Genomic DNA, 115343 nt, shown 5'->3' with positions numbered 1-115343 from the left:
GCTGTTTTGCGGTCCGCGATTGCCGCCTTGCTGGCTTCCGCTCTGTGGTCCGCGGTTTCCGCCTTGCTGGCTTCCGCTTTGCTGATTGCGCTGGCCGCCTTGGGATCCGCCGCCGCTTTGAGGGGGGCGATTCGCTCCGCCGCGCTGCTGGTCATTCCGCGCAGGACGGTTTCCAGACGATTGTCCCTGGCGATTGCCGCCTTGGCTGCGGTTACCATTTTGCGGTTGACGGCTGCCGCCCTCTTGTCCGCTCTCAGGCCGGCGTTCGCCTTGGCGTGCGCCGCTCTTCGGATTGCGGTTCTGCGGGCCATTTCCGCCAGTATTCGCTGGACGGGCCGGCTTCTCGGATTTTGGTGACTGGTTTCCTCCGACGCCGTATTTCTTATCCAGCTTGGACGCTGCGTCCTTGTCGATCATGGACATATGATTGGACACGTCGACATTCATCTTTCCTAATTCCTCAATGACTTCCTTGCTCGAACGATTTACTTTCTTCGCGTATTCGTGTACACGTATTTTCGTCATTAGCCCACCCCCGGTTAGATTCGTTGAGGAGCCCGGACAGTTTACCGGCAAAGCCGGCGTCCGTTAACGCGAGTACGACCCGCGACTCTTTACCGATCGCATGCCCCAGGTCTTCTCGGGACCCGCAGACATGCTTCTCAACGTTATATGAATTGCATTTATCATTTATCTTTTTTGATGTGTTCTTCGAAGCGTCGCTTGAAATAAGCACAAGTTTCGCGTTGCCGCTGCGGATTTCACGTACGACCAGCTCTTCGCCTGTCACGATCTTCCGCGCCCGTGCCGCCATGCCAAGCAGCTGGAACACTTCTTTGCTTATCATTTCAAAGCCTCTCGGCGTATGGCGTGAAGCAGGTCTTCATAGACTTGCTCCGAAACTTGCGCACCAAGCTGCTTTTCGATCGAATGGCTTTGGCGCGCTTTTTCAACCGCTTCTTCAGTTTTTGAGACGTACGTGCCGCGGCCGGACTTTTTGCCGGTCAAGTCGACAGACACTTCGCCTTCCTTGGAGCGCACAATCCGGATCATTTCCTTTTTCGGACGCATTTCCCCGGTTGCCGCGCATTTCCGTAATGGCACTTTACGGTTGCTCGTCATGTGCAGTCACCTTCCCATGTGTCAATCGTTCTCTTCTGTGTCCGCGTACAAGTCGATCTCTTCTTCGTTCTCTTCTTCTTCCGCGAAGTAAGGATCTTCAGTATATATATCGTCGCCATCTTCCCCGGCGTCGTATACATGGTTCTCATCGCCTTCCGTCTCACTTATGACAGGAGGATAGATGCCCATCTCCCGGGCGTCAGTTTCGCTCTTGATGTCGATTTTCCAGCCTGTAAGCTTCGCGGCAAGGCGCGCGTTCTGGCCTCTCTTGCCGATCGCCAGCGACAGCTGATAATCCGGAACGACGACAGTTGTCGACCGGTCCTCTTCGTTCACTTGGACATCAAGCACTTTTGAAGGGCTCAATGCATTTGCGACAAACACGACCGGATCCTCGGACCATTCGACGATATCAATCTTTTCTCCGCTCAGCTCACCCGATATCGTCTGGACACGTGCTCCTCGTGCACCGACACAAGACCCTACAGGATCGACCTCTTCGTTGTTCGTGTGAACGGAAATCTTCGAGCGGTCTCCCGCTTCACGTGCAATTGACTTGATTTCCACGGTGCCGTCATAAATCTCCGGCACTTCCATTTCAAACAGCCTGCGGAGAAGACCTGGATGTGTCCGGGAAACGAATACTTGCGGACCGCGTGATGTGCGTTCCACTTTTGTGATATATACCTTGATGCGGTCATGGACATCATAAGACTCCGACGGGATCTGTTCGCTTACAGGAAGGACAGCTTCCACTTTGCCGAGCCCGACATAAAGATTGCGCTGGTCCAGCCGTTCCACAATGCCGTTTATAATGTCATCTTCACGATCGACATATTCATCATAGATGAGGCCACGCTCCGCTTCACGGACACGCTGCGTAACGACTTGCTTCGCAGTCTGTGCAGCGATGCGTCCGAAATCCCGAGGCGTCACTTCCTCTTCCAGGATATCTCCGATTTCATATGCCGGGTTAACCTTCATGGCGTCCTCCAGGGAGACCTGAAGTCTGTCATCCTCGACTTCCTCGACGACATCTTTACGGGCGAACACTTTCATTGTCCCTTTGTCAAGATTCAAATCGACACGCACGTTTTGTGCCTGATTGAAATTTCGTTTATAGGCGGTCACCAAAGCCGCTTCAATCGCTTCGACCAATATATCCCTTGAAATGCCTTTTTGCTTTTCGAGGGCGGTTAATGCATCGAGTAGATCACTACTCATTTCCCTTCACTCCCTATTATTCAATTATGCCGAGAAATCGATTGCCAGTCTGGCGAATGCGATTTTTTCCTTATCGATCGAAACTGTCACTTTCCGCGTTTTGATACGGATCTGTATTTCCGCCTTCTCCGGACCATACGCCAAAAGATAGCCTTCGAACTCTTTCATGCCGTCAATCGGCTCGTATGTCTTAATATAGACGTACTGGCCGATCGCTTTTACGAAATCCTCTTCCTTTTTCAAGGGACGTTCGGCGCCCGGTGACGATACTTCCAGGAAATAGTTCTGCGGAATCGGATCAGTCCGATCCAGCTCCTCACTCAGCTTTTCACTGACGAGCGCACATTGCTCAATGTCGATGTTGCCTTCCGGAGTATCGATATAGACGCGAAGGAACCAATCCTTGCCTTCCTTCACAAACTCGATATCCACAAGTTCCAGACCAAACTCATCGACAATCGGCGTGACGAGCTGCTCGACCTCTTCTGTAATTTTACTCATCATAGCCCTCCCGAACTTGAATTCAACCGCTACAAGCAAATCGCCGCCACTTGCCGGATGCCTGCAGGGCGGTTGCTGTCAAATTAAGTATAGACAACAGAAAAGAGCGGGAAACCCCACTCTTTTCACGCGAGACTTATAGCAAAAGTTGCTACAATTATACCATCGGTTACAAAGCGATGCAACCAAAGTGCATGTCGTTGCCATTAGGGATGCGCACTGGACGATATCAGAAAAGCGATAGCTGGTTCGTATCTGGCATTCCTTCTAGACAGCCAAGTGTATCCATATATTCCACCACGGTCTTCGACACCCTGCCGCGCTGCTGGAAATCTTCCTTGGAGAGGAAAATGCCATCCTTCCGGGCTTCGACAATCATCTTGGCGACATTCGTCCCTAGAGATGGAATCGAGTTGAACGGCGGAATCAGCGAATTGCCTTCGATGATAAATTTTGTGGCATCCGACTTATACAGATCCGGTTTCGCCATAGTGAAACCGCGCTCGGACATCTCTAGAGCAATCTCAAGCACTGTCAGCAAGCTCTTTTCTTTCGGTGAAGCATCGAGACCCTTTTCATTGATCTCTTTGACCTTCGCGCGGATGGATGCCGACCCTTTCGTCATGACCGCGAGATCAAAGTCGGTCGCCCTGACCGAGAAGTAGGCGGCATAATACATGATCGGGTGATGCACTTTAAAATACGCAATGCGAAGCGCCATCAGAACATAAGCGGCAGCGTGGGCTTTAGGGAACATGTATTTGATCTTCTTACATGAGTCGATGTACCAGTCCGGCACGCTGTTCGCTTTCATCTCCGCCTCGAATTCAGGCGTCAGCCCTTTCCCTTTCCGCACACTTTCCATGATTTTGAACGCCATCGACGGATCCAGCCCCTGATAGATCAGGTACACCATAATGTCATCCCGGCAGCCGATCACATCGGACAGCTGACAGATTTTATTCTGGATCAGCTCCTGCGCATTGCCGAGCCAGACGTCAGTGCCGTGGGACAAGCCCGAAATCTGGATCAGCTCCGAAAATGTGGACGGTTTCGTCTCTTCAAGCATCTGACGGACGAAGCGTGTTCCAAACTCAGGCACGCCAAGCGTTCCCGTCTTGCAGTCAATCTGCTCCTCCGTCACGCCAAGCGAGGACGTTCCGCTGAATAAGGCCATTACGCCGTCATCATCCGGCGGGATGGTTTTCGGATCGATTCCCGATAAATCCTCTAGCATCTTGATCATCGTCGGATCATCGTGTCCCAGAATATCAAGCTTCAGCAAGTTGTTATCAATTGAGTGGAAATCGAAATGCGTCGTCCGCCAGCTCGAACCGACGTCATCGGCAGGATACTGGATCGGTGTGAAATCAAAGATATCCATATCATCCGGGACGACTATGATGCCGCCCGGGTGCTGCCCTGTATTCCGCTTGACGCCTGTGCAGCCTTGCACAAGACGGTCGATTTCAGCGCCCCGGAAGTGGACATTGTTGTCGTTCATATACCCGCGTACATATCCGTACGCCGTCTTTTCCGCGACTGTTCCGATGGTCCCCGCCCTATACACGTAATCCTCGCCGAACAGCACTTTTGTATAGTTATGCGCATGCGCTTGATACTCACCGCTGAAGTTCAAGTCGATATCCGGAACTTTGTCTCCATTGAAGCCGAGGAACGTCTCAAATGGAATATCCTGGCCGTCCTTCTTGAACATCGACCCGCAATTCGGACACGCCTTGTCGGGCAAGTCGAAACCGGAGCCGACCGATCCGTCGTCGAAGAACTCGGATGTCTTGCAAGACGGACAGACATAATGCGGCGGCATCGGATTGACCTCTGTGATTTCCATCATCGTCGCAACGAGTGAAGAGCCGACCGACCCCCTGGAACCGACGAGATATCCGTCGTCCAGGGACTTCTTCACCAGCTTATGTGAGATGAGGTAGATGACGGCGAAGCCATTTCCAATGATCGAGTTCAATTCCTTCTCTATGCGCGCTTCGATGATCTCAGGCAGTTCATCCCCATAAATGCGGCGTGCCATCGAGTATGTCAGCTCGCGCACTTCATCGTTCGCCCCTTCAATTGCAGGAGGGTACAGGTCATCCTTGATGACTTTCACTTCACCGATCTTCTCCATGATCGCATGCGGATTATCAATGACAATCTGCTCAGCGGTCTCTTTGCCAAGGAAGTCGAATTCCTCCAGCATCTCGTTTGTCGTCCTGAAATGGACGGCGGGCAGGGAATGTCTGTTCAGCGGATTCGCCCCGCCTTGAGAGCGGACGAGGACTTGCCGATACATGGCATCGGTTTCGTCGATATAATGGACATTTCCTGTCGCGCATACCGGAAGACCGGTTTTTTTGCCGAGCTTGATCATCTTGCGCATGATATCTTCCAGATTCCACTCATCACGGACAAGTTCCATCTCTATCAAATGCGAATAGACGGGTTTCGGATGCAATTCAAGGTAATCATAGAACTTTGCGATCTCCTCCACTTCATCCATCGATTTCTGCATAAGCCCTTCAAATACTTCCCCTTTGTCGCATCCCGAGCCTACGAGAAGGCCGGACCGGTATTTCGAAAGAAGCGAGCGGGGGATTCGAGGCACCCGGTAAAAATAATCCATATGCGAGTAGGAGACTAGCTTGAACAGGTTTTTCAGGCCTTCGTCGCTCGTCACAAGTAGCGTGCAGTGCGAAGGACGAGATCGCTTATATGCATCGCTGTCCCCGATATGTTTGTTGAAATCATCCAGCCAATGGATGTCTTTTTCTTCTGCATCTTTCATGAGACGGATAAATAGATAGGCTGTCGCTTCAGTGTCGTAAATCGCCCGGTGATGCTGCGTCAATTCGATATCGAACTTCTTCGCAAGCGTATTCAGCCGGTGGTTGCGGAGCTCGGGATAGAGGAAGCGCGCAAGCTCGAGCGTATCGATTGCAGGGTAGGCCGTGTCATGCAGTCCAGCCTTCTTGCTGGCTTCGTACAGGAATCCCATGTCGAACGATGCATTATGGGCGACAAGGACCGAATCACCGATAAACGCCTTGAAGTCACGGATGACCTCCTCCACTTCCGGTGCATCCTTCACCATGTCATCTGTAATGCCTGTCAGTTCTGTCGTCGTGGAGGAAAGCGGATGGTGGGGGTTCGCGAACCGTTCAAACCGTTCGATGATTTCCCCGTCCTTCACTTTCACGGCGGCAAGCTCGATGATCGTGTCGTAGACTGCTGATAGCCCGGTCGTCTCTACGTCGAAAACAACGAAGACATCATCTTCCAGCTTACGATGCTGTTCATCATAAACAATGGGCACTCCATCATCCACCAGATTCGCTTCCAGGCCGAAAAGCACTTTGATGCCATGTTTTTTGCCGGCCGAATAGGCTTCCGGGAACGACTGCACATTGGCGTGATCTGTGATCGCCACTGCCGGGTGCCCCCACTTGGCGGCTTGGGCGACAATGGAGGAGGCGGATATGACTCCATCCATCTGGCTCATGTTCGTATGCGCGTGGAGTTCAATCCGCTTCCTGCCTTCCGGCGCCGTGTCTTTTCGGACAACTGGTGCGATTTCCATGATATCTTGCGCAATCATCGTTAAATCACGTACAAATGTATCGTTTTGGATGCTGCCGCGCGCCCGTACCCAAGCTCCTTTTTTTAATGTATTCATCAGTTCAGCGTCTTCACTGTCACGTGAAAACATCTTCACAAGAATTGAATCTGTGTAATCGGTCACTTTCATCGTCAATAAGGACCGTCCGCTGCGGAGTTCGCGCACTTCCACGTCGAATACATATCCTTGGATCGCGATCCGGCGCTCTTCATCCTGGATAGAAGAAATATCGCTGATCTCCTCGCCCGATTTGATCGGCGTCCCCAAAATGAACGGCCTGTCCAAATCTGGAGCGTCTTTCCGGGCAGTATCCCTTTCCTGCATGACAGCAAGCGCCTTCTTCGCATATGCCTCTTCTTCCGCCTCGCGCGCCGCAAGAAATGCCTGCCTCGCCGCTTCATCGGCCTCCACGCCTTTTTCCTGAAGAACGACGTCAAAATAGAGTGACGGGAAAGCAAATGATTCATATACTTCGGACAGCAAATTGGCATATTTGTTTTTCAGCGTCTGCAACTCCATATCGGAGCCGGCTTCCAGCATCAGCTTCTCGCCTTTGACGACAGGCCTTTGGCCGCTTAACCGCTCGCGGATCGGCGGCGACATATCCTGCAATTCCTCAAGGATGAACGGCCAATAGGCTGCAATCAGGTCTCCATCAAACATACGGTTGCGGCTTGATAAGTGAAGCCGGATTTGCGCAATTGCCTGGAATGACTGTTCAACCCTCTGTTTGAAAATCCGGAACACCTCGATCGGCAGAGGATTCTCAAGCAAAATGTCGAACTGCCAAACTTTCGATTTAGTATGGACATTGACCCGTTGCAATTCCGCATCTTTGAAATGGACCGCTAATTCATCTTCATCCATTCCGATCTGCTGAAGCAGCGTCAACAATTTCATCTTTCCATCCATATTGCTTCCCCCTCTCTTGCTATATGTATCTTTTTGATATAAGACTGTTTGAATGCCAAAAGAAGGGAAGGACGGGCATACCCGGCCTCCCCTTGTCTATTAGATGGCAAAGAAGGACTGGAGTTTTTCCGTGACTTCCTCTTTCTGCCACTCAACCATCTCGCCTGTTTCCCGAAATTTGATCTCGATGATGCCTGACGCCGCCTTCTTTCCTACGACCAGGCGAATCGGCAATCCGATAAGATCGGCATCCGCAAATTTGACGCCCGCCCGTTCATCACGATCATCATGCAAAATATCATATCTGTATGTTTTAAGCAGACTGTACAGGTCTTCTGACAATTGACGCTGCACATCGTCTTTCATGTCTACAGTAATCAGGTGGATATGATAGGGAGCTACCTGTTTTGGCCATTTCAATCCGTATTCATCATGATACTGCTCGGCGAGTGTCGCCAGCAGCCGGTAGACATCCAATTCACACTCTACGACTGACAGCGGCTTTGATTTTCCGTCCGCCGCAGTGAAAAGCGCTCCTATCTTTTCACTGCTTTTTGTGCCGAGACGGCGGATCCGGGCCAGTTCCGTGCCGTTCATGAAATGGATTGTCCCGTAGCCATCAGGGGAAGGATCCCCCTCCCGGATCAGCCGGAGGTCACCGTAGGCATCGACGGCGAAGTCCCTGTCCGGATTGACATTAATCAGATGGAATCCATCCTCATTCGCTCCGCAAACGCCATTGATCATGGCAGCGACTGCTCTGTCGCTAAACACCTGCATGCCGACCGGCAGTTTCACAGGACCGATCGAACCAGGAGGCACCCCTAAAATCCGGGTCACTTCCTCTTTATTTGCAAGTCTTACAGATTGCCTTTGGAGAAAACGCGAAAGTTTCGGTTCGCTGATCTCGTGATCTCCTCTCACAAGCACAACGACATATTGATCGTCTGCTTGGTAAACGAGCGTTTTAATGACAGACGACTTAGGAACAGCAAGCAGTTCCGCGGCCTCCCCGGCTGTACGGGCATCCGGTGTCGCCACTTTCTCCAATTCCTTCGCTTTTGTGTTTTCCGGTTCCCCCGTCTCTTCACGCACTTCTGCAAGTTCAAGCGGAGCTGCATAAGAAGAAGCATCGCTAAAAGCAATCTTCTCTTCACCTGCTGGAGAAATGGCGATGAACGTATAGCAATCTTCCATTTTAATAATCCGGTGATCGATCCCAAGTTTCGCGAATATGAACGAGCAATTCTGCTCAAGCATACCGAAACGCTCTGTAGCCTTTTCTTCACCGTCAGTGAAGGAGAATGCTTCGGCGACAAGACCTTCCCGGCTATGCATAAGACCTTTCCTGGAGTTTTTCTCATCCCGGAACACCGGCCTGATTTGATAGAATGTCAGCGGCAGTTTCTTATAAGATTCCAGTTCTTTCGCCATTAGAGCCATCGCCATTTCAAGATAGGAAGGCGCTAGCACCGTATCCTTGCCGTTCCTGTCCTGAAGTGTGAACAGCTCCCTTCCATAGCTTGAATCGCGGCCTGTCTGCTGCCACGGGGAAGCCGGCTGCAGGGCAGGAAGCATGTATTCCACTGCACTGGAGGATTCCAATTCTTCCCGGATGACTTCCTTCATCTTCCGCAATACGAGCGAACCCAAAGGCAAAATCGACTGGGCGCCAGCTCCGTTCGGCCGGATGTATCCGGCTCTCATCAGAAACCTATGGGGAGCCTCCTCCTCTTGAGAGGAAGAGGCTTCGCGCAATGTAGGTATGAAAGTCTGTGATTGTTTCATAGTCCTTCCCACCTTTTCTGCTCTTGTTTATCCGTTAAAAAAGAATTTTTGTATGTCATTCCATGTGACAACCAGCATAAGAACCATGAGAAGCATGATGCCGACAAGATGGACCATGCCCTCTTTCTGTTTGTCGACCGGTTTTCCGCGGAGCGCTTCAAACAGGAAGAAAAGAAGTCTTCCGCCATCTAGCGCAGGAAGCGGCAGCAGGTTCATGATTCCAAGGTTGATACTGAGCATTGCCGCAAAATTCATCAGGCTGTAGACGCCTGTCTGAGCGACTGCCTCAGTCGTCTTATAAATGCCGACCGGTCCTGACAGCGCATCTATCGTAAACTTACCGGTTACCAGTTCTCCCAGCAGTTCAAAAATCCGCTTAATCCAGTATCCTGTCTGTTCCACTCCGAAAGCGACGGATTTGAATACATTTTTCTCATATTCAGGCTTTGTCTTAATACCTAACTGTCCGAACTCCATGCCCGAATCCTTGATAACCGAAGGCACGACAGTAAGCGACTGCTGCAAGCCGCCGCGTTCGACAGTCAATTGCACTTCCTTGCCAGGGCTCTTCTGCACGATATCCGTGAATTCCGTCCACTTATCTGTCGGCTTGCCATTGACGCTCGTTACAAGGTCCCCAGCTTGCATTCCACCTGCTTCCGCAGCTGAGCCTGCGATGACTTCGTCGATCAGCGGCTCATTTTTCGGTACGCCCATAAGCAAACCGAGTGCCGCGAAGATGAAGAATGCCAAAATGAAGTTGAATAGTGGTCCGGCGAAAATAGTTGCAGCCCTGCTGAAAAGAGGCTTGGAATCGAACTGACGGTCATATGGCGCGATCAATGTTTCCTGGCCTTTTTCAAGGATGACAGCATTCCTCGCCACTTTGAAGGAGACGAGATTCCCGCTTTCATCATAGCCTTCCATCACTAACTTTTTCGCAAGATCCGCCGACTCGACTTCGAGGAATAGAATGTTCGGGTCTGAGATATTCCGGTTCAAGTAAATCTTTTCGATTTCGTCCTGGCCATTAAGCAAAAGCCCCACGCGATAACCGGGCTGCAGTTCAACAGTGTCAAAGTCCTCGCCCGCCATCCGGACATACCCTCCGAGCGGCAATAGGCGGATTGTATAAAGGGTTTCCCCTCTTTGCTGATAGAATATTTTCGGCCCAAATCCAATCGCGAATTCACGAACCATGATGCCCGAGCTCTTCGCTAGCAGGAAGTGTCCAAGTTCATGGAAAAAAACAAGCGAACCGAAAATGATGATGAACGCAATAACGGTTTCCATGTAAAACCACCTTACTGGCCCAAACAGGCCGTATTATAAATCACCCAATCCGCCGTAACTCTCTTGCGCGAAGGGTCATACCGTTGTTCGGCATTTTCATTTTACCATATCATACACCAGTTTCCGTGCGCGCGCATCCTCTTCCAATATTGTTCCTAGGTCCGGGGAGGAGACCGCCCTGTGTCCATCCATCGCTCTTTCCACGAGCTCATCGATTTGTAGGAATGGAATCTTCCCTTCCATGAACAATTGGACAGCGACTTCGTTAGCGGCGTTCATGACAGCTGTCATTGTGCCGCCCTCCCGTCCCGCCTGATAGGCAAGTGCCAGGGCTTTGTAGCGCGCCAGGTCCATCTTTTCAAAATGCAGCAGGCCGATTTCCTCGAGCCTGAGCGGCTTTGCATTATTCATCGGAATCCGGTCAGGGTATGTCATGGCGTATTGAATTGGTACACGCATATCAGGCGAACCAAGCTGCGCCATGATGCTCGTATCTTCATACTCAACCATGGAATGAATAATGCTCTCCTTATGAAGCAGGCAATCGATTTGATCGTACGGCATGTTGAACAGATGGTGTGCTTCTATGACTTCAAGCCCTTTGTTCATCATCGTCGCCGAATCAATCGTCAGTTTATTCCCCATCGACCAGTTCGGATGGGCTAGCGCTTCCTCGACTGTCACACCTTCGAGCTCAGCCCGCGAGCGGTCCCTGAAGCTTCCGCCGGATGCAGTGAGGATCAGCCTTTTGATCCGCTTTGGATTTTCACCATTGAGCGACTGGAAGAGTGCCGAATGTTCACTGTCCACCGGCAGAAGGGGAACATTCCGTTTTTTCGCTTCCTCTACGACGATATCACCTGCAGCGACAAGTGTCTCTTTATTGGCAATAGCAATCGGTATACCCGCTTGGATCGCCTGTAAAGTCGGCTCCAGACCAATACTGCCGATGACGGCATTCACAAGCAGATCTGCGCCAGCTTCAGACGCAACGGCGATCAAGCCCTCTTTGCCATGGAGGATTTTTGTATTCGGGAATTCAGATTGCAGGCGTCCCGCATCCTCTCCATGCATGACAGACACGATTTTCGGTCTGTGGCGGTTCAGGATTTCCCTCGTCTTAGCGATATTGGTACCCGCAGAAAATGAGACAAGTTCGAACTGATCCTGATTGGATTCTATAATATCAAGTGTCTGTACACCAATGGAGCCGGTAGCCCCGAGCAGCCCAATACGTTTTAACATATGCTAAAAGACATCCTTTCAAGTTACGAAACAAAATGTAGAAAATGCAATAACGGCAGGACGAACAGCAAACTATCGAACCTGTCCAACACACCGCCGTGTCCCGGGAGAATTTTTCCCGAGTCCTTAACATCATAATGCCGTTTGAATGCGGATTCAACCAAATCTCCCAACTGGCCGACAATTGATGCCACGATTGTGATGATGATCAAAAGCGGATAGGTTGAAGCAATCGGCTTGAATGCCTGCATGACGCAAGCAAAAATGACAGCGCAAAGAATACCGCCGATAAATCCCTCCACAGTCTTGTTCGGGGAAATCTCCGGCCATAATTTTCGGTTCCCAAGCTTTCTCCCGACAAAATAGGCTCCGGAATCTGTAGTCCAGATGACAAGCAATGCGTAAATGATATATTCGAGGCCAACGCCCCTCGTTTCATTCAGATAATAAAAACCGATGCCGACATATAGAACCGAAAGGACCGTAAACGCTGCATCGTCGAATGTATACCGGTTTTTTGATAGTACCGTATAAATAAGCAGCAGCAGAACAAAGATAAAGGCTAATTCTATTTTTGTAAGATGAAGAATATGTTCTAATTGGCCGGTCCATTCAGAGGGAACTAGTAAAATGGCAAGTGCAAGCCATGCAATGATGCCTTCTACTGATAATAAGTCCAAATGTTTCATTCTGAATAATTCATACAGCCCTACACTTGCAATCACATAAATGGCGATTGTAAAGGGGATCCCCCCTACTATTACTAATGGCACGAATAAGGCTATAGCAATGATAGCTGTCACAATTCTCTGTTTCACACGTTCCGATCTCCTTCCACACTTCCAAAGCGCCGGTTTCTCATCTGAAATTCTTCCATTGCATGCAGCATGCACGTCTCATCGAAATCCGGCCATAGCACATCGGTAAAGGAAAACTCCGAATAGGCCAGCTGCCACAGCATGAAATTGGACAATCTCACTTCCCCGCTTGTGCGGATCAGCAGATCGGGTTCTGGTAAGTGAGCTGTCATCAGATGAGACTCGATAACGGATTCATCAATCTCATCAGCGGACAGTTCGCCGGTTTGCACAAGCTTGGCGATCTCTTTCATTGAATTGACGATCTCAAGCCGGCTTCCATAGTTCATGGCAAAATTCAAGATGAGCCCGTTGTTTTCTGATGTCTGCTTGACGGCAGTCATAATTGCTTGCTTAGTATGTTCGGGCAGTGCATCAAAGTTTCCAATCATTTCCACTTTTACGTCTTGTTCAATCAGTTCAGGTAAATACGTAGTGAGGAACTCACCTGGCAATTTCATAAGAAAATCGATTTCCAATTTAGGGCGCTTCCAGTTTTCTGTCGAAAAAGCGTAAAGTGTCAACACCTTAACACCGAGTTGATTGGCGATGCGCGTAATTTTCCGGACTGTCTTCATTCCTTCGTGATGTCCTGCAATCCTGGGCAAATTACGCTGTTTCGCCCATCTTCCGTTGCCGTCCATTATGATTGCGACATGTGCCGGTATTTGCCTGCGTTTAACGGCTGCTATACGTTCAGCCAGCGAAGCATCCACCTCAACATTTTTCTTCCGCAATAATTTATCAAGCATTTCGTTTCCTCCACTCGGCAACAATTTGAGCAAGTATATTCTCTATCGTATCAAACTGAAAGGCAAATTTCATTCCATACATGCCCCCTCTATTTCGTTCGTTGAACTTTTTCTAACGTATGCGGATGAATGGATGATTACGATAAAATGTTATGCCCTTCAGGTTCCTGTTCCCGCTGCCTGCAAATGGAACGGGACGTCCTGGAAATAGGACGTCCCGCTGTTTAGAAGGTTCTTCTATCAGATTTCCAAAATCTCTTTTTCTTTCTCTTTTGCGATCTCATCAATCTTTTCAATGTAGGAATCCGTCAGTTTCTGGATGTCATCACTTTCACGGCGTAATTCATCCTCCGTGATATCTCCCGACTTTTCAAGCTTTTTCAAATCATCGTTTCCATCTCGGCGGATGTTACGGATCGCGACCTTCGAATCTTCAGCTTCTTTTTTGACGAGTTTGACGAGTTCTTTCCGTCGCTCTTCTGTCAAAGCCGGCACAGCCAGCCGGATCACTGATCCATCGCTGGATGGCGTTATGCCGATATCTGATTTCATTATCGCCTTTTCAATATCGCCAAGGACCGATTTGTCATAAGGCTGGATGACAAGCAGACGGGGTTCAGGTACAGAAACACCCGCCATCTGATTAATTGGCGTAGGTGCACCATAGTAATCGACAAAAATCCGGTCAAGCAACGCAGCATTCGCACGGCCTGCCCGTATGGATGCCATTTCGCGTCCTAGCGCTCCAATCGCCTTTTCCATTTTCTCTTTTGTTTGGTTCAACACTTCGTGTGGCATTACCCTTTCCTCCTGACAACCGTACCAATCGTTTCTCCCAGCACGGCTTTTTTAATATTTCCATTATCCATAATTGAGAATACTACGAGAGGGATGTCATTGTCCATACAAAGGGTCGAAGCGGTCGAATCCATCACTTCAAGGCCTTGGCTGATCACTTCTAAATACGAGAGTTCGGAGTACTTAACGGCCGTTTCGTCCTTTAACGGATCGGCGGAATAGACACCATCGACATTGTTCTTGCCCATCAGGATGACATCCGCTTCAATCTCAGCAGCTCGAAGTGCGGCTGTCGTGTCTGTAGAGAAGTACGGGTTTCCGGTTCCAGCTGCAAAAATGACAACGCGTTTCTTCTCAAGATGGCGTATCGCTTTTCTGCGAATATACGGTTCAGCCACTTGACGCATATCAATCGAGGAGGATACCCGTGTTTCCACCCCAAGCTTCTCCAGAGCATCCTGTAAGGCAAGCGAGTTCATGACAGTTGCCAGCATCCCCATATAGTCCGCTGTTGTACGGTCCATGCCCATCTCACTGCCGACCTTGCCTCTCCAAATATTGCCGCCGCCTACGACGACTGCCACTTCAACACCAAGATCGACGACATCTTTCACTTGTGTTGCGACAGATTTGATGATCTCAGGTGATAGACCATATCCTTTTTCTCCGGCCAATGCTTCACCGCTTAACTTCAAGACGATCCGTTTATACTTTGGGACGCTCATATGTACCCTCCATCTTCTCATTTTTCTCGAAAAATAGGGAACACAAGTGATGTGTTCCCTACTCTTTTTATAGTGTAACCAAAAGGAACGTCTTATTTCCCTTTGACTTGGCTCATTACTTCGTCCGCAAAGTTGTCTTCACGCTTTTCAATGCCTTCGCCAACAGCATAGCGGATGAATTCCTTCAACTTGCCGCCTGTTGATTTAATGAACTCTCCAACTTTTTGATCAGAGTTCTTAACAAACGCTTGATCAAGAACGCAAATCTCTTCGAAATATTTGCCGAGACGGCCTTCTACCATTTTCGCAACGATATTTTCAGGCTTGCCTTCGTTAAGCGCTTGTTCAGTAAGGACTTTGCGCTCACGCTCGACTTCTTCGTCAGATACTTGGTCGCGTGAAATGTATTTAGGATTCAAAGCAGCGATGTGCATTGCGACGTCTTTCGCTGCACTCTCATCAGTAGTCCCCTCGAGGATTGTAAGAACAGCAATGCGTCCGCCCATATGGAGGTAAGGGCCGAATGCGTCGTTGTCAGTCTTCGTACGGACTTCAAAACGGCGAAGCGTAATCTTCTCGCCAATTTTAGCTACTGCATTTGAGATATGGTCTGCAACCGATGTGCCATTAGGCATTTTCGATTCTAGCGCTTCTTCAACTGTAGCAGGCTTTGCAGCAAGCAATTGCTCAGCAAGTTCTTTTACAAGTGTTTGGAATGCTTCGTTCTTCGCTACGAAGTCAGTTTCCGCATTCACTTCGAGGATGACAGCTTCGTTTCCTTCGACGAGGATGTAAGTTGTGCCTTCAGCCGCAATACGGTCAGCTTTTTTAGCGGCACTGGAAAGGCCTTTTTCACGAAGGAAGTCAACAGCTGCGTCCATATCGCCGTTCACTTCAGTCAATGCTTTTTTGCAGTCCATCATGCCTGCGCCTGTTTTTTCACGCAATTCTTTTACCATTTGTGCTGTAATTGCCATTTTCTTTTCCTCCTAAATATGAAATCGAAAGGTGGCCTTCGCGTTATGCTGGCCAGTTGCTCTTTAAAAAAGACGATAAGTGGAGTTTGGCCGCTTACCGTCTCATTTTAAGCTATTACTCTGCAGCTACCGTTTCTGCTTCTTCTTCTGTAGTCGTCTCTTCATCCGCGCCTTGTCTAGATTCAATCAATGCATCAGCCATTTTACTTGTAAGAAGGCGTACTGCACGGATTGCGTCGTCGTTCGCTGGGATGACGTAGTCGATTTCATCCGGATCACAGTTTGTATCAACAATTCCGACGAGCGGAATGTTCAATTTCATTGCTTCAGCAACCGCAATGCGCTCTTTGCGTGGGTCAACGACAAAGATGACATCCGGCAAAGATTTCATGTCACGGATACCGCCAAGGAATTTCACGAGGCGCTCGTGTTCTTTACGCAATTGGGAAACTTCTTTTTTAGGAAGAACTGCGAATGTACCGTCCTCTTCCATTTGTTCGATCTTCTTCATGCGTGCAACACGCTTTTGAATTGTACCGAAGTTTGTTAGTGTACCACCAAGCCAGCGTTGGTTGATGTAGTACATGCCTGCACGTTCTGCTTCTTCTTTGATCGCTTCCTGTGCTTGTTTCTTTGTACCGACGAAAAGCACTTTGCCTCCGTCAGCTCCGACTTGGCGCATGAAGTCATAAGCTTCTTCAAGCTTCTTAACTGTCTTTTGCAAGTCGATGATGTAGATGCCGTTACGCTCTTGGAAAATATACTTCTTCATTTTCGGGTTCCAACGGCGTGTCTGGTGTCCGAAGTGTACACCTGCTTCAAGCAGTTGTTTCATAGAAATTACTGACATTTTTTCTTCCTCCTGTTTGGTTGGTTTCCTCCGCATCAATCATCCGGCGAAGCGACCTCGCGGCACCCTCTTCACCGTCATCATGCGTGTGTAGTAACACCATTTGTTACTATAACATAGGCAAAATCCGTTTGCAAGAAGTTCACTTGAATTTGAGGATCAGTTCGATTTCCGTCTTTCCTTTTCCAAGCTTTCTTGCAATTTCTTCAATGGAACGGCCCTCTTCATGCAGACGGACAGCCAGCGACCGGTCATCTACCGGTTCTTCCGAAGGTGCCTTTTTAGGCGCCATGTTCGCCGAATAGGTTTGCATCGCTTTTTTCACCGGAATGACAGGTTTAATCCGCACTTCTTCAACCGGGCCCTGTCTTTCAGTTTTGACTTCCCCGTCAGCCGATGCATGATAGTCACGGCTTTCCAGCAAATTGATGAGCCTGTCGTTTTCATCCTTCAGTTCATGCAGGTACGCGGCGATCGTATCATCCATTTCAGCCATGAGTCTCTGTTGTTTCGCTTCCACGTCATTCACTTTATTCATGCGCATATAGAGCAGTGCGATGAGATAAAAACAGACGAGTTGCACGATGAAAAGCAGTATGATGGCAATTGTCATTTTCTTTTACCCCGTGAAATCGACGAAGGCCCCTTTATACGGGTGCTCCGTGCTGTTTTGTTCATTGCTGTCTTTCTTCCCGTGGCGCCCCTCTTCTTGCTGCCGGCTGTTTCCGCCTGTTTTTTGGTTTGCCGCCTTTGCAGCGGTCTCCGATTTGACGACGCTCTCGCGTTGCTTCAGCTGTTCCTTTTCTGTCAGGCTGTTCGCCAGATCCTGGTTCATCTGGGACTGCTGCTGTTTCTGCTCAGCAACCTTGCCGGCGTCGAACGTCTTCGGGATGGCGATCTGCAGTTCAATCACTTTCAAGCTCATAGTATTCCTCCATCAATGATTTCAGGAGACAAAAGTTTTCGCAGCTTAAATAGAGCCTTTGAATGGATCTGGGAAATACGGGAGGTCGACAGGCTGAGGATTTCCCCGATTTCCGTCAACGTCATCTCTTCCGTATAAAACAGGCTGAGGACGAGCTGTTCGTTCTTATTCAATTGTTTGATATTCTCCGCAAGGTCACCGACGAGTTCAGCCATCATCGCTGTCTGTTCAGGGGTTTTCAATGTCTCGTCTTTGATCACAAATGATTTCTGGTTCTCTTCGTCATCCTCATTGATGCGTTCATCGATGGACAGGACATTGGCAAAAAAATTCTCATGCACTGTCTGATACACTTCGTCAACAGTTATGCCAAGATGATCCGCGACTTCCTCAGGGGTCGCATGTCGAAGCAGTTTCTGTTCCAGCTTCAAAATCTCCTCTTCCATCTTCTTCGTCTTCTCCCGCACAGATCTTGGCAGCCAATCCTCTTTGCGGAGGCCGTCAATAATGGTGCCGCGTATCCGGAATGATGCATATGTGTCGAATTTCAAATCACGGCCGGGATCGAATTTTGTGAGCGCATCAAACAGCCCCTGCAAGCCAAGGCTTTTTATGTCATCTCTTGGGACACTGCGCGGCAAGCCGGAACTGATCCTTTGTACATGGTAATTAACGAGAGGGGTGTATTTTCGGACGAGCACATCACCGGCATCGGCATTCCTATCGGATAACCATAGCTTCCAACATTCTTCCTCCGTCATACTTTGGCTGGACATCATACCCCTCGCTTTCCAAATGAATGAATCTACTATTCTCCAAACAGAATTTATGTATTAAGTATATCAAATTTTAGCGAAAAAAGGCGACTGAATCGTTCAGCCGCCTTCATAACCTGTTGTGTAAATATTGGCAGCGCCTTAGCAGAAGCTCATCCGCCTTGTTGTAAGCCATCCCTAGCCGGTCTACAGCTCTTTTGTGCCTTCATTGACCGTCCGGATGCTCAATTTGGCCGAAGCGGGGTCAAATTCGATTGTCCTCCCGCTCGAACCTCCTGTATCTTCCGCTATAAGAGGAATAGAGAGCTTCCGCAGCTCTTTTTTTACCGCTTCCACGTTGCGCGGGCCGATCCTTACAGTGTCGCTTGAACCGAATTGGAACATTTGTGCCCCTCCTGCAATCTTCGCTTTCAAGGACAGCGGACGGACCCCTTCGGCTTTCAGCAACTCCATCAGTGCATATACACCCGTATCGGCAAATTTCGCCATATTGATCTTATCCGACTTGCCAAGGGTCGAATCAGGAAGCATGACATGGAGCATCCCGGCAATCTTTTTCACTTCATCATACAAGATGACGCCGACACATGAGCCAAGCCCTGATGTCCTGATTGTGTCCGGTGCTTTGACGATATTCATGTCTGCGATGCCGACACGGACGACAGTTTGAACGGCCGCCATCGTCACAGCACACCAAGCGAACGGAAGATCGTCAAATAGGACGGCGGATCAGGCAGCAGGAAGAAGTGGCCGTCCACACTGACGGAGCCGTCTTCATCCTCCTCGTTGAGCTGCGTATCGATGACGATGACCTCATCGCTGTAATGGGATACTTCAATCAGGCCGAAGCTGACGATCGCCCCTACCATATCGACGGACAGTGAAGGTACCGTCGGATAGATATTCAAGTTCGTGAAATCGGACAGCGCCGACAGATAAGAGCCCGACAAGATATTTCCAAGCTCCTGCATCGCCGAAATGCCGATTTCCGAAATAGGGACGGAACTGAAATCAAAAGAATCGTCCCCGACAAGCCGTCTTATGAAATGATTGGCGGATGCAATCGGGAGTACGAAGAACATGCTGCCCGACAGGTCGCCCTCAATCCGCAAATAGATGCCCGCGACAATCTTTTCGGCGCCGCCGGCAAGCTCGAACATCTCATCGAACGAGACTAGGCTGACACCCGGGACATGCATATCGATCTTCCTGCCAAGAAGCTGGGAGAGGGACGTCGCTGCATGTGCGGCTCCAATATTGCCGATCTCCTTTAAAACATCAAGATGCATATCCGTAATCGAAAGGTCAGTACTCATCGGTCGTACCCCGTTTTAAGGGCTGCAGCACCTTATCCAGATTCAGCATGACGAGAAGACGCTTGTCCACCTTCACAACACCCGAAATGAATTCCGATTCGATGGAGCCGACAACTTCCGGCTGCGGTTCTATGGAATCTACCGCGATATCGATGACATCATTCGCCGAATCGACGATGAGACCAACTTCAAAATCCTGGAGGGATACGATAATGATGCGGCTTGTTTCATCCATCTCACGGAGCTCGAGGCCGAATCTCTCGCGCAGATCGACAATCGGCGTCACAAGGCCACGCAGATTGATGACGCCTTTCACATAAGAAGGTGTCTTTGGAACCCTCGTGATGGCCATCAATTTCTCGATCCCTTCAACGACTTCCACTTCAATCGCATACTCTTTATCCATCAATTGAAACACAATATACTTCTGGGTTTCCTGCGCGCTAGTTGCAGTCATGGTTTTTCCCCCTCTTATTTGATCAAGGCGTTGCAGTCGACAATCAATGCGACCTGGCCGTTTCCTAAGATTGTCGCGCCAGAAATCGCAAACACGCTCTGCAAGTAGTTTCCAAGGGATTTCAGGACAATTTCCTGCTGGCCGATAAACGAATCGACTACAAGTCCGGCAAGCTTTTCGCCTTTCCTTACAATGACGACCGACTGGAATGCATCGTCATTAGCATCCCCTTCCATCTCAAAGATTTCCTTCAGATTAACGAGCGGCACGATGCTGCCTCTGAAATCGATCACTTTTTGATTGTGGGCATTCATAATATCGGACTTCTGGATAATTGCCGTTTCGATGATGGATGATAGCGGAATCGCATAAATATCCTTATCAAGTTCCACGAGCATGACTGAAATGATGGATAATGTGAGCGGCAGCTGGACCTGGAAAAGCGACCCGCGTCCTTCCGTTGAGTCGATTGTGATATAGCCTCCAAGCGACTCGATTGTACTCTTCACGACATCAAGGCCAACCCCGCGTCCAGATACATCCGTAATCTTTTCGGCTGTCGAGAAGCCAGAGGACAGAATGAGTTCTGCAACTTGCTTATCCGTCATCGAATGTGATGCCTCTTCCGTGACGATTCCTCTTTCTATCGCCTTTTTCAGTACGCGTTCACGGTTCACACCGGCCCCGTCATCTTCCAGCTCGATGAATACATGATTGCCGGAATGGTAAGCGCGCAGCGTGACAGTACCCTCTTCAGGCTTGCCTTTCGCAACCCGCTCTTCCGGACTCTCAATGCCATGATCCAGCGCATTTCGGATAAGATGGACAAGCGGGTCCCCGATCTCGTCGATGACGGTACGGTCAAGTTCCGTTTCAGCTCCGACAATTTCTAGCGAAATCTTCTTGTTCAAATCCCTCGCGAGCTGGCGTACCATTTTAGGGAATCGGTTGAACACGGTTTCGACGGGAATCATTCGCATATTCAAGATGATATTCTGCAAATCTCCAGACACCCTAGTCATCCGCTCGACCGTTTCATTCAGATCCGGATTATGCAATTCTTCAGCGATTGACTGCAAACGCCCACGGTCGATGACGAGCTCTTCAAATAAATTCATCAGAATATCAAGCCGGTCGATGTTCACCCGGATCGTCTTATTGGAATGGGCAGGTGACGCGGCTTTCTTCTGCTGTTGCGGAGCGGATTCTTGCTGTGCTTGTGTTCCGCCTGCTTTTTCTCCGGCAGGAGCAGATGCCGTTTTTTCATCTTTCATCCTATCATCTTCGAGAGGCCGTTCAGTCGTGACCGGCATGATGCCGACATGTTCGACTTCAGACACTTTCATGACCTTCCCGGTAAGAGAGCTGATATCCTCCTTCGTCAAAAGGACAACAGTGAATTGCTGATCGAAGTCCTCATTTTCCAGCTGTTCCACATTCGGTACAGATTTGATCACTTCACCTGACTTCTCGAGTATCTCGAATACCATGAATACGCGTGCCGCTTTGAGCAGGCAGTCTTCCCGGAGCTCCACCGTCACTTCATAAGCCGCGAACCCCTGCTCTTTAGACTGGCTGATCACGGTCATTTCAAAATCGTCATACGTGATGCTGGATGGCTGCTCCATTTCCACAACAGCCGCTGCTGTTTCAGCTGCCGCTGCATCGATTGTTTCGCCGGATTCAATGCGCTTCAGTTGATCAACCAACTCGCTGACGTCCTTCTTTCCACTTCCGCCCGCCTCGATATCAAGCACCATCTCTTCCAGATCATCGACCGCCCGGAATACGATATCCAAAATCTCCGTTGTCACAACGATCTTCGAATTGCGTATAGCGTCAAGGACATTCTCCATCTTATGTGTCAGGTCTGCGATGTCCTCATATCCCATCGTTGCCGACATCCCTTTTAACGTGTGGGCAGAACGGAAAACCTCATTGACGATCACCAGATCCTTTGGGTTTTTTTCCAGTTCCAGCAAGTGCTCATTGCATGCTTGAAGATGCTCCTTGCTTTCATCTAGGAACATTTCCAAATACTGATTTGTATCCATCCTATTTACCCCCTCTGAACTTCATCGTTTCCATAATAGCTGACGCGACGTCCTGCAAGTCGGCAATCTCGTCCGCTAGCTTCGCCTCGATGATTGCTTTAGGCATTCCGTATATGACTGCAGTATTTTCGGACTCTGCTATGGAGATTGTGTTTCCAGCTTGCTTCAGCTGCTCCATCCCCGCCTTGCCGTCATGCCCCATTCCTGTGAGGACAACGGCGATGAAGTTTGCATCGCTGATAGCTGATGCCGATTCAAACAACACGTCAACTGACGGGCGGTGGCCCATGCGCGGGCTCTCTGTTTCATCCAGCCTGCAACAGTAAGAAGTTCCCATTTTGACGATTTTTAAATGCTTGCCGCCCGGAGCGATATAGGCAGTCCCTTTTCTTAAGACATCGCCGTCCGCTGCTTCCTTTACAGTAATCTTGCATAATCCATCCAGCCGTTCCGCAAGCGATTTTGTAAAACCTGCCGGCATATGCTGGACGACCAAAATAGGTGCATCAATCGACAGCGGCAATTTCGTCAACACTTCTTGTAGTGCTCTAGGTCCCCCTGTCGATGTACCTATTATAACAAAAGCATTGCTCTTCTTGGAAAACTTTTTCTCTAGAATAGAAGAATTTTCATCTTGGCTATCAGGAAAATGGTTTTTAGCTAGAAATGAAACAGGATGGCGGTTTGGAGAAAGACTTGGGGCTTGTCTCTGTACCAGCGTTTCCATTCTCACTTTGGACGCTGCGACAACCTTATCGACAATCTCCTTTTGAGCATCTTTCAAATTCAAAGAAATGGATCCTCCGGGCTTCGTGACAAAATCTACAGCGCCCAGCTCCATTGCGCGTATGGTATTGATTGCACCGCTCTCCGTCGTGCTGGATAACATTACGACCGGCACCGGGGAAACATCCATGATCTCCTTGAGAGCGGAGAGACCATCCATCACCGGCATTTCGACATCCATCGTGATGACATCTGGATTCAGGGATTCCACTTTCTCTAGAGCTTCTTTGCCGTTCCTGGCAATTCCGACGATTTCAAGTTCGTCGTGGGAAGAAAGCATCTCAGAGATCATCTTCCGCATGAAGGCTGAGTCGTCGACAACTAGCACTTTCTTTTTAATTCCAATTGCCAAGTCATCCACGTCCTTTCATGAAAATTTTACGCAGTTTTCCAAGAAAGCCGCTTTCCTTTCCCGCCGATTCTTCTCTTTGCAATCCAGTAAAATTATCAGCAATCTCTTTCATCCTTCTGGAGATCATTGCGTTTGGATATTGAAGGACAAATGGTTTCTGGGCAACGACCGCTTTATGGACATGTGGATCTTCGGGGAGGAAACCAAGAAGTGCAACTTCCATGTCAAGAAACTTTCTCATGGCAAATTGCAGGCGGGTCATGACTTCACGGCCCTCTTCTTCACTCGATACCCGATTGCAGACTACGCTGATCTGTTTATCTTTATCTTGCAGACATATGAATTTCATCATGGAGTATACGTCTGTAATCGATGTCGGTTCTGTCGTCGAAATCGCAATCACTTCATCCACTGACATAATCAGATCGATCGACTGGCGGGAAGCGCCCGCCCCCATATCGAAAAGGATGAAATCATACTCTGTCTGTAACTGCTCAAACGCCAGAATAAGCCTGCTGAACATTTCTTCCGTCCAATCAACAACTGTGTCAAGCCCTGACCCGCCAGCTATGAAATCCAGGCCGCCCTGCTCGGTATTGATCACATCATCCAGCGGAATGCTTCCTGATAGATGATCTTGTAAACTATAGGACGGTGAGACGCCAAGAAGAATATGAATATTCCCCATGCCGATATCCATATCAATAATGATGACCCGCTTTCCTTTTTGCCGAAGGGCATGTGCAAAGTTGGTCGAGAAATTGGATTTACCAACACCGCCTTTTCCACTGACAACTGCAATCGATCGGCCAAGCTGCCCACTGGCTCTCATCATTTTCAGACGTAATGCTTCCGCTTGGTCACGCATGTCGCACACCTTCCATCAAAAGCTCTGTCAAAGACTCAAGCGTCGCTTCTGTGATGTCTTCCGGAACTTCTTGTCCATCCGTGCAATATGCAACACCGATGCCATAGTCGTCCATTACATTAAAAATAGGACCGTAAGAACCGGTTTCGTCGGTTTTTGTAAAGATGAACTTATGAATCGGGATGGAATTGAACTGGTCAATGATCGTGCGCATATCCTGCTCCTTTGAAGTGACAGAAAGGACGAGATACGATTCCATCTCCAGCGAAAAGTCTATGAGCCCTTTTAGATCACGCACAAACTGCTCCTCTTTATAATTCCGGCCTGCCGTATCAATGAACACGAGATCCCGATCACCGAATTTCTCGGTCGCCGTCTTGAAATCTTTGCTGTCGTAGGCGACCTCCACAGGAGCTTGCAGCAGATTGGCATACGTCCGCAGCTGTTCAATTGCTGCAATCCGGTACGTGTCGGTTGTTATAAAACCGATTTTCTTCTTCTTTTCAAGCAAAGCCCTGGCGGCAATTTTCGCAACTGTCGTCGTCTTGCCGACGCCTGTCGGGCCAAGGACATTTATATATCTCTTGGAATACGAAATTCCGCCGAAAGGCAGATTACTGTAATGTTCTTTTAGGCATGTCTTCACCAACTCAACCTGCTCATGCAAACTGAGTTCCCGCATCTCTTCTCTTGATTTGACGCGCAAATTTTCAATTAGCATGGCTATCAACTTGGACGATAAGCCTTGCTGTTCCAAGTGGGCGAAGAGTATGGAATATTCTTCTGGAACATTCGAGATCGCCGCTTTTTGATTCAAGACTGCGAGCATCTCTTTCATCTCTTTCATTTCTTTCGCAAGCTTTTTATCCGTCTCAGACCGGTATGTCTCTTGCATAGCGAACTGCTCTTTATTCTGAGAAGGCGGGACCTTCTTGGATGGCTCGTCATAGCCTGCCACGACTTCCACGGACTTTTTTTGGAAGAGCCCAAGGAAACCTTTTGACTTGATAACTGAGGAACTCAATATGATTGCGTCCTCTCCAAAATCAGCCCTTACTTTTTTCATCGCTTCTACCATCGTTTCAGCCGTATACTTTTTCGTTTTCATTAAATATCAACCACCCCGACGCTTTGGACTTCAATTGAAGCTTCCAGCTCATTATAGGAAAGCACCGGTATTTGCGGGAAATACCGTTCCGTGATCTGGCGCAAATACATCCGGATTGCTGGCGAGCAAAGAATGATCGGCGATTGATCCATCATTGCTACCCGTTCCACTTCACGGGCGATCGACTCTAAAATTGACTGGGAAATGGACGGATCGAGCGACAAATAGTTTCCTTGCTCCGTTTGCTGAATGCTGTCGGCGATCGCTTTCTCCACTTTGCCTGAAACAGTCAGCACTTTGAGCGAGTCACCCGGCTGGGAGTACTGGTTTGTGATTTGGCGCGCGAGCGATTGGCGCACATACTCCGTCAGCAAATCGACATCGGATGTATATTTCGAGTAATCGGCAAGCGTTTCAAAAATGATCGGCAAGTTGCGGATTGACACATGCTCATCCAGCAGCTTCGCAAGCACTTTCTGGATTTCACCGATTGACATTGGCGTCGGTGTCAATTCATCAACAAGGATTGGATACGTTTCACGCACATGATCGACAAGCTGCTTCGTTTCCTGCCGGCCAAGCAGGTCAGCCGCATTCGCACGGATCACTTCTGTCAGATGGGTGGATACGACGCTCGGCGGATCGACAACTGTATATCCGAGGATTTCCGCATCTTCCTTGACGGCTTCGGTAATCCATTTCGCCGGCAATCCAAAAGAAGGCTCGATCGTGTCAATCCCTTCGATGGAGTCATCTCCACCCGGACTCATTGCGAGATAATGATCGAGGAGCAATTCTCCCCGCGCCATCTCATTGCCTTTGATTTTGATCCTGTACTCATTAGGCTGAAGCTGAATATTATCCCTGATCCGCACTACCGGAATGACAAGGCCCAGTTCAAGGGCAAGCTGTCTTCTGATCATGACGACACGGTCGAGAAGATCACCGCCTTGCTGTGCATCCACAAGCGGGATGAGGCCATATCCGAACTCGAATTCGATAGGATCCACATTCAGCAAATTGACGACATTCTCGGGGCTTTTCAATCCTTCCGTTTCGACCTCTTCCTCCATTTCCAGGATCTCTTCTGGATTCTCTTCCGGCTTGCGAGACATAAAGTACGCACCTGCAACAAGCGCAATCGCTATCGGAAACGTCACAAACGGACCGATTGGAGTGAAGATACCGAGGAGGGCGATAGTCGCACCTGCAATATATAGAAGTTTCGGCTGGCCCATCAGCTGTGTTGTAATATCGGTACCAAGATTCCCTTCGGAAGCTGCGCGGGTAACAACGATACCTGTCGCAGTGGATATGAGTAGCGCCGGTATCTGCGAAACGATACCATCACCGACTGTCAGCTTGGAAAACTGGGTAGCCGCTTCTGCGAATGGCAGTCCCATCTGGGCGACTCCGATGATCATGCCAACCAGCAAGTTGATCATGACGATAATAATACCAGCGATCGCATCCCCTTTTACGAACTTTGTCGCCCCGTCCATCGCTCCATAGAAGTCGGCTTCATTGCTGACTTTCTCACGTCTCATGCGGGCCTCGGTTTCTGAAATCATTCCCGCGTTCAAATCTGCATCAATGCTCATCTGCTTCCCTGGCATCGCATCTAGCGTAAACCGTGCCGCAACTTCCGACACACGCTCCGATCCCTTAGTGATGACGATGAACTGGATGATGATCAAGATCACGAACACGACTAGACCTACAACGATATTACCGCCGGTCACGAACGTCCCGAACGTATCGACAACGCCGCCCGCGTCCCCTTCTGAAAGGATTGCACGCGTTGTGGAGACGTTCAAGCCGAGCCGGAACAAGGTAAGCAATAATAGCAAAGAAGGGAAAATGGAAAATTGCAAGGCTTCCTGCATGTTCATGGCTGTCAATAGAACGAGCAAGCCGAGCGTAATATTGATGATGATCAAAAAACTGAGCAGCCACGGAGGCAACGGGATGACGAGCATTGCAACAATCATAATGACCGCTGCCAGCACTCCGATATCCTTAAACTGCATGTCATCCCCACTTTCTTAAAAATGATCTTAGATTTTCCGCTGGATCCGGTAGACATACGCCAAAATCTCGGCGACCGTCTTGAAAAACTCCTCCGGAATCCTGTCGCCGATATCGGCATCGTCATATAAAGCACGCGCAAGCGGCCTATTTTCAACCATGACGATCTCATGCTCTTTCGCGATGAGCTTGATCTTCTGGGCGACAAAATCGACGCCTTTCGCCACAACAACAGGGGCATCCATTTTCTCGTCATCATATTTCAGCGCAATGGCGTAATGCGTCGGGTTCGTAATAACGACATCCGCCTGCGGAACTTCCTGCATCATCCGCCTCATCGCCATTTCGCGCTGCCTCTGTTTAATGCGGGACTTGATGATCGGATCCCCTTCAGAGTTTTTATATTCATCTTTGATGTCCTGTTTTGACATCCGCAGATTTTTTTCATAATCATATTTCTGATAAAAATAGTCCAGTACCGAGATGAAGAGCAGGACACACGACGCGACAATCCCCATGATGGCGACAAGCTGGCCGACCGTAGTCAATGTATCATGCGGCGTTTTAAATGCGAGCCCTAGCACTTTCGGCAAATTCATCATGACAATCATCGTTGTGACAGATCCGATGAGTGTGATCTTTAACAGTGATTTTACAAGTTCAACCAAGGCGCGCACGGAAAAGATGCGCTTTAATCCTTTGATCGGATCGATTTTCTTCAAGTCGAATTTCAACGGTTCTGTCGTAAAAAGCAGTCCAAACTGCACAAAGTTCCCTACAATCGCAGCAACCACTGCAATCGCCATGATCGGCAGTAAAATAAAGGCCATCTGCTCGATCATCTCAATATAGATCAGCATCGTCTGATCTTCATCAAGACTTCTGATTGTCACATATTCCGTGAATGTATGTTTAAAGAAACCAAAGATGCCATTGCCCATGAAACCGGATGCGAAAAACAAAAAAGCGAACATGAGCAGTAAGACAATAGCGCTTGTCACATCCTGGCTTTTCAGGACTTGGCCTTTTTTCCGTGAATCCTGTCGTTTCTTCGGAGTCGCCTTTTCCGTCTTTTCACCTGCGAAAAATTGGAGATCCAACCGGAGCATCCTGTCAGCCCCCTCCTAAAATAGTCATGAGACCGCGCATCGAGGACATCATCACTTCAAAGATCTTTTGCATGACGGCAATCATTACTCCGAACATCGTTGCTAATACCAGGAAGCTCACGCCGATCTTAATCGGGAAACCTACCACAAAGATATTGAGCTGCGGAACAGTCCGCGCAGTAATGCCAAGAGCCAGATCTACTAGGAATAATGTCGCAACGATCGGAATGGACATTTGAAACGCAATCCCGAATGTCATGGCAAATAGCCGGATTACATAATCGGCAAGCCGTCCATCTCCTATCGAAAGGCTCATTTTATCAATCGGGACGAATTGGTAGCTGTAAAATATCCCATCAAGCAGCATATGGTGTGCGTTAAGCGAAAGAAGGAGCAAAATGGCAAGCACATTGAAAAATTGGCCTAAGAGAGGCGATTGTGCGCCTGTCTGCGGATCGATGACGTTGGCGATGGCAAATCCCATCTGGAAATCAATGAATCCGCCTGCAATCTGGATCGCCGACATGACGATGAACGCAATCATTCCAATGGCGAGTCCAACTACCGCTTCCTTCATGACCAGAAGGAAATACATGCCGTCAATTTCAAGTAGGGGACTGTCAATCGTAAACACCATCGCCCACGAAAGAAGCGCCGCAAAAATAATTCGGTGTGTCGTCGGGATCGCCCGGTAGGAGAATAGCGGCACCGTAACAATGAATGCCGTCACCCTCGTGAGGATCAGCAAATACACGGGCAAATAGGATAACAGCTGTTCCATAGTGTCAACCTATATACCGCGAAAGGTTTTCAAAAATATCGGCAGCGAACGATGTCACCCGCGACAGCATCCATGGTCCGAAAAAAATGATCGCTACCATGACTGCGATGATTTTCGGCACGAAGGCAAGGGTCTGCTCCTGGATCTGTGTCGTCGCTTGAAAAATACTCACAAGCAGACCGGTCACAAGCGCGACGATCAAAAGCGGACCTGACGCCAGCAGAATGACCCAAACTGCCCGTTCCGCAATCGATATAACCGTTTCTCCTGTCATGTGCAACCCTCCCGATTACTAGTGGCTAAAAGCTTTGCAACAGCGATTTGACGATCAGATACCAACCATCAACGAGTACGAATAAAAGTATCTTAAACGGCAAGGAAATCATGACCGGCGGAAGCATCATCATACCCATCGACATCAGGACGCTGGCGACAATCATGTCAATGACGAGAAACGGGATAAAGATCATGAACCCCATCTGGAAAGCTGTCTTCAGTTCACTTACAGCGAATGCAGGAACTAATGTCGTCAGAGGAATATCCTCAATCGTCTCTGGACGTTCCGATTGGTTGTAGCGGAGGAACAGTTCCAGATCTTTTTGCCGTGTATGTTTGCTCATGAACTCCTTGAATGGCATGCTCGCCTGATCATACGCTTCATCCAGCGTGATTTCCTCATTGAAAAGAGGGGTAAGCGCTGTTTGATTCACTTGCTGGAATGTCGGCGCCATGATAAAGAATGTCAAAAACAGCGCAAGTCCGACAAGCACCTGATTCGGCGGCATCTGCTGCGTCGCAAGGGCCGTCCTGACAAACGACAGGACAATGACAATCCGTGCGAATGAGGTCATTAAGATCAAGATGGCCGGGGCCAGCGAGAGAACGGTCAAGAGCAGAAGCATTTTGACAGATGTCGAAACGCTTGAAGGGTCGCTATCAGAGAAGAATTGCATAAAATCATTCATCGTCCTTGCGCTCCTTTTCCTCCAACCGGCGGATATGCCGCCTTCGTTCGTCCTTCATTTCCTCGATTTTCGACTTGAACATCCGGCCGAAGTCCGCTTCTCCTTCACTCTGCTGCTTCGGAGAGTCTCCCTTTGACATGAAACGGGCAAGAAGACGGTCGAGCGTCCCCGAAGCCACGGATTCATCGGTTTCTTCCAAGTACGACTTTAGCTTATCGATTTCATCATGATCTGTTATCTCTTTAAGAAGTTCAACATTATCGCCAACACCGACAATATAATATCTCTCTCCGATCAAGACGAGCTGAATCGATTTCTGCTGTCCAAGTGAAAGGCCGCCCATATTTTTCATGAGACGGTGGGAATCATATTTTCGATTTCGGCGGTTAATGAATTTCAATAATGCATATAAGAGTGCGACTACAAACATGAATGCGATAATCGTTTTGAAATAATCACCCATAGACAAGCCGACAGCTGCCCCACCTTTCGGCTCAGCAGCTGACGTGTCATTTTCTGTATCCGTTTTCTTCCCCTTCTCATCTTCTTGATCGGCATACCAGTCCGATACCGGCTTGTCCGAATCATCCGCAGCATGCGAGATGACTGGATGAATGCGGCAGGACAGGCAAAGCAGGAGGATGGCGACGAATACAATCCGGAAAATGAACGCTTTCTTCATTGAGAGCTCATCCCAGCGCTTTTTGGATCGCTTCGACAACACGATCCGCTTGGAACGGTTTCACAATGAAGTCTTTCGCTCCCGCCTGAATAGCGTCGATGACCATTGCTTGCTGGCCCATCGCGGAACACATGATGATTGTCGCAGACGGATCTTTCGCCTTGATTTCCTTCAAAGCCGCGATGCCATCCATCTCCGGCATTGTGATATCCATTGTGACCAGGTCCGGCTTGAGGTCAAAGTACTTCTCTACTGCCTGAGAACCGTCAGCGGCTTCTCCTACGACCTCGAAATTGTTCTTCGTCAAAATATCCTTGATCATCATGCGCATGAATGCAGCATCATCTACGATTAAAATACGGTTGCCCATTAAAATACCCTCCTACATTTTCTATCTGTCTAGTATAAGTCTAAAAGCTTCATTCTGCCAATCAGCGCAAATTGTTCAAGCGGTCTGTCTGGCTTAGTATATCAGTGATCCGCACGCCAAAATTCTCGTCAATGACGACAACTTCACCTTTTGCGATATGGCGGTTGTTCACGAGGATATCGACAGGTTCTCCAGCAAGCTTATCCAGCTCAATGATCGAGCCGCTCGACAGTTCAAGGATCTCTTTCACAGAACGTTTCGTCCGGCCGAGTTCCACCGTCACATTGAGCGGGATGTCAAGCAGCATATTCAAGTTGTTCGTCTCAGACTGATTTAGCGCAGGCGATTCGAAACTTGCGAATTGAGCCTGTTGGACATGTACTTGCGGCTTAGACGCTTGCCTAGGCGGAAGCTGCTGCTGCGTCATGCCGCTATGTGGCTGTTCATACGTCGGCTGCGGCTGCTCATAACTGCTGTATGGGTCACTTGCCGGTGTGCTTTGGGAGATTCGGGGTTCTTCCTCTCTCTTGGGAGGAGTCATCGTCGCAGCTGCCGTCTCCTCTTCAGGTCCTTCTCCTAGCAGTGAACCGACAAGTTCTTTACCGAAATCGAGCGGAAACAGCTGCATGATATTCGAATCGATTAGAGTACCCACTTTCAATTCAAATGACACTTTGATGAGCGCATCGGCGTCAGGTATGTGCTGCATCCCGCCATCCTCCTGAACATCCATCAAATCGATCGTCGGCGGAGAAATATCAACCCGCTTATTGAAGACCGTGGACATGGATGTAGCTGCCGAACCCATCATCTGGTTCATCGCTTCCTGGACAGCACTCAGATGAATTTCATTCAATTCCTCATTCGGCTGCAGGCCGTCGCCGCCAAGCATGAGGTCTGCGATGATCGCCGCATCACTTTGCTTGATCACCAGAAGATTGATGCCGTCAAGTCCTTCCGTATATTCGACTTGCGTAGCGACATACGGCTGGACGAATTCGGATTCCAGCGTTTTGCGATCGACAACGGAAATGGATGGCGTTGTGATTTCGACTTTCTGGCCAAGCAGTGAGGAAAGGGCCGTAGCCGAACTCCCGAACGATATATTGCCGATCTCTCCTAGCGCATCCTGCTCAATCGGGCTCAGATAGTCTTCAATCTGCAAAGCGCCGGACGTTTCTGAAGCACTTGCCGTGCTTGGAAGTTCCTCTCCTCGAAGAAGCGCCTCTATTTCTTCCTGGGATAAAATATTATCACTCATCATCTTCATCCCCTCCGTTCAGTTGATCTAGTATTTGAATTGCCATCCGCTTACGCAATTGTCCGGGCTGGCCAGTGAATTTCGGGACATCTCCCACTTTGATCACCAGAGGATCAGTGATCTTACTATTTAATGAAATGACATCGCCTTTATCCAAGTATAAGAAGTCCTCTACAGAAATACTGCCTGTCCCAAGCTCGGCGACAACCGGCAATTCTGCCCGTTTAATCCGTTTTTCGAGTTTGATGCTTTGTTCAGGTGACGGCTCTTTCTTATTTGTCTGCATCCAATATGTTACCGATAAATTCGGCATGATCGGTTCCAAAACAATATGCGGAATACAAATATTGAGCATGCCGCTTGAATCGCCGATTACGATGTTAAAAGAAATGACGACCACCGTTTCGTTCGGCGAAATCATCTGCAGAAATTGCGGATTGACTTCCATCTCAGCTAAAAACGGATCGATTTCGATCAGCCCAGACCAAGCTTCCCGCAAATTATCAAAAGACCGCTCAAAAAGATTAGTGAGAATCTTCGTTTCGATCTCCGTCATCGCATCCATTTTCCCGGGGCTCTCCCCTGTGCCGCCCATCAGCCGGTCAAGCATCGAATACGCGACGTTCGGGTTGACTTCCATAAGGATATTCCCCTCAAGCGGCGGAACTTCAAATATGTTGATCAGCGTCATGTTCGGTATGGAACGGATGAACTCTTCAAACGGGATCTGGTCGACTGATGCGACATTGATCTGGATATACGTCCGCAGCTGAGCAGAAAAATACGTCGTCAACAGCCGGGCGAAATTTTCATGGATCCTTGTCAGGCTGCGGATCTGGTCTTTCGAGAAACGGAGCGCACGTTTAAAGTCATATACTTTGACCTTCTTGCCTTCGTCTTCCTTCTTCATTTCCTCAGCGGTCATTTCACCTGTCGACAACGCGGATAACAGCGCATCTATTTCACTTTGGGATAAAATATCTCCCGACATATGTCCACCTCCCCGGCATACCGATTCTAAAAATCTACTAAGCTGTCTAAGCTATTTCTGTGATCCGTCATCTTACTGAATGATGTACGAGACAATATAAACCTTTTGAATGTCGCCCTCCCGCATCAGCGGGTTGAGCTCGGCTTTGATTGCATCTTCAAAAGCCTGTTTTCCGGCTTTCCCTTCAAGCTCCTCAGCCGTCATCTCGGATAATTCCTGGATGACAATGTTATTCACCTGGAAATCTCGCTTTGTCAGTTCTTCTGCTGCTTTCTTGTTTTCTGTTTGGATTTTCAACGAAATGCGGATGAATTGTTTACCTGCAAGATTCGTTGTGATTTCTGGAACATCGACGGACGCCTCGATGATTTCATCTATGGACGGCTCTTTTGGCCCGTCTGCGTTCTTATTGAACTGGAGCGCCAGAATGAGGCCGACAATACCGACCAACGTAATGACGACTAAGATGATCAATGTGATCGTAAGTGCTTTATTCTTCATCTTCTTCACCCCGGAGATGCGGATTCGCTAACAGCTGAACCGCCTTATAAAATTCGATCATACGCCGCTGGATGGTCTCCGGCTTGTCGCGTACCACATATTTGACGCCAGACGTCAGCGTGATCGTCGTGTCATGCGACGATTCGACCTTCTCTATGTACAAGGCGTTCAACATGAACGTCGTTCCATTCAATCGAGTCACTTCAATCATATGTAAGGGGCCGGGCACAGAGCCGGCCCGACCCTCCTTTTATACCTATTATATATGCTGGTTGATTGGTAGTATATAAAAATATTAATAATTTCAGTGGTGGTTTTTGTCAAAAATCACCACCTCTTAATCAGAAACCGCAGCTTTCCGTTCCAGGCGGACGCTTTCCGTGGGCACGGCTTCAGCCTCCTCGTCGCTTTGCTCATGCGGGGTCTTCAGCTCGCGCTGTTCCCACCGGAGTCGCCGCCTTCCACTTCAAGCTGCTGCACAAGTTAAAAACGGATATCGTAATTATATAAATTAGCGTTTCAAGTTGACGAGTTCCTGGAGGATTTCGTCGGATGTTGTGATGATCCGGGTGTTTGCCTGGAAACCGCGCTGGGCGACGATCATTTCTGTGAATTCTTCGGAAAGGTCTACGTTGGACATTTCGAGTGAGCCGGATTTAATTGCTCCATTACCTTCTTCCAATGGTACTAAATCTTCTGATGGTTCTCCTGAGTTTGGACTTTCCCGATACATATTACCGCCCACTTTTTCGAGACCACCTGGATTACTAAATCTTACTACTCCAATAGGGCTTTCCCATGACTCAAGTGCACCATCTACAACAAAACTTACTACTCCATTTTGACCAATTGAAAGATTGGTTGCCTTTAAATCAATTTCAATAACTCCTCCATCCGAATCAATCAGATACCTACCATCTCCATCAACGATTTTGGCGGTATCTCCATCTCCGCTATCCAAGTAAAAATTCCCTGCACGTGTATAGACATAATCACCTTCTTCTCTATCTTGTAATCTAAAGAATCCGTCACCTTCTATTGCTAAGTCAAGTGTATTCCCAGTAAATTGTGTAGAACCTGCACTATGAATTGTGTCAATTGTAGCCAACTGAGCTCCTAATCCAACTTGCTTAGCGTTAACACCGCCGCGGTTTTCTCCAGGTGCAGAGGCCCCCGCAACCGTCTGTGAATACAAGTCTTTAAATACAGTACGTCCCTTTTTAAACCCGTAAGTATTAACGTTTGCAATATTATTTCCTATTACATCAAGTTTTGTTTGAAAGTTTTTCATCCCTGAAATTCCTGCATACATCGATCGTAACATTTTATTGTTTCCCCTCTCGGATTGTAAGTGCATCTGCCTCTGTCAGTCGGCAGTGCGGCGGCATCCTCTTTCGGAGGTCCTGCCGGTCAAGCGAGCACGATTGTGCCGTCTATATTGGTGAACAGCTGGTCTTTCGCTTCCATGCGATCCATCGCTGTGATGACGGTGGCATTTTTGGCGCTGACGATGAGCGCTGCCTTCTCCATCAGTACGAGCGATTCTTTGATTCCCTTCTGTTTCGCCTCATTCACTTTCTCCGTGACTTTTGCCCATTCTGCTTCTGTTATGTGGATGTTCCGCTGGTTCAATCTGTCACTTGCATGTTTGCTGATTTTTAGCGGCTCATGACTGAGCACTTTCGTCAGCTGATCTTGAAAAGAATCCAGTGGCTTCATTTGTTGTTTGGACGATTTTGTTCGGATGAGCGGCTGGGCGGGAACGCGATGGATATTGATTTTTTCCATACAATCGCTCCTTTTATTGGCTTATCGAGACAAATTGAGTCCCTTCAATACGGCTTCCGTCAGCAAGGATATATTGCAGCTTGCCCTCTTTGTTTGACACGGAGGTGACAGTGCCCGTCTTTTCCGTTTCTCCGTCCATGTAACCGATCGTCTTGCCGATCAGCATGCTCGCTTCGACGAGGCTGTTGCTTGTGTCTCCGCCAGAAAGTACTTCTGATATATTGCCGGGCGTCAATTCTTTTCCGTCAGCCATTGTGAACACGACAGATCCATCTACGAATTTAGCGGACTGGATCACGCCTGTGCCTTCATTGATGACAGGCTTGCCGGCATCGTCTTTCTGATCGGTCAGCTCATGCCACCTGACGTTTTTCCCTACGAATTGGTTGTACTGGATAAGCTGTGTTTGATTCTGTGCTTCCGCAAACTTCTCGAATGCTTTTGAGAGGTTCATGGACTGCTCCAGCGAACTGAATTGCGCCATTTGGGCGATGAACTCATTATCTTTCATCGGATTTGTCGGGTCCTGGTTTTGCAATTGGGCAATTAAAATTTTCATGAATGCATCCTTGTCCATTGTGCCTGGCCCTGTTTTTCGCTGATCCCGCTGTTTATTAATCAAGAACATCGATTCCGTGATCGGTTTTTGTTCCATTCTCTACACCTCCAGTTCGATCAGATACTCTTCAAAACTCGTCTCGGTTTCTGAGGAGTCTCCTTGCTTTCCCTCTTCTTGCTGCTGTTCGCGCTTGAACTGATCATTGAATGACTGTTCGCGCTCGTTTTTGGAAGTCTCTTGGATCGATTGAGCAATATCGATTCGCTCCACCTGCAAGTTCTGCTGACTCAAGGCGTGCCGCAATTGATGCATTTGGCTGTCCAGCATCTCTTTCGCCTGAAGCGACGAAGCCAATATTCTCGCTGTCATAATGCCGTTCGACTCATGCAGCTCGATCCGCACTTGGCCAAGATGCTCCGGATATAACTTTACAAGCAGCCTGTTGGAACCGCCCGCCTGGCCGAAGTTCGACCGTTTGAACAATGTCTGCAGCTCGCGCATTAATGTCTCACTGCGGCTTGTTTGCGGTGTTTCTTGTAAGGTGAATTCAGCTTTTGCTGTCTGGTTTCCAGAGTGGACCGTTCCTAAACTTACACTAGAATCCGCTGATTTACTTGACGGGTCTGCATTCGGCTTGCCTGCCTGTGTATCTAAGATGACTGGTTCGCTGGTGTCATCTTGCTTAAGTCCATTTTGTTTCAAGATAACTTCCATGTTGTTAGGCGTATTCTGGCTTGAATTTGATATAGCAATCGGTTGAGATTCTACTGTGTTTATCAAGTTTGCAAGATGGGTATTAGTAAATGTCTTATGAGCTAACTTTTTCTCCAACTTTCCATTTTCCACTTTGGCCATTTTTTCGCCAAACTGCTCAGCCGCAGTATTCATGAAAGTTTGAAAGCTTGCCAGTTTCTGTTCCATCTGAAGCGTCATGTCTGTCTTTGGTGCAATTAGATCGATTGATTTCAGCATTGACAATATAGCAGTTGCATCCTGCTGAGACAATTTCATTTTTTCTCCGGTCAAAGAAGCAGTCAAATCCTCAAAGAATTTCGGCGCCACTTCATCGATCAGGCTAAGCAATGTCCAGACAGGAACAGAACCATCGAATTGATTGATCCTTTCATCAGATACCCCTGCCTCTTCAAGCAGATCTTTCAGCTGACCCAAAAGCTTCTCTGGTTCTTTGGAAAATGTACCGGCAATGTCCTTCAAAGATACATTCAAAGCGCCGTCCAGCTTTTCCATAACGGCTTCCTCAGCACCATTTTGCAATTCGCTGAATGCCTGGCCTAATGTTTGTAAATCATCCGCCTGGAAAATCGCCTCAATTGTGCCTGGCTGTATGCTCGGTAAGCTATCGGCTGGTTTAACCCCAACTGGTGCGCTTCCCGCCAAAAATCCTGAAAATACAGTACCGAACGCCTGGCTTGCTCCAGCCTGAGTCAGCTGCGGCACATTCCCCGCACTTGCCGGCATGCTGACGATGGATTGCAAAGCTCCAATATTCACGTTTTGTTACACCTCCTCTCCATTCGACAAAGCACATTATTATTATCGTCACTTCGTCATCAAACTTGTATACTTTGCCGCATCTTCTGGCGACATTTTTTCTAAAATTGACGCCAATGTGTCAGGCTTCAGCTTCGTCAATATCTCAATCGCTTCGGCATCACTCATTTTTGTCAGGACGGGTGCCGCCGATTTCGCCGACATCTTTTCGAATGTCGTCACAATTTCTTTGTTCGCTTTGGCATTGTCGTCTTTCGAATGTTTAAGCGACTCAATTTCTGCTAGAAGCTCTTTCTGTTTGGCAAGCAGCTCTTCCTGGCCCTTCTTGGACTGGTCCAGCTCTTCTTGCAAGCTTGTCAGTTCCGCTTCTTTTTCCTTGATTTCTGCTTGAAGCGTCACGACCCTGTCTTCTATGACAAAATCCGCTTCATGCTCTCCTGCATGCTCTTTATCCTTCAGGAAAGGGATGGATTCCGTAAATTCACTTGCTTTATCAAATACATTGATGTCCGCCACCTTCGCTATGACGAGCAGGACAGCAGATGCAAAAAGAAGAGGGATCAGCACCCAAAGCAGCAAGATTTGCAGAAAGCCCACTGATTTACGGCTCTTGCCAAGCTCTTCGTTCAAGTCATTAGTTTTTTTCACTTCATTACCACCCGTTTTCCCGTCTGCTGTGCTTTTGAGTGGATAGTTCATCCATCAGATTCGCCTCTGCCTGGCCGGCTTCGAACTTATATCTGTCCAGGTCCTTCTCTTTCATCTTTTCGTATTTCTTCACTTCAATCGTCTTTTCCAGCAGCTTGTTCTCGAACCAGACCATTTTCGACCTGGCTTTCATGACGAGTTGCTGGAGAGTGTCGATCCTTTTTTCCAGACTCTCAATAAAACGGGCATAATGATGCATGTCAGTCACCGAAAAGCCGACCGTCATCTTCTCCTGTTGCTCGAATATGACCTCTTCCTTCTTTTTCAGGAGTTCGTACAGCTCCGTGGCGATCGTTTCAAATTCATCCACCGCCTGCTTGTATTCCGTCTCGGTTTCGGTTTTTTCTTGTTCGCGGTATACCAGGACTTTCTCAAACCTGTATTCATACGACTTCATCGTCTTCCGCCTCCTGACGCTAGAGCAACGAGCTCTTCGATGCTGTCCTCCATGCTGACGTTATCTTTATAGCTCTGCTTCAAATAGTCCGTGATCAGCGGTTCGTAGTCGATCGCCTCGTCGATATCTTTCGAGGTGCCTCGCTTATAGGCACCGATGTTGATCAGATCTTCCGACTTGTTATAGGTATAGTACATTTCTCGGAGCCGTTCTGCCGCCTTGACATGTTCCGGACTTGCGATATGGTTCATGAGACGGCTGACGCTTTTCAGAACATTGATCGCCGGGTACTGCCCCTTATTCGCTAACGTCCGGTCCAGCACGATATGTCCGTCAAGTATACCCCGCACTGCATCAGCGATCGGTTCATTCATATCGTCCCCATCGACGAGCACGGTGTAGAATGCTGTGATCGCCCCTTTATCATTCGTTCCCGTGCGTTCAAGCAGCTTAGGAAGTATAGAGAAGACGGATGGAGTATAGCCCCTTGTTGCCGGGGGTTCCCCGACGGCTAGCCCGATTTCCCTCTGAGCCATCGCAACACGGGTGACCGAATCCATCATCAGCATGACGTTCATGCCTTTATCTCGGAAATACTCGGCAATGGCGGTCGCAGTGAAGGCCCCTTTGATCCGCATGAGGGCCGGCTGGTCGGAAGTGGCCGCGACAACGATTGTCCTCTTGAGCCCTTCCGGACCGAGATCCCGTTCAATGAATTCCCGGACTTCCCTTCCGCGTTCTCCGATCAGTCCGATGACATTCAGATCAGCTGTCGTATTCCGAGCGATCATCCCGAGCAAAGTGCTCTTTCCGACGCCCGATCCGGCGAAAATCCCTACACGCTGACCACTGCCTACCGTCAGCATCCCGTCAATCGCTTTGACGCCGACTGCAAGCTTTTCATCTATCGGCTTACGGCTCATGACATTCGGGGGATCCGCTTCCGTCCGGACTGTCGCCAGCCCCTTCGGCAGCTGTCCGCCGTCAAACGGCCTGCCCATCGAATCAAGCACTTTGCCGATGAGGTTCATGCCGACTTTCACTTCAAGCGGCTTGCCGGTGCATTCGACCAGGCAGCCGCTTGATATGTCATGGATGTTTGAAAACGGCATCAGAATGACAATCTCTTCCCGAAATCCGACGACTTCCGCCATCATGATCGCTTCTCCGGTCGCATTATTGTTCAGATGGATGTAACAGACGTCGCCGATTGAACTTTCCGGACCTTGTGATTCGATCATCAGACCAACTACGCGTGCCACGCGGCCGTACTTTCTGAATGTGTTGAGTTTCGGGATTAGCTCCGTCAGATCTTCCGCTTTTCTCAACGTCATTCCCCGCTTTCCAAAAGTTCTACTAATGCTTCTTTCAATTCGTTCAATTGTTCATCAATGCCGACTACAATTCTTCCATGATTCGTTTCAATCGTACACTCATCCTGATCGAAGTCCTCATTTGCAAAAATGAGGAACGGAACATCAGGCGGGAAGATCGCTGCAAGTTCTGCCCTGTTCTCGGAAACAAGGCGGTACCGGTCCGTCGGTACATACAGTCTGATGTCTTTCATTTCCCTGGCTTCCTTCAGACCTCTCCGCACAATGGAGAGGAATGTTTCCTCGTCGTCCTCAATTGCCTTGCCAAGAATACGGGAGGCTGCCCGCATGGCGAGCTCCAAGATGACCCGCTCCTGGCTGTCGATATATTTCGATGCGTTCTCTTCGGACATTTCTGTGATAGCATTCGCTTTTTCGATTGCACCCGACATGTCTGCAAGGGCTTTGCTGCGCCCTTCCTCGTAGCCCACCTGGAATCCTTCCTCATAAGCCTGCTGTTGAAGCGCAGCTTTTTCCTGCTGCCATGCCTCCTGCATGGCAGCTATATCAGCTGCCACTGTTTCCCTCATCCGTTCAATGGATTGTAATTCAGCGTCCATCTTTTTCTTCGCTTCCCCGAGAAGCCTGTCCCTCTCAAGAAGGACGGCGTCCATGGAGATCGTCTCCTGCATGCCTTCCTGTGTCTCTGGACGCATACTTCGTATAACGATCGGTCGCACATTTTCCGAATCGGACACTGTCTGATCTGATCGAAAAATCTTAGACAATTACGTCATCCCCTCCACCGCGAGCTATGATGATCTCACCAGAGTCCTCCAGTCTGCGGATGATGGAAACGATGCGACTTTGCGCTTCTTCCACATCTCGCAGCCTGACGGGCCCCATGACATCCATCTCTTCCTGGAACGACTCCGCCATCCGCTGTGACATGTTCTTGAAGAGGATTTCCTTCACTTCCTCACTCGACACTTTCATCGACAAGATGAGATCCTCGTTTTCACATTCACGGATGATGCGCTGGATCGAACGGTTGTCAAGAGTGACAATATCTTCGAATACAAACATCCGTTTCCGTATTTCTTCCGCAAGCTCAGGATCCTGTATTTCAAGCGCATCGAGGATCGTTTTCTCCGTTGACCGGTCGACACCGTTAAGCACCTGGACAACCGCATCCACCCCGCCGGTCTCCGTATAGTCCTGTGTCACTGTGGAAGACAGCTTCCTTTCGAGAACAGCCTCGATCTCACTGATGACTTCCGGTGAAGTGGAATCCATCGTAGCGATCCGTTTTGCGATATCTGCCTGCACTTCCTGCGGCAGGGAGGAGAGGATCATGCCTGCCTGTTCCGCTTCCAAATAGGAAAGGATGAGCGCGATTGTCTGCGGGTGTTCGTTTTGAATAAAATTGAGGATCTGCCCTGGATCCGCTCTCCTTGCGAAGTCGAACGGACGCACTTGAAGGGAAGAAGTCAGCCTGTTGATGATGGCTTGTGCATGCTCCTTGCCGAGTGCCTTCTCAAGGACTGTCTTCGCATAGCCAATGCCGCCCTGCGTAATATAATCTTGCGCAAGAGCGATGTTATGGAATTCTTCGATAATCTCTTCCTTGACCGCAGAATCCACTTTTTTCACACTGGAGATTTCAAGTGTCAGCCGCTCGATCTCTTCCTCATTCAGGTGTTTATAGACGGCCGCTGACACTTCCGGGCCGAGTGATATGAGAAGGAGTGCAGCTTTCTGCTTGCCGGTCATCCCTTTATCTTTCTTTACCACTGTTCATCCCTCCGTCAATCCTCGGCAATCCATGTCCGTAGTAGTTTTGCGAATTCTTCCGGCTTCTCTTTCGCCATCTTTTCGAGCTGCTTCCTTCTGAGCGATGCTTCTGTCTCCTGTTCGACATTAATATCGTCGACATTGAGCGCTTCCCGCTGCTCTTCAAGAATCAATTCTTCTTCCAGCTCCTGTTCTTTCCGGCGTTTACGGAAATAAGCGAAGATCAGAATGCCGATTACGAGAAGCAATGCACCGCCGATTGCGTAAACCCACCAAGGGATCGCAGTGCGTGGCTCAGCAGGTGTTGTCTCTTTTCCATTGAACGTCTGGGCTGTCAAAGCAATCTTACTGTTCCAATAGGCATCATCCGAGTCCGCCGGCACATATGTCTTATCGATGGAAGTCCTGACAATCGTTCCAAGGATAGTGCGGATCCCTTCTTCCACTTCTGGCGTCAATTGTGCATCTCCCGGGTTAGGAGGTTCCACGATGACCTGGATGCCGATGTCGCGAATTTTGTAAGGACTTTCCACTATGTCTTTGCGGATACGGTTCACTTCATTGTTGATCGTCTCTTCCAGCCGCTCATAATCACCGTCTGACGTGTTTCCTTCCACATAGCCTGTGTTATTATCGGTCGGATCCTCTCCTTGAGGCGTTCCGCCAGGCATGGCTCCGCTGCCCGAGAAGGATTCCGTCACCCGCTGGATGCTGATGGCGAGACTGTCGTGATCCGCATCCACTGTCTCCACTCGGTTCTCCTCGCGGTTCTCTTGCTTGAAATCGATATCGGTCGTCACAGTGGCGACGACTTTGTCTTGACCAACCATCGCTCCGAGCATCATCTGCACTTTCCGCTGAAGGTCGCGCTCGATTGTTTTCTGGATTGTCATCTGGTCATTAGCGTTCGGACCTGATGCTGTACTTGGCGATTTCAGATCGTAGTATTCGAAATACTGGTTCATGATCACAATATCGTCTGTCGACAGGTTAGGGACACTTTTCGATACCAGCTTATACAAGCCGTTGATCTGCTGTTCTGTAAACTGATATCCCGGTTCAGTTTTCAACATAATGGCAGCACTGGATTTCTGTACGCTGTCGTTCAGGAAGACACTTTCAGTCGGCAACGTCAAGTTCACCTGTGCATCTTTCACACCTTCGATTCCCTTTACAAGCTTCGCTAGCTCAGTCTGCATGGCACTTTGCTTGATCATGTTGAACTCGTTGTCCGTCGTTCCGAACCCTGCGTTCTGCGCGAAAAACGAGTAATCGATCATCCCTGAATTCGGGAACCCTTCGGCCGCGAGGGTGACGAGGAGATCATCCACCCGTTCTTTCGGCACGAGGATTGATGTGCCGCCTGGAGCAATCTGGCTTGGCACTCCTTGTGCATCCAGCGATTCCTTGATCCTCCCGACCTCGGCACGCGAGACGTCTTTATAGAGAGGTGCGTATTCAGTACGTGACAAGAAGTACGTCAGAAAAGCAGCGATCAGAATGACAGCGATAATCGATGCGATGTATGTTATTTTTTGTTTTTTCGTGCGGCTTGACCAGAACTGGACAAGATCCGCCCTGATTTTCGCCAATCTTTCTTTCATTGTAATCCCCCGGTCAGCTTGTCATTATCAATACTTCATAAATTTCATGCGCGTCCGGTGAATCAGACTGGCATTCTGATGATTTCCTGATAGGCTTCCACGACTTTATTTCGCATTTCCATCGTCGCGTTCAAGGCGATCGACGCTTTTTGTGCCGCTATCATCACATTGTGCAAATCCACTTCCTGGCCTGTGACCAGTTTTTCCGTCAAGCGGTCAGATTCGATCTGTTGCGCATTTACATCATGGATTGCTTCTTTCAGAAAAGAACCGAAGCTTTTTTGCGCTTCGGCAGGCGTCGTTTTCAAAGCAGGACGAGCAGCAGCCATGCTGCTAAGGCCGCTGGCGGCGATTGAAGGTATTGCCATCATATACATCTCCTAACAGATTATTTTCCGATTTCCAGTGCTTTCATGAGCATCGATTTATTCGCGTTCAACACTGTCACATTTGCCTCATATGAACGAGTTGCAGACATCAAGTCAATCATTTCTCTAAGCGGGTCTACGTTTGGCATCTGTACATACCCTTCTTCGTTTGCATCAGGGTGCGAGGGGTTGTAGACGAGCTTAAACGGTGTCCGTGTATCTTCAGTGATATTCGAAACTTTTACTCCATTGCCCGCTGAACCTTTAGCCGTCCTGCCGATTGCCGCGCCCAGCATGGAGGAGAATTGGCCTTCTTTCGGCATAAGTGTCACGGTTTTCCGCCGGTAAGGCTGCCACTCGCCGTCGACCATTTTGCCGCGCGTCGTTTCAACATTTGACATATTGGACGAAATGACGTCCATTCGAAGACGCTGGGCGGTAAGTGCTGAAGCAGAAGTGTTCAAGCTATGAAAAATACTCATGGTCAGCGTCCTCCTTTAATGACAGATTGCATGCTGTTGAACTTCCCATTCAACCGCTCGACAAGCGCATTATAATAGATCTGGTTTGCCGCTAGGTCCGCCTGCTCTTTATCCATGTCGACCCCGTTCCCGTCCTGCTGATATTTCCAAGGCAGGGATCCCTGTATGCTTTGGTTTACAGGTTTATTCTTGAAATCAAAATGTCTTGCATCTGTCCGATAGGCGCCAAGCGACTGTTCTTTCGCCCGGTTGAAGGCTTCCCGGAACTCGACATGTTTCGCCTGGTAGTTAGGAGTATCGACATTAGCGATATTCTGTGCAATCGCTTTTCCTTTTGTAGACGAGAAGTCCAAACCTCTCTCAAGCAAGGATATGGTGGATCCGTATATATTCATTAAATTCACCTCTAGGACATTCTTAAACTATGTTTAATTAAGTATATAGCTTCGACTTGATTCTATTAAAAACGACATATATTTTATTTTATCCATTAGGAAGGAATATGTCTATCTTTTATGATGAATTTCTTATGGTTCAAAACAGCCTTTTTAATTAATTTGTTCAAAACATGTATAGTTCTTCAGGAGAATATTACTAGTTAGCAATACAGCAAAAAAATGATTCTAATGAACCATATAAATAACAAAAATAAAGCACCCCTTCTCCTAAAAGAGAGGGGTGCCGTTTATATTACTTATTATGCTTTTGAAGTTCCTCAAGGAATTTGCTGTTCAATACTTTAATGTATGTCCCTTTCATTCCAAGCGAACGGGACTCGATGACGCCAGCACTCTCTAGTTTACGGAGAGCGTTGACGATGACCGAGCGAGTGATGCCGACGCGGTCAGCGATTTTCGATGCTACGAGCAGACCTTCGCTGCCGTTAAGTTCTTTGAAGATATGTTCGATCGCTTCATGTTCACTGTATGACAATGAATTGATAGCCATTTGGACGACTGCTTTGCTGCGCGCCTCCTGTTCGATCTCTTCCGCTTTTTCACGGAGGATTTCCATGCCGACAACAGTGGCTCCGTACTCAGCAAGGATCAAATCATCTTCTTGAAACTCTTGCTCAAGACGTGCTAGCAGCAATGTGCCAAGACGCTCGCCGCCGCCGATGATCGGAACGATTGTAGTCAAACCATCTTTGAATATCTCACGCTCTTCTTCAGGGAAAACTGTGTAATCACTATAAACATCAAGGTTTGAAGAAGTTTCCTTCACTTCAAATAGCTTATTTGTGTATTCCTCTGGGAATTTACGGTCTTCGAACATTTGTTTCATACGCTCGTTTTCGATTTGCTGATGTATTTCAAGGCCGAGCAACTTCCCTTTACGGCTTACGATGAATGCATTGCACTCGATAACAGAACTAAGTTTTTCTGCCATCTGCTTGAAGTTGACCGGTTTCCCTGCTGATTCTTGTAACATTGCGTTAATTTTACGTGTTTTTGCTAATAAAGACATCTTTCTTCCTCCTTAATTTTGGACAATAGGGCTTATGAATATTCTAAAGCTTTTTAATCGTTTTATACACTCAAAAGACTTGTTTACAGGATAAAATGTGACAAATCTTTATCTTGTACGATATTTTTCAACTTTTCATCGACATATGCAACAGTGATCTTGATGGTGGCCGGACCGATGTCTGCCGCCTCGAACGATAATTCCTCAAGCAGTTTCTCAAGTATCGTATGTAAGCGTCTCGCACCAATGTTTTCCGTAGTGTCATTCACTTCTGTCGCAATTTCGGCAAGTCGCTCAATCGCATCTTCCATGAATTCGATATGGACATCCTCCGTCCCCAGCAGCCGTTCATATTGATGCAACAGCGAAAAATCAGGCTCCTTCAAAATGCGGACAAAATCATCCTTCGTCAATTTATCAAGTTCCACGCGAATCGGGAACCGGCCTTGCAACTCGGGTATGATATCCGACGGTTTGGACATATGGAAAGCGCCAGCAGCGATGAATAGGATGAAATCCGTCTTGACCGCACCGTATTTTGTCGTTACTGTGGAGCCTTCGACAATCGGCAGAATATCACGCTGGACGCCTTCACGAGACACATCCGCTGAAGAGCCTCCGCCGCTTCTGCTAGCTATTTTATCCATTTCATCAATGAAAATGATCCCCGACTGTTCAGCTGCTTCAATTGCCCGCCGCGCAATCTCATCATGATCAATCAGTTTATCCGCTTCTTCCGCTTCCAGCACTTTACGCGCATCTTTCACTTTCATTTTCCGTTTCGCAGTCTTTTTTGGCATGAGGGATGAAAGCGCATCTTGCATGCTGGCGCCCATCTGCTCCATCCCGGATCCTTGAAGGGCATCGAACATGGACGGTTGCTGCATGGTGACGTCGACTGTGATCATCTCGTCCTCAAGGTCGCCTGCAAGCAGCCGCTCTTTGATCTGCGAGCGTTTCTGCCGTACTTCGTTCACTTCATTTTGATCGGGCTCTTCCGCCTGGTTCTTTTGACCGAAAAGCATTTCAAATGGGTTTTGCATATTCCCCTTTTTCTTCTTTTCAGGAACGAGCAATTCAACAAGCCGTTCTTCCGCCTGTCTCGCCGCTTGATCCTTGACCGCTTCTCGCATTTCTGTCTTTACAATCCGGACACTGTCCTCGACAAGGTCACGCACCATCGATTCCACGTCTCTTCCGACATAGCCGACTTCCGTGAATTTTGTCGCCTCGACTTTTACGAACGGCGCGCGGACAAGGCGGGCGATCCGTCTTGCAATCTCCGTTTTACCGACGCCCGTCGGCCCGATCATTAAAATGTTCTTAGGGATAATCTCCCGCTTTTCGTCATCAGTCAGAAGACTGCGCCTGTACCGGTTCCGTATCGCAATGGCCACTGCTTTCTTCGCATTATCCTGGCCGACGATATAGCGGTCGAGGTAGGCGGTCAGTTCACGAGGGGTCAGTTCTGTCTTTGCCATCAATCCAGCACCTCCACAATGATCTGGTCATTCGTGTAGACACAGATCTCAGCGGCCGTTTCAAGTGAGGCCTTGGCGATCTGCTCTGCAGTCAATGAATCGCCTGCGTACTTTTTCAGCGCTCTTCCCGCGGCAAGGGCATAATTCCCTCCGGATCCGATCGCTAATATTCCATCATCCGGCTCGATCACTTCGCCAGTCCCTGAAACTAGAAGCAGACGATCTTTATCCGCAACGAGGAGCATCGCTTCCAATTTCCTCAAAATTTTATCTCCGCGCCATTCCTTCGCAAGCTCAACGGAAGCACGTTCAAGGTTCCCATTAAATTCAGCAAGTTTTCCTTCGAATAGTTCAAAAAGTGTGAATGCATCTGCAACGGAGCCTGCAAACCCGGCGATGATTTTACCGCCGAAAAGCCGTCGCACTTTCTTTGCAGTATGTTTCATGACGACTGATTCCCCCATCGTCACCTGTCCGTCTCCGGACATCGCGCAGATGCCTTTATGGCGAATGGCGAAAATCGTCGTTGAATGGAATTCCATCAATTCACTCATCCTCCTATGCGCGCGGATGCGTATTCATATACGTCTTCCGCAAATGATCCTTTGTGACATGTGTATACACCTGGGTCGACGATAAATGGCTATGGCCGAGCAATTCCTGTACAGACCGCATATCCGCTCCGTTCGTCAGCAAATGGGTAGCGAACGAATGGCGAATCTTGTGCGGGTGTATTTTTGAATGAATGGCAGCTTTACGGAGCAACTCATTCAGTATATAGCCGACGCCCTGGACTGTAAGGGGATTGCCCCGCATATTGACGAAAAGAACAGGATGATCCGTTCTTCTCATAATGATAGGACGGCTATCAGTCAAATACGTTTCCAACGCGTCCTGTGCATAGCTTCCGAATGGGATATATCGCTCCTTCCGGCCTTTACCCATGACCAGGACAATCCCAAGGGACTGGTCAATGTCGCCGACTTTAAGAGACGTCAGTTCACTGACCCGCATGCCTGTCGCATACAGCAATTCAAGAAGCGCAAGGTCACGTACCGATTTTGGATCATCACCTTCACAAGCCTTGAACAGCTCCTCCATTTCCTGCTCATAAAAAAAAGCCGGAAGTCGCTCTTCCTTCTTCGGACGATGCAACAATCGGAACGCCTTATCATCTACCCCAAAGCGTGCATGAGCAAACTTGTAGAATGAGCGGAGTGATGAGATCTTGTTGGAGATTGTGCCGCGGGATAACCCTCTATCGTAAAGCCTTGTTACAAAGAGCCGTGCGACTTGGTAGGAGACATCAGCAAGATCTTCAATTCCTTCTGCTTGTAAAAAGCCTAGAAATTCATCAAGATCCGTTTCACAGTTCAGTACCGTCAGAGATGAATAATTCTTCTCAAGCCGTATGTAAGATATATACGCGGCAAGGATATCAGCTGTCGATTGAATCAAGCAACCCACCTCCGGAATGAAACGCAGTCACATTATACCAGAAAAATGAATTAACATGCAATAATATGTAATGGTAATTTTTAGAATGCATCTCTTTTCTAGAATTCATGAATACTTGAAAATCTCGACTACTCACTCTTTTCAAAAGTCATCCACGATTCACTATACCTTATCCAATACTCGCAGTGCAATAGATTCGTTTTGATGTTATAGCATTTATGTTCGTTTTTCAATAATTAGTCACAGTTTGTTCAATTTCCAGTTATCCTATCCATTTATTTTACAACAAGAAAGAGCTGCCCTGAAGTAAGGGCAGCATCTCATGTGTATGGCAAAGCACGTGTTGTACACTCCGTACACAGCTCGGATCAATCACATTGCCTTAAAAGGATTAGCGACATGATGATCAGGTTATTCTTGGACGGCTTCCTTGTAGTCGCACTCTGTACATTGGATCTGGACGCCTTTTTTAAGGCGTTTTTCGACTAACGTACTCTCACACTTCGGACAAGGACGGGAAATCGGCTTATCCCACGACACATATTCGCACTCTGGGTACCGGTCGCATCCGTAGAAGATCCGTTTTGTTTTGCTCTTGCGTTCTACGACCTGGCCTTCTTTGCAAGAAGGGCAGGTCACACCGATCGGTTTGACGATCGCTTTTGTATTTCGGCAATCCGGGAAGTTTGAACAAGCCATGAATTTACCGTAACGGCCCATCTTGAAGACCATGGGCGAACCGCATTTTTCACAATCTTCACCCGCCGGTTCGTCTTTGATCTCAATCTTCTCCATCTCTTCGTCAGCCACTTTCAAGTGCTGCTCAAACTCCTGGTAGAAGTTGTCTATGACGTGCTTCCACGGCACTTCCCCTTCTTCTACAGAGTCCAGGTTCTTCTCCATATCTGCTGTGAATTCAATATTCACGATATCGGGGAAATATTGGCTGACTGCCTGATGCACGATCTCGCCAAGCTCCGTCGGCACGAAACGTTTCGCGTCCAGCGTGACATATCCTCTCTTCTGGATCGTATCAAGCGTCGGTGCATACGTCGATGGCCGCCCGATACCCAGTTCTTCCAGCGTCTTTACGAGGCGCGCTTCCGAATAGCGCGGAGGCGGCTGCGTGAAGTGCTGTTTCGGATCGATGTCCTGGCTCTTGACTTTTTCGTCCTTCTCAAGCGGCGGAAGGATCGAATCCTTTTCCTCTGCCTGGTCATCGTCACCCTCAATATATACTTTCATGAAACCTTGGAACTTCACTTCAGAACCGCTCGCACGGAACCGGACGTCCCCATTTGCCAGGTCCGCCGTCACGGTATCAAGGATGGCAGGAGCCATCTGGCTTGCGACGAATCGTTCCCAAATCAGCTTATAGAGCCGGTACTGGTCGCGCGACAGATATTCCTTCATCGCCTGCGGTGTGCGCATGACAGACGTCGGGCGGACTGCTTCGTGGGCGTCCTGTGTATTTGCGCCTTCCTTCGCTTTCGGCTTAGCGGTTGTACCGGTTGCGCTGAATTCCTTGCCATACATCGTATCGACGAATGATTTCGCCTCAGTGCGTGCGGTTTCGGAAATCCGGGTGGAGTCGGTACGCATATAGCTGATCAAACCGACGCTGCCTTCTTTGCCGATCGTGATCCCTTCGTATAGCTGCTGCGCAAGCATCATCGTCTTCCGTGCCCGGAAATTGAGTTTACGGGCAGCCTCCTGCTGGAGGGAGGATGTCGTGAATGGCGGAGAGGGATTGCGTTTACGCTCTTTTTTGACAACGTTTACAATTTCAAATTCATTGCCATCCAGCTTCCCGAGGACAGCATCCACTTGATCCTTATCCGTCAGTTTCACTTTACTTTCTCGATCGCCATAATACGAGGCGTCGAATGACTTGCCGCCCTTTTCGAACTTCCCGGTAATCGTCCAATATTCTTCAGGCTGAAATTCCTTGATTTCCTTTTCCCGATCGATGATCAGCCGGAGCGCAACAGATTGTACACGGCCCGCAGACAAACCCTTCTTCACCTTTTTCCAAAGGATCGGACTGATGTTATAGCCGACCAGTCGGTCCAGCACGCGTCTCGCCTGCTGTGCATCCACCCGGTTGATATTGATGGCTCGCGGATGCTTGAATGATTCCTTGATGGCGTCTTTCGTTATTTCGTTGAAAACGACCCGGCAATCGGAATCGACATCGATGCCGAGCTGATGGGCGAGATGCCACGCGATTGCTTCCCCTTCGCGGTCAGGGTCGGCTGCGAGAAAGACTTTTTTCGCTTTTTTTGCTTCTTTCTTCAGTTCCTGCAAGATCGGGCCTTTCCCGCGGACTGTAATGTATTTCGGTTCATAATTATTTTCGGTATCCACGCCCATCTGGCTGCGCGGCAAATCGCGCAAATGCCCGATAGAAGCGAGAACTTTATACTTTTTTCCTAAGTACCGTTCGATCGTCTTCGCTTTCGCGGGCGATTCAACTATCACTAAGTAATCTGCCATGATTTTATCCTCCTCATAGAGGTTCACTATGCTATCTTAAACAAGTTATCGAAGTTTCAATTCACCATGTTTATCGGATTGCGAACTCAAATGATTATCTGTTGCGTAATGTATAACAGATTCGGAGGAAAATCAACCTTTTCAATTAGATCCCCGTTTTCATATGCAAATTCGAGCATCCATTCAGTCAAGCTGAAAACCGTTCCAGACAGGTCTTGCGCCTTCATCGATTAATCTGTTAGGGCCGTGTGACAAAGTCGATGTGATAGGGCCTGGAACGGCATAAACCGTCTTGCCATGCTCCAGGGCGTGATCAATCGTGATCATTGTACCGCTTTTTTCTGCCGCTTCCGTCACAACAACAGCATCTGAAAGTCCGCTGATAATCCGGTTTCGCATCGGAAACGTCCATCGGGCCGGCTTGACATAAGGCGGATATTCCGTCAGCAGCAGATGATTTTGGGCAATGACTTCCGCGAGCTTCCGGTTTTCTCTTGGATAGAGATGGGAAAAGCCATGCCCGAGAACAGCGATCGTCTTGCCGCCGTAGAAAATTGCCGATTCATGGGCATATGTGTCGGCTCCTCTTGCAAGTCCAGAGACGATGACCGCCCCTTTTTCGACAAGAGGCGGCGCAATGAAGGCGAGTGCCTCTTTCGTGTAGTCTGTCGCCTTGCGTGAGCCGATGACAGCGACTTTTTGTTCAGCGGTTAGTAGCGCAAGGTCCCCTTTGGCGTACAGGACGGCAGGAGGATCGATCATCTGCTTTAAAATGGATGGATAAAGAGTGTGAGTAAAAGGGATAGGGGTTATTGATTGCTTTTCATAGAGGTCTGCAAGCGGGGTGTGTGCAAGCTCCTGGATATGCGAGCGGATCCGTTCCGCCTTCTTTCTGTCAATGCCTAGCAATTCAGCAATTCTGCCGGATTTAGCCGCCATGAGTTCTCGAAGAGTGGGGTCGTTCTTCAGAAGCGATTCAAACCTGTTGCCAGGCGCCGGATAAATATAATGAAGCAACAGAAGACGATGTTCCATTTCACGTAGCAGCATGCCATCCTCCTTGAACGTATTTTTGCTTATAGGAAAATGCAGTATGCCCTTTCGGCATACTGCATCGCCTGTTCATTAATGAGTTTTACACTTATCGTAGAGGCCTTTTTCCTTGATGACTTTAATAAGTGTTTCACCGATCACTGATGGAGTGTCCGCAACTTCAATGCCTGCGTCACGCATTGCCTTGATCTTCTCCTCAGCAGTACCCTTGCCGCCGGAAATGATGGCGCCAGCATGGCCCATACGCTTTCCTGGAGGCGCAGTCTGGCCGCCGATGAAGCCGACAACCGGTTTTGTCATGTTGGCCTTGATCCATGCAGCTGCCTCTTCCTCAGCAGTACCGCCGATCTCGCCGATCATGACGACCGCATATGTGTCGGGATCTTCATTGAATTCCTTTAAGACATCGATGAAGTTTGTGCCATTGACCGGGTCTCCGCCGATGCCGACTGCAGTCGACTGGCCGATTCCTTCTTGGCTCAACTGATGAGTCGCTTCGTATGTGAGCGTACCAGAACGCGAAATGACACCGACATGCCCTTTTGTGTGGATGTAGCCAGGCATGATGCCGATTTTGCACTCGTCCGGCGTGATGACGCCAGGACAGTTCGGTCCGACAAGGCGAGTTTTCTTGCCTTCCATATAACGGACCACTTTTACCATGTCGAGAACAGGGATGTGTTCCGTGATACAGATTGTCATATCAAGTTCAGCGTCAACAGCTTCCAGGATCGCATCTGCTGCGAACGGAGCTGGTACGTAGATGACGGAAACATTCGCGCCAGTCGCTTTGACCGCTTCTTCCACAGTATTGAAGACAGGAACGCCTTCCACTTCTGTGCCGCCTTTGCCCGGTGTTACGCCACCGACGATTTTCGTGCCGTATTCAAGCATTTGTTTCGTATGGAACAATGCAGTTGAACCGGTAATCCCTTGTACGATTACTTTCGTATCTTTATTAATATAAATTGACATCGTTTGTCCCTGCCTTTCTTAGCCTACGAGTTCAACAATCTTTTGTGCACCATCCGCCATTGTATCGGCTGCGATGATGTTAATACCTGATTCACCGAGCAAAGCCTTGCCCTTTTCGACGTTTGTTCCTTCCAAACGGACGACAAGAGGTACGCTGAGTCCGACTTCTTTAGCTGCAGTGATGACGCCTTCTGCGATAACATCACACTTCATGATGCCGCCGAAGATGTTGACAAAGATCCCTTTGACATGTTTGTCGGAAAGGATGATCTTGAATGCTTCGGTAACTTTTTCAGCAGTCGCGCCGCCCCCAACGTCAAGGAAGTTCGCGGGTGATCCGCCATAGTAGTTGATCGTATCCATCGTAGCCATCGCAAGGCCTGCACCGTTTACCATGCAGCCGATGTTGCCATCAAGCGAGATGTAGCTGAGGTCGTATTTGGATGCTTCGATTTCTTTTGGATCCTCTTCGTCGAAGTCACGGAGTTCCATGACATCTTTATGACGGTACAATGCGTTATCGTCGAAGTTGAATTTTGCGTCCAGCGCGACAACGTTATCGTCACCTGTCACAACAAGCGGGTTGATCTCGACGATTGAAGCGTCCTTCTCGATGAATGCCTGGTAAAGACCCATCATGAATTTAGCCGCTTTGTTTACAAGATGAGCTGGGATGTTCATGTTGAATGCCATGCGTCTTGCCTGGAAACCTGCAAGGCCGATCACTGGGTCGATAACTTCGCGGAAGATCTTTTCCGGAGATTTTTCAGCGACTTCCTCGATGTCCATGCCGCCTTCTTCAGATCCCATAAGTGTTACACGGTCTGTTGCACGGTCGATGACGAGGCCGATGTAGTATTCCTTGCGGATATCGGATCCCTCTTCGATGTAAAGACGCTTGACTTCCTTGCCTTCCGGACCTGTCTGATGCGTGACAAGCGTTTTGCCAAGCAATTCTTTCGCATACTCACGCACTTCGTCTAGGCTCTTCGCAATTTTGACGCCGCCCGCTTTACCGCGGCCGCCCGCATGGATTTGCGCTTTGACAACGACAACATCCGTACCGAGTTCTTTTGCCGCTTTTACAGCTTCGTCAGGGGAAAACGCAACATGGCCGTTCGGCACAGAAACACCGAACTCGCGCAGCAGCTGTTTTCCTTGATATTCATGGATATTCATCTTACATCCTCCAATCGAACTTGTAACTATAATTAACTGCCGTATCTATTGTAGTAAACATGTCATATATTGTCCACAATTGTATTCCGTACTGGCGCGTTTTTTCGACAGATCCTTTCAGCGTCCGCCTTCAAACCTGCGCTCCACCTGATAAATATAGGCAAACACTTCAGCGACAGCCTGGTATAGCTGCTCTGGGATCGACTCGTTGATATCCAGAGCACCGAGCATTTCGACAAGGCTCGGGTCCTGCTGGATCGGTACATCATTCTCTTCCGCCTTCCGCAGGATATTCTCGGCAATCATGCCTTTCCCTTTCGCAACGACTTTCGGAGCGCCGAGCCCGTTTGGATCATACGACAATGCGACGGCTTCCGAACGGACATGCTTCTTCTCTTTCATATTCTGAAATCCACTCCATTCCCGTCTTGAAACCGTTTCGGCTTGCTTTGCGTTGTAGGAAGCCTCTCTTCAATAGGCTTGAAGAAAACACCGGACAGCTGGTAACCCGCAGACAGCAGCCCCTCTTTCAAGCGTGACTGCAATGGAAGTCCGATTACGCTGAGTGCCTCATGCTCATTAAAGACAGTCACAGTCACCACTTTATTTTGGACCTGCATATCGACAATAGTCGATTTCAGTTTTTCAAGATCTAAATAGAAAAGGACCCGTGCATAGTCCGGATCGATTTTGTCATCCTCTTTCATCCTGCCGTTCCATTGCAGGGTGGCGTCGATTTTCTTGCCGAAGAGCTCTAGGGGCACTTGCATGACAAGTTGCTGGTTCATGCCTGTATCCCCTGACAGGAGGGAAGGGCCATTGAGCCGCGCGACAGCCGCTTCAGCAAGGTCTCTGATGCCTGGAGGGACAGCCGCCTCACTGAGAAGCGCAAGGAGCTGCGGCTTGAGCGTCTGCGATAAGTTTTCCGGTTCCGCGCCTTTTCCTGTAATTCCCGCTTCATAATGAAAGCCGAATGATTTGATGATGAATCGCACCGTTTCTTTGATGAACGTGCCATCGACCGCATCCGCGGCCTTCGCAGATGAAAGCAGTGCCGCTTCCTTGATTGCCGGCTTTTCTGACTGCGCGGCAAGGTTCGCCAGGTCAGGCAGACGTTCTTTCAAGTCGTCTCCTCCAAGCATGCGCACGACCGGATCCGCTGCTGCGCCCGGGGGAAGCTGTAACTGCGAGGCGGCGATATGCCGGATCAGTGTGCTGGACAACTGTAGCATCCTTTGATCGTTGAACGGCTCTTTTGGCAAAGATTCCGAAAGACGGACGATCATCTGCTGAACCTGCTCCTTCACCTCGGCAGGAAATGTCCTTTCAGCTGCGACAGCTTCTTGTAAGGTCCTAAGTGTCGACTCAAGGTTCGCTGTTTTCCCGAAAATCTCTCCAAGCGTCCGCATGATCGTTTCCTCTGGAGATGTCCTCGCTGCGGGTTGCCCGGATGCCATTTCATTTATGCTGGCAGATTGTCCGGCCGAAGGTACTGTTTGCGGCTGGCTGTTTATCGCCGGCTGGACTTCACCGGTCCCCTTTGCCTGCATAGCTGGCATCTGCTGTCCCTTCTCTAGCGATCCTTCAGCCGTCCTGCCCGGAACATTCTCAGCGGCAAGGCTTGCAAGCACGGATTGCAGATTGGCGATAGATGTGCGTTGCGGAAGAATGCCGCCTTCCTTCAGCAACTGAAGGAATTGGAACTTCATTTCAACAGGAGTGCCGGGTTCCAGCATTTTCAATACAGCTTCATTGAGTATTGTCTTGCCGACCATGGCCTCGGTTTGACCGGTGGCCCCTTGGATCGTTTGCAGGATCGCTTCCTTCATGTGCACCGGAAGCGATCCGTCACTCTGCAACTCTCCCCGCAAAGCGGAAAGTAGTGCATGCAGGCCTTCTTTCGTTTCCACGCCGAGGATTGACCGGAAATTCATCTCTGTAAGGGGCAGTTTCATCTCCAGCAATTTGCGGATTGCAGACAGTGCCTGAGGACGATCCTCTGCAGGCGTTTTGCTGAGCAGTGCTGCCGATGCAAGAAGCTGGTCCTTAGAGACCGGAATCCTCTCTTTCATTACGAGCGCCACGATGCTTTGCATTTCGGCCGTTTTTGGCAGTTGAAGCGTCTCCAGAAGATTTGCCAGCTGCTTTGACGGGCCTGCATCTGGCTGCATGGGACCCGTTATGATCTTCAGTTGCAGTTCCGGCTCTGTGGACTTCACTTGGAAGTAATAAGAATCTCCCGCTTTCATCGGTACTTCCAATTTCGCCATCATCGTCGTCCCTCCGATTTTCACCTCCGCCATCTGGCCAGGGTACAGCTGCTTCACCTGCCCATGGAACATCTGGCCTTCCCGCAGGCTGATCGGTTTAGATCCGGCCTGGACGCCCGCCTGCGAACTCAAGCGGCTGATCAGGGGATTGTCCATACTGCTCCGCCCTCCTTTCGGCTGCAGCCCTGACAGGGGAGAAGGACAACCTGTGAATCTCACAAGGACCATACAGCTCTAGCGCTTTTAGATGCTCCTCCGTCCCGTATCCTGCATTCTGCTTAAAATTATATACCGGATATTGTTCGTCCCACTGCTTCATCAGACGGTCTCTTGCCGTCTTCGCCAAAATGGAAGCCGCTGCAATCGAAAGGCTTTTCTCATCCCCTTTGACAATTGAGACGGATTCACAGCCGACTGTCAGCTTCATGGCGTCCGCCAAAACGATATCGGGGGCAGTTTCCAAACTGTAGACCGCTTTCTCCATGGAGTCTCGTGTCGCCGCATAGATGTTCATAGTGTCGATAGCAGAGGAAGACTGGACATGGACAGAATAACTCACCGCAATCTCTTTGATTAGCCGTTCCAGGCGCTCCCTTTCCTGCCTTGCGATTTTTTTCGAGTCATCCAGACCGACAAGTTCCATGCACTTCTCAGGAAGGATCACCGCTGCGCAGACGACAGGGCCTGCCAGGGGGCCCCTGCCCGCCTCATCGATACCGGCCAGCTTAGCGCCGGGGAACGGCTTGTAAGAGCTGTCAAAAGCGATTTTCTCACAATGCTGCCGTTCCTTCTCGAGCCGTTTCGAATAATTCCTCCGCCAGCGCACCCATTCCTTTTGGACGCCTTTCCGTGTATCTTCCTCAAGCGCCTCCATCCATTGCTCGGGCTTATCCGCAGCTGCCAGAAGATCTGCTATCTCCTTCACTGTTTTCATCTGACCACCGTCCTTCTGAACTGTTTCTCTATCTCTTATTATCGGATTTCCTGCGGTATCGTGAAGCCGCCTGCAAAAAAGGCCGAGACCCACGGATCAGTCCGTGTGCGTCTCAGCCTCCTGTTCTAACTGGTCGCTTACAAAGTCAAATGTCAACTTGCCCAGGAGTTCGCTTCTGATTTCCTGGACAATCAATTCAGCGACCTTTTCATAGTCGATTTCCCCGCCTGCGGCATAAATTTTCCGCATCTCGCCAATCGCATCGAAAACACCTGCGATATCGTCTCCTACTGCCGCGATGCCGTATCTTGCCTGCAGACGCTCTGGATAGTGAGCTTCCAGAAAACGAAGGCCGTAGACGGCAAGGTTTTCCATATTGACAATGGTATCTTTGATGGCTCCGGTGAGTGCTAATTTATAGCCAACCGACTGATCTTCGAATTTCGGCCACAGTATGCCTGGAGTATCGAGCAATTCAAGCTCTTTGCCGAATTTAATCCATTGCTGCGCTTTCGTCACGCCAGGTTTGTTTCCTGTCTTTGCGATGTTCTTTTTTGCAAGACGGTTGATAAGTGTGGATTTGCCCACATTCGGTATGCCGACGATCATCGCCCGGATTGCACCCGGCCGGATGCCCCGGCTTTTCATCCGTTCGATTTTCGGTGCTAATATCTCTTTCGCCGCTTTAGTGACCGCCATCAAACCTTTTCCTTCAAAAGAATTGATGGCAACCGCCTTTTGGCCTTTCCTTTCAAAATAACTGATCCATTTTGCAGTTTCCTGAGCATCCGCAAGGTCCATCTTGTTCAGGATGAGCAGTCTCGGTTTTTGCCCAATCACCTCATCAATCATCGGGTTTCTAGAGGAAAGGGGAAGTCTCGCATCGATCAGCTCAAAAACGATGTCAACAAGTTTCAGCTGCTCACTGACTTCCCGGCGAGCTTTCGCCATATGTCCCGGGAACCATTGTATTGTCATTATCAAATCAGTCCTTTTCGTCAGTCTACAGTTCCGAAATCTTTGATCGGCCAGAAAACCAGTTTCGTGCTGCCGATGATTTCGTCAATCCGGACAGCGCCGATATGCCTGGAGTCCTTGCTCTTTCTTCGGTTGTCCCCCATGACAAATACATACCCTTCCGGAACCGTCTCCCTGTCGATCTTCTCTTCAAGTGTAAAATCTTCTGTCAGCGGTCCATCGTCGGTGATTTCAGCCTTATATTCATCCAAATAGGGCTCTTCGTAAGGCTCGCCATTTATGTACAGCACATCATCTTGATATTCAAGCCGGTCTCCGGGCAGGCCGATGACCCGTTTGATATAATCCTTTTGTTCAGGAGCGTGAAATACGACAATGTCAAAGCGTTTCGGACTGCCGATCGTATAGCCGATCTTATTGACAATCATCCGGTCTCCATGTTCCAGCGTCGGCATCATCGATATGCCGTCGACTACAATCGGAGTGAATAAAAAAAGGCGGATGACGGCAGCCAGCCCGAAGGCGATCAGAAGGGCTTTTATCCATTCCAGCGTTTCGTTTTTCTGTTTTTTCTCTTCCATCCTCTTTAGCCTCCCGGATCCATCTGTTTTCATTGTACCCGCTAACCTGTTTTCAGGCAAAAAGAAAGGAGGCCAATCGATTGGCCTCCTCCGTAACTCTTATGATTATCGGATTTCTTTGATACGGGCAGCTTTTCCGCGAAGGTTGCGAAGGTAGTACAATTTCGCACGGCGTACTTTACCACGGCGAGTCACTTCAATTTTAGCGATTTTCGGTGTGTGTACAGGGAATGTACGCTCAACGCCGACACCGTTAGAAATTTTGCGGACTGTGAAAGTTTCACTGATTCCGCCGCCGCGACGCTTGATGACTACACCTTCAAAAATCTGGATCCGTTCGCGTGTACCCTCGATGATTTTCACGTGAAGGCGCACTGTGTCGCCAGGACGGAAAGTAGGAATATCCGAACGTAGCTGGTCTTTTGTTACTTCTGCAATAATGTTTTGCATTTTGTTTTCTCTCCTTCTCCTCAGATGCTCTTGCCCAATCGCATGTGCAGCGGAACACCCGTCGATACGGCTTCACATAGAAGCACATTGTACATGATACCACAGATGAAGGGGCCATGCAAGATGGTCCTTATCCGTCTTTTTGCTGCTTCAGGCGCTGCAGCACTTTTTTCTGATGATCGCTGAGTGGTGCTGCTTCAAGAAGATCCCGCCTGCGCTCAAACGTCCTGCGCAGTGACTGCTCCTCGCGCCACTTGTCGATTTCGGCATGGTTGCCGGACAGCAGCACGTCTGGCACTTTCATCCCCTTAAAATCCGCAGGGCGTGTATACTGGGGATGCTCAAGCAGGCCGGTCGAGAACGAATCGAGCAAGGGGGAATCCGTATTTCCGAGCACGTCCGGCAATAGGCGGACGACACTGTCGATCATCGCCATCGAGGCGATCTCTCCGCCTGTGAGCACAAAGTCGCCAAGCGAAAGCTCATCAGTGACAAGATGCTCCCGAATCCGTTCATCATAACCTTCGTAATGGCCGCAGATGAAGATGAGCTGATCCTCCTTGGCCAGCTCTTCCGCCTTCTTTTGCGTGAAGGTCTCGCCTTGCGGGCACATGAGGATGATCCGTGGCCTTTTCTCCATGTTAGCGGTCAGATCTTCGACAGCCGCAAACAGAGGCTCGGGCTTCAACACCATGCCCGCTCCGCCTCCGTAAGGATAATCATCTACCTTCTTATGCTTGTTCGGCGAATATTCACGGAAATCCACTACCCGGAACGATGCCGCCCCATTCTCCTGCGCCTTCTTCATGATCGAGGAATGCAGCACCCCTTCGAACATTTCAGGGAAAAGGGAAAGCACATCGATATGCATCATGATAAAAGGCCCTCGAGAGGGTCGATCACAATCTTTTTCTCTTCAATATCGATTTCTTTGACGACATCTTCAATGTACGGGATGTAATGAGGTTTCCCCTCGGCCGGCTGGACGGCCCAGACATCATTTGAACCGGTCTCAATGATTTCGGTAACTTTGCCGAGCTCCTTACCCTCCACCGTATAGACAGCACAGCCGATGATCTCATGGTAGTAGAATTCGCCTTCCTCAAGATCACCCAGCTGGTCTTCGGATACTTTCAGAATGCCGTCCCGATATTTTTCGACATCATTGATATTCGAATGTCCTTCAAAAGTCAGCAGGTCGAAATTTTTGTGCCTGCGGTGGCTTTTCACGATAAGAGTCACCGGCTTCTTCTCATGCGGCATGAATAATGACAGACGGCTCCCTGCCGCATAACGCTCTTCAGGGAAGTCAGTCCTTGATATGACACGGACCTCTCCCTGGATTCCGTGTGTATTGACGATTTTCCCTACATTGAACCATTCCATAAGCAGACATTCCTCCATTCAAGGGTTTTTCACTGTCCGGTCCGAATAGACGAAAAAAGGAAGAAACAGAAGTTCCTCCCCTTAGTCGATTATGTCTACGTACACTCTTTTGCTGTGGTGACTGCCTGCTGCTGAATAAACAATAGTACGTATCGCTTTCGCCACCCGGCCCTGCTTTCCAATCACTTTACCCATATCTTCAGGATGGACGGAAAGTTGATAAGTAATCCGGTGCTGCTGCTCATCCATCTCAATCCGGACATTCTCCGGATAATCGACCAATGGCTTTACGATTGTTTCAATCAGCTGCTTCATGTCCACCCCTCCTGCTTACTTGCCGTATTTTGCGTTATGGAATTTCTCCATGATGCCTTGTTCGGAAAACAGGTTGCGTACTGTATCAGACGGTTTCGCGCCGTCTTGAAGCCATTTAAGTGCCAATTCTTCATTGATCTTCACTTCTGCAGGCTTTGTTAGCGGGTTGTAAGTACCGACTGTTTCGATTTGGCGGCCGTCACGTGGTGAACGGGAATCCGCTACGACAATACGATAGAAAGGAGATTTCTTAGCTCCCATACGTTTTAGACGAATTTTTACTGACATGTTGAGTTGCACCTCCGAATAGTTTCACACAAGATAGTATATTATCAAGCTTTATCATGTTTGTAAAGTGTTTTTTCTTAACACCTTGTTTTTTGTCCTGCGGCTTACTTGAAAAGCGAATCGAGGCTCGGCATTTTCATTTTCTTTTTGCCTTTTTGCTGCATGTTCGTCATCTGTTTGACCATCTTCTTCATGTCCTCGAATTGCTTCAGGAGACGGTTCACTTCCTGGATGGACGTGCCTGATCCTCTGGCGATCCGCTTCTTGCGGTTCGCATTGATGATCTCGGGCGTAGCCCTCTCCTCTTTCGTCATCGAATAGATGACAGCTTCGACGCGGCCCATCTGGCTCTCATCCACCTGTGCATTTTCAATTCCTTTGATCTTATTGAATCCAGGCATCATTTTGAGCAGTTCATCAAGCGGTCCCATTTTCCGGACCTGCTGGAGCTGATCGAGAAAATCATCGAGCGTGAATGTCTGCGTGCGGAATTTCTGCTCCAGTTCCTTCGCTTTTTCCTCATCCACATTGGCCTGCGCTTTCTCAATGAGGGACATGACATCACCCATACCGAGGATCCGCTGCGCCATTCGCTCAGGATGAAACGCCTCAAGCGCATCCATTTTCTCGCCCATCCCGACGAACTTGATCGGTTTTTGTGTTACAGAACGGATGGAAAGTGCTGCACCGCCGCGTGTATCACCATCAAGTTTTGTCAAGACGACGCCTGTGATGCCGATCGCTTCATCAAATGATTTCGCGACATTGACAGCATCCTGCCCTGTCATGGCATCGACGACAAGGAAAACTTCATCAGGCTTGGTGAGTTCCCTAATATCTTTCAATTCCTGCATGAGCGCTTCATCGACATGAAGACGTCCCGCCGTGTCGACGATGACTACGTCGTTATGTTCCCGGTCCGCCTCGTCAAGGGCCTGCCGGACAATCTCGACTGGGGAGATATCGGTGCCGCGGGAAAAGACCGGGATCGACAACTGCTTTCCGAGCGTCTCAAGCTGCTGGATCGCGGCAGGCCGGTAAATATCCGCAGCGACGAGCAGCGGCTGCTTATTGTGTTTTTTGCGCAGCACTGTCGCAAGTTTCCCGGAAGTTGTCGTCTTACCGGCCCCTTGAAGTCCAACCATCATGATGACAGTAGGCGGTTTGCGCGAAAACTGGATCGGATTTTGTTCCCCGCCCATCAGATTGGTCAGTTCATCCCGAACAATTTTCACAACCTGCTGGCCCGGCGTCAAGCTCTTCATGACATCCTGGCCGACAGCCCGCTCGCTGACAGTCTTAACGAATTCCTTGACGACTTTCAAGTTGACGTCCGCTTCGATTAGCGCAAATCGCACTTCCCGCATCATCTCTTTGACATCTGTCTCGCTGATCTTGCCTTTGCCCGTTATTTTCTGAAGCGTCCCTTGCAGGCGCTGTGCCAACCCTTCAAATGCCATGCATAGACCCCCTACTCATGTTCTTTTAATTGGTCCACCAATTTTCGTATCTCAATCATCGATTCTTCATTTTCCGGGATCAGCCGGTCAAGCTGCTCTATGATTTCCAGCCTTGTCTGGAATTTCGAGAAAAGCTTCAGTTTCTCTTCATAATCTTCCAGCATGGCTTCGGTCCGCCGTACGTTGTCATAGACCGCTTGCCTGGAGACTCCATATTCCTCGGCAATCTCTCCAAGCGAAAGATCATCCAGGTAATATAATTCCATATAAAGCCTTTGCTTTTCCGTCAAAAGGGATTGATAAAAATCAAAGAGGAAATTCACACGCGTCGTTTTTTCCAGCATCTCGCATCCCTCCCCACCAATCGTAGTACGGGAACAGAGTGCTGTCAAGTAAAATTACTTGTCTTTACTCATTCCTCTTCTGCTTCCTCTTCCAGTTCCAGCCCTTCCGCGAACAGACCATATACATACTTCTCCGGATCGAACGGCTGCAGATCATCCATTCCTTCGCCAAGTCCGACAAATTTTACAGGTATGTTCAATTTGTTCCGGATCGCAAGGACGATCCCGCCTTTTGCCGTACCGTCGAGCTTTGTAAGTACAATGCCCGTCACATCTGTCGCTTCTTTGAACGTCTGCGCCTGGATCAAGGCGTTCTGGCCAGTTGTCGCATCAAGCGCCAAAAGGACTTCATGCGGAGCACCTTCGATTTCCCTGCCGATGACACGGTGGACCTTTTCAAGCTCATTCATCAGGTTGACCTTATTTTGAAGGCGTCCCGCCGTATCACAGATGAGTACATCGACATTCCTTGTCTTCGCCGCCCTGATCGCATCATACATGACCGCAGCGGGATCGGAGCCTTCGGATTGCCGGATCACATCAACGCCTGCGCGTTCTCCCCATACGACAAGCTGGTCGATCGCACCTGCCCGGAATGTATCCCCCGCAGCAAGCATGACAGACTTTCCTTCCGCTTTGAAACGAGCAGCAAGCTTTCCGATTGTCGTCGTCTTTCCGACGCCATTCACTCCGACCATCAAAATGACTGTCAGCTCTCCGTCCTGCATATTCAGCTCGCTGGAGCTTTCCTCGCCGGCATTGTAGATGTCAACCAACTTCTCGGAAATGACAGATTGGATGCCGGCTGTGTCTTTGATGTTCTTCCGTTTCACTTCGAATTTGAGCTGCTCGATCAATTCCATGACCGTTTCCACGCCGACATCAGCCTGCAAGAGCAATTCTTCCAATTCCTCAAAAAATTCCTCATCGACTTCACGGAAACGGGCGACCAGATCATTCACTTTTGATGTGAATGAATTCCTCGTTTTTGATAAACCGTCTTTGAATTTCTCCGTGACAGCCTCGTTCGTTCCAGTGATCTTCTCTTTTAATTTCTTAAAAAATGACAAATCCATTCTCTCCTCTGATTAAGATGTCGCATGTTCTAAAGCTTCCGCCGGCACTTCTGAAAGCTTGACGGAAATAAGTTTAGAAACTCCCGATTCCTGCATGGTGATGCCATATAGTACATCTGCCCCCTCCATCGTCCCTTTCCGGTGGGTGATGACGATGAACTGCGTCTTTTCGGAAAACTTCTTCAAGTACTTACTGTATCGCACAACATTCGCTTCGTCGAGGGCCGCCTCCACTTCGTCCAAAATGACAAACGGCACAGGCCTCACTTCTATGATCGAGAATAAGAGGGTGATTGCCGTCAAGGCGCGCTCCCCTCCTGATAACAGGCTCAGCGGCTGAAGTTTCTTGCCGGGAGGGCGGGCGACAATTTCAACACCTGTCCCAAGGAGATGATCCGGATCGGTGAGGATCAAATCGGCATCACCCCCGCCGAACATCTCTCTGAATACATGATGGAATCTGTCCTTGACAGCTGTGAAAGTCGCATGGAATCGTGTTTCCATCTCCTTATCCATTTCGGACATGGCTTCGTTGAGCGTCTGCTTCGCTTCCAGCAGGTCGTTTCGCTGTTCTGTAAGGAACTGATGCCGTTCGGACACTTCCCTGTACTCTTCGATGGATCCCGGGTTAACGGGGCCTAAGACAGCCAATTCGCTTTTTAGGCGATCCACTTCAGTCCTGAGGATTTCTACATCGGTATCAATGACATACTCCTCATCCGGATATAATCCGTACTCATCAAGCAGCCGGCCAGTGACGGATTCCAATCTGACTTCAAGCTTCGAGATGATGATTTCCGATTCATTAACCGCAACGCGCGCCTCATCAATGCGCGCTCGGCAGCTCTTCAACTGTTCCGCCTGCCGCTCAGCCATTCCGGCAAACTGTAATCGTTCTTCACGCAAACCTGCAATCGTTTTATCAAGTGCGGCTTTTGAAGAGGCGGCATTATTGATATTCGCTTCAATCTCTTCAGGGGCGAATTCCTCAAGCCCTCCAGCACCAGCAATGAACTGCTGTTCCTCTAACAAATTCTGATATTTAACATCCAATTCATTAAGCGCTTTTTTGATATCAGAAACTGTCTTTTGATGATATGCCCTTTGTTCCCTTAAAGTCGCTGCATTTTCACGCAGTTCGGCGTGCCTCGCCCGCAAGGCCGCCTCCTCGTTCCTGCGGTCTGACGCGAGTCGCTGAAGTCCTTCGATTTCCGTCTGCATGGTAACAAGCATCTCTTTGATGGATTGATGGGCAGTGCGGAGAGCCTCCAGCTTCGCGATCAGTTCTCCTCCGGCCGTTTTTGCACCTTTCATGCCGGCATGGGATGTCTCGATTTCCGATTCGACAGACCGGATCTCCATCTCCGTCTCGCGAAGTCTGTTTTCAGCAGTCAAAAGTCCCTTTTGTACCTCTTCCATTTTCCTTCTGTAGGCATCTGAGTCTTGTATCAGCCTTGCGACGCCCATTTTCGTGTCGCCAATTTTCGACGTTGCATGTTCAATGGTTGCACTCATCTCCACAAGCTGCTTCCGGAGAGTCTCCAATTCGGCTTTTCTTGAAAAGACGGAAGACTGCCCTTTGGACCCGCCCCCTGTCAATGAACCGCCGGCATTGACTGTATCGCCGTCAAGCGTTACGATGCGATATTTATAGCCGGTGGACTTGGCGATTTCCGATGCGCCGCCTAACGTCTTCGCTACAATGGTGGCGCCTAGCAGATTGGCTGCGATATTCCTGAACTCATTCTTCGACGCGACAAGCCGGTCAGCGGTTCCGATAAAGTCGGGATGCCTTTCAGCCACATGCAGAATATTTCCTGGTATCGATCTGGGCTTTATAATATCCCTCGGAAGGAATGTCGCTCTGCCCGCATTTTTCGACTTCAGGTATCCGATTGCCTTTCTGGCATCTGCTTCCGATTCTGTTATGATATGCTGCATCGCTCCGCCTAGGGCCGTTTCGATCGCTTTCGCGTATGCAGGATCAACTGTGATCAACTCCGCAACAGCTCCATCGATCCCTTTCAGTTTGCCATTTCTGCTCGCCACAAGCACTTCTTTGACACCTGAATAGAAACCGGAGAACTCCGCTTCCAGGCTTTGAAGAGTCCGGAGCCTGCCCTGCATCTCGTGCTGCCGGTTCAGTGCTGACTGCATAAGCTGCTGTTGCTGTGCCAGTTCGGTCTCTTTTACTCGCAATGCATCCAAAGCCTGTTCGAAACTACGTTTAGACGCCTGCATCTCAGTCGTCAGCGTCTTCACATTTCCTTTCCTCTCGGTCAGTTCTGCGATGAGCTGGACACGCCGTTCCTCAAGAAATGCAGCCTGCTGGACAATGCGGTCTGTCGATTGCTTTTCGCCCTGCAGGCGTTCTTCAATGTGCTTAATGTCATTGCGGATAGTTGCTTCCTCATTAAGCCGTTCGATGTATGCTGATTTCAGTTCCTCGATCTCCTGCTCGGTTTCATGGACAGAGCGTTCCAGCATCCGGGCGATCTCGTCCATTTCCACGGTCACAGTTTTCAGATCATGGCTAGATTTGTCAAAGCTGCCTTGCGCAGCCGATAGCCTCTCTTCATGCTCCGCCTTGCCCAGCTCGGTCTCTTGCAGGCCGCGAGCAATCCGCTCTGCATGCTGCGTGGCATTTCGATGCTTCTCAATGGACAGGAGCCGGCGCCCCTCCCATTTTTCAGCCGCTGCCGTCAATTCAACAAGCTGTTGTTGCAATGATTCAAGACGCCGCTCCCGATCATCGAGCTCGGCTTTGATCCGTTCCGCTTCCTGTTCGGCTGCTGACGCCTCCGCCTCCAGCTTGTCCATTGCATCTTTTTTGGACTTCGCATCCGTGATCCTTGAAGAAAGTTCCTTCCCGAGCATCTGTGCATCATGATTCAGCAAGCTGACATCCAGTTCCCGGATCTTTTCAGAAAGTGATTGATGTTTCTTCGCTGCTTCTGCATTTTGCTGAAGAGGGCCAATCCGGGTGTCCAATTCTTTAAGTATATCGAGGACTCTGTCTAGATGGTCCTCCGTCTCAAACAACTTATGTTCCGCTTTCTTCTTACGCGTCTTGTATTTCAGCACGCCTGCCGCCTCATCGAATATGCTCCGGCGGTCTTCCGGTTTGCTGTTCAGGATTTCATCGACTCGGCCTTGGGAAATGATTGAGAATGCCTCTTTCCCGACACCCGAGTCCATGAAAAGATCATTGATGTCCTTTAACCGGCACTGCTGGCCGTTCAGCAAGTAAGCGCTCTCCCCTGAACGGAATACGCGCCGGCTCACACTGATTTCTGAATAGGCAAGGGGAAATAGCCCCTCGCTGTTATCAAGCAAGAGTGTCACTTCAGCGAAATTCAGCGGCTTTCTGGAGTCACTGCCGGCAAAAATGACATCTTCCATTTTGGAACCTCTGAGCGATTTGGCCGACTGTTCTCCAAGCACCCAGCGGATTGCATCGGTCACGTTGCTCTTCCCGCTGCCGTTTGGACCGACAACCGCTGTAACGCCCGGCACGAAATCAATGCCGACCCGTTCGGCAAAGGACTTGAAACCGATTATTTCCAATCTCTTCAAAAACACAATTACTTCTCCCCTTCGTGCGTGCCGTCTTGGAGTGTACGGATCGCTTCACGGGCTGCTGCCTGCTCCGCCTCTTTCTTCGATTTCCCGATTCCGGAACCAAGCTGCCGGTCGTCTAACTTGACTACTGTCACAAACTTTTTCGCATGCGCCGGACCTTTTTCTTCCACAATCTCATAATGGAGCTGTCCGTTATTCGATTGCTGGACGATTTCCTGCAATCGGCTCTTGTAATCCATCACATGCGAAAAAGCACCGACTCCGATTTTCGGGAAGACGACTTTCTCAAGAAATCGAGTAACCGTGTCCATTCCTTGATCTAGGAACAGGGCGCCGATGAACGCTTCGAAAACATCCGCAAGCAATGCAGGTCTCGTCCGTCCTCCCGTCTGTTCCTCGCCGCGGCCAAGCAGGATATAGTTGCCGAAGCCGAGTTCGTTGGAAAAGATGACAAGCGACGGCTCACATACGACAGCCGCCCTCAATTTTGTCAGTTCCCCTTCCGTCATCATCGGTTCTGTCGCGTATAGGAATTGGGAGACCCCAAGTTCCAGGACAGCATCCCCGAGAAATTCCAGCCGTTCGTTATCTGTAAAATTGCGTCTCCTGTGCTCATTCACATAGGAGGAGTGGGTGAATGCATGATGGAGAAGTGTAGGATCGGCAAAGTGGATGCCCAGTTTCTCCTCAAGTTCCTCGAATTTTTTACGTTCCGCAGCAGGGATTGCTGATTTTACCGTTTTCGGTTTATAGTTGCGTTTCTGCGTCATGTCGCGATCTGCCTTTCCATTCTGTAGTGCTTTCATTTTACATGCTTTCCGTTGTTCGTGCAAAAGCGAAAAGAGACACTCCCTTCCAGATAGTACATCACCGGGATGGGAGAGTCTCGAATCCAATCGATTAAGCATTCACTTTTCCTTCGATATATTTCACGGCATCGCCGACAGTGCCGATCTTTTCAGCATCCTCGTCGGAAATTTCCATATCGAATTCATCTTCCAATTCCATAACAAGCTCAACGACGTCTAGTGAGTCTGCACCAAGATCGTCACGGAAAGAAGCTTCAGGTTTCACTTCGCTTTCGTCAACACCAAGACGGTCGACGACCACTTTTGTTACGCGTTCAAGTACCTCGGACATTCAAGTCACCTCCTCTCAATGAAAAGCGTAAGGCACCGGTTAGCAACGTAGAAACTGGAGAGCTCTCGACCGAGATAAAGGAAACACGGAGAGCGTAGCGATCCGATGTTGACTTATCGACCGAGAGAGATCGAAGTTTCCTAGTTGCTGGTGCCTGGAGCTGGATCTAGCTAATATAAGTCTTGGCAAGTGCCTTAATTTCCACTAAGACCGTGGAAATACGGCAAATCGAACCCTTCGCTGTTCGATTGACTGCATGACCCGCATCCTGCGGGCCCAGGCACCGGTCAGCAACGTAGAAACTGGAGGGCTTTCGACCGAGATAGACCGAAGTTGTGTGCCTGAATTTCCGCTAGCAACCGCGGAAATACGGCAAATCTCACCCTTCGCTGTTCGATTTGCTGGTGCCTGGAGCTGGATCTAGCTTGTTTAATTCCTTACATCACCATGCCGCCATCGACATGGATGGTTTGTCCTGTAATATACGAAGCTTCGTCGGAGAGGAGGAACACAATCGCGTTTGCGACATCTTCCGGGTTTCCGAGTTTGCCTAGCGGGATGGAGCCCAGCATCTGCTCTCTGACATCAGCAGGCAATGCATCAGTCATGTCTGTCGTAATGAAGCCTGGTGCGACTGCATTCACAGTAATGTTACGAGAAGCGAGTTCTTTAGCTGTCGTTTTTGTCAGACCGATGACGCCTGCTTTAGCGGCGACATAATTCGCCTGTCCAGGATTTCCCGTCACACCGACAATGGACGAGACATTGACTATGCGTCCAGCACGCTGTTTCATCATTTGGCGCGTCACTGCTTTGATGCAGAGGAATACGCCCTTCAGATTCGTATCAATGACATCATCCCACTCATCCTCTTTCATACGCATGAGGAGATTGTCACGGGTGATGCCCGCATTGTTGACGAGAAGATCGATAGAACCGTATCGTTCCATCGTTTCATCGATCATGTTTTTGACGCTGTCCGCATCCGATACATTCGCTTGAATAGCAAATGCTTCACCGCCAGCCGACTCGATCGATTTTACAACATCTTCTGCCTTCTCTTTGCTGCCGCTATAATTAACGGCGACCCGCGCGCCTTCTGCTGCCAAGCGGAGAGCGATATCGCGTCCGATGCCCCTGGAAGCGCCTGTCACAATCGCTGTTTTCCCTTTGAACCTGCCCATCATGACCACCCTTTCGACTCATCAATAACCGCCTGCAGCGTTTCCTTGTCATACGCTTGCATGACAACTGCGTTCCTGTCAATCTTCCTGACAAGCCCGCTTAACACTTTACCCGGACCGCATTCGATGAAATGCGTGACGCCAAGATCCAGCAGCTTTCGGACCGAATCCTCCCAGCGCACCGGCGAATACAGTTGCTCGACAAGCAATCTCTTGATCTCTTCCGCTTCCGAGACAGGCTCTGCCGTCACATTAGCGATTACCGGGATGGCAGCGTTCTTCAATTCCAGTCCATCAAGTGTGTCCGCCAGCCTTTCTGCAGCTGGCTTCATGAGTACTGAATGGAACGGCCCGCTGACATCGAGAGGCAATGCCCGTTTCGCGCCGGCTTCCTTCAATTTCACGCATGCCGTATCCACACCCTCTTTTGTGCCGGATATGACAATCTGACCAGGACAATTCAGGTTTGCCGGTTGAACAGGATGCCCGTCCGCTGTGATTTCGTCCGTGATCGTTTTCAGCGTGTCAGCATCAAGGCCGAGGATCGCCGCCATGGAACCCTCCCCTGCCGGAACGGCATCGTTCATGTAAATGCCTCTCTGACGGACCGTTTTCACCGCTTCTTCAAAAGACAGGACGCCTGAAGCGACAAGAGCAGTATACTCTCCAAGACTGTGGCCGGCCGTGAAATCCGGTTCGATTCCCGCTTCCTGTAACAATGAAGCGATCATGGCACCGACCGTAAGCAAAGCCGGCTGCGCGTTATACGTCAAAGTCAATTCTTCTTGCGGCCCTTCTTTGATCAGCTTGCTAAGATCTATTTGCAGCGCTTCATCCGCCTGTTCGAAAAATCGTCCTGCTTTGTCTTCCGTCTGGGCAAGTTCAGTTCCCATGCCAACCGACTGGGACCCTTGTCCAGGAAATATAAATGCCACTTTCGCCACGATCATTCCGCCCCCCTGATTGTTTCTTGAATCGTTTTGCTCACGTCATGTTCCACCATTGTCTTCGCTTGTCTGATTGCATTCAGAACTGCATTGGCATTGGATGAACCATGGGCTTTAATAACAGGAGCTGCAAGGCCAAAAAGGCCAGCTCCGCCGTATTCTGTATAGTCCATTTTCTTTTTCAGGCCGCGCAGCCCGTCTTTCACGAGCAGTGCTGACATTTTTGATGTAAAGGAGGCTCCGAATACACCCTTCAGCATTGAAAAGAAGCCGAGGGCGGTCCCTTCGATTGTTTTCAAGACCATATTGCCTGTGAATCCGTCCGTCACAACGACGTCCGCCACACCATCCAGCAAGTCGCGGGCTTCTACGTTCCCGATAAAATTGATCGGCGCTTCGGACAAAATGGAGTATGCAGCCTTTGTCAGGTCATTCCCTTTACCTTCTTCGGTGCCGATATTTAAAAGTCCTACCCGCGGGTTTGAGATCCCTCTCACTTTTTCTGCATAAATACTTCCCATGACAGCGTATTGCCCGAGATGCCCCGGTTTCGCATCCGCATTCGCGCCAACGTCCAGGAATACAAAGCCGCTGCCATCTATTGTGGGCAATGTCGGGGAAAGCGCAGGGCGTTCGATCCCTTCAATCCGTCCTACGATAAACAGTCCTGCCGCCATGAGAGCGCCTGTATTACCGGCAGATACGCAAGCAGATGCTTCCCCGTCTTTGACGGCCTGCGCCATTTTCACCATCGACGCATCCTTCTTTCGGCGAATCGCTCGCACAGGCTCATCTTCCGCCTCTATTTTTTCTGAACAATGGATGACCTGAAGCCGATCATGCACCTTTACATAAGGAGCCATCGCCTTTTCGTCTCCATAAATATGTATGTGTAAATCTTCAAATGCCTGTAAACTTGCCAGTGCTCCATCGATAATTTCCTTTGGAGCGTTATCTCCACCCATGCCATCAACCGCTATGATCAAATTGATCCCCTCCTGCCTGTTTCCGCATGTGACCGATACATCTGGAATTCTCCTGTAAACACAGTGACATCTCCTACAGCCGAAGTAATCTCAACGATTGTACGCTTGCCCTGTGAACGTTCATGGTTGACGACAGCCCTTGCCACTACCCGGTCCCCTGCCCGGACAGGCTTATGGAAATGGATGGCCGAGTCTGCTGTGAGTGCCAGGTCATCATCAAGGACAGCCACTGCAAGTGAATTCGCCTGAGCAAACAGATGATGTCCCCGGGCGATGCCGCTTCTGCGGAATACATGATCCTCTGTGACGTCAAAGATCGAGATGGCACGCCGGTCGAGTTCGATATCGACAATCTCGCCGAATACTTCGTCGGACTGCATCGACTTCACTTCCTCAAGCGATTTTGCCGCCACCGTTTTCATGCGTTCCCGAAGTTCCGGTATGCCGCACTCCATCCGGTCCAGCCGGATGGTCTGCACACTCACCTGGAAATGAAGCGCAAGCTCTTCATCCGTCATGAATGGATTGCCAGTGAGCAGCTCCACAAGACGGTGCTGCCTCTCCTTTTTAGGAACCCTCAAACCTTTCACCCTTCCGGATTAGCACTTGGTACTAATATCAGTATATAAATTCGCAAGGTAAAGTGCAAGGAGGAAAAGAAGATTCCACTTCCTCAAATGAAAAAGAGCGAAGGAATGCAATTCCCCGCTCGTCTATCATCTGCTTGCAACGGACTTCAGCGCCACGCCCTCAATCTATACGCTCAGGGGAAAGTGCACCCGACTCCTCCAGATAGGTACGCAGCAATCCGTATTCATCATGTTCCCAGAACGCCTTCGATTCGAGCATGCGCTCTGCATCCTGCCTAGCCGTTTCCAGGGCGCGGAAATCATGCACCAGATCCGCCATTTTAAATTCAGGAAGTCCGCTTTGCCTTTTCCCGAAAAATTCTCCCGCGCCTCTAAGTTCCAGGTCCTTTTCAGCCAGGATGAACCCATCATTCGTCTCCGTCATCGACTGCATCCGCTCTTTGCCTTCTTCGTTCTTAGGATCGGCAAGAAGCACGCAATACGACTGGTCCGCCCCTCTTCCGACACGGCCCCGCAACTGGTGAAGTTGCGCAAGACCAAAGCGGGTCGCATCATAAATGAGCATGAACGTAGCATTCGGCACGTTGACACCCACCTCGACGACAGTGGTGGAGACAAGACAATGGATTTTCCCTTCACTGAAATCCCGCATGATCGAATCTTTCTCTTCAGCACTCAGCCTTCCATGCATGAGGCCGATATTGTAACGGCCCGAAAAATGGGAAGTCAGCTGTCCATGAACATCTACCGCGTTCTGGACGTCCAGCTTTTCGGACTCTTCTATGAGGGGGCAGATGATATAGGCCTGCCTTCCCGCACGAAGTTCTTTCTCCATTTTTCTCAGCACCGGCATGATCGATTCCTCTTTCAGCCAGAATGTCTCGACTTTTTTACGGCCGGCCGGCATTTCATCAAGGATCGACACATCCATCTCGCCGAAGGCTGTAATCGCAAGTGTCCTGGGAATCGGTGTCGCCGTCATGAAGAGTACGTCCGGGCTGACCCCTTTATCTCGCAGAACCCTCCGTTGTTCGACTCCGAACCGGTGCTGCTCGTCCGTGATGACGAGCCCTAATTTCTTGAATGTCACGTCAGGCTGGATCAAAGCATGAGTGCCGACCAATATATCGATATTCCCGTCCTGCAGCTGTTCCAGCAGCAGTTTCCTCGCTTTCCCTTTCGTCGAACCGGAAAGGAACGCCACATTGACACCGAATGGCTCAAACCATTCCACGAGCGAAGCGGCATGCTGCTCAGCAAGTATTTCAGTCGGAGCCATCAGTGCACCTTGAAAGCCGCCTGTAATCACTGCATATAAAGCGATGGCTGCCACGACCGTTTTTCCGGAACCTACATCTCCTTGAAGCAAACGATTCATGCGGACAGGGCTTTTCAGTTCAGCACAAAGTTCATTGACGACTTTCTTCTGGGCATTCGTCAACTCAAATGGCAATGACGAAATGAAGTTTTTCAACTTATCCAGATCATAAGAGATGGGAGTCCCGGTCTCCATCTCTTTCCGGGCACGTTTCATGCTCGCCATCTTCAATTGGAACTTGAGCAGTTCCTCATAGACAAAACGCCTTCTTGCCTGCTTCACATCGGCAGGAGTCGAAGGGAAATGGACCATCTCAAGCGCATCTTCCAAAGAAGGCAGCCGGTACGCTTCACGGATCTCTTCCGGAAGCGGATCCACAAGCTGTCCTTTGGCCGCATCCAGCGCGAGTCTCATATAGCGCCTGAATGTCTTTTGATGCAGGATGCCTTTTAAACTATAGACAGGCTCAAAGTCATTTTGGGTCCTTTTTGGCCCTTCTGCAAAATTGCTGACGTTGATCACTTGCCTGCCGCGGTCCCATTTGCCGGTGATTGTCACAACCATTCCAATCTCCAGCCGGTCTTTCAAATAGTGCTGATTAAAGAATATCGCTTTTACAAGATGATTGCCGGCGAGGATGCGGACTTGTAATCTCGATCGGTTTTTCCCTAAAAAAAGGACGGACGGCTCACTCTCGATTCTTCCTTCGATCGTGACCCGTTCGTTATGCGGGGTGGCCGCGAGATCCTTCAGCCGGAAATCTTCATGCCGGTACGGGATCATCATGATCAAATCCTCCACCGTATCGATTCCGAGTTTCCCGAGTTGTTCAGCGGCCGCTTTCCCGACACCCTTTATCGTTGTGACCGGTTCAAGGAGTGACGGTGTCACGGACCGCTTTATCCTTCCCGAATATCTTCGCTTCAAGCGCCTTTCCTGTCGGTGTCGCAGCGAGGCCGCCTTTCGCTGTTTCACGCAATGCGGACGGCATCGTCTGTCCGATCCGGTGCATCGCTTCGATCACTTCGTCGGTCGGAATCTTGCTCACGATGCCAGCCAGGGCCATATCCGCTCCGACAAATGCTTTCGCAGCGCCCATGGCATTCCGCTTAACGCACGGAACTTCGACAAGACCCGCAACCGGATCGCAGACGAGTCCAAGCATGTTTTTCATGACAATCGAGAAAGCTTCCGCAGATTGCTGCGGAGTCCCTCCTGCCATCTCAACAATCGCGGCGGCAGCCATGGATGCAGCTGATCCCGTCTCCGCCTGGCAGCCCCCTGCAGCTCCTGATATGGATGCATTGTTTGCGACGACAAATCCGAATGCCCCTGAAGTGAACAAGTAATTGATCATCTGCTCACGGGTCGGATTCAGTTTATTCTTCACTGCAAATAATGTGCCGGGGACAATTCCCGCAGCTCCCGCGGTCGGTGTGGCGCAGATCATTCCCATAGCCGCATTCACTTCATTGGTGGCAACCGCTTTGCTGACAGCATCCAGAAGGAGTTCCCCGGATAGCGATTGGCCGCTTGCGATGTACTTTTGCAACAGAACCGCATCTCCGCCAGTCAGCCCCGATGTTGATTGGACGCCTTCCAGCCCTTGTTCCACCGCTTTTTCCATGACGGTCAAGTTATTATCCATTTGTGCGACAATTTCTTCACGAGACCTTTTCGTAATCAGCATCTCTTGTTCGATCATGATCTCTGAGATCGGTTTATTTTGCGTTTCGGCGAGCGAAACGAGTTCTTTTACAGAAGTGAACAACACATCCACTTGAATCCCTCCTAATTTGCCAATGTCGATACTTGGGTCACGTTTGGCAGTGATTGCAATTGGCTGATCAGCGTTTCATCGAAAATCTGATCGACTTCAATGACCATGAGCGCCATTTTGCCTTTCTCTTTGCGTCCTACTTCCATATGGGCGATATTCATGCCCTGGTCCGCTATGATGTTGGAAACACCCGCGATAACGCCCGCCCGGTCTTCGTGGACAACAAGAAGCGCAGGGAAATGGCCGGATAAACGAAGCGGGAAGCCGTTCAATTCGGTAACTTCCATAGTTCCGCCACCGATCGATATTCCGACTAGCTCCATCTCGCCTTCCTCGTCTCCGATTACAATCCTTGCCGTATTCGGATGGTCGGGCTCCTCCTCTTCGGGAATGAATTCAAATGTCATTCCCGCTTTTTCCGCATCCTCGAAAGCTGTTTTGATGCGCTCGTCAAATGTATCATAATCAAGCAGCCCGCCGATGATCGCGACGTCAGTTCCATGCCCCTTGTACGTTTCTGCAAACGAACCGTATAAATGGATACGTGCCCATTTCGGCTGTCGGCCGAACAAGTCTCGTGCGACCCTTCCGATGCGTGCCGCTCCGGCAGTATGGGAAGACGAAGGGCCGATCATCACCGGACCGATAATTTCAAAAACCGATCTGAATTTCATCTATGGAATCCCCCTTTTGAAAACCATTTCTCTTCTCTTTATTTTACAACAAATAATAGTTTAAGACAAAATACAACGAATCTTCCGCTTCAGAGTGCCGCGAAAAACGGCATGCGTCCATGCATGCCGTTCAACATTTATTCAACTGAAATGATATAGGGATATAGCGGTTGCTTCCCATCATACAATTCGACTTCAACATGGTCAAAATGTTCTTCAATATAGCCTGACAGCTCTTCGGCAACAGCTTTGTTGACAGTTTCTCCGTAAATGACTGTCACAATTTCATCATCCTCATCGATTAACGAATCCAATAATGCCTTGGTCGCCTCGTCAAGCGAAGAAGTCGACGTGACAATCTTCCCGTCGGCAATTCCCATGAAATCATCCTTATGGATTTCAACGCCGTCAATCGATGTATCGCGAACTGAGTGGGTGACTTGTCCAGTCTTGACTCCTGCCGCAGCCTCCGTCATTGATTTGGCGTTCTCCGTGACGGATGATTCAGGATTGAATGCAAGAATGGCTGCAAGTCCTTCTGGAACAGACTTGGTCGGAACAACCGCCGCTTCGATTCCCACGACCTCAGCCGCCTGATTCGCCGCCATGATAATATTTTTATTGTTTGGCAAAACGAGTACCCGCTCAGCTCCGATGTCCCGGATCGCTTTTACGATATCTTCCGTCGAAGGATTCATCGTCTGGCCGCCCTCGATGACGTAGGAAGCGCCGATGCTTCGGAGAAGTTCTGCGACTCCCGTTCCCATAGCAACCGTTACAACGGCATACGGGTGGACTGTTTTTTCAGGACCTGCCGCCTGAAGGTCGCCAACAATATTCGCATGCTGCTGACGCATGTTCTCTATCTTGATATTAATAAGAGATCCATACTGCTGGCCATAGTTGAGCGCCTCGCCAGGCTGTTCTGTGTGGATATGTACTTTCGCGATTTCGTCATCAGAAATGACCAGCAAGGAATCGCCATATTCACTCAAATCCTGCCGGAACGCGTCTTCATCAAAGGGGCTGTCCGCTTTCTTTTCCTCGTCCAGTTTCACCATGAACTCTGTACAATAGCCATAGACGATATCATCGGTATTCATGAAGCCTTGGACGCCCCTATGGTGTTCGGCATTCACGAGGTCATCCATCGATTCCATCGTTGAACGCTCTGGAAGCGCTTCACCGCGAAGCGATGCGAGAAAACCTTCATATACAAAAAGCAGTCCCTGTCCGCCGCTGTCGACAACGCCGACCTCTTTTAAGACAGGAAGCAGATCAGGAGTGCGTTTCAGCGACGCCCTTGCTTCATTCACAACCGCTTCCATGACGGCTGACAGGTCTTCTGACGTTTCTGCCGTTTTGACAGCTTGCTTCGCCGCGTCTTTTGCAACCGTCAAAATTGTGCCTTCCACCGGTTTCATGACGGCCTTATAGGCGGTTTCCACACCATAATTCAGTGCATCCGCAAATTGCTTAGCCGACAAAGAAGCCTCTCCTTCAACCGCCTTGCCGAAACCTCGGAAAAGCTGGGAAAGGATTACGCCCGAATTGCCACGCGCGCCCATTAGGAGGCCTTTGGAAAGGGCTTGCGCTGTCTTGCCCAAGTGAGCAGACTTATTCGCTTCCGTCTCCCGCGCCCCGGAAGTCATGGATAAGTTCATATTTGTTCCGGTATCCCCGTCAGGAACAGGGAACACATTTAATGAATCGACATAGTCGGCGTTCGCGTGAAGATGATGAGCACCCATCTTCACCATATCCGCAAATGTAAGTCCATCAATTGAATTCATCGAAATAAAATCCTCCTTCTAGTTCGTCACCCGAACCCCTTGCACGAATATATTGACAGACACCGCCGTCAAAGATAACGTCTTTTTCAATGTATACATCACTTTGGATTGCACTTGGTAAGCAACTTCCGAAATCTTTGTACCGTAGCCGATGATTACATACATATCAATATGAGTCTCTTCTCCAATTGTCCGCACGATAACTCCGCGGCTGTAATTCTCTTTACGGAGAATGTCAGTGAGCCCGTCCCGGATCTGGTGCCTGGAGGCCATGCCGACGATGCCGTAGCACTCGACCGCCGCTTCCCCGGCCACTTGGGCGATGACGTCATTCGTGATATCAATCGTACCGTACTCATTCTTCATTTCGATTGTCATAATCCGTCCCTCCTGCATCCTTAATAACTCCACTCATTGTACTATATAACACTTAAAAGCGAAAGTGCGCGCTCAGCGCCGTACGGACTGGAGGAACCGCGCATGTATTAATGATCGAAGACGAAATGCGCCGCTTCCTGCGGCAACGTCTTCATACCTGCTTCCTGCTGGCAAACACGGTGAGCAAAGCGAACCGATGTTGACTTATCGCAAGGAGCGGGGCCGAAGTCCGCTACGCGCTTGCTATTAGTTTTGATATAATTGAAAATGAAATCGCGCATATGGGAGAGGGGAATTTGCCGCCTGTAAAGTAGAAATCCTTGAAAGGTGCTGCAAAAAAGGTTGCAAGGCTTTTTCTCCTATGATAAAGTAAGATGGTATGCGAACGATAAAGTGAATCGCTGAATCAATGATAGCGAGGAGGAAATAAAATGGCTAAGCAATGTGTAATCACGGGTCGTAAAACTCGTTCCGGCAACAACCGTTCACACGCTATGAACGCTAACAAACGTACATGGGGTGCGAACCTTCAAAAAGTCCGGATTCTTGTAAATGGCAAACCGAAGCGTGTATGGGTTTCCGCAAGAGCACTTAAATCCGGTAAAGTGGAGCGCGTATAATACGTGCCTTATATCCAAACAAAGTGAAACGCCAAGCCGATAAAATCAGCCTGGCGTTTTTTCTTTTTTCTTCTTTTTTGTATTTTTGTTTGCAGTGGCAGATGGCGGCGTTTTACCGTCCTTGTTCATGACAACCATGCACTTCCTCACAAAGCTGCTTAGAAACTTCGGCATTGTAAATGTATAAACTCGCAATTCCCCGGCTCCTTTCAGGAATCTGAACTCCTTACCATTAAACATATGCCCTTGCGGAATGAGATAGTACAAACTTCTGAAATTGGTTCGTTGCTTGTGAATCGGGTCGTGCCCAATACAATCCGCTCATTTGCCACATCATATTTAAAGCCGGTCAGCGACAGACCTTCAACCGGCTCCCCCCCGAACGGGAAGAACGATATGTATTTCAACTTGTCATCTCTTTTGATGCGGTGGACTCCCGGCAATAAGACGGCCAGCTCATTCGTGCGGTTCTGGATTGTACAGGTAATGTCCGGATGCAGTGACTGAATCCGGTATAACAGCTGGAGTGCCGATTCATAATGATCAAGCCGCCCTCCTGTCACCCCTGTCAATACGATATGCGATGGCTGATGACGTAATGCTTCCTCGATCGCAAGTTCCGTATCCGTCTCATCTTTCTCGGCTTGCTTGCGCCTTACATTTTGGACAAAGTGGGATATGCGCTCAAATTCCACTTGTGAAACGGAATCGAAGTCGCCTACCGCATAATCGGGGGAAATCCCCCTCTCCAAAAGGTGGATTGTCCCCCGGTCAGCCCCGATGAAGATGGTACTCCCGTCTTGCGGCTCTATCAAACTAGGAAGATCCGACGGAGGCCCGCCGGCACAGATCAAAATCCGCTTCATATGCCGAGCGCCTTTTCTCCCGCCGTTTTGATTCGTTTCAAAGCTTCCGCCCGGTCCGTGCTGCCGAATATAGCGGAGCCTGCCACGAAGACATTCGCCCCAGCTTCTACACACGGCACAATCGTCTCCTCATTAATGCCGCCGTCAATTTCAATATCGATCGCGAGTCCTTGCTCTTTGATCCAGCCAGACAACTGCTTCACTTTCGGCAGGACATTTGAAATGAACTGCTGCCCGCCAAATCCCGGATTTACGGTCATAAACAGGACGAGGTCCACATCTTCAAGCACGTGCTTGATCTGCTCGACAGGTGTGTGAGGATTCAGGACGACGCCCGGTTTCACGCCATGCGATTTGATCAATTGGAGCGTCCGGTGCAAATGTCGGCAAGCTTCCACATGAACTGTGATATAATCCGCTCCGGCTTTCGCGAACTGTTCGACATATTGATCGGGATTTTCGATCATCAAATGGACATCCAGCGGCAAATCGGTTTCGGGCCGCAGCGCTTCAACTACAATCGGACCCATCGTAATATTGGGAACAAAGTGACCGTCCATCACATCAATATGGATCCAGTCTGCACCGGCAGCTTCCACTTCTTTCACTTCTTCGGCCAGTCTTGAAAAATTCGCTGCTAAAATCGATGGAGCTATCTTGATCATGATTTGTCATACCTCGGCTTTCGGTCAGTTATTTCTTGCAGGAATTGCAAATAATTTTCATATCGGTGTTTCGCGATCTCCCCATTTTCAACTCCTGTTTTCACGGCGCATCCAGGCTCCTTCAAGTGAAGGCACCCCCGAAATTTGCAGTTTTCAGAAGCGGCTTGCATTTCGATGAAGTAATCGCGCAGCTCTTCCTTTTCAATCGTATCAAAATCAAGGGAGCTGAATCCAGGCGTATCCGCAACCAGGCCGCCAGCGACTTCAACAAGTTCCACATGACGGGTTGTATGCTTCCCTCTGCCCAGCGCTTCTGAGATCTTGCCGGTTTTCAATTCAAGCCCAGGCAAAAGCGTATTGAGCAATGTAGATTTGCCGACTCCCGATTGTCCCGCGAGGACAGTCGTCTTATCCTTCAAAAAAGGAGTAATCCGATTTAAAAGGGAAGGGTCTCCAATCTTCGTTTCCATTACATGGTAGCCGATCTGTCGATAATAGACGGCCGCGTCTTCCGCCGCCTGCGATTGTGCGGTATCTGCCAGATCCATTTTTGTCAGGCAGATGACCGGCTGGATATAAAGGGATTCCAGCACAGCCAGGAATCTGTCCAGCAGATGCAGGCTCAGGTCGGGTTCCGCTACAGAAAAAACTAGTATTGCCTGATCGATGTTTGCAACAGGCGGTCTCACCAATTCATTTCGTCTTTCATGCACAACCGTGATCGTTGCATCATTATCGCCGTCTTGTTCGAATGTCACAAAATCACCGACAAGGGGGGAAATCCCGCGGTTGCGGAAAACCCCTCTGCCCTTGCACTGGATGACTTTGTCCTCATGCTTGACATAATAAAAACCGCTGAGCGCTTTCACTATCAATCCTTCCGGCATCCTATCCCTCTCTCTTTGTCAGTCGTCATAGGAGATCGTCTTCTCTTCAATGATCTCCGAATCCCGGACGATTCGATAACCGCCCGTCTGGCCTTCTTCCAGCTCAATCTTGACCTCGTGTTTGACGGTCTCCGTAATATCAAATTCATCATAAATGTCATTCATGGAATGGGATTTATCCTTGACATAGATGCGAACGTGCTGAGGCACTGGAGGTTGGCCTTCCCCTTCTTCTCCGTCACCGTCTTCAACATTTTCATCACTATCTGCTTGTTCGTACGGAATGACCACTTGATAAACGGAAAGCTTGGACGGCTTCTTTTTCGGCCCCTGGGAAACTACCACATCCACTGTATCCGATTTGGCCAGCTCCGCGCCTGCCTGCGGGCTTTGACGGATCACCTTGCCTTTTTCCACCTCATCGGACTCTTCGTAAGTCGCTCGTATAAGAAGCTTTGTTTCGTTTGCATAGGCATCAAGCTCTGCCTCACTGTAGCCGCTCAAGTTTTTCAAAGTGATCAACTGAGGACCCGCACTAACCGTAAAGACAAGTTCAGTCTCTTCAGGAACAACCATCTCGCCGGCTGCAGGAGACTGATCTAAAATGGTGCCGGCCGTCTTGTCGGAATGCTGCTTTTCCTGCCTTATGGAAAATCCTCTGTTTTCCAGCAGGGCAGCCACCCTGTCAATATCCTGTCCTGCATAATTCTGCATTTCCACCATTTCTTTACCTGAACTTACATAGATGGTGATCTTCGTATCCACTTCCCTCTTGCGGCCGCTCTCGGGCATCATTCTAATGACATACCCGGCTTCCACATCATCGGAAACCTCATCCACCTGTTCCACATTGTCGAATCCTTTATCAGAAAGGATGCTGACCGCTTCCTGTTTTTCCTTGCCGACGATATCCGGAACAGCCGCTTTTTTAGGTCCGAGCAGTGAAGGCAGCAGCAGTGCAAGCAGTATGAGTGCCAGGAGCCCTCCGAGAATTCCAGCAACAATCGGCCACTTCTTACGCTTCTTTTTAAGCGGCGGCTCAACTGCGGGCGGTTCTACTGGAATGATCGGTTTTGTTTCTTCCACATTGTCAAACTTCGATGCCTCATTGACAGCAGGTATGATGCGGGTCTTATCCTCATCTACCGGTTCAAAGTACTTGGGCTCTGCTGCCCTTTCAGGTGACAGCACCGTCAGCAGGTCCTCATACATTTCATCAGCATTTCGGTATCGGTTCAAGGCGTCCTTTGCTGTCGCCCTTAAGATCACATTCTCGATACTTTGCGGAATCGCGGGGTTTTTATCCCGTACTGACGGCGTTTCCTCCTGCAGATGTTTCAGCGCGATGGCAACTGCCGTTTCTGCTGAAAAGGGAGGTTCTCCGGTCAGAAGTTCATAAAAGACGATTCCGAGTGAATAGATATCGGATTTCTTCGTCGCAATGCCGCCCCTGGCTTGTTCGGGAGATAAATAGTGGACTGTGCCGATCACGGAATTCGTCTTTGTGTGAGCGGTTGAATCCAGCGCCATGGCAATGCCGAAATCAGTGATCTTCACGTTTCCGCTTCCATCCATCAGGATGTTCTGCGGCTTGATATCGCGGTGGATGATTCCGTTGTGATGTGCATTTGCAATCGCTGATACTAACTGCAGCATGATGGGCACCGCTTGTTCAGGCGGGAGCGGGCCGTTCGTCTGTATATACCGTTTAAGCGTCTGGCCTTCTATATATTCCATGACCAGATAATGCAGTTCCCCTTCCTCACCGACATCAAAAATATTGACGATGTGAGGATGCGTCAGGCTCGTAGCTGAAAGGGCTTCCCTCTGAAAACGCCGTTTCAAGTCATCTTCATTTGCAAAATCATAATCAAGGACTTTTATGGCGACGTCACGGTCCAGGATGACATCATGTGCCAAATAGACTTTGGACATGCCGCCTTCCCCGATGCCGCGGAGAATTTCATAACGGCCGCCGATCCGTTTTCCGATCATGGCCTTTTCACCTCCGTACCAGTATGCGCACAGAGAATCACCGTAATATTATCTTCTCCACCCATGGTGTTAGCCATGTCCACCAGCCGATCACACTTTTCAGACAAATCTCCTGCGGACAGGATGACGTCCTTCAATTCCTCGTCGCTCACTTTGTTTGTCAGGCCGTCTGTACAAATCAGCAAATAACTGTCCTCTTCGAGTGTAATCGTATAGCAATCCGGTTGAATCGTCCGCTCAGAGCCGAGCGCTCTCATGATCCAATTGCGTTTTGGGTGGTTCTGCGCCTCTTCTTCCGAGATTTCTCCGCTTTCCAGCAAGGCATTGACAAATGAATGATCCTTCGTCACTTGCTGAATGGCTGTTGGGCTGACTTTATACACCCGGCTATCGCCGATATGCGAGATATAGCATGTCGATCCGTCAATCAGCACCGCATCCAGCGTTGTGCCCATTCCCCTGTAAGCCGGATCCTCCTTGGATTTCACATATAGCAAAGAATTCACATCGATGATCACTTGGTGCAGCCAGCCGGCCCAGCCGTGCGCATCCTGTTTGAGTTGCTCTCCAGCTTGCAAAAAGTTTTCTCCGATGACTTTGACAGCTGTAAGACTGGCGAAGTCGCCTCCCTTATGTCCGCCCATGCCATCCGCGACGACTGCGAGCGCCGGGCCGTCCGGCAGTTCAAACACCGCCGCGCTATCTTCGTTCACCGGTCTTCTTTGGCCGATGTCCGTCTTGATTGCATAACGCACCATCCATCCCCCTAACCGCTAATTCTCTACTTTGATCCTTGGCGTTTCTTGAACGCTGCGACAAAAAATCCATCGCTGCCGAAATGATGTGGCAATACTTGCAGCATCCCATTTTGATAATATAATTTTTCGTTCTCTTTAAATTCTTTTATTGTCGCGATTTCGAGGTCCGGATGCTTCGAAAGGAAATCCCTTGCCACTTCCTCGTTCTCCGATTTCTCGACTGTGCATGTGCTGTAAACGATCAGGCCATCCTCTTTGACAAGCTTGTACGCAGTCTCCAGCAGATCGGACTGGATACGCCCAAGATTTTCAAAGTCCTGTTCCGATTTGCCGTATTTAATCTCGGGTTTTCTCCGTATGACACCGAGTCCGCTGCAAGGCGCGTCGACAAGGACCCGATCGAACGTGCCTGCCGGATAGAGGGCGGAAAGTTCCCGGCTGTCGCCGCTTTTCGTTTCGATGGATCCAAGTCCCAGCCTTTCACTGTTCGATTTGATCAGCGACAGCTTATGCTCATGAAGGTCACAGGCGATGACTTGTCCTTCATCATTCATCCTTTCCGCGATGAACGTAGACTTGCCTCCTGGCGCTGCGCACATATCGAGCACTTTCATGCCAGGCTGCGCGCTGAGCGCTACAACCGGAAGCATGGAGCTCTCATCCTGGATCGTAATCCATCCTTTTCGAAAAGCGGATGACGACGCGACATTCCCCCCGCGAATCAGGAGGCATTCACTGACGACTTCACCCGGCTTCACATCGAATCCTTCCTCAGATAAGCTGGAAACGGCTTCTTCGACTGTCGTTTTCGTCAAATTGACTCTCACCGAGACAGAAGGCGGCTCATTGTTCTGGCGTGCCATCGCATAGGCTGCCTCTTCACCATATTGGCCGGCCCACCGGTCGATCAGCCATTTTGGATGGCTTGTTTCAATGGAAATCCGTTCATGCGCATCAGCGATCTCTTCTGTCCCGCGGACTCCGCTCCTCAATACTGACCGGAGGATGCCGTTGACGGTTGCCGCAATTCCCTTATGGCCTCTTCTCTTCGCAATTTCCACCGCTTCATTGACTGCGGCGTGGGGCGGGATCTTAGTCAAGTATACAATCTGGTACAGCGACATCCTAAGAAGCTCGCGCACCCAATCATCAAGCCGGCCTCTTACAAATGGCTCCAGATAATAATCGAGCGTCATTCGTCGTCCGATTGTCCCGTACGTCAATTCCGTCAGAAGTGCCCGGTCTTTCGGCGCGAGCCCGTACGTCTCCATTGTTCTGTTCAAGAGAAGATTGCTGTATGCCTGATTTTTTTGGACTGCGAGCAATATGGACAGTGCCGCGTCCCGGACATTTCCATTCCATCCTTTGCCTTTGTTCATTCAAATTTCTCTCCAATTTGCCATTTTGAACCGATTCCATTAAGAAAGGTGTCGATTGGCATCTTTTTCTTTCCGGCAGGCTGAATTTCTTTGATAGAGATCGAGATCTTGTCGCCCGTCTGGACGAGCAATTTGTTTTTGTCTAGTTCCAAAACCTCACCAGGATCGCCTTCCCTGTCTGCTGTTGCGAGTTCCGCCTTCCAGACTTTCACTGTCTCACCGCGGAAAGTGGTATAGGCGACAGGCCAAGGATGCAGCCCGCGGATCTGGTTATAAATCGCTTTTCCATCCTTTGTCCAGTCGATACGCTCCGCTTCGCGTGATATGTTATGTGCGAAAGTCACCAAAGATTCGTCTTGCGACGTCCTATTGTTCGTCTCGTTAAAGAGGGAGGGCAAGGTTTCTCGCAGAAGATCCGTGCCGATATCCGACAACTTTGCGAACATCGTTCCAGTGTCGTCTTGGTCACCGATTTGGACAGCCCGCTGTGAAATGATGTCTCCGGCGTCGAGCTTCTCCTCCATGTACATAATGGTTACGCCCGTCTCCTTTTCCCCATCGATGATTGCCTGGTGGATTGGTGCTCCGCCGCGGTATTTCGGCAACAGGGAGGCGTGGACGTTCACGCAGCCGAGCCGAGGTGCATCCAGCAATTCCTTCGGCAAGATCTGGCCATAAGCCGCCGTAACAATGAGGTCCGGCTGCATGCCGATAATCTCTTGAAGCTCCTCGGACCCGCGCAGCCGGACTGGCTGCAATACAGGCAAGCCGAGCCGAAGTGCCTCTTCCTTGACCGGAGTCGGCGTTAATACTTTTTTCCTTCCGACAGGACGGTCTGGCTGCGTGACGACCGCTTCAACTTTGTATCCTTCGGTGACAAGCATTGTCAGGATCGGTACAGAAAAATCGGGCGTTCCCATGAACACAATTTTTTTCACTCGTCTTCACCGTCCATTTCTTCCAGCTCGGAAGGATCTACGACGCGAAGGATTTTCGAATCGAAAAGGACTCCGTTCAGATGGTCGATCTCATGCAGAATGGCTCTCGCTTCATAATCTTCCGCTTCCAGTTCGTAGAGGGACCCGTCCCTCTCCTGGGCTTCAATCCGCACATAGAATGGACGCTCCACTTCACCGTAGAGGCCTGGGAAACTAAGGCATCCTTCAATTTCCACTTCCGATCCGCCGACATGCGTCACAACAGGGTTCACCATTTCAATGACAGGTTCCCCTTCACCCATATCGACGACAGCGACTCTCACAAGCTCTCCGACCTGCGGAGCAGCGATTCCGATGCCATCATGGGCGACCATCGTTTCATACATATCATCTAGCAACTTTCCGAGCTTTTCATCAAAACTGGTGACATCTTTGCATTTTGTTGTGAGCAAGGGTGATGGATGCTCCACGATTTCTAAAATAGCCATGTTGAATTCCTCATTTCAATAAATGGATGCAGGATCTACGTCCACTGTCATTAGCAAGTCCTGCTTGATCCAATCTGTTCGATACAGTTTGATCAATTGCTGAAGTGTTTCCGTCAGCTTCGGCTCTTTTTTGTATTTTATCAAACATTGGTAGCGATATCTATTGTTCACACGACTGATGGCTGCTGCCGCAGGCCCGATGATCACTGTATCCTGCGATAGGTTGTCCTTCAGGAATGCCGCCGCCCTGCCAGCGAAATCTGCCGCCTTCAGCAGATCCTCATGGGAAAACTGAAGAAGCGTGATGTAATAGAACGGAGGGTAGCCATAATGCTTCCTCGCCGCCATTTCCAGTCTGTAAAAAGGTTCGTATTGCTGGGTCTTTGCTAGCTCAACCGCATAATGCTCTGGAGAGTACGTCTGGATATACACCTCACCGGGCAAGTCATGGCGCCCGGCGCGCCCGCTCACTTGTGTAAGCAGCTGGAATGTCTTCTCTGCAGCACGGAAATCAGCCAGATGAAGCGTCGTGTCTGCTGCCAGAACCCCGACAAGGGTGATCGACGGAAAATCAAGGCCTTTCGCGATCATCTGCGTGCCGAGAAGGATATCCGCCTTTCCTTCGCTGAACTGCTTGAGCAGACGCTCGTGGGACCCTTTCTGCCTTGTCGTGTCGACATCCATTCTCAGGACTCTTGCCTCTGGAAACAGCTTTGCGATCTCCTCTTCCGCCTTCTGCGTTCCAGTGCCGAAAAATCGTATATGCTCGCTCTCGCATTCAGGGCAAACGAGCGGCACCTGCTCCTCATGACCGCAATAATGGCATTTTAAGCATTCATTCGCCCGGTGGTACGTGAGGGAGATATCGCAATTAGGACATTGGATCGTTGTGCCGCAGTCGCGGCAAAGGACAAAAGAGGAGAACCCGCGCTTGTTCAGGAACAGCACAGTCTGTTCATGCCGGTCCAGCCGCTGCCTGATCGCTTCAGCAAGCGGGATGGAAAACATGGACCGGTTCCCCTCTTTCAATTCTTCCCTCATATCGACGACATGGACTTCCGGCAAGCTTTTCCGGTTTGCCCTCTCGGACAGTTCAAGCAGCGTATAGACGCCTTTCGATGCCCGTGCGTACGACTCGAGTGAAGGCGTCGCACTGCCGAGTATTACTGGGCAGCGATTGAACTCAGACCGCCAGATAGCCACGTCCCTTGCATGGTAGCGCGGTGTATCTTCCTGTTTATAAGTCGATTCGTGCTCCTCATCTAAGATGATGATGCCGAGATTTTCAAAAGGGGCGAAAATGGCCGACCGTGCACCGACCACCACTTTCACTTCGCCTCGGTGGATTTTTCTCCATTCATCATATTTTTCGCCCGATGAAAGGCCGCTGTGCATGACAGCGACAAGCTGGCCGAAACGTTCCTGGAACCGGGCGGTCATCTGGGGTGTCAGCGATATTTCCGGCACAAGGACGATCGCTTCTTTCCCAGCTTCCAGCACATGCTTGATCGCGCGCAGATAAATTTCCGTCTTGCCGCTTCCTGTCACGCCATGAAGAAGAAATGTCTCGGACAAGCCTGCGTCGCTCGCCTCCATCACTTTACTCAGAGCCACCTGCTGTTCATCCGTAAGAAGGACCGGCACTTTCGCGTCCCGCAAACTGGAAGGAGCCGGTTCACGGTAGGTCTCCACCATGCGCTCAGTTCCAGCCCCCTTATCGATGACCCCTCTCAAGACTGTATTCTGGACGTCTGCCTCTGCCAATATGACGGTGGCAAGGATCGTTTCTCCCGCGTGATCCGCCATCCAATCGAGAAGCGCCGCCTGTTTCTTCGCATTCGGATGAATTGCGCTTCGGATTTCCCCCAGCTTGCCGGCATCTGCAATCTCAATCGCCCGCACTTTTTTCACTTCAGTCTTCTGACCGATCGCAACGTCCACCGAAATGGCGCCCTTCTCGGAATACTTTCTGGCCAAGCGCAATATCGAAGCGGATTCCGCCTGTTTAAGGGGAATCCGTTTTTTTGATCCGATAAATGCCTTGAACTCCGGATCGGTGATCAAGCTTGCGTCTTCTACAGTGATGAATTTCTCATATTTTGCACGCATCGCCGCCGGCAGCATCACCTGGAGGGCATCGATCTCATAGGAAAGCGTCTCTTTCGCCATCGATTTCGCAAGCTGTAAAAGTTCTGGAGACAAAACCGGTTCCAGATCGACCAGCTCAGTGATCTGCCGAAGTTTCCCTTCCGGCACATCAGTCGTCTCTTTCAGAGCGGTGACATAACCAAGTACGGACCTCGATCCGAAAGGGACTTTCACCCGTGAGCCCGGCTGGATGATGCCTTCTAAATGGACGGGCACAGAATAATCGAAAGGACGATCGATCGGATAGGCTGCAACATCGACAATTGTCTCAGCGATCATGCTTGGTCGCTCTTTCCTCTTCCAAAATCGTTTCTAATATGATTTGTGCCAGCTCCTTTTTCTCCATCTCTTCAAATGGACGCCTTGTCCCGTTTCGCGACAGCAGGGTGATGACATTCGTATCGCTTCCAAACCCTCCGCCTGGATCCGTCACGTCATTCACCACAATATAATCAAGGTTCTTCCGTTCCAGCTTCGACTGGCCATAAGAGACGGCTTCGTTCGTCTCTGCGGCGAATCCGACAAGAAGCTGGTGCGTCTTGCGCTCCCCGAGTGTCTTGAGGATATCAGTCGTCCTCTCAAGCTGAAGGGAACTGTCCCCTTCCTTCTTCTTCATTTTTTCGGTATGCGCTTCTTTCGGCCGGTAATCGGCGACTGCTGCACTTTTGATCACAAGATCTGCGGTTTCATATTCCGCTAGGACCGCTTCCAGCATCTCTTGTGCGCTCTCGACATCGACCACATGGATCCCGCTCGGTTTTGCAAGGGATACAGGACCCGATATGAGCGTCACGTCGGCTCCAAGTGCTTTTGCCGCCTCTGCCATCGCGTATCCCATCTTCCCGCTGGAGAAATTCGAAATATAGCGGACGGGATCGATGCGTTCCAAGGTAGGTCCGGCTGTGACAACCACTTTTTTTCCGTTGAGCGGCAGTTCCGCAGGCCTTCCGGAGAAATGAGCGGACAGCAGTTCGACGATCCGCTCAGGCTCTTCCAGCCTGCCCTTGCCGACATAACCGCACGCGAGAAACCCTTCCGACGGTTCAATGAAGCGGAAGCCGTCATTGTGAAGCGTCTCGATATTCCGTTTGACCGCCTTGTTTTCATACATATGGACATTCATCGCAGGCGCGATCCAGACTTCCTTTGTCGTAGCAAGCAGCGTCGACGTCACCATGTCATCCGCTATGCCGTTCGCAAGCTTTCCGATGACATTTGCAGTCGCCGGCGCAACGATAATAAGATCTGCCCAATCGGCGAGATCGATGTGGGCGATCACCTTGGAGTCTTTTTCGTCAAATGTATCTGTATACACATCATGACGGGACATTACCTGGAAAGACAGCGGCGTGACAAACCGCATAGCCGATTCCGTCATGATCACTTTCACGGCTGCCCCTGCTTGCGAAAGCTTGCTGACGAGTGCAACCGCCTTATAGACGGCAATTCCGCCCGTGACGCATAGAAGTATTTTCTTATTGGTCAGCATAGGTCCCCGTACCCTCCCTTTTTATAAACGACAAACTCCCTTAGATTGTGATCGTAAGGGAGTGTCGCTTCAACTTATTTTATTCGGAATCAGATTTCGTCTTCGTATACGACAGAAGCATCCTGTTCCTGGGTGGACAGTACGCCTGCCGCAACTTCCTCCAGCGCTTTCCCTACATTTTTATGGGACCGGTATTTGTCAAGGAGAATTTCTTTCTTCTCTTGCATCTCCCTTGCACGCATTGCGGCAAGTGTGACGAGCGTGTATTTTGAATCAATCTTCTCTTTCAGTGAATCAACTGATGGATATAGCATGGTTCATTCTCCCTCCAACATAAGTAAGTAGCGTTTTTCGACGCGTTCCCTGCGGCAATGTTCCGCGGTGACGATGGCATTGATGCGGCTGCATGCTTTTGTCACTTCGTCATTTTCTACGACATAGTCATACAGGTCCATCATTTCAAGCTCTTCCCTTGCCTTGAGTACACGGCTTGCAATAACATCCGCTTCTTCCGTCCCGCGTCCGATCAGACGGTCCTGCAGTTCCGAGAGGCTAGGCGGAGCCAGGAATATGAACAAGCCGTCGGGAACCTTCGCCCGAACCTGGGCGGCTCCGACCACTTCAATTTCAAGGAAGACATCCCGTCCTGCGTCAAGCGTCTCATTGACATAGTCAAGCGGAGTGCCGTAATAGTTGCCGACATACTCCGCATATTCCAGCAGCTTGCCTTCGCCGATGAGCCGCTCGAACTCCTCGCGTGATTTGAAGAAATAATCGATGCCGTCCTGTTCCCCTTCCCTCGGGCTTCGTGTCGTCATCGAAATCGAGTATTCATAGTTCGTATCCGGTTGTGAAAAAAGCTCTTTCCTGACCGTTCCTTTCCCGACGCCCGACGGTCCGGAAAGAACGATCAGCAAGCCACGTTGTTTATACATGCAATCCCTCTTCTTATGTATTATAGAATGAAATCGCGAAACGCCGCTAATTAAGCGGCTCTCATTTCGCATAGGTTTAACAAAAACGTCCGATGTTAAACTAAGTGCTCATATTATAACATAACTCTTCAATAGAGTGCTAAAATGGAACAAAACGTTTTTGAAAGAGGAATTCATATGGCATTTGACGGATTATTCATGACCGCGATGACCGCGGAACTTGCGAAACTTGAAAACGGACGGATCTCTAAAGTCCATCAGCCGAATATGCAGGAGATCATCTTGCAGATAAGGGCGGGCAATCAAAATCATAGATTGCTCATCTCGACGCACCCATCTTACTCAAGGATCCAGCTGACGGGCGAAACGATCGTCAATCCGAATGAGCCCCCGATGTTCTGCATGGTGCTGCGAAAGCATTTGGAGGGCGGGGTCATCACTTCGATCAAGCAGACCGGGGCAGACCGGATCATCAATATTACAGTACGCGCAAAGAATGAGATTGGCGATGATATGGTCAGGATGCTGGTCGTCGAGATCATGGGCCGCCACAGCAACATCATCCTGATCGACCCGGAACGTGGCCTGATTTTGGACAGTATGAAACATTTGCCGCCGTCCGTGAACAGCTATCGGACGATCATGCCCGGCCAGCCCTATATCCCCGCACCTATCCAGGAGAAACGGAACCCGTTCAACCTTACTGCGGAGGAATTCCATGAGCTTTACGCGGGTTTTGCGGATGCAAAAACGATCGTCCGTGAATTGGCCGGTTTTTCTCCAGTGAACGCCGAAGAGCTTCTATATCGGCTGCGTGCTTCGGATGAGGATTCCTATTCGGTCTATGAAGCATTTCTCGCTTCATTTACAGATCAGGACCAGATGCATCCGAACATTTCCGAATCAGGGGGGAAACTGCTTTTCTCAGCGGCCGCCCTTCATCATGCAGAAAAGGAAGTCGCGCATTTCCCGGATCTCGGCGAACTTCTTGATAAGGTCTATTTTGCAAAAGCACAGCGGGAACGGGTTAAATCACAGGCGGCAGATCTGGAACGCTGGCTTGATAATGAAATCGCAAAACTTCAGCTGAAGAAAAAGAAGCTTGCGAAGGAACGCCAAAACGCGGAAAAGCTGGATACATTCCAGCTGTACGGAGAATTGCTCACCGCGAACAGCTATCAGATCAAGAAAGGGGATGCGGAAGCGACTGTCGACAATTATTACAAGGAAGGCGAGACGGTGACCATCCCGCTCGATCCGAGAAAGACGCCGATTGAGAATGCCCAGCGATATTTCAGCCGGTATACAAAGGCAAAAAATGCCCTGATCATGACTGCTAGCCAGCTTGAGAAGGCGGACGAGGATATCGCCTATTTTGATATGATCCGCCAGCAAGTGATGCAGGCGTCAACAGAAGATATTGAGGAAATACGGGAAGAGCTTGCGGAGCTCGGCTTCATGAAGGCAAGAAAACTGAAGAAAAAGCAGAAAGCGAAAAAACCGTCGCCGGAGCAGTATATTTCTTCGTCAGGCATCCCAATTTCAGTTGGCAAGAATAATAAGCAGAACGACTATGTGACATTCAAGACAGCGGCTCGGGACCATATCTGGCTTCACACAAAAGACATCCCGGGATCCCATGTCGTCATCCATGAAGCGCAGCCGGACGAGGAAACGATCCGGGAAGCAGCGACACTTGCTGCATATTTCAGCAAAGCACGTGAATCCGCATCCGTGCCGGTCGATTTCACAGAGATCCGCCATGTGAAGAAACCGAGCGGTGCTAAGCCCGGTTTTGTCATCTATTTTGAACAGAAGACGATTTTCGTGACACCAGACGAAGACGTGGTCCGGAAATTGCGTAAATAAGAACAGGCTGCCGGAAGTGACCGGCAGCCTGTTTTGCGATTTCACATACGTCCTTCTTTCAAATTCTGATGCCATTCAAGAAGCCCATCCAGTGATTCCTTCTGGATAGCGCCCTGCTCCATGGCAGCTTCCGTTAATGCATTGAAATCGGTCAAGCTATGGTAGGTCAGTTTCTCCTGCTCGAAAGCTTCATCCGCTTTTGCAAGCTCATACGTGAAGATGGAGACGACACCGAGCACGGCAACCTGCTCGTCGCGCAGCGCCTGTACGGCATTCAGGCTGCTGCCGCCTGTTGAAATCAGGTCCTCAATGATGACCGCCCGATCGTCAGGCGCAGCCTTCCCTTCGATCTGTTTGCTGCGGCCATGGCCTTTCGCTTTTGAGCGGATATAGACCATCGGCAGGCCAAGGATATCAGCTACCCATGCGGCATGCGGAATGCCGGCTGTCGCTGTACCTGCAATCAAAGTCGCGTCCGGATAGTGTTTGCGGATCAATCCGGCGAGCCCTTCGGCAATTTGTTTCCGTCCTGCCGGGTCTGACATCGTCAGCCTGTTGTCGCAGTAGATCGGGGACTGGATGCCCGATGCCCAGGTGAATGGCGCATCCGGGCTTAACTCTACCGCGCCTGCGTCCAGCAGTATTTTAGCGATTTCTTTTTTCTCCATGCTTCTTCATCCTCTCCATTGTGCTGCAATTTGTTCATATGCCGCCAGCGGATGTTGCGCCCGCGTGATTGCACGGCCGACGACGATATGCGTAGAGCCGTTGATTCTTGCCTCTTCAGGAGTCGCAATCCGCTTCTGGTCGCCTTGCTCCCCGTCCGGCAGCCGGATCCCCGGCGTCACTTTCAAAAAGTCCGCTCCGCATTCTTTTGTTATGTCCGCTGCTTCGAGGACCGAACAGACAACGCCATCGAGCCCCGCGTCTTTCGCCAGCCTGCTGTACATGCGCACCGATTCCTCAAGCGATACACCAATCAGCTGTTCTTCCCTCACTTGCCGCTCATTCGTTGAAGTGAGCTGAGTTACGGCAATGAGCGATGGCCGTTTCTGTCCAGCCGGTGTCCCCTGATCGAGACCCTCAAGAGCCGCCTCCATCATTACACGGCCGCCAGCCGCATGGACGTTGACAAGATCGACATGCAAACCTGCCAGCACTTCCATTGCGGATTTCACAGTATTCGGAATATCATGCAGCTTCAAATCAAGAAACACACCATATCCCGACTCTTTCAGCGTTTTGACAATTGCCGGCCCTTCTTTGTAATAAAGCTGCATCCCGACTTTTACATTGACGTCTCCGGCAAATGGCTCAAGGAATGCAAGCGCCTTTTCCGCGGAATCAAAATCCAAGGCGATGATAGGTGATGTGTTCATAGGCGATGGCTCCTTCCAACCAATTCCGAAATGGATTCGATTCCGAGTTCATCCAGCTTCATTGGCAGTTCTTCGATAATTGTAGGGCAGACAAACGGATCGACGAAATTGGCGGTGCCGACAGCAACCGCACTGGCGCCGGCTGATAGGAAATCGATGACATCATCCGCATCAGCCACGCCGCCCATTCCAATGATCGGGATGCTGACAACTTGGCTGACTTCGTAAATCATGCGGATTGCTACAGGCTTGACTGCAGGCCCCGACAATCCCCCGGTTCCGTTTGCAATGACCGGCTTGCCGGTCTTATGGTCGAGCCTCATGCCGATGAGTGTATTAATCATCGTAATGCCATCCGCGCCAGCTGCGCAGACTGCTTTAGCGATTTCTTTGATGTCTGTGACATTCGGAGACAGTTTCACATAGACAGGCACTTCAGATACGGCTTTGACGGCCATCGTCAGGTCATGCGCCTGCTGCGGGTCAGTCCCGAATGTGATGCCCCCGCATTTTACATTCGGACAGGAAATGTTCAGCTCAAGTGCATGGACATTCGGTGCGGTCGATATCACTCTAGCAACTTCCACATAATCCTCTGTCTCTGTGCCCGCCACATTAGCGATGATCGGCACGTCGTACTGCTCTAGCCACGGCAGTTCATTCTCCATCACTTTCAAAAGCCCCGGATTTTGCAGTCCGATCGCATTCAGCATGCCCGCGGCCGTTTCGGCGACGCGAGGGGACGGGTTGCCGAGCCTCGTTTCAAGCGTGGTCGCTTTGATCATAATGGCCCCTAGTTTTGAAAGATCATACAACTTACCGTACTCTTTGCCGAATCCAAAGCATCCCGAGGCCGGCATGATCGGATTCCGGAGCGTAAGCCCAGGCAGTTCCACTGCTAATCTGTTCATATCGACACCACCCCTGCTGGAAATACAGGCCCGTCCGAGCAGACCTTCACATACGCTTCGTCCGCCTGTTCTGTAGTCTCGCAGACACATGCGAAGCAGGCTCCGATGCCGCAGCCCATCCTCTGTTCAAATGAAAGGAATCCTTTTTTCCCTTCATACATGGCTTGCACGGCGCGCAGCATCGGCATAGGACCGCAGCTGTAATACGTATTGAAGCCGGCATCCAAATCCTTCATGACGTCAGTCACAAATCCTTTCGTGCCGAGCGATCCGTCCACTGTAGCGATATACGTCTCTCCAAGGCGGCTGAATTCTTTTTCATAGAAAGCTACCGACTTTTCCTGAAAGCCTAGTATATGGATGCACTTTACGCCTTTGTCATGAAGCTGCTTGGATAGTTCATAAAGAGGAGGTACACCGATGCCCCCGCCGATTAAAATCGCCGTTTGGCCAGCTTCTGTCTCATCAACCGGGAACCCATTCCCGAGCGGTCCCAGGACATCCACCTCTTCCCCCGCGTGTTTCTGTGACAGCAATGATGTCCCTCTTCCTTCCGCCCGATAGATCAGAACCATCTCCTGCTTATCCGCTGAATAGGAAGCGATGGACAGCGGACGCCTCAAGAGCGGCTCAAAGGTATCCGCAACCCTGACATGGACAAACTGGCCGGGTGATGTGATTTCACCCGCCAGCTTTCCGGTCAGTCTCAATTCAAAAATATGTTCCGCAATCATCTGGTGAGAGATGATTTTCATGCGGTCTTGGATGATCATAATGCTACCTCCTGTTTCGGCATTTCGTCAGCCGTGAATGACATGGATTCAAGGACGCTGAGCATGGCTTCGGCCGTATCGATGGATGTCAGGCAAGGGATGCCGTTCTCAGCAGCTTCCCGGCGGATCCGGAACCCGTCGCGCTCTGGCTGTTTTCCTTTAGTGAATGTATTAACAACCATCTGGACCTCTCCCTTTTGGATCGCATCAAGCAGCGTATTGCCTCCTGTGCCGATTTTGCTGACCATTTTAACCGGTATGCCTGCTTTCAACAGGGCATCCGCCGTTCCTTCTGTCGCCAGAAGTTCATAACCGATCTGGAAGAATCGCTTGGCAAGCCCTACCAGATCCCCTTTATCCTTATTCGATACCGTCAATAAGACAGAACCGTACGGCTTGATATCCATGCCGGAAGCGATCAGACCTTTATACAAAGCCTTCTCCAGTGTTCTGTCCTTCCCCATCACTTCACCCGTCGATTTCATTTCAGGACCTAGCGCAGTATCGACACGCCGCAGTTTTGCGAATGAGAAGACTGGCACTTTCACATAGACGCCTCTTGGGGCTTCCGCTAGTCCCTCTTCATAGCCCTGATCTGCAATCGACATGCCCAGGATGGCTTTTGTCGCGATGTTGGCCATCGGGATTTTTGTAATCTTACTCATGAATGGCACTGTCCGGCTGGAGCGCGGGTTCACTTCGATGACATAGACCTCGCCATCCGATATGACAAATTGGATATTCAATAGTCCTTTTATCTGCAGGCCGAGCGCCAGTCTCTTCGTATAGTCGACAATCGTCTGGATCAGGTCCGGCGAGAGGCTTTGCGGCGGATAGACCGCAATGGAATCGCCCGAATGCACACCTGCACGTTCGATATGTTCCATGATGCCCGGGATGATTACTTGCTCGCCGTCGCAGACGCCATCCACTTCGACTTCGATGCCAGTCAGGTATCTGTCTATAAGAACGGGGTGTTCCGGACTCGCCTCTACAGCAGTTTCCATATAGTGGACAAGTTCCTCTTCAACGTAGACGATTTCCATCGCCCGCCCCCCGAGCACGTAGGAGGGCCGTACAAGGACAGGATAGCCGATCTCGCTAGCGATCCTGATCGCTTCCGAAGCTGACCTTGCAGTTTTTCCGAGCGGCTGCGGGATGCCGATTTCGCGCAATGTGCGTTCAAATTCATCCCTGTTCTCTGCCCGGTCGATGTCAGCGAGGGAAGTCCCTAGTATTTTCACACCCCGCTCTTCAAGTTGCTGTGCAAGATTGATGGCCGTCTGCCCGCCGAACTGGACAATGACCCCTTCCGGCTTTTCCAGATCAATGACATGCATGACATCCTCGATTGCGAGCGGTTCAAAATATAGTTTGTCCGAAATGGAAGAATCCGTGGACACCGTCTCGGGATTGTTATTGATGATGATCGCTTCATATCCGGCTTGCTGGATCGCCCATACTGAATGGACAGTTGCATAATCGAATTCCACTCCTTGTCCGATGCGGATCGGTCCTGACCCGAGAACGACAATGCTTTTATTTCCTGATGCGCGTGATTCGTTCTCCTCTTCGTATGTGCCATAGAAATAGGGGGTATCCGTTTCAAATTCGCCAGCACATGTATCCACTTTCTTATAAACCGGGACGATGCCGTGTTCTTTTCTATACTCGTATATTTGGCGCTCTGTCTTGTCCCAGAGCCGGGCGACTGTCACATCCGAGAAGCCCATCCGCTTCGCTTCATGGAGCAATTCCGCCCCGCAGCGGTTTTCAAGCAACTTCTTTTCCATCTGGATGATCTTTTCTAGCTTGCGCAGGAAAAAGAGGTCGATTGCGCTCCATTCGTGGAGGGTCTGAATCGTAAAGCCGCGTCGCAAGGCCTCTCCGAGGAAAAACAGCCGTTCATCCCCTGCCTTCCGTATACGCTTTTCCAGCTGCTCGTCAGACAGTTCCCCGGCATGTTTCACTGTCAGCCCGTACTGGCCTGTTTCAAGGGAACGGACCGCTTTCAGGATGGATTCCTCGAACGTCCGCCCGATCGCCATCACTTCACCGGTCGCTTTCATCTGAGTTCCGAGGTTCCGCTTGGCGGATTCGAACTTATCGAATGGCCAGCGGGGTATCTTGGTCACCACATAGTCGATCACGGGTTCAAAGCAACCATATACGCTGCCGGTCACCGGATTCTTCATCTCATCGAACGTAAGCCCGACAGCGATTTTAGCAGCCAGTTTAGCAATAGGATAGCCTGTCGCTTTGGATGCGAGCGCTGATGACCTGCTGACACGCGGATTCACTTCAATGATGTAATATGTAGAACTGGATGGATCAAGCGCCAGCTGTACATTGCAGCCCCCTTCGATTTTAAGGGCCCGGATGATCTTCAGGGAGACATCACGGAGCATACGGTTCTCACGGTCTGTCAGGGTCTGCGAAGGCGCAGTGACAATTGAGTCGCCTGTGTGGATGCCGACCGGGTCAACGTTCTCCATATTGCAGACGACAATCGCATTGTCTGCAGCGTCGCGCATCACTTCATATTCGATTTCCTTGAATCCGGCGATCGACTTTTCTATGAGGCATTGTGAGACAGGGCTGTATTTCAAGCCGCTCGCAACAATTTCCTCGAGCTCCCGGCTGTCATGGCAAATGCCACCCCCTGTTCCCCCTAATGTGAAGGCAGGCCGGACAATGACAGGGTAGCCGATTGTTCTCGCGAAGGAGCAGGCTTCTTCCACGCTATGGACAATTTCACTTTCCGGGACAGGTTCTCCTAGTTTCTTCATCAGACTGCGGAACAGATCACGGTCTTCCGCCTGATGGATTGCATCAAGCTTGGTGCCCAGGATTTCTATGCCAAGTTCGTCAAGGATCCCCGATTCCTGCAGCTCAATCGCCATATTAAGGCCCGTCTGCCCGCCCAGTGTCGGCAAAAGGGCGTCCGGCCGTTCTTTCCGGATGATCCGGCTGACAAAATCGAGCGTGAGCGGTTCTATGTATACTTTGTCCGCAATTTCGGCATCTGTCATGATTGTCGCAGGGTTCGAGTTGATGAGGATGACTCGGTACCCTTCCTCTTTGAGTGACAGGCAGGCCTGTGTTCCTGCATAATCGAATTCTGCTGCCTGTCCTATGATGATAGGACCTGAACCGATGACAAGGATCGTTTGGATGTCTGGACGTTTAGGCACTGAAATTCTCCTCTCCTGTATAAGCGTTCGTTTGATGCTTTGCTTCGGTAAGCCTTCCTTTCAGCGGTCCTTTTTCCCTGATGATCCGCATGAGTTTGCGTGTATCTATTCCCTCGATGCCCGGAATGCCATGGATGGCCATCATTTCCCCTAGCGCCATCGTACTTTCAAAGTGGGATGGCTCATCGCAGTATTCTCTGACAACGAGCCCTCCAACTTGTAGTACCTCGGTCTGACGGTTGATACCTGTATTGCCGATCAATGGATAGGTCATTGCAATGATTCGGCCTGCTGCAGCCGGGTCAAGAATAACCTCCTGATAGCCAGTCATGCCAGTCGAAAATGTAAGTTCACCGCTTGAAGAACAGTCCGCTCCGAAAGCCTTCCCGTTGAACACCGTACCGTCTTCCAGAATCAGGCTTCTCTGTTTCATATCTGTCCCGCCTCCCAGACGACTTCGCCGCCAAAGATTGTCATCACCGGCCATCCTTTACAGACTTCGCCATCAAATGGCGTGTTCTTCCCTTTTGACAAGAATGTCGCACTGTCGATCTGCATCTCTTTAGAAAGGTCGATCAGGACTAGATCTGCATCAGCTCCCTGCTCTATTCTCCCGTAAGGCAGTCCGAAAACTTCAGCCGGTTTCGTCGTCATGTAGCCGATCAGCTGCGCGAGTGTCCAATCTCCATTTTCGACGAAGTGTGTATAGAGGAGCGGAAAGGCTGTTTCAAAACCTGTAATGCCAAACGGCGCTTTCGCGAAGCCGGCTGCTTTTTCTTCAGCCGTGTGCGGAGCATGGTCTGTTGCGATGCAGTCGATCGTCCCGTCCAGCAATCCTTCGATCAAAGCATCCCGATCTTCTTTCCCTCGAAGTGGAGGGTTCATCTTCCAATTGGCGTCGTCGCCCGGAATATCCATCTCGTCCAGCAGCAGATGATGCGGCGTCACTTCGGCTGTCACATGAACGCCGGCTTTCTTCGCATCACGAATCACGCGAACCGATTCCTTCGTGCTGACATGGCAGACATGGTAATGCGCACCCGCCGCTTCCGCCAGCAGGATATCTCTTGCGATATGGACGGATTCCGCAATAGACGGGATCCCCTTTATGCCTAACTCCTTGTTCCGCTTGCCTTCGTGCATGGCTCCTCCGTAGATGAGCGTATTGTCTTCACAGTGAGCGACAACCGGCAGTCCAGCCGCAGCCGCCTCTTTCATCGCTTCGAACATCATCCCCGCCTGCTGCACGCCGACGCCGTCATCCGTGAAGGCGAATGCGCCCTCCTGTTTCAACTCTTCAAAGTCGACGAGTTCCTTGCCAGCCTCCCTAATTGTGATGGAGGCATACGGGAGGACCCGGATATGCGCCTTTTCTTTGATCAGGCTATTGATATGCGCCAAATTCTCTTTTGTATCCGGAACAGGCCGCGTATTCGGCATTGCGCAGATGGTCGTATAGCCGCCTTTAGCTGCAGCCATTGTTCCCGAGTCGATCGTCTCTTTGCGCTCGCCGCCCGGTTCGCGTAAATGGACATGCACGTCGATGAAACCTGGCGAGAGGAAATTCCCTTTCCCGTCAATCAATTCCGCATCACTCCGGTCAAGCCCTTCGCCGATCTCTTTCACTTTTCCGTCCTCGATCAATAATTCCGTCTTGATCATTTCCCCATCTGCATTCAACATATATACATTCGTCAGAAGCTTAGCCATATTATCGTCCTCCTAAGATGATGTCGAGAATCGCTGCGCGGATATATACGCCGTTTTCCATTTGCTTGAATATGCGGGATCTTTCACACTCTACGAGAGAACTTGCAATTTCCACATCGCGGTTGACCGGTGCCGGGTGCATGACAATCGCATGATCTTTCATCCGCTTCTCGCGTTCTTCCGTCAGTCCGTACTGCCGTAGATATTCCTCTTTCGTGAAAGACGCCTCCTCATCATGACGTTCATGCTGGACACGAAGCAGCATGACAACGTCGCTTGATTCGATCACATCATCCCAGTCGGATACACTTTCAAATTCACCTGACCATTCAGGCGGGCATAGGAATGTGACGTTCGCGCCCAATTTCTTTAACGCATCGGCGTTCGAGCGGGCGACACGGCTATGCGAGATATCTCCGGCTATCAAGATATTCAGCCCTTCAAACGCTCCAAACTCCTCCTTGATCGTGAACAGGTCGAGCAAGGATTGCGTAGGATGCTGTCCTGAACCGTCTCCTCCGTTAATGATGGAGACATTCGTCTTGCCGATCAAATCGTTGTAGTAACCGTCCTGGGGATGGCGCACGATCAGGGCGTCCACGCCGATTGCCTCTAGGGTCCGGACGGTGTCATACAGTGTTTCTCCTTTAAGCACGCTGGATGAGCCGGGGTCGAATGGAAGTACATCGATTCCAAGTTTGCGTTCAGCCATTTCAAAGCTCATGCTGGTCCGTGTGCTCGGTTCAAAGAACAGATTGCTGACCGTGCAGCCGATTTGCGTCTTGTCAATGCCGTTCGCCTTGAAATAAGCCGCCCGGTCAATGATCGCCATGATCTCCTCATTGCTCAAGTCCTTCATTGACACGACATGTTTCACCGTTTTGCATCCGGAATAAGCCGCGCTTTTATAAACTGGTTTCTTTGTAACTAGTTGTACCATATCAGTTACCCCTCTCATTTTGTAAGATTGAAAAAGCCTTTCCGCTGGCGGAAAGGCTCGTTGAAACAGACAGTGCCACGGCTTTCCCTCGGGAAGACCGGAACTATCCAGCGAACCTTTCCTTGTCTCACAGGACAAATTTTAAAAGGTCTTGCTCATTCAGTTTCGTCCATCAATGTTTCATCTTTCTTTCCAGGCAGCACGAGATTGAGGACGACGCCGACAATAGCCGCGAGCGCCATTCCGCCGACCTGGAATGTCTCACTGATGTGTACCGATGCCCCGCCAACACCAATCACCAGAATGATCGATGTGATGACGAGATTTCGCTGTTCGCCAAAATCGACTTTATGGTCGACCAGCATCCGCAGTCCTGATGAAGCTATGATTCCGAACAGCAGGATGGAAACACCGCCTAGCACTGCCGTCGGTATCGTCGTGATGGCCGCCATCACCTGCCCTAGAAACGAGAAGAGGATTGCGAACACGGCTGCTCCAATAATAACGCACACACTGTACACTCTCGTGATCGCCATAACACCGATATTTTCACCGTATGTCGTTTTCGGCGGTCCGCCCAGCAATCCGCTGATGAGTGTCCCTAGCCCATCTCCCAAGAGGGAGCGATGCAGGCCCGGTTCTTTGATGAAATTCCGTTCTACCACTTTGCCAAGAACAAGCTGATGGCCGATATGCTCGGAAATGGTGACAATCGAGATCGGCACCATGATCGCAATCAGCGTCGGTGTGACGACAAAGTCATAATCAACGCCTGGTATGAGGAACTTCGGAACCTCGATGAAGGAAGCTTCCCGGATCGGTGTAAAATCGATGATGCCGATCCACCAGGAGTAAAGGTAACCGACAACAATTCCGATCAGCACCGGCATCAGACTGATCACCCCCCGGAAAAACATCAGGCAGATGATTGCTGTAAGCAAAGTGACAATAGCTGCTGAGAAGTGCAGAAGGCTGTAGACTTTCTCGCCATCCACATCAATCATGCTGGCCATCTCGACCGCTACCGGTGCTACCCCAAGACCGATCACCATGATGACCGGGCCGACAACGACCGGCGGCAGCAGTTTCATAATCCACTTGTATCCCGTTTTCCAGATGACAAGTGAGACGAGCGCATAGACGAGGGAAACGAACAAACTTCCGATCATTGCGCTTCCGATCCCCTCCGCTTTCGTCGCCGCGAGAATCGGTGCGATGAAGGCGAATGAAGAACCGAGGTAGGCCGGCACTTTCCCGCCTGTGACGAGGACAAAGACAATCGTCGCAATCCCGCTCGTCAATAGGGCGATGGCTGGGCTTAGATCCACCAGCGTCGGCACGAGGATTGTCGCACCGAACATCGCGAACATATGCTGCAGACTCAGGATCAGCCATTTGGGGGCTGCCGGTCTTTCATGTACATCCAATACTTTGTCGCTCATTTCCCTAGTACCCCCGCTATTGTTTATTTTTCGTGGATGGTGACGCCGTTCGTCCCGTCTTCTTCAGCCAGTTCAACAACGACACGTTCGTCACTTGAAGTGGGAATGTTCTTTCCGACAAAGTCGGGGCGTATTGGCAATTCTCGGTGTCCCCGGTCGACAAGGACAGCCAGCTGGATAGCAGATGGCCTGCCGAGATCCATCACCGCGTCCATCGCAGCCCTGACCGTCCTGCCGGTATAAAGGACATCATCGACCAGGATGACTTTACGGTTGTTCACGTCGTGTTTAATATCGACTTGGTGGACTTTCGGCTCAGCATCTTCATGACGCAGCTGTAGATCATCGCGGTAAAGCGTTATATCAAGCTCCCCTGCAAGGATTGGCTTCCCTTCGATCTGTTCAATTTTCGCCATCAGCCGTTTAGCGAGCACCGCACCCCTTGTTTTGATGCCGACGAGAATGCAATCGTCAATCCCTTTATTCCGTTCAATGATTTCATGGGCAATGCGGGTCACAGCTCTCGTGATCGCCTGCTCATCAAGGATATTCGCTTTTTCAGCCATGCAGATCCCTCCGATTCATAATAAAAAACCTCCCTGCCCAATATATGGCAAGGAGGTTTTGCATTCAGAAAATAAGCGTACAGATGGATTCCGCCGTAGCGGATCCTTTGTACAATTCCGGGCAACCTTCCCAGCCTCTCTGGACTGACTTTAAAGGTATCGCTATTCATTTGCTGAAATGAGTATACTTCGATTTTAACCGGAAGTCAACGATTTTCTTTCCGCAATTGTTCGATGAGGTCCTCATAATTTTCAGGAAGCGGTGCCTTGAACTCCATATACTCTCCGGTAGACGGGTGGACAAAGCCCAGTGTACCCGCATGCAGCACCTGGCCATCAAACTCGATCGTCTTCTTCGGACCGTATTTCGGGTCCCCCGCCAGCGGATATCCGATATATTTCATATGGACACGGATCTGATGGGTACGGCCTGTCTCTAACCTGCATTCGATGAGTGTAAAGTCGCCGAAGCGCTCAAGCACCTTGAAATGGGTGACCGCATGCTTGCCGTTATCAACGATCGTCATGCTTTGCCGGTCCCTCTGATCCCGTCCGATCGGCGCATCGATTGTTCCGTTGTCATGAGGGATATTGCCGTGGACAAGAGCCGTATAGACACGTGTCACCGACTTCTCGACAAGCTGATCGACGAGCGAAACATGCGCTTTATCATTTTTTGCGACCATCAGAAGTCCGGATGTGTCCTTATCGATACGATGCACGATGCCCGGACGCATGACACCATTGATGCCCGACAGGTCATTGCAATGGAACATGAGCCCGTTGACGAGTGTGCCGGATAAATGGCCAGGAGCTGGATGGACGACCATGCCGCTCGGTTTATTGACAACAAGGACGTCACTGTCCTCATAGACGATATCAAGGCCCAGGTCTTCCGCCACGATATCCAGCTCTTCAGGATCAGGCACCTCGACTTCGATAAGATCGCCTTCCTTTAGTTTGGCATTCGGTTTGACCGCCGCTCCATTGACTTTGACTACGCCTTCCTTCAGCCACTGCTGAATTTGAGTGCGTGACCAGTCAGCATGGAGCTCCGGAAGCATTTTATCGATCCGCGTCCCGGCCTGCTGGTCTGTAACAGTAAATTCGAATTGTTCCATTAAGACACCTTTTTCTTCTTGTTCTTTTGTTCTTCGATGATGACAGTGATTACAATGAGCACAACACCGACGGTCAGTGCGGCATCCGCCACATTGAAAATCGGGAAATCATATTTGACGACCGGAATCAGAACATCGACAAAATCGACAACTTCCTTGCGCCAAATCCGGTCAATGAAATTCCCTACCGCCCCTCCGAGGAGGAACATCAGGCTGACACGGAACAGACGGCTCCCGTTCGCTTCTTTGTGGAAGAAATAAAGTATGCCGGCAACGACAAGGAGGGTCACGATATAAAACAGCCACATCTGCCCTTCTAGCATCCCCCATGCCGCCCCTTTATTTCGGTGGGACAGCAGCGCTATATACGGATCCAGCACCGGGATGCGCTGGCCTATTTCCATATGCTGCACGACAAGCCATTTCGTCCATTGGTCAAGTGCGATGACCAAGGCCGCGATTGCATAATAAATGATCAATCCATAAACCCCCGTCCGACAGTTTCTGATTCATTTTACCATAAACGAAGGGCGGCGTGGAAATTTGGCATTGCCGTTTTCTCACTTCGAAAAAAGGCCGCCCATCTCCATAACGGATTGGGCGGCTCCTCATCAGTTGCTATAGTAAGTCGTAACAACATCTGCACATCGGGCACAGAGCAACGGATGGTTCTCATCTGTGCCGACAGACGTGGAAATTGTCCAGCAGCGCTCACACTTTTCTCCTTGCGCAGGCTCTACGTGTACAGTCGCCACATCAAGCTTTACGGCTTCTTCCGGCATTGCGGATTCTTCTTTCTCCTCAAACTCGGAAACGATGAAGAACTGGGCATAATCGATGTCATCGCTGGCAAAGACATCTTTCATGCTCTCCGGCAACGCGACAGTCACTTTCGCCTCAAGCGATTTTCCGATTGTCTTCGCATTCCGTGCTTCCTCAAGTGCCTTGAGCACGTCATCACGGACACGCATAAGTGTTTTGAAGCGTTCTTGGATCTCTTTTGAGCCGCGGTACTCCTCGTACACAGGCATATCCGTCAATTGGACGCTCTCTTCCTCTTCATGTTCTAGATAGCCCCACATTTCGTCAGCTGTATGCGCAAGGATTGGCGACAGCAATTTCAGCAGGGTGATCAGCGAGTCGTACATGACCGTCTGCATTGCCCGGCGATGCGGGTTATCTTGCCCTTCGATATAAACGACGTCTTTCGCAATGTCGAGATAGAACGAGCTTAGCTCATTCGTACAGAAGTTATTGACCGCATGGTACACATCCATGAAATGATATGTTTCATACGAGTTGCGGACTTCCTTGATCAACTCCTGAAGGGATACAAGCACATATTGATCGACTGGACGCAACTCTTCGAATGGAACACGATCTTTCGAAGGATTGAAGTCCGATGTGTTGCCATGCAGGAAGCGGAGTGTATTCCTGATTTTCCGGTATACTTCCGACACTTGCTTGAAGTTCGAGTCCGAGACGCGCACGTCAGCCGTATAGTCGACAGAAGAAACCCATAGACGCAGAATATCCGCGCCAAGCTGATTCATGACTTTCGCAGGGACAATCGTATTGCCAAGGGATTTACTCATCTTGCGCCCTTCGCCGTCAAGGGTGAAGCCGTGGCTGAGGATCCCTTTGTACGGCGCGTGCCCGCTGATTGCAACGCTCGTTGTCAATGAAGAGTTGAACCAGCCGCGGTACTGGTCGGATCCTTCAAGATACAGGTCTGCCGGATAAGCGAGATCATCACGCTCCACGAGCACTCCTTGATGTGTTGAACCTGAATCGAACCAGACATCCATAATATCGGTTTCTTTCGTGAACCTGCCGTTCGGGCTGCCTTCGTGCAAGAACCCTTCTGGCAGGAGATCCTTTGCGTCGCGCTCAAACCAGATATTCGACCCATGTTCGCGGAAAAGATTGGAAACATGATCGATCGTCTCATCTGTGATGATTTCCTGCCCATTTTCTGCATAAAAGACAGGAATCGGAACGCCCCAGACCCGCTGGCGGGAAATGCACCAGTCGCCCCGGTCGCGCACCATGTTGAACAGTCTTGTTTCGCCCCACTCCGGAGTGAACTTCGTGCCCCTGATCGCTTCCAGCAGTTCGCCTCGGAATGATTCGATAGAAGCGAACCATTGGGCGGTCGCACGGAAGATGACGGGTTTCTTTGTGCGCCAGTCATGCGGATACGAGTGAGTGATGAATGATAGGTTCAGAAGTGCACCGGCTTCTTCCAGCTGTTTCGTCACTTCCTTATTCGCATCCTCATAGAAGAGTCCCTCAAAACCAGGAGCTTCGCTTGTCATGACACCGCGATCATCAATTGGTGAGAAGGCATCGATGCCATATTGTTTGGATACATAGAAATCATCTTCCCCGTGGCCTGGAGCTGTATGGACGCATCCCGTACCCGCTTCAGCAGTGACATGTTCTCCGAGCATCACTAGGGAATCACGATCGTAAATCGGATGTTTTGCAATGACACGGTCAAGGTCTGTGCCTTTGATCTCCTCGATTGTCTTATACGATTCCCAGCCTACTTCCTTAGCGACCGACTCCACAAGCTCTTTTGCCATCAAATACTTCTGGCCGTCCACTTCCACGACAGAATACACGAAATCTGGATGCACTGAAATTCCGAGGTTCGCTGGAATCGTCCAAGGCGTTGTCGTCCAGATGACGATTTTCACATCTTCACCGATCACACCTTTCCCGTCCTTCACCCGGAATGCAACATAGATGGAAGGCGATTTCTTATCTTTGTATTCAATTTCCGCTTCAGCCAGAGCAGATTCACTTGATGGCGACCAGTAGACAGGCTTGAGACCTTTATAGATATAGCCCTTTTTCGCCATTTCACCGAACACTTCGATTTGACGGGATTCAAAAGCTGGCTTCAGAGTGATATATGGATTTTCCCAATCTCCCCGCACGCCAAGCCGCTTGAACTCTTTACGCTGATTATCAATCTGGCTATATGCATATTCCTCGCACATCTTCCGGAACTCGGCGATGGACAGCTCTTTCCGGTTGACGCCTTTGTTCACAAGCGCCTGCTCAATCGGAAGGCCGTGCGTATCCCAACCGGGAACGTATGGTGCATTGAAGCCGGTCATGGACTTGTAGCGGACGATCATATCTTTCAGCACCTTATTCAGCGCATGACCCATATGCAGGTCACCGTTCGCATACGGCGGGCCGTCATGCAAGATGAAAAACGGGCGTCCTTCCGTCCGCTCTTGGACCTTCTTGTAAATCTCCATCTCTTCCCACTTCTTCTGCATGTCCGGTTCCTTATTCGGCAAATTCCCGCGCATCGGGAAGTCAGTTTTCGGCATGAGCAATGTTTCTTTGTAATCCATCCGATATTCCTCCTTAAAATAAAAAATCCCCGTCCCTAATAAAGGGACGAGGAATTGTTCTCGCGTTACCACCCTAGTTGCGACTTTTTACAAAGCCGCCTCTCAGTCACCATAACGGGGTGTATCCGGGACCGGTTTTCACCGATCCGGCTCCAGAGTGATTTTCGTTTCCGCTACACTGACCGGGCTTTCACCATCCCCGGCTCGCTAGGCGTGTTTTCGGAAAGTACTCTCTCTTTCAATGCCTGTCATTCAATATGATCATTATTATAGGTGGGAATGAAAAGAAAAGTCAAGCTTCTCTCATTCACGGTCTGCGGCAGCTTCAAGCCCATCCGTATCAGGGACGTATTGCATCAGACCATCCCAATCATCGGATTTGATCATATCCAGCTGCGCTTCGATCAGCATCCTGAACCGGTTGCGGAATACTTTTGACTGTTTTTTCAAATCCTCGATTTCAAGAGCGATCCGGCGTGCCCGGGAAAGCGCTTCGTTGACGATGCGGTCTGCGTTCTTTTCCGCTTCTTTAATAATCAGTTTTGACTCTTGTGCTGAATTGCGCCGTACATCCTCCGCCGCTTCCTGAGCGACAAGGATGGATTTCTGCAATGTCTCCTCAATGGACGTAAAATGGGAGATCTGCTCCTTTGTTTCTTTCAGGCTGTTTTTCAGTTTTTTATTTTCCTCGAGCACATTCTCATAATCTTTCATGATCTGCTCAAGAAACTCATTCACTTCATCTTCATCATAACCGCGGAAGCCGCGGCTGAACTCTTTGTTATGTATGTCAAGTGGAGATAATGCCATGAATCGTCCGCCCCTTTCAGGTAGTCCTTTCTATTATACATATTAGGAGACAAGAAATCAGCAGTTTTTTAATGGATTATCAGAAAAATCATTCTAACGAACCGATTAAGAGCCGGATTTTGTCTTTTTTTGTCCTTCCTTCGATTGCGATCACTTTGAAGCGTCCTGCCCCCCGAATGGAAATCATATCGGATTCATTAACTTCAAAAGCCGTCTGTTCACGCAGTGTCCAGTTGACTTTCACTTTCTCTCCATGAATTAGGGCTGCCGCTTTTTGCCGAGGGCATTTCAATAATGCCGCGACGACCGTATCCAGCCGCAGCGAACTGATGATATAGGTCTGCTCCGTCCAAACTTCTGTCATAGGAAGCAGGTTGTTTGTCTGTTCAAGCCGGATCCTCGTCTTGCCTGCCTGGGTGAAATTAGCTGTCATATAGTCACGCAGCTCATTGGCCACCGTCATTTGAATGCGATCCCCGTCAACCCGGATGTCACCGAATTTCGATCGGTCTATACCAAGCGACATCAATGCGCCAAGAATATCACGGTGCTCAAGTGTGACAAACCTCGAAGGATACTCTATCTCAAAAATAGTTACGGCAAAATCCTCCATTTGCGGTTCATAGTAATCCGGATATAGCAGAATACGCTGGCGCTCTGCGTCTTGGAAACCGCCACTCGCTGTAAATTGGAGTCCTGCCCCTTTCATGAGCGTTTCTGTAATGTAACGCTGACGCGGATCAAGGAAGCCGGTAAGCTTTGGAGAATAGGTATCCTCCACTTCCCGGACCCATCCGGCCGCCATTTCGATGAATGGCTGCTCGTCCTTCCTAAAGTGCTGTACAATCGACTCCAAAAGACCTCTCCTCCTTTCCCTATGTAAAAACACCTCACACAAGTGAGGTGTAGATCAGCTGATAAACAGCATAAATTCCGCGCGGCACCAAGTAATTCAAGACAAGCAGAGCGACAATCGGCGAAAAATCAATCATGCCGAACGGCGGTATGAAACGCCTGAAGAAACCTAAATAAGGTTCCGAAATGGCACCTAACAATCTGCCGAACCTCGTCTCTCTTGTGGAAGGCACCCACGACATCAAAATATAGATGATGAGAAGTATGGAATAAAGCTGGACGGCTCTCATCAACAATCCAGCAATCACGGTTATGGCTGCGAGCATATTAATGTGAACACCTCATTTGATTTCTATCGTTCAAAATAGTCGGAGATGGAACCGGCCACTTCAACATTTTCGGGGACACAGAGGAAAATATCTGTTCCGATTCGCTGAATATCGCCGCCAAGGGCATAGACGGTTCCACTTAAGAAATCGACGATGCGCACGCCTTGATCACGTTCAATCCTTTGAAGATTAACTACTACGGCCCTCTTATTTTTCAGCTGCTCTGAAATATCTTGCGCCTCAGCGTATACCCTGGGTTCAACCAAGATGACCTTTGAGGATTTCTGGATGCTCTGAAGGCTGACGACGGTGCCGGGCTGCTGCTGCATCTCCGATTGCTTTCGTATATTGGCAGTTTTACGTGGAGGTTCCGGGATTGGCTGCTGTATTTGTTGCACAGGCTGTTCCTGCTCAAACTCTTCTTCGTCATCCAAGTAGAACCATTTTTCGAATCGTCTCTTCATGCTCATCGTTATCCCTCGCTTTCCGTCCCGACCAAGGCGGTACCAATTCTAATATGGGTCGCTCCCTCTTCAACTGCGATTACATAATCATTGGACATGCCCATGGAAAGGTATGTACATGGCGCATGCGCAAGGCCTCTTTCCGCAACCCGGTCCCTTTCTCTGCGCAAGGAACGGAAGACATTGCGGATCATTTCTTCATCCTCAGAGAACGGTGCCATCGTCATTAAGCCGACAACACGGATTTTATCGTACGCTTCAAGCTCGGCAAGGAAGCTCTCAAGCTCTGACGAAGAAATGCCCGATTTGGTTTCTTCTCCAGAGACATTTACCTGGAGAAAACAATCAAGCGTTTCTGTCGCCCGCTTTTGGATTTCTTTCGCAAGGCTGATCCTGTCAAGAGAATGAAGATAATCCACCTTGCCCATCAGGTCTTTCACTTTTCTGCTTTGAACATTGCCGATGAAATGCCACGTCGCGCCTTCGTGAATCGCTTCCTGTTTATCAGCCAATCCTTCCAGGCGGTTCTCTCCCAGGTCGAGTATCCCAGCTTCGAGCACTTCTCTCGCCCTGCGAGGAGTGACCTGCTTCGTAACCGCGACAATGGTGATGTCTTCCCGGCTGCGTCCCGAGCGTTCACATGCCTGCTGGATCTCTTCTTCTATCTTACTGATATTTTGCATTACTGTACTCAAGATCATCACTACTTTTCATCTACTTTGCCTTATTGTATCAAGCCAGACCAGACATATCAACGGTTTGTCATCCGTTTTCCAAGGTTTTCTTTCCGACTAATATGATATCTTTGCCGATTGTCACGACATCAGGGTATTTGATTTGCCGTAAGTCGCTCTCCTTCGGTTCAAAAAAGAAAGATCGTTCTCCGCCCCCTACAAGAAGGGAATCGATTTTACCTTGTTTAATGTCGATGGTGGCATCCTGTACGTATCCAAGGACCGAACCTTTCTTCACTTCGATCACTTCCTTTTTCTGCATTTCCGTAAATTTCACAGGCTCTCCCCCTTTTTACACGATATGCGGAGCGAACCCAAAAAAACGCAATGCGGATGCATTGCGTTTCATCTATTACTTGTTTTCCATGCCTTCACGTATAATGTTCATGGCATTTTTCTCAAGCCGCGAAATCTGCGCTTGGGAAATGCCAAGTTCTTTTGCAATTTCCGTCTGTGTCTGTCCAAGATAAAACCGTTTGGAGAGGATCAGCTGCTGCCGTTCACTCATGCCTGCCACCGTTTCCTTGACGGCTACATAAGTGAGCCAACGCTCTTCCGATACTGTTTTATCCTGCAGCTGATCCATGATGAATACAGGATCGCCGCCGTCACTGTTCATCGGCTCATGCAATGACATTGGATCTTGGATGGCGTCGAGTGCGAACAGGATATCATCTTCCGGGATCCCGGTCACCTCTGCCAAATCGGAGATTTTCGGCTCCCTTTGATGTTCATTGATATATTCCTCTTTTGCTTTGATCGCTTTATATGCTATATCTCGCAGCGATCTGGAAACCCTAATGGAATGGTGGTCTCGCAAATGCCGTTTAATTTCCCCGATGATCATAGGGACCGCATATGTCGAGAACCGGACGTTATGTTTCAAATCAAAGTTATCGATGGATTTCAGCAATCCTATGCAGCCGACTTGAAACAGGTCATCCGCCTGTTCTCCGCGATATGCGAACCGTTGGACCAGGCTAAGCACAAGACGCAAATTGCTGATCACGAGTTCCTCTCTCGCTGACTCGTCACCGCTTTGAAGCCGAATAAATGTGGCTTTCATCTCTTCGTTCGTCAGTAATGGCAAATTGGACGTATCGATACCGCAAATTTCCACTCTTGTACGCATCATTCGCTTTTCCTCCGCTTTCTGTAGATGACTGTAGAAAATAGTCTGTCCTCCACTTTGCGGAATATGCGATTTGGAGTGCGCCAATTTAAACCATCAGCTTACCGGGTGGTTCAGACGGTCACGTAAATCGGAAATTATTTTCTTTTCTAAGCGGGAAATATAAGATTGGGAAATGCCAAGAAGTTCAGCTACTTCCTTCTGTGTCATCTCCATCTGTCCCGTGAGCCCAAAGCGGCATTCCATAATGTATCGTTCTCGTTCATCAAGGAGAGTGATCGCTTCGATCATATGCTGGCGCTCAAGTTTCTTTTCGACGTCATCAATGATAATGTGCTCATCAGTACCAAGAATGTCAGATAGGAGAAGCTCGTTACCGTCCGCATCCGAATTTAAGGGTTCATCAAAGGAGATTTCCGACTTTGTTCTGTTCGTTTTCCGAAGATGCATGAGAATTTCATTTTCGATACAACGGGAAGCGTATGTCGCCAGTTTGATGTTCTTATCACTTTTAAATGTTTCGATCGCTTTGATCAGGCCGATGGTCCCGATGCTGATCAAATCTTCGATATGGGTATTTGTATTATCGAACCGTCTGGCGATATAGACGACGAGGCGGAGGTTTTTCTCAATCAATGTGTCCCGCGCCGTCATATCTCCTTCCATGAATGCCCGGATGGTTTTCGCCTCCTCTTCCCTGGTGAGCGGTTTCGGAAGTGATTCATGCCCGCCGATGTAAAATGTCCCCTGTTTTTTCCTAAAGAAGCTCGTTAGTATCGACAGCCAGCTTTTCATCTTTTGCCACATGTGCAGTTCCCCTTTCTTTCAGTATGGATTCCATTGCAGATACATGCAAAATAGCCTCGGCTCCGTTCGGGTAGCGACTATCCTCCCTTGTGAACACAATATAGCCGTCGGGCAGCGAACCAGTATTGCCGATGCTCCAATCAGAGTAACGGAAACCGGCTGTCCAACTGCTCCCCTGGACAGTACTTAGCCTGATAAGACGGATGTCTTTTCGAGCGTACTCCGGAAAAGAATCGAGATCAGAAGGTCTCTTGGGATCCCATTTTTCAAGAGCGGAACAGACGGCTTCTGGCAGCTTATCCTTTGCCGCACGATATGAAACGAAATGTACCGGCGACCCGCTCATCGGCTCCTTGCAGCCATTTCCCGTATCTACGAAAACTGTCAGCGGAATCTTCACATCCCAAAGACGGAGACAGGAACGGGAAATGAGCATATCCACCTGCTTCGCGACACGCACATCCAGCCACTTCGCTTTAAATACGGACAAGGAAATGAAAGCAAGAGCTGCACAGACCAGAACGGATAATTGGGAAGAGACCTTGAATTGCTGGGCAGAATAGATTGTCAATAGCCCTCCTGCGAAAAATGCACCGACTAGCACTATGCCAGCCGCCTTTCGCCAAGCTGTAAAGTCCCGTCCAAATGCTACATACGTCATCAGCAGGAAAG

118 protein-coding genes and 1 other annotated feature (2 of these 119 running past the window's edge) are annotated in these 115343 nt (G+C 49.7%); of the genes, 2 read left to right on the top strand and 116 right to left on the bottom strand.

What is annotated here, in order from left to right:
- From infB to ACZ5FK_RS00735, 82 genes are all read right to left on the bottom strand, one after another.
- On the bottom strand, positions 1-525 hold the beginning of the coding sequence (gene infB, locus ACZ5FK_RS01140; RefSeq protein ID WP_464806089.1) for a translation initiation factor IF-2. Its footprint begins 2043 nt before the window's first position; the window shows 525 of its 2568 coding nt (coding positions 1-525); it begins with the start codon at positions 523-525; its stop codon lies off the left edge, out of view.
- Positions 461-847 carry a YlxQ family RNA-binding protein gene (locus ACZ5FK_RS01135; RefSeq protein ID WP_464806088.1) on the bottom strand — a complete coding sequence of 129 codons (387 nt, stop codon included), beginning with the start codon at positions 845-847 and terminating at the stop codon, positions 461-463. The genes infB and ACZ5FK_RS01135 overlap by 65 nt, the downstream gene beginning before the upstream one ends.
- Positions 844-1122: an RNase P modulator RnpM gene (gene rnpM, locus ACZ5FK_RS01130; RefSeq protein WP_464806087.1), complete on the bottom strand. Its 279-nt coding sequence runs from the start codon at positions 1120-1122 to the stop codon at positions 844-846. Before rnpM ends, ACZ5FK_RS01135 begins: the two co-directional genes overlap by 4 nt.
- A gap of 21 nt (positions 1123-1143) precedes the next feature.
- Complete coding sequence (nusA, locus tag ACZ5FK_RS01125; RefSeq protein WP_464806086.1) at positions 1144-2346, bottom strand: transcription termination factor NusA; 1203 nt, start codon at positions 2344-2346, stop codon at positions 1144-1146.
- 24 nt (positions 2347-2370) lie between these two features.
- Entirely contained in the window at positions 2371-2847 is a 477-nt protein-coding gene (gene rimP / locus ACZ5FK_RS01120) for a ribosome maturation factor RimP (protein ID WP_464806085.1), read from the bottom strand.
- A gap of 229 nt (positions 2848-3076) precedes the next feature.
- Positions 3077-7390, bottom strand: a complete 4314-nt coding sequence (locus ACZ5FK_RS01115; protein ID WP_464806084.1) for a PolC-type DNA polymerase III — start codon at positions 7388-7390, stop codon at positions 3077-3079.
- Between the two features lie 99 nt (positions 7391-7489).
- The gene (gene proS, locus ACZ5FK_RS01110) at positions 7490-9178 is read right to left on the bottom strand and encodes a proline--tRNA ligase (RefSeq protein ID WP_464806083.1); all 1689 of its coding nucleotides are present in this window, start codon (positions 9176-9178) and stop codon (positions 7490-7492) included.
- A gap of 27 nt (positions 9179-9205) precedes the next feature.
- Positions 9206-10471: an RIP metalloprotease RseP gene (gene rseP / locus ACZ5FK_RS01105; protein ID WP_464806082.1), complete on the bottom strand. Its 1266-nt coding sequence runs from the start codon at positions 10469-10471 to the stop codon at positions 9206-9208.
- A gap of 96 nt (positions 10472-10567) precedes the next feature.
- Entirely contained in the window at positions 10568-11716 is a 1149-nt protein-coding gene (locus tag ACZ5FK_RS01100; protein ID WP_464806081.1) for a 1-deoxy-D-xylulose-5-phosphate reductoisomerase, read from the bottom strand.
- 23 nt (positions 11717-11739) lie between these two features.
- On the bottom strand, positions 11740-12534 hold the full coding sequence (locus ACZ5FK_RS01095) for a phosphatidate cytidylyltransferase (protein WP_464806080.1): 795 nt from the start codon (positions 12532-12534) through the stop codon (positions 11740-11742).
- Complete coding sequence (locus ACZ5FK_RS01090; protein ID WP_464806079.1) at positions 12531-13325, bottom strand: isoprenyl transferase; 795 nt, start codon at positions 13323-13325, stop codon at positions 12531-12533. The genes ACZ5FK_RS01095 and ACZ5FK_RS01090 overlap by 4 nt, the downstream gene beginning before the upstream one ends.
- 240 nt (positions 13326-13565) lie before the next feature.
- Positions 13566-14123 (bottom strand): ribosome recycling factor, encoded by a 558-nt coding sequence (gene frr, locus ACZ5FK_RS01085; protein ID WP_464806078.1) that lies wholly within the window; start codon positions 14121-14123, stop codon positions 13566-13568.
- A complete protein-coding gene (gene pyrH, locus ACZ5FK_RS01080; RefSeq protein ID WP_464806077.1) occupies positions 14123-14848 on the bottom strand; it encodes a UMP kinase in 726 nt (241 codons plus the stop codon). The genes frr and pyrH overlap by 1 nt, the downstream gene beginning before the upstream one ends.
- Positions 14849-14940: 92 nt before the next feature.
- Positions 14941-15825 carry a translation elongation factor Ts gene (gene tsf / locus ACZ5FK_RS01075; RefSeq protein WP_464806076.1) on the bottom strand — a complete coding sequence of 295 codons (885 nt, stop codon included), beginning with the start codon at positions 15823-15825 and terminating at the stop codon, positions 14941-14943.
- Positions 15826-15940: 115 nt separating this feature from the next.
- A complete protein-coding gene (gene rpsB, locus ACZ5FK_RS01070; RefSeq protein WP_464806075.1) occupies positions 15941-16675 on the bottom strand; it encodes a 30S ribosomal protein S2 in 735 nt (244 codons plus the stop codon).
- A gap of 142 nt (positions 16676-16817) precedes the next feature.
- On the bottom strand, positions 16818-17288 hold the full coding sequence (locus tag ACZ5FK_RS01065) for a DUF6115 domain-containing protein (protein ID WP_464806074.1): 471 nt from the start codon (positions 17286-17288) through the stop codon (positions 16818-16820).
- A 6-nt stretch (positions 17289-17294) separates the two neighbouring features.
- On the bottom strand, positions 17295-17600 hold the full coding sequence (locus ACZ5FK_RS01060) for an RNA polymerase subunit sigma (RefSeq protein ID WP_464806073.1): 306 nt from the start codon (positions 17598-17600) through the stop codon (positions 17295-17297).
- Entirely contained in the window at positions 17597-18376 is a 780-nt protein-coding gene (locus ACZ5FK_RS01055; protein WP_464806072.1) for a FliA/WhiG family RNA polymerase sigma factor, read from the bottom strand. Before ACZ5FK_RS01055 ends, ACZ5FK_RS01060 begins: the two co-directional genes overlap by 4 nt.
- 186 nt (positions 18377-18562) lie before the next feature.
- The gene (locus tag ACZ5FK_RS01050) at positions 18563-19057 is read right to left on the bottom strand and encodes a chemotaxis protein CheD (protein ID WP_464806071.1); all 495 of its coding nucleotides are present in this window, start codon (positions 19055-19057) and stop codon (positions 18563-18565) included.
- A gap of 2 nt (positions 19058-19059) precedes the next feature.
- Positions 19060-19692: a chemotaxis protein CheC gene (locus tag ACZ5FK_RS01045; RefSeq protein ID WP_464806070.1), complete on the bottom strand. Its 633-nt coding sequence runs from the start codon at positions 19690-19692 to the stop codon at positions 19060-19062.
- On the bottom strand, positions 19682-20149 hold the full coding sequence (locus tag ACZ5FK_RS01040; protein WP_464806069.1) for a chemotaxis protein CheW: 468 nt from the start codon (positions 20147-20149) through the stop codon (positions 19682-19684). The genes ACZ5FK_RS01045 and ACZ5FK_RS01040 overlap by 11 nt, the downstream gene beginning before the upstream one ends.
- Before the next feature lie 14 nt (positions 20150-20163).
- Entirely contained in the window at positions 20164-22203 is a 2040-nt protein-coding gene (locus tag ACZ5FK_RS01035) for a chemotaxis protein CheW (protein WP_464806068.1), read from the bottom strand.
- Position 22204: 1 nt separating this feature from the next.
- Positions 22205-23290 (bottom strand): protein-glutamate methylesterase/protein-glutamine glutaminase, encoded by a 1086-nt coding sequence (locus ACZ5FK_RS01030; protein ID WP_464807326.1) that lies wholly within the window; start codon positions 23288-23290, stop codon positions 22205-22207.
- A 52-nt stretch (positions 23291-23342) separates the two neighbouring features.
- A complete protein-coding gene (locus tag ACZ5FK_RS01025; protein ID WP_464806067.1) occupies positions 23343-24209 on the bottom strand; it encodes a MinD/ParA family protein in 867 nt (288 codons plus the stop codon).
- The gene (flhF, locus tag ACZ5FK_RS01020; protein ID WP_464806066.1) at positions 24202-25317 is read right to left on the bottom strand and encodes a flagellar biosynthesis protein FlhF; all 1116 of its coding nucleotides are present in this window, start codon (positions 25315-25317) and stop codon (positions 24202-24204) included. The genes ACZ5FK_RS01025 and flhF overlap by 8 nt, the downstream gene beginning before the upstream one ends.
- A complete protein-coding gene (flhA, locus tag ACZ5FK_RS01015; protein WP_464806065.1) occupies positions 25317-27347 on the bottom strand; it encodes a flagellar biosynthesis protein FlhA in 2031 nt (676 codons plus the stop codon). The genes flhF and flhA overlap by 1 nt, the downstream gene beginning before the upstream one ends.
- 27 nt (positions 27348-27374) lie before the next feature.
- A complete protein-coding gene (flhB, locus tag ACZ5FK_RS01010) occupies positions 27375-28454 on the bottom strand; it encodes a flagellar biosynthesis protein FlhB (RefSeq protein WP_464806064.1) in 1080 nt (359 codons plus the stop codon).
- Positions 28455-28458: 4 nt separating this feature from the next.
- Positions 28459-29235, bottom strand: a complete 777-nt coding sequence (gene fliR / locus ACZ5FK_RS01005) for a flagellar biosynthetic protein FliR (RefSeq protein WP_464806063.1) — start codon at positions 29233-29235, stop codon at positions 28459-28461.
- Between the two features lie 4 nt (positions 29236-29239).
- Positions 29240-29509, bottom strand: coding sequence for a flagellar biosynthesis protein FliQ (fliQ, locus tag ACZ5FK_RS01000; RefSeq protein WP_464806062.1), 270 nt, complete (start codon positions 29507-29509; stop codon positions 29240-29242).
- A gap of 25 nt (positions 29510-29534) precedes the next feature.
- On the bottom strand, positions 29535-30200 hold the full coding sequence (fliP, locus tag ACZ5FK_RS00995) for a flagellar type III secretion system pore protein FliP (protein WP_464806061.1): 666 nt from the start codon (positions 30198-30200) through the stop codon (positions 29535-29537).
- On the bottom strand, positions 30193-30882 hold the full coding sequence (locus tag ACZ5FK_RS00990; RefSeq protein WP_464806060.1) for a flagellar biosynthetic protein FliO: 690 nt from the start codon (positions 30880-30882) through the stop codon (positions 30193-30195). The genes fliP and ACZ5FK_RS00990 overlap by 8 nt, the downstream gene beginning before the upstream one ends.
- Before the next feature lie 7 nt (positions 30883-30889).
- On the bottom strand, positions 30890-31252 hold the full coding sequence (locus ACZ5FK_RS00985; RefSeq protein ID WP_464806059.1) for a response regulator: 363 nt from the start codon (positions 31250-31252) through the stop codon (positions 30890-30892).
- Positions 31253-31313: 61 nt separating this feature from the next.
- The gene (gene fliY, locus ACZ5FK_RS00980; protein WP_464806058.1) at positions 31314-32513 is read right to left on the bottom strand and encodes a flagellar motor switch phosphatase FliY; all 1200 of its coding nucleotides are present in this window, start codon (positions 32511-32513) and stop codon (positions 31314-31316) included.
- Entirely contained in the window at positions 32506-33504 is a 999-nt protein-coding gene (gene fliM, locus ACZ5FK_RS00975; protein WP_464806057.1) for a flagellar motor switch protein FliM, read from the bottom strand. The genes fliY and fliM overlap by 8 nt, the downstream gene beginning before the upstream one ends.
- Positions 33505-33576: 72 nt before the next feature.
- Positions 33577-34005, bottom strand: a complete 429-nt coding sequence (fliL, locus tag ACZ5FK_RS00970) for a flagellar basal body-associated protein FliL (RefSeq protein WP_464806056.1) — start codon at positions 34003-34005, stop codon at positions 33577-33579.
- Positions 33995-34216 carry a flagellar FlbD family protein gene (locus ACZ5FK_RS00965; RefSeq protein ID WP_464806055.1) on the bottom strand — a complete coding sequence of 74 codons (222 nt, stop codon included), beginning with the start codon at positions 34214-34216 and terminating at the stop codon, positions 33995-33997. Before ACZ5FK_RS00965 ends, fliL begins: the two co-directional genes overlap by 11 nt.
- Before the next feature lie 300 nt (positions 34217-34516).
- Entirely contained in the window at positions 34517-35329 is an 813-nt protein-coding gene (flgG, locus tag ACZ5FK_RS00960; RefSeq protein WP_464806054.1) for a flagellar basal body rod protein FlgG, read from the bottom strand.
- Between the two features lie 86 nt (positions 35330-35415).
- Positions 35416-35793 carry a TIGR02530 family flagellar biosynthesis protein gene (locus tag ACZ5FK_RS00955; RefSeq protein ID WP_464806053.1) on the bottom strand — a complete coding sequence of 126 codons (378 nt, stop codon included), beginning with the start codon at positions 35791-35793 and terminating at the stop codon, positions 35416-35418.
- Positions 35794-35806: 13 nt separating this feature from the next.
- Positions 35807-36448 (bottom strand): flagellar hook assembly protein FlgD, encoded by a 642-nt coding sequence (gene flgD, locus ACZ5FK_RS00950; protein ID WP_464806052.1) that lies wholly within the window; start codon positions 36446-36448, stop codon positions 35807-35809.
- A 3-nt stretch (positions 36449-36451) separates the two neighbouring features.
- Complete coding sequence (locus ACZ5FK_RS00945) at positions 36452-37864, bottom strand: flagellar hook-length control protein FliK (RefSeq protein ID WP_464806051.1); 1413 nt, start codon at positions 37862-37864, stop codon at positions 36452-36454.
- Between the two features lie 48 nt (positions 37865-37912).
- Positions 37913-38512, bottom strand: coding sequence for a MotE family protein (locus ACZ5FK_RS00940; protein ID WP_464806050.1), 600 nt, complete (start codon positions 38510-38512; stop codon positions 37913-37915).
- A 4-nt stretch (positions 38513-38516) separates the two neighbouring features.
- Positions 38517-38969 carry a flagellar export protein FliJ gene (gene fliJ / locus ACZ5FK_RS00935; protein ID WP_464806049.1) on the bottom strand — a complete coding sequence of 151 codons (453 nt, stop codon included), beginning with the start codon at positions 38967-38969 and terminating at the stop codon, positions 38517-38519.
- Positions 38966-40303 (bottom strand): flagellar protein export ATPase FliI, encoded by a 1338-nt coding sequence (gene fliI, locus ACZ5FK_RS00930; protein WP_464806048.1) that lies wholly within the window; start codon positions 40301-40303, stop codon positions 38966-38968. The genes fliJ and fliI overlap by 4 nt, the downstream gene beginning before the upstream one ends.
- A complete protein-coding gene (gene fliH / locus ACZ5FK_RS00925; RefSeq protein ID WP_464806047.1) occupies positions 40300-41070 on the bottom strand; it encodes a flagellar assembly protein FliH in 771 nt (256 codons plus the stop codon). Before fliH ends, fliI begins: the two co-directional genes overlap by 4 nt.
- Positions 41063-42076: a flagellar motor switch protein FliG gene (gene fliG / locus ACZ5FK_RS00920; protein ID WP_464806046.1), complete on the bottom strand. Its 1014-nt coding sequence runs from the start codon at positions 42074-42076 to the stop codon at positions 41063-41065. Before fliG ends, fliH begins: the two co-directional genes overlap by 8 nt.
- A gap of 14 nt (positions 42077-42090) precedes the next feature.
- Positions 42091-43680 (bottom strand): flagellar basal-body MS-ring/collar protein FliF, encoded by a 1590-nt coding sequence (gene fliF / locus ACZ5FK_RS00915; protein WP_464806045.1) that lies wholly within the window; start codon positions 43678-43680, stop codon positions 42091-42093.
- Between the two features lie 62 nt (positions 43681-43742).
- Entirely contained in the window at positions 43743-44009 is a 267-nt protein-coding gene (gene fliE, locus ACZ5FK_RS00910) for a flagellar hook-basal body complex protein FliE (protein ID WP_464807325.1), read from the bottom strand.
- Positions 44010-44068: 59 nt separating this feature from the next.
- Positions 44069-44530 (bottom strand): flagellar basal body rod protein FlgC, encoded by a 462-nt coding sequence (gene flgC, locus ACZ5FK_RS00905; RefSeq protein ID WP_464806044.1) that lies wholly within the window; start codon positions 44528-44530, stop codon positions 44069-44071.
- A 2-nt stretch (positions 44531-44532) separates the two neighbouring features.
- Positions 44533-44925 (bottom strand): flagellar basal body rod protein FlgB, encoded by a 393-nt coding sequence (gene flgB / locus ACZ5FK_RS00900; RefSeq protein ID WP_464806043.1) that lies wholly within the window; start codon positions 44923-44925, stop codon positions 44533-44535.
- A gap of 295 nt (positions 44926-45220) precedes the next feature.
- The gene (gene codY / locus ACZ5FK_RS00895) at positions 45221-45997 is read right to left on the bottom strand and encodes a GTP-sensing pleiotropic transcriptional regulator CodY (RefSeq protein WP_464806042.1); all 777 of its coding nucleotides are present in this window, start codon (positions 45995-45997) and stop codon (positions 45221-45223) included.
- Between the two features lie 83 nt (positions 45998-46080).
- On the bottom strand, positions 46081-47478 hold the full coding sequence (gene hslU, locus ACZ5FK_RS00890; protein WP_464806041.1) for an ATP-dependent protease ATPase subunit HslU: 1398 nt from the start codon (positions 47476-47478) through the stop codon (positions 46081-46083).
- Positions 47478-48023 carry an ATP-dependent protease subunit HslV gene (gene hslV, locus ACZ5FK_RS00885; protein ID WP_464807324.1) on the bottom strand — a complete coding sequence of 182 codons (546 nt, stop codon included), beginning with the start codon at positions 48021-48023 and terminating at the stop codon, positions 47478-47480. The genes hslU and hslV overlap by 1 nt, the downstream gene beginning before the upstream one ends.
- A 13-nt stretch (positions 48024-48036) precedes the next feature.
- Positions 48037-48936 carry a tyrosine recombinase XerC gene (gene xerC / locus ACZ5FK_RS00880; protein ID WP_464806040.1) on the bottom strand — a complete coding sequence of 300 codons (900 nt, stop codon included), beginning with the start codon at positions 48934-48936 and terminating at the stop codon, positions 48037-48039.
- 411 nt (positions 48937-49347) lie between these two features.
- A complete protein-coding gene (gene topA, locus ACZ5FK_RS00875; RefSeq protein ID WP_464806039.1) occupies positions 49348-51432 on the bottom strand; it encodes a type I DNA topoisomerase in 2085 nt (694 codons plus the stop codon).
- 183 nt (positions 51433-51615) lie between these two features.
- Entirely contained in the window at positions 51616-52482 is an 867-nt protein-coding gene (dprA, locus tag ACZ5FK_RS00870) for a DNA-processing protein DprA (protein WP_464806038.1), read from the bottom strand.
- A 75-nt stretch (positions 52483-52557) separates the two neighbouring features.
- Complete coding sequence (sucD, locus tag ACZ5FK_RS00865; RefSeq protein WP_464806037.1) at positions 52558-53460, bottom strand: succinate--CoA ligase subunit alpha; 903 nt, start codon at positions 53458-53460, stop codon at positions 52558-52560.
- An 18-nt stretch (positions 53461-53478) separates the two neighbouring features.
- Positions 53479-54639 (bottom strand): ADP-forming succinate--CoA ligase subunit beta, encoded by a 1161-nt coding sequence (gene sucC, locus ACZ5FK_RS00860; RefSeq protein ID WP_464806036.1) that lies wholly within the window; start codon positions 54637-54639, stop codon positions 53479-53481.
- Between the two features lie 117 nt (positions 54640-54756).
- Positions 54757-55041 carry an EscU/YscU/HrcU family type III secretion system export apparatus switch protein gene (locus ACZ5FK_RS00855; protein ID WP_464806035.1) on the bottom strand — a complete coding sequence of 95 codons (285 nt, stop codon included), beginning with the start codon at positions 55039-55041 and terminating at the stop codon, positions 54757-54759.
- Positions 55038-57065 carry a hypothetical protein gene (locus ACZ5FK_RS00850; RefSeq protein WP_464806034.1) on the bottom strand — a complete coding sequence of 676 codons (2028 nt, stop codon included), beginning with the start codon at positions 57063-57065 and terminating at the stop codon, positions 55038-55040. Before ACZ5FK_RS00850 ends, ACZ5FK_RS00855 begins: the two co-directional genes overlap by 4 nt.
- Complete coding sequence (locus tag ACZ5FK_RS00845; RefSeq protein WP_464806033.1) at positions 57007-57843, bottom strand: ribonuclease HII; 837 nt, start codon at positions 57841-57843, stop codon at positions 57007-57009. Before ACZ5FK_RS00845 ends, ACZ5FK_RS00850 begins: the two co-directional genes overlap by 59 nt.
- 96 nt (positions 57844-57939) lie before the next feature.
- The gene (ylqF, locus tag ACZ5FK_RS00840) at positions 57940-58821 is read right to left on the bottom strand and encodes a ribosome biogenesis GTPase YlqF (protein WP_464806032.1); all 882 of its coding nucleotides are present in this window, start codon (positions 58819-58821) and stop codon (positions 57940-57942) included.
- 20 nt (positions 58822-58841) lie between these two features.
- A complete protein-coding gene (gene lepB, locus ACZ5FK_RS00835) occupies positions 58842-59402 on the bottom strand; it encodes a signal peptidase I (RefSeq protein ID WP_464806031.1) in 561 nt (186 codons plus the stop codon).
- A gap of 105 nt (positions 59403-59507) precedes the next feature.
- Positions 59508-59852 carry a 50S ribosomal protein L19 gene (rplS, locus tag ACZ5FK_RS00830; protein WP_464806030.1) on the bottom strand — a complete coding sequence of 115 codons (345 nt, stop codon included), beginning with the start codon at positions 59850-59852 and terminating at the stop codon, positions 59508-59510.
- A gap of 130 nt (positions 59853-59982) precedes the next feature.
- Positions 59983-60723: a tRNA (guanosine(37)-N1)-methyltransferase TrmD gene (gene trmD / locus ACZ5FK_RS00825; RefSeq protein ID WP_464807323.1), complete on the bottom strand. Its 741-nt coding sequence runs from the start codon at positions 60721-60723 to the stop codon at positions 59983-59985.
- Complete coding sequence (gene rimM / locus ACZ5FK_RS00820) at positions 60723-61238, bottom strand: ribosome maturation factor RimM (protein ID WP_464806029.1); 516 nt, start codon at positions 61236-61238, stop codon at positions 60723-60725. Before rimM ends, trmD begins: the two co-directional genes overlap by 1 nt.
- Positions 61239-61319: 81 nt before the next feature.
- Positions 61320-61553, bottom strand: coding sequence for a KH domain-containing protein (locus ACZ5FK_RS00815; RefSeq protein WP_464806028.1), 234 nt, complete (start codon positions 61551-61553; stop codon positions 61320-61322).
- A gap of 15 nt (positions 61554-61568) precedes the next feature.
- Positions 61569-61841 carry a 30S ribosomal protein S16 gene (rpsP, locus tag ACZ5FK_RS00810; protein ID WP_464806027.1) on the bottom strand — a complete coding sequence of 91 codons (273 nt, stop codon included), beginning with the start codon at positions 61839-61841 and terminating at the stop codon, positions 61569-61571.
- A 104-nt stretch (positions 61842-61945) separates the two neighbouring features.
- Positions 61946-63301, bottom strand: a complete 1356-nt coding sequence (gene ffh, locus ACZ5FK_RS00805) for a signal recognition particle protein (protein ID WP_464806026.1) — start codon at positions 63299-63301, stop codon at positions 61946-61948.
- 11 nt (positions 63302-63312) lie between these two features.
- Entirely contained in the window at positions 63313-63645 is a 333-nt protein-coding gene (locus tag ACZ5FK_RS00800; RefSeq protein WP_464806025.1) for a putative DNA-binding protein, read from the bottom strand.
- A gap of 68 nt (positions 63646-63713) precedes the next feature.
- Positions 63714-64715 carry a signal recognition particle-docking protein FtsY gene (ftsY, locus tag ACZ5FK_RS00795; RefSeq protein ID WP_464806024.1) on the bottom strand — a complete coding sequence of 334 codons (1002 nt, stop codon included), beginning with the start codon at positions 64713-64715 and terminating at the stop codon, positions 63714-63716.
- Positions 64716-64733: 18 nt separating this feature from the next.
- The gene (smc, locus tag ACZ5FK_RS00790) at positions 64734-68303 is read right to left on the bottom strand and encodes a chromosome segregation protein SMC (RefSeq protein WP_464806023.1); all 3570 of its coding nucleotides are present in this window, start codon (positions 68301-68303) and stop codon (positions 64734-64736) included.
- Positions 68304-68305: 2 nt separating this feature from the next.
- The gene (rnc, locus tag ACZ5FK_RS00785) at positions 68306-69073 is read right to left on the bottom strand and encodes a ribonuclease III (protein WP_464807322.1); all 768 of its coding nucleotides are present in this window, start codon (positions 69071-69073) and stop codon (positions 68306-68308) included.
- Between the two features lie 130 nt (positions 69074-69203).
- On the bottom strand, positions 69204-69443 hold the full coding sequence (locus ACZ5FK_RS00780) for an acyl carrier protein (protein WP_464806022.1): 240 nt from the start codon (positions 69441-69443) through the stop codon (positions 69204-69206).
- 437 nt (positions 69444-69880) lie between these two features.
- Positions 69881-70627, bottom strand: a complete 747-nt coding sequence (gene fabG, locus ACZ5FK_RS00775) for a 3-oxoacyl-[acyl-carrier-protein] reductase (RefSeq protein ID WP_464806021.1) — start codon at positions 70625-70627, stop codon at positions 69881-69883.
- A complete protein-coding gene (fabD, locus tag ACZ5FK_RS00770; protein ID WP_464807321.1) occupies positions 70627-71571 on the bottom strand; it encodes an ACP S-malonyltransferase in 945 nt (314 codons plus the stop codon). Before fabD ends, fabG begins: the two co-directional genes overlap by 1 nt.
- 2 nt (positions 71572-71573) lie before the next feature.
- Positions 71574-72560, bottom strand: a complete 987-nt coding sequence (gene plsX / locus ACZ5FK_RS00765; RefSeq protein ID WP_464806020.1) for a phosphate acyltransferase PlsX — start codon at positions 72558-72560, stop codon at positions 71574-71576.
- Entirely contained in the window at positions 72557-73141 is a 585-nt protein-coding gene (fapR, locus tag ACZ5FK_RS00760) for a transcription factor FapR (protein WP_464806019.1), read from the bottom strand. Before fapR ends, plsX begins: the two co-directional genes overlap by 4 nt.
- 169 nt (positions 73142-73310) lie before the next feature.
- A complete protein-coding gene (gene recG / locus ACZ5FK_RS00755; RefSeq protein WP_464806018.1) occupies positions 73311-75359 on the bottom strand; it encodes an ATP-dependent DNA helicase RecG in 2049 nt (682 codons plus the stop codon).
- Positions 75340-76248, bottom strand: coding sequence for an L-serine ammonia-lyase, iron-sulfur-dependent, subunit alpha (gene sdaAA, locus ACZ5FK_RS00750; RefSeq protein WP_464806017.1), 909 nt, complete (start codon positions 76246-76248; stop codon positions 75340-75342). The genes recG and sdaAA overlap by 20 nt, the downstream gene beginning before the upstream one ends.
- A gap of 11 nt (positions 76249-76259) precedes the next feature.
- Positions 76260-76922 carry an L-serine ammonia-lyase, iron-sulfur-dependent subunit beta gene (gene sdaAB, locus ACZ5FK_RS00745; RefSeq protein WP_464806016.1) on the bottom strand — a complete coding sequence of 221 codons (663 nt, stop codon included), beginning with the start codon at positions 76920-76922 and terminating at the stop codon, positions 76260-76262.
- A gap of 137 nt (positions 76923-77059) precedes the next feature.
- Positions 77060-78715, bottom strand: a complete 1656-nt coding sequence (locus tag ACZ5FK_RS00740; protein ID WP_464806015.1) for a DAK2 domain-containing protein — start codon at positions 78713-78715, stop codon at positions 77060-77062.
- An 18-nt stretch (positions 78716-78733) separates the two neighbouring features.
- Positions 78734-79093 carry an Asp23/Gls24 family envelope stress response protein gene (locus tag ACZ5FK_RS00735; RefSeq protein ID WP_464806014.1) on the bottom strand — a complete coding sequence of 120 codons (360 nt, stop codon included), beginning with the start codon at positions 79091-79093 and terminating at the stop codon, positions 78734-78736.
- A gap of 431 nt (positions 79094-79524) precedes the next feature.
- Here ACZ5FK_RS00735 and rpmB point away from each other — a divergent pair, with 431 nt between their 5' ends.
- A complete protein-coding gene (gene rpmB, locus ACZ5FK_RS00730) occupies positions 79525-79713 on the top strand; it encodes a 50S ribosomal protein L28 (RefSeq protein ID WP_464806013.1) in 189 nt (62 codons plus the stop codon).
- 209 nt (positions 79714-79922) lie between these two features.
- Here rpmB and ACZ5FK_RS00725 read toward each other — a convergent pair whose 3' ends face one another.
- The 12 genes from ACZ5FK_RS00725 to gmk all read right to left on the bottom strand — a co-directional run bounded on the left by ACZ5FK_RS00725 (position 79923) and on the right by gmk (position 92261).
- The gene (locus ACZ5FK_RS00725; protein ID WP_464806012.1) at positions 79923-80579 is read right to left on the bottom strand and encodes a thiamine diphosphokinase; all 657 of its coding nucleotides are present in this window, start codon (positions 80577-80579) and stop codon (positions 79923-79925) included.
- Positions 80576-81244, bottom strand: a complete 669-nt coding sequence (gene rpe / locus ACZ5FK_RS00720) for a ribulose-phosphate 3-epimerase (protein ID WP_464806011.1) — start codon at positions 81242-81244, stop codon at positions 80576-80578. The genes ACZ5FK_RS00725 and rpe overlap by 4 nt, the downstream gene beginning before the upstream one ends.
- Positions 81241-82131 (bottom strand): ribosome small subunit-dependent GTPase A, encoded by an 891-nt coding sequence (gene rsgA, locus ACZ5FK_RS00715; protein ID WP_464806010.1) that lies wholly within the window; start codon positions 82129-82131, stop codon positions 81241-81243. The genes rpe and rsgA overlap by 4 nt, the downstream gene beginning before the upstream one ends.
- Positions 82132-82149: 18 nt before the next feature.
- Positions 82150-84126: a Stk1 family PASTA domain-containing Ser/Thr kinase gene (gene pknB / locus ACZ5FK_RS00710; protein WP_464806009.1), complete on the bottom strand. Its 1977-nt coding sequence runs from the start codon at positions 84124-84126 to the stop codon at positions 82150-82152.
- A complete protein-coding gene (locus tag ACZ5FK_RS00705) occupies positions 84123-84881 on the bottom strand; it encodes a Stp1/IreP family PP2C-type Ser/Thr phosphatase (protein WP_464806008.1) in 759 nt (252 codons plus the stop codon). The genes pknB and ACZ5FK_RS00705 overlap by 4 nt, the downstream gene beginning before the upstream one ends.
- Before the next feature lie 26 nt (positions 84882-84907).
- Positions 84908-86263: a 16S rRNA (cytosine(967)-C(5))-methyltransferase RsmB gene (rsmB, locus tag ACZ5FK_RS00700; RefSeq protein ID WP_464806007.1), complete on the bottom strand. Its 1356-nt coding sequence runs from the start codon at positions 86261-86263 to the stop codon at positions 84908-84910.
- Positions 86260-87201, bottom strand: a complete 942-nt coding sequence (gene fmt, locus ACZ5FK_RS00695; protein WP_464806006.1) for a methionyl-tRNA formyltransferase — start codon at positions 87199-87201, stop codon at positions 86260-86262. The genes rsmB and fmt overlap by 4 nt, the downstream gene beginning before the upstream one ends.
- Positions 87198-87689 (bottom strand): peptide deformylase, encoded by a 492-nt coding sequence (def, locus tag ACZ5FK_RS00690; RefSeq protein WP_464806005.1) that lies wholly within the window; start codon positions 87687-87689, stop codon positions 87198-87200. The genes fmt and def overlap by 4 nt, the downstream gene beginning before the upstream one ends.
- A gap of 15 nt (positions 87690-87704) precedes the next feature.
- A complete protein-coding gene (gene priA, locus ACZ5FK_RS00685; RefSeq protein ID WP_464806004.1) occupies positions 87705-90116 on the bottom strand; it encodes a primosomal protein N' in 2412 nt (803 codons plus the stop codon).
- Entirely contained in the window at positions 90106-91326 is a 1221-nt protein-coding gene (gene coaBC, locus ACZ5FK_RS00680; RefSeq protein ID WP_464806003.1) for a bifunctional phosphopantothenoylcysteine decarboxylase/phosphopantothenate--cysteine ligase CoaBC, read from the bottom strand. The genes priA and coaBC overlap by 11 nt, the downstream gene beginning before the upstream one ends.
- 89 nt (positions 91327-91415) lie before the next feature.
- Positions 91416-91640, bottom strand: coding sequence for a DNA-directed RNA polymerase subunit omega (gene rpoZ, locus ACZ5FK_RS00675; RefSeq protein WP_464806002.1), 225 nt, complete (start codon positions 91638-91640; stop codon positions 91416-91418).
- A 3-nt stretch (positions 91641-91643) separates the two neighbouring features.
- A complete protein-coding gene (gmk, locus tag ACZ5FK_RS00670; protein ID WP_464806001.1) occupies positions 91644-92261 on the bottom strand; it encodes a guanylate kinase in 618 nt (205 codons plus the stop codon).
- Positions 92262-92438: 177 nt separating this feature from the next.
- Between gmk and ACZ5FK_RS00665 the strand changes: the two genes are divergently transcribed.
- Complete coding sequence (locus ACZ5FK_RS00665; RefSeq protein WP_464806000.1) at positions 92439-94130, top strand: Rqc2 family fibronectin-binding protein; 1692 nt, start codon at positions 92439-92441, stop codon at positions 94128-94130.
- 41 nt (positions 94131-94171) lie between these two features.
- Here ACZ5FK_RS00665 and pyrE read toward each other — a convergent pair whose 3' ends face one another.
- From pyrE to ACZ5FK_RS00555, 22 genes are all read right to left on the bottom strand, one after another.
- Positions 94172-94798, bottom strand: coding sequence for an orotate phosphoribosyltransferase (pyrE, locus tag ACZ5FK_RS00660; protein ID WP_464805999.1), 627 nt, complete (start codon positions 94796-94798; stop codon positions 94172-94174).
- A 6-nt stretch (positions 94799-94804) separates the two neighbouring features.
- Positions 94805-95509 (bottom strand): orotidine-5'-phosphate decarboxylase, encoded by a 705-nt coding sequence (pyrF, locus tag ACZ5FK_RS00655; protein WP_464805998.1) that lies wholly within the window; start codon positions 95507-95509, stop codon positions 94805-94807.
- Positions 95506-96420 (bottom strand): dihydroorotate dehydrogenase, encoded by a 915-nt coding sequence (locus tag ACZ5FK_RS00650; RefSeq protein WP_464805997.1) that lies wholly within the window; start codon positions 96418-96420, stop codon positions 95506-95508. Before ACZ5FK_RS00650 ends, pyrF begins: the two co-directional genes overlap by 4 nt.
- Positions 96417-97193: a dihydroorotate dehydrogenase electron transfer subunit gene (locus tag ACZ5FK_RS00645; RefSeq protein WP_464805996.1), complete on the bottom strand. Its 777-nt coding sequence runs from the start codon at positions 97191-97193 to the stop codon at positions 96417-96419. Before ACZ5FK_RS00645 ends, ACZ5FK_RS00650 begins: the two co-directional genes overlap by 4 nt.
- Entirely contained in the window at positions 97190-100387 is a 3198-nt protein-coding gene (carB, locus tag ACZ5FK_RS00640; RefSeq protein WP_464805995.1) for a carbamoyl-phosphate synthase large subunit, read from the bottom strand. Before carB ends, ACZ5FK_RS00645 begins: the two co-directional genes overlap by 4 nt.
- The gene (locus tag ACZ5FK_RS00635) at positions 100380-100820 is read right to left on the bottom strand and encodes a carbamoyl-phosphate synthase domain-containing protein (RefSeq protein ID WP_464805994.1); all 441 of its coding nucleotides are present in this window, start codon (positions 100818-100820) and stop codon (positions 100380-100382) included. The genes carB and ACZ5FK_RS00635 overlap by 8 nt, the downstream gene beginning before the upstream one ends.
- Positions 100817-102097 (bottom strand): dihydroorotase, encoded by a 1281-nt coding sequence (locus ACZ5FK_RS00630; protein WP_464805993.1) that lies wholly within the window; start codon positions 102095-102097, stop codon positions 100817-100819. Before ACZ5FK_RS00630 ends, ACZ5FK_RS00635 begins: the two co-directional genes overlap by 4 nt.
- A 1-nt stretch (position 102098) precedes the next feature.
- A complete protein-coding gene (locus ACZ5FK_RS00625; RefSeq protein ID WP_464807320.1) occupies positions 102099-102974 on the bottom strand; it encodes an aspartate carbamoyltransferase catalytic subunit in 876 nt (291 codons plus the stop codon).
- 218 nt (positions 102975-103192) lie between these two features.
- A complete protein-coding gene (locus ACZ5FK_RS00620) occupies positions 103193-104479 on the bottom strand; it encodes a uracil-xanthine permease family protein (protein WP_464805992.1) in 1287 nt (428 codons plus the stop codon).
- A 23-nt stretch (positions 104480-104502) separates the two neighbouring features.
- Entirely contained in the window at positions 104503-105045 is a 543-nt protein-coding gene (gene pyrR, locus ACZ5FK_RS00615) for a bifunctional pyr operon transcriptional regulator/uracil phosphoribosyltransferase PyrR (RefSeq protein ID WP_464805991.1), read from the bottom strand.
- A gap of 206 nt (positions 105046-105251) precedes the next feature.
- A complete protein-coding gene (locus tag ACZ5FK_RS00610; RefSeq protein WP_464805990.1) occupies positions 105252-106166 on the bottom strand; it encodes an RluA family pseudouridine synthase in 915 nt (304 codons plus the stop codon).
- Complete coding sequence (gene lspA / locus ACZ5FK_RS00605) at positions 106166-106645, bottom strand: signal peptidase II (RefSeq protein WP_464805989.1); 480 nt, start codon at positions 106643-106645, stop codon at positions 106166-106168. Before lspA ends, ACZ5FK_RS00610 begins: the two co-directional genes overlap by 1 nt.
- A 132-nt stretch (positions 106646-106777) precedes the next feature.
- Positions 106778-109540, bottom strand: coding sequence for an isoleucine--tRNA ligase (gene ileS, locus ACZ5FK_RS00600; RefSeq protein WP_464805988.1), 2763 nt, complete (start codon positions 109538-109540; stop codon positions 106778-106780).
- Between the two features lie 39 nt (positions 109541-109579).
- Positions 109580-109791, bottom strand: a binding site (T-box leader).
- 52 nt (positions 109792-109843) lie between these two features.
- Entirely contained in the window at positions 109844-110350 is a 507-nt protein-coding gene (locus tag ACZ5FK_RS00595) for a DivIVA domain-containing protein (protein ID WP_464805987.1), read from the bottom strand.
- Between the two features lie 88 nt (positions 110351-110438).
- On the bottom strand, positions 110439-111206 hold the full coding sequence (locus tag ACZ5FK_RS00590) for a YlmH family RNA-binding protein (RefSeq protein ID WP_464805986.1): 768 nt from the start codon (positions 111204-111206) through the stop codon (positions 110439-110441).
- A 34-nt stretch (positions 111207-111240) separates the two neighbouring features.
- Entirely contained in the window at positions 111241-111531 is a 291-nt protein-coding gene (locus ACZ5FK_RS00585; RefSeq protein ID WP_464805985.1) for a YggT family protein, read from the bottom strand.
- 26 nt (positions 111532-111557) lie between these two features.
- Entirely contained in the window at positions 111558-112004 is a 447-nt protein-coding gene (locus ACZ5FK_RS00580) for a cell division protein SepF (RefSeq protein WP_464805984.1), read from the bottom strand.
- 2 nt (positions 112005-112006) lie between these two features.
- Positions 112007-112699 (bottom strand): YggS family pyridoxal phosphate-dependent enzyme, encoded by a 693-nt coding sequence (locus ACZ5FK_RS00575; RefSeq protein ID WP_464805983.1) that lies wholly within the window; start codon positions 112697-112699, stop codon positions 112007-112009.
- Positions 112700-112760: 61 nt separating this feature from the next.
- The gene (locus tag ACZ5FK_RS00570) at positions 112761-113009 is read right to left on the bottom strand and encodes a PRC-barrel domain-containing protein (RefSeq protein WP_464805982.1); all 249 of its coding nucleotides are present in this window, start codon (positions 113007-113009) and stop codon (positions 112761-112763) included.
- A 75-nt stretch (positions 113010-113084) separates the two neighbouring features.
- Positions 113085-113864: an RNA polymerase sporulation sigma factor SigG gene (sigG, locus tag ACZ5FK_RS00565; RefSeq protein WP_464807464.1), complete on the bottom strand. Its 780-nt coding sequence runs from the start codon at positions 113862-113864 to the stop codon at positions 113085-113087.
- A 96-nt stretch (positions 113865-113960) separates the two neighbouring features.
- On the bottom strand, positions 113961-114671 hold the full coding sequence (sigE, locus tag ACZ5FK_RS00560; protein WP_464805981.1) for an RNA polymerase sporulation sigma factor SigE: 711 nt from the start codon (positions 114669-114671) through the stop codon (positions 113961-113963).
- A protein-coding gene (locus ACZ5FK_RS00555; protein ID WP_464805980.1) for a sigma-E processing peptidase SpoIIGA crosses the window boundary here: on the bottom strand, positions 114622-115343 show its 3' portion. It continues 172 nt past the right edge of the window; only the last 722 of its 894 coding nucleotides appear in the window; its start codon lies off the right edge, out of view — the gene reads right to left on this strand; the stop codon is at positions 114622-114624. Before ACZ5FK_RS00555 ends, sigE begins: the two co-directional genes overlap by 50 nt.

This window comes from Sporosarcina sp. GTC18466 (assembly GCF_055389225.1).
Note: the sequence above shows the minus strand (reverse complement) of the source record. Positions and strands in the feature narration are given on the sequence as shown.

Bases quoted from the DNA above. Each gene is read 5' to 3' on its own strand.
- ACZ5FK_RS01135 (WP_464806088.1), bottom strand. From the start codon at position 847: ATGATAAGCAAAGAAGTGTTCCAGCTGCTTGGCATGGCGGCACGGGCG.
- rnpM (WP_464806087.1), bottom strand. From the start codon at position 1,122: ATGACGAGCAACCGTAAAGTGCCATTACGGAAATGCGCGGCAACCGGG.
- nusA (WP_464806086.1), bottom strand. From the start codon at position 2,346: ATGAGTAGTGATCTACTCGATGCATTAACCGCCCTCGAAAAGCAAAAA.
- rimP (WP_464806085.1), bottom strand. From the start codon at position 2,847: ATGAGTAAAATTACAGAAGAGGTCGAGCAGCTCGTCACGCCGATTGTC.
- ACZ5FK_RS01115 (WP_464806084.1), bottom strand. From the start codon at position 7,390: ATGGATGGAAAGATGAAATTGTTGACGCTGCTTCAGCAGATCGGAATG.
- proS (WP_464806083.1), bottom strand. From the start codon at position 9,178: ATGAAACAATCACAGACTTTCATACCTACATTGCGCGAAGCCTCTTCC.
- rseP (WP_464806082.1), bottom strand. From the start codon at position 10,471: ATGGAAACCGTTATTGCGTTCATCATCATTTTCGGTTCGCTTGTTTTT.
- ACZ5FK_RS01100 (WP_464806081.1), bottom strand. From the start codon at position 11,716: ATGTTAAAACGTATTGGGCTGCTCGGGGCTACCGGCTCCATTGGTGTA.
- ACZ5FK_RS01090 (WP_464806079.1), bottom strand. From the start codon at position 13,325: ATGCTTGATAAATTATTGCGGAAGAAAAATGTTGAGGTGGATGCTTCG.
- frr (WP_464806078.1), bottom strand. From the start codon at position 14,123: ATGCCACACGAAGTGTTGAACCAAACAAAAGAGAAAATGGAAAAGGCG.
- pyrH (WP_464806077.1), bottom strand. From the start codon at position 14,848: ATGAGCGTCCCAAAGTATAAACGGATCGTCTTGAAGTTAAGCGGTGAA.
- tsf (WP_464806076.1), bottom strand. From the start codon at position 15,825: ATGGCAATTACAGCACAAATGGTAAAAGAATTGCGTGAAAAAACAGGC.
- rpsB (WP_464806075.1), bottom strand. From the start codon at position 16,675: ATGTCAGTAATTTCTATGAAACAACTGCTTGAAGCAGGTGTACACTTC.
- ACZ5FK_RS01065 (WP_464806074.1), bottom strand. From the start codon at position 17,288: ATGACAATTGCCATCATACTGCTTTTCATCGTGCAACTCGTCTGTTTT.
- ACZ5FK_RS01060 (WP_464806073.1), bottom strand. From the start codon at position 17,600: ATGAGCTTGAAAGTGATTGAACTGCAGATCGCCATCCCGAAGACGTTC.
- ACZ5FK_RS01055 (WP_464806072.1), bottom strand. From the start codon at position 18,376: ATGTCCAGCCAAAGTATGACGGAGGAAGAATGTTGGAAGCTATGGTTA.
- ACZ5FK_RS01050 (WP_464806071.1), bottom strand. From the start codon at position 19,057: ATGGCGGCCGTTCAAACTGTCGTCCGTGTCGGCATCGCAGACATGAAT.
- ACZ5FK_RS01045 (WP_464806070.1), bottom strand. From the start codon at position 19,692: ATGAGTACTGACCTTTCGATTACGGATATGCATCTTGATGTTTTAAAG.
- ACZ5FK_RS01040 (WP_464806069.1), bottom strand. From the start codon at position 20,149: ATGACTGCAACTAGCGCGCAGGAAACCCAGAAGTATATTGTGTTTCAA.
- ACZ5FK_RS01035 (WP_464806068.1), bottom strand. From the start codon at position 22,203: ATGGATACAAATCAGTATTTGGAAATGTTCCTAGATGAAAGCAAGGAG.
- ACZ5FK_RS01030 (WP_464807326.1), bottom strand. From the start codon at position 23,290: ATGCGGAAGATGATCTCTGAGATGCTTTCTTCCCACGACGAACTTGAA.
- ACZ5FK_RS01025 (WP_464806067.1), bottom strand. From the start codon at position 24,209: ATGCGTGACCAAGCGGAAGCATTACGTCTGAAAATGATGAGAGCCAGT.
- flhF (WP_464806066.1), bottom strand. From the start codon at position 25,317: ATGAAAACGAAAAAGTATACGGCTGAAACGATGGTAGAAGCGATGAAA.
- flhA (WP_464806065.1), bottom strand. From the start codon at position 27,347: ATGCAGTTTAAGGATATCGGAGTGCTGGCAGCGGTCATTATGATTGTT.
- flhB (WP_464806064.1), bottom strand. From the start codon at position 28,454: ATGCTCCGGTTGGATCTCCAATTTTTCGCAGGTGAAAAGACGGAAAAG.
- fliR (WP_464806063.1), bottom strand. From the start codon at position 29,235: ATGGAACAGCTGTTATCCTATTTGCCCGTGTATTTGCTGATCCTCACG.
- fliQ (WP_464806062.1), bottom strand. From the start codon at position 29,509: ATGACAGGAGAAACGGTTATATCGATTGCGGAACGGGCAGTTTGGGTC.
- fliP (WP_464806061.1), bottom strand. From the start codon at position 30,200: ATGAATGATTTTATGCAATTCTTCTCTGATAGCGACCCTTCAAGCGTT.
- ACZ5FK_RS00990 (WP_464806060.1), bottom strand. From the start codon at position 30,882: ATGAAGAAAGCGTTCATTTTCCGGATTGTATTCGTCGCCATCCTCCTG.
- ACZ5FK_RS00985 (WP_464806059.1), bottom strand. From the start codon at position 31,252: ATGGGCAACCGTATTTTAATCGTAGATGATGCTGCATTCATGCGCATG.
- fliY (WP_464806058.1), bottom strand. From the start codon at position 32,513: ATGAGTGATAATATTTTATCCCAGGAAGAAATAGAGGCGCTTCTTCGA.
- fliM (WP_464806057.1), bottom strand. From the start codon at position 33,504: ATGTCGGGAGATATTTTATCCCAAAGTGAAATAGATGCGCTGTTATCC.
- fliL (WP_464806056.1), bottom strand. From the start codon at position 34,005: ATGAAGAATAAAGCACTTACGATCACATTGATCATCTTAGTCGTCATT.
- ACZ5FK_RS00965 (WP_464806055.1), bottom strand. From the start codon at position 34,216: ATGATTGAAGTGACTCGATTGAATGGAACGACGTTCATGTTGAACGCC.
- flgG (WP_464806054.1), bottom strand. From the start codon at position 35,329: ATGTTACGATCGATGTATGCAGGAATTTCAGGGATGAAAAACTTTCAA.
- ACZ5FK_RS00955 (WP_464806053.1), bottom strand. From the start codon at position 35,793: ATGGAAAAAATCAATATCCATCGCGTTCCCGCCCAGCCGCTCATCCGA.
- flgD (WP_464806052.1), bottom strand. From the start codon at position 36,448: ATGGAACAAAAACCGATCACGGAATCGATGTTCTTGATTAATAAACAG.
- fliJ (WP_464806049.1), bottom strand. From the start codon at position 38,969: ATGAAGTCGTATGAATACAGGTTTGAGAAAGTCCTGGTATACCGCGAA.
- fliI (WP_464806048.1), bottom strand. From the start codon at position 40,303: ATGACGTTGAGAAAAGCGGAAGATCTGACGGAGCTAATCCCGAAACTC.
- fliF (WP_464806045.1), bottom strand. From the start codon at position 43,680: ATGAAAGAAAGATTGGCGAAAATCAGGGCGGATCTTGTCCAGTTCTGG.
- fliE (WP_464807325.1), bottom strand. From the start codon at position 44,009: ATGGCTGCTGCTCGTCCTGCTTTGAAAACGACGCCTGCCGAAGCGCAA.
- flgC (WP_464806044.1), bottom strand. From the start codon at position 44,530: ATGAGTATTTTTCATAGCTTGAACACTTCTGCTTCAGCACTTACCGCC.
- flgB (WP_464806043.1), bottom strand. From the start codon at position 44,925: ATGAATATATACGGATCCACCATATCCTTGCTTGAGAGAGGTTTGGAC.
- codY (WP_464806042.1), bottom strand. From the start codon at position 45,997: ATGTCTTTATTAGCAAAAACACGTAAAATTAACGCAATGTTACAAGAA.
- hslU (WP_464806041.1), bottom strand. From the start codon at position 47,478: ATGGCAAAGACAGAACTGACCCCTCGTGAACTGACCGCCTACCTCGAC.
- topA (WP_464806039.1), bottom strand. From the start codon at position 51,432: ATGGCAGATTACTTAGTGATAGTTGAATCGCCCGCGAAAGCGAAGACG.
- dprA (WP_464806038.1), bottom strand. From the start codon at position 52,482: ATGCTGCTACGTGAAATGGAACATCGTCTTCTGTTGCTTCATTATATT.
- sucD (WP_464806037.1), bottom strand. From the start codon at position 53,460: ATGTCAATTTATATTAATAAAGATACGAAAGTAATCGTACAAGGGATT.
- sucC (WP_464806036.1), bottom strand. From the start codon at position 54,639: ATGAATATCCATGAATATCAAGGAAAACAGCTGCTGCGCGAGTTCGGT.
- ACZ5FK_RS00855 (WP_464806035.1), bottom strand. From the start codon at position 55,041: ATGAAAGAGAAGAAGCATGTCCGTTCGGAAGCCGTCGCATTGTCGTAT.
- ACZ5FK_RS00850 (WP_464806034.1), bottom strand. From the start codon at position 57,065: ATGGACAATCCCCTGATCAGCCGCTTGAGTTCGCAGGCGGGCGTCCAG.
- ACZ5FK_RS00845 (WP_464806033.1), bottom strand. From the start codon at position 57,843: ATGAAAACAGTGAAGGAGATAGCAGATCTTCTGGCAGCTGCGGATAAG.
- ylqF (WP_464806032.1), bottom strand. From the start codon at position 58,821: ATGACAATACAATGGTTCCCGGGACATATGGCGAAAGCTCGCCGGGAA.
- lepB (WP_464806031.1), bottom strand. From the start codon at position 59,402: ATGGAAGAGAAAAAACAGAAAAACGAAACGCTGGAATGGATAAAAGCC.
- rplS (WP_464806030.1), bottom strand. From the start codon at position 59,852: ATGCAAAACATTATTGCAGAAGTAACAAAAGACCAGCTACGTTCGGAT.
- trmD (WP_464807323.1), bottom strand. From the start codon at position 60,723: ATGCATATCGATGTGCTTTCCCTTTTCCCTGAAATGTTCGAAGGGGTG.
- rimM (WP_464806029.1), bottom strand. From the start codon at position 61,238: ATGGAATGGTTCAATGTAGGGAAAATCGTCAATACACACGGAATCCAG.
- ACZ5FK_RS00815 (WP_464806028.1), bottom strand. From the start codon at position 61,553: ATGAAGCAGCTGATTGAAACAATCGTAAAGCCATTGGTCGATTATCCG.
- rpsP (WP_464806027.1), bottom strand. From the start codon at position 61,841: ATGTCAGTAAAAATTCGTCTAAAACGTATGGGAGCTAAGAAATCTCCT.
- ffh (WP_464806026.1), bottom strand. From the start codon at position 63,301: ATGGCATTTGAAGGGTTGGCACAGCGCCTGCAAGGGACGCTTCAGAAA.
- ACZ5FK_RS00800 (WP_464806025.1), bottom strand. From the start codon at position 63,645: ATGCTGGAAAAAACGACGCGTGTGAATTTCCTCTTTGATTTTTATCAA.
- rnc (WP_464807322.1), bottom strand. From the start codon at position 69,073: ATGACGCAGAAACGCAACTATAAACCGAAAACGGTAAAATCAGCAATC.
- ACZ5FK_RS00780 (WP_464806022.1), bottom strand. From the start codon at position 69,443: ATGTCCGAGGTACTTGAACGCGTAACAAAAGTGGTCGTCGACCGTCTT.
- fabG (WP_464806021.1), bottom strand. From the start codon at position 70,627: ATGGGCAGGTTCAAAGGGAAAACAGCGATTGTGACAGGCGCTTCCAGG.
- sdaAB (WP_464806016.1), bottom strand. From the start codon at position 76,922: ATGAAATTCAGATCGGTTTTTGAAATTATCGGTCCGGTGATGATCGGC.
- ACZ5FK_RS00740 (WP_464806015.1), bottom strand. From the start codon at position 78,715: ATGAATTCAATTGATGGACTTACATTTGCGGATATGGTGAAGATGGGT.
- ACZ5FK_RS00735 (WP_464806014.1), bottom strand. From the start codon at position 79,093: ATGACAATCGAAATGAAGAATGAGTACGGTACGATTGATATCACGAAT.
- rpmB (WP_464806013.1), top strand. From the start codon at position 79,525: ATGGCTAAGCAATGTGTAATCACGGGTCGTAAAACTCGTTCCGGCAAC.
- ACZ5FK_RS00725 (WP_464806012.1), bottom strand. From the start codon at position 80,579: ATGAAGCGGATTTTGATCTGTGCCGGCGGGCCTCCGTCGGATCTTCCT.
- rpe (WP_464806011.1), bottom strand. From the start codon at position 81,244: ATGATCAAGATAGCTCCATCGATTTTAGCAGCGAATTTTTCAAGACTG.
- rsgA (WP_464806010.1), bottom strand. From the start codon at position 82,131: ATGCCGGAAGGATTGATAGTGAAAGCGCTCAGCGGTTTTTATTATGTC.
- pknB (WP_464806009.1), bottom strand. From the start codon at position 84,126: ATGATCGGAAAACGGATCGGCGGCCGTTATGAAATTCTCCGCGGCATC.
- rsmB (WP_464806007.1), bottom strand. From the start codon at position 86,263: ATGAACAAAGGCAAAGGATGGAATGGAAATGTCCGGGACGCGGCACTG.
- def (WP_464806005.1), bottom strand. From the start codon at position 87,689: ATGGCTATTTTAGAAATCGTGGAGCATCCATCACCCTTGCTCACAACA.
- priA (WP_464806004.1), bottom strand. From the start codon at position 90,116: ATGATCGCTGAGACAATTGTCGATGTTGCAGCCTATCCGATCGATCGT.
- coaBC (WP_464806003.1), bottom strand. From the start codon at position 91,326: ATGCTGACCAATAAGAAAATACTTCTATGCGTCACGGGCGGAATTGCC.
- rpoZ (WP_464806002.1), bottom strand. From the start codon at position 91,640: ATGCTATATCCATCAGTTGATTCACTGAAAGAGAAGATTGATTCAAAA.
- gmk (WP_464806001.1), bottom strand. From the start codon at position 92,261: ATGTATAAACAACGTGGCTTGCTGATCGTTCTTTCCGGACCGTCGGGC.
- ACZ5FK_RS00665 (WP_464806000.1), top strand. From the start codon at position 92,439: ATGGCATTTGACGGATTATTCATGACCGCGATGACCGCGGAACTTGCG.
- pyrE (WP_464805999.1), bottom strand. From the start codon at position 94,798: ATGGAGAAAAAAGAAATCGCTAAAATACTGCTGGACGCAGGCGCGGTA.
- pyrF (WP_464805998.1), bottom strand. From the start codon at position 95,509: ATGAACACATCACCTATCATCGCCTTGGATTTTGATTCCGCGGAAAAG.
- ACZ5FK_RS00650 (WP_464805997.1), bottom strand. From the start codon at position 96,420: ATGAACAGATTAGCAGTGGAACTGCCTGGGCTTACGCTCCGGAATCCG.
- ACZ5FK_RS00645 (WP_464805996.1), bottom strand. From the start codon at position 97,193: ATGATCATCCAAGACCGCATGAAAATCATCTCTCACCAGATGATTGCG.
- ACZ5FK_RS00635 (WP_464805994.1), bottom strand. From the start codon at position 100,820: ATGAAACAGAGAAGCCTGATTCTGGAAGACGGTACGGTGTTCAACGGG.
- ACZ5FK_RS00630 (WP_464805993.1), bottom strand. From the start codon at position 102,097: ATGGCTAAGCTTCTGACGAATGTATATATGTTGAATGCAGATGGGGAA.
- ACZ5FK_RS00620 (WP_464805992.1), bottom strand. From the start codon at position 104,479: ATGAGCGACAAAGTATTGGATGTACATGAAAGACCGGCAGCCCCCAAA.
- pyrR (WP_464805991.1), bottom strand. From the start codon at position 105,045: ATGGCTGAAAAAGCGAATATCCTTGATGAGCAGGCGATCACGAGAGCT.
- ACZ5FK_RS00610 (WP_464805990.1), bottom strand. From the start codon at position 106,166: ATGGAACAATTCGAATTTACTGTTACAGACCAGCAGGCCGGGACGCGG.
- ileS (WP_464805988.1), bottom strand. From the start codon at position 109,540: ATGGATTACAAAGAAACATTGCTCATGCCGAAAACTGACTTCCCGATG.
- ACZ5FK_RS00595 (WP_464805987.1), bottom strand. From the start codon at position 110,350: ATGGCATTATCTCCACTTGACATACATAACAAAGAGTTCAGCCGCGGC.
- ACZ5FK_RS00585 (WP_464805985.1), bottom strand. From the start codon at position 111,531: ATGCTCGCAGCCATAACCGTGATTGCTGGATTGTTGATGAGAGCCGTC.
- ACZ5FK_RS00580 (WP_464805984.1), bottom strand. From the start codon at position 112,004: ATGAGCATGAAGAGACGATTCGAAAAATGGTTCTACTTGGATGACGAA.
- ACZ5FK_RS00575 (WP_464805983.1), bottom strand. From the start codon at position 112,699: ATGATCTTGAGTACAGTAATGCAAAATATCAGTAAGATAGAAGAAGAG.
- sigG (WP_464807464.1), bottom strand. From the start codon at position 113,864: ATGCGTACAAGAGTGGAAATTTGCGGTATCGATACGTCCAATTTGCCA.
- sigE (WP_464805981.1), bottom strand. From the start codon at position 114,671: ATGTGGCAAAAGATGAAAAGCTGGCTGTCGATACTAACGAGCTTCTTT.